General features: G+C 71.8%; 93 protein-coding genes and 5 pseudogenes (2 of these 98 only partly in view). 60 read left to right on the forward strand and 38 right to left on the reverse strand.

Features of this window, described 5'->3' with window-relative positions; genetic code table 11:
• Positions 1-130 carry the beginning of an amidohydrolase family protein gene (locus tag GWK25_RS20250; RefSeq protein WP_215451952.1) on the reverse strand. It extends 776 nt beyond the left edge of the window, so the window shows 130 of its 906 coding nt (coding positions 1-130); it begins with the start codon at positions 128-130; its stop codon lies off the left edge, out of view.
• 206 nt (positions 131-336) lie between these two features.
• Between GWK25_RS20250 and GWK25_RS20255 the strand changes: the two genes are divergently transcribed.
• From GWK25_RS20255 to GWK25_RS20275, 5 genes are all read left to right on the forward strand, one after another.
• The gene (locus GWK25_RS20255; RefSeq protein WP_251828950.1) at positions 337-1,533 is read left to right on the forward strand and encodes an ABC transporter ATP-binding protein; all 1,197 of its coding nucleotides are present in this window, start codon (positions 337-339) and stop codon (positions 1,531-1,533) included.
• Entirely contained in the window at positions 1,530-2,195 is a 666-nt protein-coding gene (locus GWK25_RS20260) for an ABC transporter permease (RefSeq protein ID WP_215451953.1), read from the forward strand. The genes GWK25_RS20255 and GWK25_RS20260 overlap by 4 nt, the downstream gene beginning before the upstream one ends.
• Complete coding sequence (locus GWK25_RS20265; RefSeq protein WP_215451954.1) at positions 2,192-2,881, forward strand: ABC transporter permease; 690 nt, start codon at positions 2,192-2,194, stop codon at positions 2,879-2,881. Before GWK25_RS20260 ends, GWK25_RS20265 begins: the two co-directional genes overlap by 4 nt.
• 19 nt (positions 2,882-2,900) lie before the next feature.
• On the forward strand, positions 2,901-3,830 hold the full coding sequence (locus GWK25_RS20270; RefSeq protein ID WP_251828951.1) for an ABC transporter substrate-binding protein: 930 nt from the start codon (positions 2,901-2,903) through the stop codon (positions 3,828-3,830).
• A gap of 119 nt (positions 3,831-3,949) precedes the next feature.
• Positions 3,950-4,792, forward strand: a complete 843-nt coding sequence (locus tag GWK25_RS20275) for a MurR/RpiR family transcriptional regulator (RefSeq protein WP_215457472.1) — start codon at positions 3,950-3,952, stop codon at positions 4,790-4,792.
• 49 nt (positions 4,793-4,841) lie between these two features.
• Here the strand turns inward: GWK25_RS20275 and GWK25_RS20280 are convergent, their stop codons facing one another.
• Complete coding sequence (locus GWK25_RS20280; protein WP_215451955.1) at positions 4,842-6,728, reverse strand: protein kinase; 1,887 nt, start codon at positions 6,726-6,728, stop codon at positions 4,842-4,844.
• 418 nt (positions 6,729-7,146) lie between these two features.
• Here GWK25_RS20280 and GWK25_RS20285 point away from each other — a divergent pair, with 418 nt between their 5' ends.
• Entirely contained in the window at positions 7,147-10,521 is a 3,375-nt protein-coding gene (locus GWK25_RS20285) for a pyruvate carboxylase (protein ID WP_215451956.1), read from the forward strand.
• Between the two features lie 11 nt (positions 10,522-10,532).
• Here GWK25_RS20285 and GWK25_RS20290 read toward each other — a convergent pair whose 3' ends face one another.
• From GWK25_RS20290 to GWK25_RS20355, 14 genes are all read right to left on the reverse strand, one after another.
• A complete protein-coding gene (locus GWK25_RS20290) occupies positions 10,533-11,081 on the reverse strand; it encodes a hypothetical protein (RefSeq protein WP_215451957.1) in 549 nt (182 codons plus the stop codon).
• Between the two features lie 144 nt (positions 11,082-11,225).
• Positions 11,226-12,866: an ABC transporter ATP-binding protein gene (locus GWK25_RS20295; protein WP_215451958.1), complete on the reverse strand. Its 1,641-nt coding sequence runs from the start codon at positions 12,864-12,866 to the stop codon at positions 11,226-11,228.
• Positions 12,863-13,666, reverse strand: a complete 804-nt coding sequence (locus GWK25_RS20300) for an ABC transporter permease (protein ID WP_215457473.1) — start codon at positions 13,664-13,666, stop codon at positions 12,863-12,865. The genes GWK25_RS20295 and GWK25_RS20300 overlap by 4 nt, the downstream gene beginning before the upstream one ends.
• A 95-nt stretch (positions 13,667-13,761) precedes the next feature.
• On the reverse strand, positions 13,762-14,745 hold the full coding sequence (locus tag GWK25_RS20305) for an ABC transporter permease (RefSeq protein WP_215457474.1): 984 nt from the start codon (positions 14,743-14,745) through the stop codon (positions 13,762-13,764).
• A 65-nt stretch (positions 14,746-14,810) separates the two neighbouring features.
• A complete protein-coding gene (locus GWK25_RS20310; protein ID WP_215451959.1) occupies positions 14,811-16,403 on the reverse strand; it encodes an ABC transporter substrate-binding protein in 1,593 nt (530 codons plus the stop codon).
• Between the two features lie 64 nt (positions 16,404-16,467).
• Entirely contained in the window at positions 16,468-17,259 is a 792-nt protein-coding gene (locus tag GWK25_RS20315) for a class I SAM-dependent methyltransferase (RefSeq protein ID WP_215451960.1), read from the reverse strand.
• Entirely contained in the window at positions 17,256-18,518 is a 1,263-nt protein-coding gene (locus tag GWK25_RS20320) for an MFS transporter (protein ID WP_215451961.1), read from the reverse strand. The genes GWK25_RS20315 and GWK25_RS20320 overlap by 4 nt, the downstream gene beginning before the upstream one ends.
• Positions 18,502-19,626 carry a mandelate racemase/muconate lactonizing enzyme family protein gene (locus tag GWK25_RS20325; protein WP_215451962.1) on the reverse strand — a complete coding sequence of 375 codons (1,125 nt, stop codon included), beginning with the start codon at positions 19,624-19,626 and terminating at the stop codon, positions 18,502-18,504. The genes GWK25_RS20320 and GWK25_RS20325 overlap by 17 nt, the downstream gene beginning before the upstream one ends.
• Positions 19,623-20,711 (reverse strand): PLP-dependent cysteine synthase family protein, encoded by a 1,089-nt coding sequence (locus GWK25_RS20330; protein ID WP_215451963.1) that lies wholly within the window; start codon positions 20,709-20,711, stop codon positions 19,623-19,625. Before GWK25_RS20330 ends, GWK25_RS20325 begins: the two co-directional genes overlap by 4 nt.
• Positions 20,708-21,565 carry a Rossmann-like domain-containing protein gene (locus tag GWK25_RS20335; protein ID WP_215451964.1) on the reverse strand — a complete coding sequence of 286 codons (858 nt, stop codon included), beginning with the start codon at positions 21,563-21,565 and terminating at the stop codon, positions 20,708-20,710. Before GWK25_RS20335 ends, GWK25_RS20330 begins: the two co-directional genes overlap by 4 nt.
• Entirely contained in the window at positions 21,562-22,818 is a 1,257-nt protein-coding gene (locus GWK25_RS20340; protein ID WP_215451965.1) for an ATP-grasp domain-containing protein, read from the reverse strand. Before GWK25_RS20340 ends, GWK25_RS20335 begins: the two co-directional genes overlap by 4 nt.
• 157 nt (positions 22,819-22,975) lie before the next feature.
• A complete protein-coding gene (locus GWK25_RS20345; protein ID WP_215451966.1) occupies positions 22,976-24,232 on the reverse strand; it encodes a VWA-like domain-containing protein in 1,257 nt (418 codons plus the stop codon).
• Entirely contained in the window at positions 24,229-25,482 is a 1,254-nt protein-coding gene (locus GWK25_RS20350; RefSeq protein ID WP_215451967.1) for a MoxR family ATPase, read from the reverse strand. The genes GWK25_RS20345 and GWK25_RS20350 overlap by 4 nt, the downstream gene beginning before the upstream one ends.
• 188 nt (positions 25,483-25,670) lie before the next feature.
• Positions 25,671-27,164 (reverse strand): hypothetical protein, encoded by a 1,494-nt coding sequence (locus GWK25_RS20355; protein ID WP_215451968.1) that lies wholly within the window; start codon positions 27,162-27,164, stop codon positions 25,671-25,673.
• A 308-nt stretch (positions 27,165-27,472) separates the two neighbouring features.
• Here GWK25_RS20355 and GWK25_RS20360 point away from each other — a divergent pair, with 308 nt between their 5' ends.
• Entirely contained in the window at positions 27,473-28,960 is a 1,488-nt protein-coding gene (locus GWK25_RS20360) for an MFS transporter (protein WP_215451969.1), read from the forward strand.
• 236 nt (positions 28,961-29,196) lie between these two features.
• Here the strand turns inward: GWK25_RS20360 and GWK25_RS20365 are convergent, their stop codons facing one another.
• Positions 29,197-29,772, reverse strand: a complete 576-nt coding sequence (locus GWK25_RS20365; protein ID WP_215451970.1) for a TetR/AcrR family transcriptional regulator — start codon at positions 29,770-29,772, stop codon at positions 29,197-29,199.
• A 212-nt stretch (positions 29,773-29,984) separates the two neighbouring features.
• Here GWK25_RS20365 and GWK25_RS20370 point away from each other — a divergent pair, with 212 nt between their 5' ends.
• The 5 genes from GWK25_RS20370 to GWK25_RS20390 all read left to right on the forward strand — a co-directional run bounded on the left by GWK25_RS20370 (position 29,985) and on the right by GWK25_RS20390 (position 35,331).
• Positions 29,985-30,551 carry a (2Fe-2S)-binding protein gene (locus GWK25_RS20370; RefSeq protein WP_215451971.1) on the forward strand — a complete coding sequence of 189 codons (567 nt, stop codon included), beginning with the start codon at positions 29,985-29,987 and terminating at the stop codon, positions 30,549-30,551.
• The gene (locus GWK25_RS20375) at positions 30,548-31,600 is read left to right on the forward strand and encodes a xanthine dehydrogenase family protein subunit M (RefSeq protein WP_308010807.1); all 1,053 of its coding nucleotides are present in this window, start codon (positions 30,548-30,550) and stop codon (positions 31,598-31,600) included. Before GWK25_RS20370 ends, GWK25_RS20375 begins: the two co-directional genes overlap by 4 nt.
• Entirely contained in the window at positions 31,597-33,717 is a 2,121-nt protein-coding gene (locus GWK25_RS20380) for a xanthine dehydrogenase family protein molybdopterin-binding subunit (RefSeq protein WP_215451972.1), read from the forward strand. Before GWK25_RS20375 ends, GWK25_RS20380 begins: the two co-directional genes overlap by 4 nt.
• Complete coding sequence (locus GWK25_RS20385) at positions 33,710-34,882, forward strand: XdhC/CoxI family protein (RefSeq protein ID WP_215451973.1); 1,173 nt, start codon at positions 33,710-33,712, stop codon at positions 34,880-34,882. The genes GWK25_RS20380 and GWK25_RS20385 overlap by 8 nt, the downstream gene beginning before the upstream one ends.
• Before the next feature lie 71 nt (positions 34,883-34,953).
• The gene (locus GWK25_RS20390) at positions 34,954-35,331 is read left to right on the forward strand and encodes a hypothetical protein (RefSeq protein WP_215451974.1); all 378 of its coding nucleotides are present in this window, start codon (positions 34,954-34,956) and stop codon (positions 35,329-35,331) included.
• Here the strand turns inward: GWK25_RS20390 and GWK25_RS20395 are convergent.
• Positions 35,275-36,672, reverse strand: coding sequence for a PI-PLC domain-containing protein (locus GWK25_RS20395; RefSeq protein WP_215451975.1), 1,398 nt, complete (start codon positions 36,670-36,672; stop codon positions 35,275-35,277). The genes GWK25_RS20390 and GWK25_RS20395 overlap by 57 nt on opposite strands.
• A 335-nt stretch (positions 36,673-37,007) precedes the next feature.
• On the opposite strand from GWK25_RS20395, the gene GWK25_RS20400 reads away from it, so the two are divergent.
• A complete protein-coding gene (locus GWK25_RS20400; protein ID WP_308404270.1) occupies positions 37,008-37,874 on the forward strand; it encodes a peptidoglycan-binding domain-containing protein in 867 nt (288 codons plus the stop codon).
• A 106-nt stretch (positions 37,875-37,980) separates the two neighbouring features.
• On the opposite strand, the gene GWK25_RS43580 is transcribed toward GWK25_RS20400, so the two are convergent.
• The 3 genes from GWK25_RS43580 to GWK25_RS20420 all read right to left on the reverse strand — a co-directional run bounded on the left by GWK25_RS43580 (position 37,981) and on the right by GWK25_RS20420 (position 44,486).
• Positions 37,981-41,685 carry a tetratricopeptide repeat protein gene (locus GWK25_RS43580; RefSeq protein WP_251828953.1) on the reverse strand — a complete coding sequence of 1,235 codons (3,705 nt, stop codon included), beginning with the start codon at positions 41,683-41,685 and terminating at the stop codon, positions 37,981-37,983.
• A gap of 207 nt (positions 41,686-41,892) precedes the next feature.
• Positions 41,893-43,062, reverse strand: coding sequence for a family 2 encapsulin nanocompartment cargo protein terpene cyclase (locus tag GWK25_RS20415; protein WP_251828954.1), 1,170 nt, complete (start codon positions 43,060-43,062; stop codon positions 41,893-41,895).
• Positions 43,059-44,486, reverse strand: a complete 1,428-nt coding sequence (locus tag GWK25_RS20420) for a family 2B encapsulin nanocompartment shell protein (protein WP_215451977.1) — start codon at positions 44,484-44,486, stop codon at positions 43,059-43,061. Before GWK25_RS20420 ends, GWK25_RS20415 begins: the two co-directional genes overlap by 4 nt.
• 714 nt (positions 44,487-45,200) lie before the next feature.
• On the opposite strand from GWK25_RS20420, the gene GWK25_RS20425 reads away from it, so the two are divergent.
• Positions 45,201-46,064: a fructosamine kinase family protein gene (locus tag GWK25_RS20425; RefSeq protein ID WP_215451978.1), complete on the forward strand. Its 864-nt coding sequence runs from the start codon at positions 45,201-45,203 to the stop codon at positions 46,062-46,064.
• A 167-nt stretch (positions 46,065-46,231) separates the two neighbouring features.
• Here the strand turns inward: GWK25_RS20425 and GWK25_RS20430 are convergent, their stop codons facing one another.
• Positions 46,232-48,403, reverse strand: coding sequence for a TerD family protein (locus GWK25_RS20430; RefSeq protein WP_215451979.1), 2,172 nt, complete (start codon positions 48,401-48,403; stop codon positions 46,232-46,234).
• Between the two features lie 145 nt (positions 48,404-48,548).
• Complete coding sequence (locus GWK25_RS20435; RefSeq protein ID WP_215451980.1) at positions 48,549-49,166, reverse strand: TetR/AcrR family transcriptional regulator C-terminal domain-containing protein; 618 nt, start codon at positions 49,164-49,166, stop codon at positions 48,549-48,551.
• Positions 49,167-49,379: 213 nt separating this feature from the next.
• Between GWK25_RS20435 and GWK25_RS20440 the strand changes: the two genes are divergently transcribed.
• The 7 genes from GWK25_RS20440 to paaE all read left to right on the forward strand — a co-directional run bounded on the left by GWK25_RS20440 (position 49,380) and on the right by paaE (position 56,397).
• Complete coding sequence (locus GWK25_RS20440) at positions 49,380-50,861, forward strand: APC family permease (protein ID WP_215451981.1); 1,482 nt, start codon at positions 49,380-49,382, stop codon at positions 50,859-50,861.
• Positions 50,862-50,929: 68 nt separating this feature from the next.
• A complete protein-coding gene (locus GWK25_RS20445) occupies positions 50,930-52,501 on the forward strand; it encodes an amidohydrolase (RefSeq protein WP_215451982.1) in 1,572 nt (523 codons plus the stop codon).
• A gap of 130 nt (positions 52,502-52,631) precedes the next feature.
• Positions 52,632-53,618, forward strand: coding sequence for a 1,2-phenylacetyl-CoA epoxidase subunit PaaA (paaA, locus tag GWK25_RS20450; protein WP_215451983.1), 987 nt, complete (start codon positions 52,632-52,634; stop codon positions 53,616-53,618).
• Positions 53,615-53,911, forward strand: a complete 297-nt coding sequence (paaB, locus tag GWK25_RS20455; RefSeq protein WP_215451984.1) for a 1,2-phenylacetyl-CoA epoxidase subunit PaaB — start codon at positions 53,615-53,617, stop codon at positions 53,909-53,911. Before paaA ends, paaB begins: the two co-directional genes overlap by 4 nt.
• A 10-nt stretch (positions 53,912-53,921) precedes the next feature.
• A complete protein-coding gene (gene paaC / locus GWK25_RS20460; RefSeq protein WP_215451985.1) occupies positions 53,922-54,749 on the forward strand; it encodes a 1,2-phenylacetyl-CoA epoxidase subunit PaaC in 828 nt (275 codons plus the stop codon).
• Positions 54,743-55,252, forward strand: a complete 510-nt coding sequence (gene paaD / locus GWK25_RS20465; RefSeq protein WP_215451986.1) for a 1,2-phenylacetyl-CoA epoxidase subunit PaaD — start codon at positions 54,743-54,745, stop codon at positions 55,250-55,252. Before paaC ends, paaD begins: the two co-directional genes overlap by 7 nt.
• Positions 55,252-56,397, forward strand: a complete 1,146-nt coding sequence (gene paaE, locus GWK25_RS20470) for a 1,2-phenylacetyl-CoA epoxidase subunit PaaE (RefSeq protein WP_215451987.1) — start codon at positions 55,252-55,254, stop codon at positions 56,395-56,397. The genes paaD and paaE overlap by 1 nt, the downstream gene beginning before the upstream one ends.
• Positions 56,398-56,635: 238 nt before the next feature.
• On the opposite strand, the gene GWK25_RS20475 is transcribed toward paaE, so the two are convergent.
• Entirely contained in the window at positions 56,636-57,709 is a 1,074-nt protein-coding gene (locus tag GWK25_RS20475) for an ABC transporter substrate-binding protein (RefSeq protein WP_215451988.1), read from the reverse strand.
• Between the two features lie 77 nt (positions 57,710-57,786).
• On the opposite strand from GWK25_RS20475, the gene GWK25_RS20480 reads away from it, so the two are divergent.
• From GWK25_RS20480 to GWK25_RS20560, 17 genes are all read left to right on the forward strand, one after another.
• Positions 57,787-58,575 (forward strand): hypothetical protein, encoded by a 789-nt coding sequence (locus GWK25_RS20480; protein ID WP_215451989.1) that lies wholly within the window; start codon positions 57,787-57,789, stop codon positions 58,573-58,575.
• A gap of 117 nt (positions 58,576-58,692) precedes the next feature.
• The gene (locus GWK25_RS20485; RefSeq protein WP_215451990.1) at positions 58,693-59,709 is read left to right on the forward strand and encodes an HtaA domain-containing protein; all 1,017 of its coding nucleotides are present in this window, start codon (positions 58,693-58,695) and stop codon (positions 59,707-59,709) included.
• 134 nt (positions 59,710-59,843) lie between these two features.
• The gene (locus GWK25_RS20490; RefSeq protein ID WP_215451991.1) at positions 59,844-60,383 is read left to right on the forward strand and encodes a hypothetical protein; all 540 of its coding nucleotides are present in this window, start codon (positions 59,844-59,846) and stop codon (positions 60,381-60,383) included.
• An 85-nt stretch (positions 60,384-60,468) separates the two neighbouring features.
• Positions 60,469-63,090, forward strand: a complete 2,622-nt coding sequence (locus GWK25_RS20495) for an immunoglobulin domain-containing protein (RefSeq protein WP_215451992.1) — start codon at positions 60,469-60,471, stop codon at positions 63,088-63,090.
• Between the two features lie 306 nt (positions 63,091-63,396).
• Positions 63,397-64,080 carry a helix-turn-helix domain-containing protein gene (locus GWK25_RS20500; protein WP_308404272.1) on the forward strand — a complete coding sequence of 228 codons (684 nt, stop codon included), beginning with the start codon at positions 63,397-63,399 and terminating at the stop codon, positions 64,078-64,080.
• Positions 64,081-64,343: 263 nt separating this feature from the next.
• Positions 64,344-65,924 (forward strand): ABC transporter substrate-binding protein, encoded by a 1,581-nt coding sequence (locus GWK25_RS20505; RefSeq protein WP_215451993.1) that lies wholly within the window; start codon positions 64,344-64,346, stop codon positions 65,922-65,924.
• Between the two features lie 125 nt (positions 65,925-66,049).
• Positions 66,050-67,480, forward strand: coding sequence for an amidase (locus GWK25_RS20510; RefSeq protein WP_215451994.1), 1,431 nt, complete (start codon positions 66,050-66,052; stop codon positions 67,478-67,480).
• On the forward strand, positions 67,477-68,508 hold the full coding sequence (locus GWK25_RS20515) for an ABC transporter permease (protein ID WP_215451995.1): 1,032 nt from the start codon (positions 67,477-67,479) through the stop codon (positions 68,506-68,508). Before GWK25_RS20510 ends, GWK25_RS20515 begins: the two co-directional genes overlap by 4 nt.
• Complete coding sequence (locus tag GWK25_RS20520; RefSeq protein WP_215451996.1) at positions 68,498-70,345, forward strand: dipeptide/oligopeptide/nickel ABC transporter permease/ATP-binding protein; 1,848 nt, start codon at positions 68,498-68,500, stop codon at positions 70,343-70,345. Before GWK25_RS20515 ends, GWK25_RS20520 begins: the two co-directional genes overlap by 11 nt.
• Positions 70,345-71,175 (forward strand): ABC transporter ATP-binding protein, encoded by an 831-nt coding sequence (locus tag GWK25_RS20525; protein ID WP_215451997.1) that lies wholly within the window; start codon positions 70,345-70,347, stop codon positions 71,173-71,175. The genes GWK25_RS20520 and GWK25_RS20525 overlap by 1 nt, the downstream gene beginning before the upstream one ends.
• Positions 71,176-71,318: 143 nt before the next feature.
• Positions 71,319-72,023, forward strand: coding sequence for an urease subunit gamma (gene ureA, locus GWK25_RS20530; RefSeq protein ID WP_215451998.1), 705 nt, complete (start codon positions 71,319-71,321; stop codon positions 72,021-72,023).
• Positions 72,020-73,729 (forward strand): urease subunit alpha, encoded by a 1,710-nt coding sequence (locus GWK25_RS20535; RefSeq protein WP_215451999.1) that lies wholly within the window; start codon positions 72,020-72,022, stop codon positions 73,727-73,729. Before ureA ends, GWK25_RS20535 begins: the two co-directional genes overlap by 4 nt.
• Before the next feature lie 25 nt (positions 73,730-73,754).
• Positions 73,755-74,804, forward strand: a complete 1,050-nt coding sequence (locus GWK25_RS20540) for an agmatine/peptidylarginine deiminase (protein WP_215452000.1) — start codon at positions 73,755-73,757, stop codon at positions 74,802-74,804.
• 9 nt (positions 74,805-74,813) lie between these two features.
• A complete protein-coding gene (locus GWK25_RS20545) occupies positions 74,814-75,146 on the forward strand; it encodes a hypothetical protein (RefSeq protein WP_215452001.1) in 333 nt (110 codons plus the stop codon).
• 53 nt (positions 75,147-75,199) lie between these two features.
• The gene (locus GWK25_RS20550; RefSeq protein ID WP_251829996.1) at positions 75,200-75,745 is read left to right on the forward strand and encodes a TetR/AcrR family transcriptional regulator; all 546 of its coding nucleotides are present in this window, start codon (positions 75,200-75,202) and stop codon (positions 75,743-75,745) included.
• Positions 75,746-75,983: 238 nt separating this feature from the next.
• Positions 75,984-76,424 carry an Lrp/AsnC family transcriptional regulator gene (locus GWK25_RS20555; RefSeq protein ID WP_215452003.1) on the forward strand — a complete coding sequence of 147 codons (441 nt, stop codon included), beginning with the start codon at positions 75,984-75,986 and terminating at the stop codon, positions 76,422-76,424.
• A gap of 264 nt (positions 76,425-76,688) precedes the next feature.
• Complete coding sequence (locus tag GWK25_RS20560; protein WP_215452004.1) at positions 76,689-79,643, forward strand: aminotransferase; 2,955 nt, start codon at positions 76,689-76,691, stop codon at positions 79,641-79,643.
• Positions 79,644-79,672: 29 nt separating this feature from the next.
• On the opposite strand, the gene GWK25_RS20565 is transcribed toward GWK25_RS20560, so the two are convergent.
• Complete coding sequence (locus tag GWK25_RS20565; protein WP_215452005.1) at positions 79,673-80,161, reverse strand: Lrp/AsnC family transcriptional regulator; 489 nt, start codon at positions 80,159-80,161, stop codon at positions 79,673-79,675.
• 381 nt (positions 80,162-80,542) lie between these two features.
• On the opposite strand from GWK25_RS20565, the gene GWK25_RS20570 reads away from it, so the two are divergent.
• Both GWK25_RS20570 and GWK25_RS20575 read left to right on the forward strand, forming a co-directional pair.
• Complete coding sequence (locus GWK25_RS20570; protein WP_215457477.1) at positions 80,543-82,036, forward strand: FUSC family protein; 1,494 nt, start codon at positions 80,543-80,545, stop codon at positions 82,034-82,036.
• 327 nt (positions 82,037-82,363) lie between these two features.
• A complete protein-coding gene (locus tag GWK25_RS20575; protein WP_215457478.1) occupies positions 82,364-83,449 on the forward strand; it encodes a lactonase family protein in 1,086 nt (361 codons plus the stop codon).
• Positions 83,450-83,581: 132 nt separating this feature from the next.
• Here the strand turns inward: GWK25_RS20575 and GWK25_RS20580 are convergent, their stop codons facing one another.
• The 3 genes and pseudogenes from GWK25_RS20580 to GWK25_RS20590 all read right to left on the reverse strand — a co-directional run.
• Positions 83,582-84,505 (reverse strand): sirohydrochlorin chelatase, encoded by a 924-nt coding sequence (locus GWK25_RS20580; RefSeq protein ID WP_215452006.1) that lies wholly within the window; start codon positions 84,503-84,505, stop codon positions 83,582-83,584.
• Between the two features lie 193 nt (positions 84,506-84,698).
• Positions 84,699-85,703, reverse strand: a complete 1,005-nt coding sequence (locus tag GWK25_RS20585) for a BadF/BadG/BcrA/BcrD ATPase family protein (RefSeq protein ID WP_308404273.1) — start codon at positions 85,701-85,703, stop codon at positions 84,699-84,701.
• A pseudogene (locus GWK25_RS20590) lies at positions 85,700-85,900 on the reverse strand (uracil-DNA glycosylase); the annotation flags it as partial. The gene GWK25_RS20585 and the pseudogene GWK25_RS20590, both read right to left, overlap by 4 nt.
• Positions 85,901-86,102: 202 nt before the next feature.
• Here GWK25_RS20590 and GWK25_RS20595 point away from each other — a divergent pair.
• From GWK25_RS20595 to GWK25_RS20620, 6 genes are all read left to right on the forward strand, one after another.
• On the forward strand, positions 86,103-86,780 hold the full coding sequence (locus tag GWK25_RS20595) for a uracil-DNA glycosylase (RefSeq protein ID WP_215452008.1): 678 nt from the start codon (positions 86,103-86,105) through the stop codon (positions 86,778-86,780).
• Positions 86,781-87,006: 226 nt separating this feature from the next.
• On the forward strand, positions 87,007-87,282 hold the full coding sequence (locus GWK25_RS20600; protein WP_215452009.1) for a hypothetical protein: 276 nt from the start codon (positions 87,007-87,009) through the stop codon (positions 87,280-87,282).
• Positions 87,283-87,323: 41 nt separating this feature from the next.
• Positions 87,324-87,470: an IS3 family transposase gene (locus GWK25_RS44780; RefSeq protein WP_215452010.1), complete on the forward strand. Its 147-nt coding sequence runs from the start codon at positions 87,324-87,326 to the stop codon at positions 87,468-87,470.
• Positions 87,400-87,693 (forward strand): DDE-type integrase/transposase/recombinase, encoded by a 294-nt coding sequence (locus GWK25_RS44785; protein ID WP_215457973.1) that lies wholly within the window; start codon positions 87,400-87,402, stop codon positions 87,691-87,693. The genes GWK25_RS44780 and GWK25_RS44785 overlap by 71 nt, the downstream gene beginning before the upstream one ends.
• Positions 87,657-87,992, forward strand: coding sequence for a CBS domain-containing protein (locus tag GWK25_RS20615; protein ID WP_215452011.1), 336 nt, complete (start codon positions 87,657-87,659; stop codon positions 87,990-87,992). The genes GWK25_RS44785 and GWK25_RS20615 overlap by 37 nt, the downstream gene beginning before the upstream one ends.
• A gap of 39 nt (positions 87,993-88,031) precedes the next feature.
• Complete coding sequence (locus GWK25_RS20620) at positions 88,032-88,388, forward strand: SCO5918 family protein (protein ID WP_215452012.1); 357 nt, start codon at positions 88,032-88,034, stop codon at positions 88,386-88,388.
• A 78-nt stretch (positions 88,389-88,466) separates the two neighbouring features.
• On the opposite strand, the pseudogene GWK25_RS20625 reads toward GWK25_RS20620, so the two are convergent.
• A pseudogene (locus GWK25_RS20625) lies at positions 88,467-88,825 on the reverse strand (hypothetical protein).
• 190 nt (positions 88,826-89,015) lie between these two features.
• Between GWK25_RS20625 and GWK25_RS20630 the strand changes: the two are divergent.
• From GWK25_RS20630 to GWK25_RS20650, 5 genes are all read left to right on the forward strand, one after another.
• Positions 89,016-89,342, forward strand: a complete 327-nt coding sequence (locus GWK25_RS20630; protein ID WP_215452013.1) for a hypothetical protein — start codon at positions 89,016-89,018, stop codon at positions 89,340-89,342.
• A gap of 469 nt (positions 89,343-89,811) precedes the next feature.
• Positions 89,812-91,497 carry a ribonuclease J gene (locus tag GWK25_RS20635; RefSeq protein WP_215452014.1) on the forward strand — a complete coding sequence of 562 codons (1,686 nt, stop codon included), beginning with the start codon at positions 89,812-89,814 and terminating at the stop codon, positions 91,495-91,497.
• Between the two features lie 1,099 nt (positions 91,498-92,596).
• Complete coding sequence (locus GWK25_RS20640; RefSeq protein WP_308404274.1) at positions 92,597-92,878, forward strand: CU044_2847 family protein; 282 nt, start codon at positions 92,597-92,599, stop codon at positions 92,876-92,878.
• Entirely contained in the window at positions 92,875-93,696 is an 822-nt protein-coding gene (locus tag GWK25_RS20645; protein ID WP_215452016.1) for a trypsin-like peptidase domain-containing protein, read from the forward strand. Before GWK25_RS20640 ends, GWK25_RS20645 begins: the two co-directional genes overlap by 4 nt.
• Positions 93,693-94,727: a hypothetical protein gene (locus tag GWK25_RS20650; protein ID WP_251828957.1), complete on the forward strand. Its 1,035-nt coding sequence runs from the start codon at positions 93,693-93,695 to the stop codon at positions 94,725-94,727. The genes GWK25_RS20645 and GWK25_RS20650 overlap by 4 nt, the downstream gene beginning before the upstream one ends.
• A gap of 6 nt (positions 94,728-94,733) precedes the next feature.
• On the opposite strand, the pseudogene GWK25_RS20655 reads toward GWK25_RS20650, so the two are convergent.
• The 4 genes and pseudogenes from GWK25_RS20655 to araB form a co-directional block, all read right to left on the reverse strand.
• Positions 94,734-95,266: pseudogene (locus GWK25_RS20655) on the reverse strand ((4Fe-4S)-binding protein); the annotation flags it as partial.
• 10 nt (positions 95,267-95,276) lie between these two features.
• On the reverse strand, positions 95,277-96,002 hold the full coding sequence (gene araD / locus GWK25_RS20660; protein WP_215452017.1) for an L-ribulose-5-phosphate 4-epimerase AraD: 726 nt from the start codon (positions 96,000-96,002) through the stop codon (positions 95,277-95,279).
• Positions 96,003-96,051: 49 nt separating this feature from the next.
• A complete protein-coding gene (araA, locus tag GWK25_RS20665; protein ID WP_215452018.1) occupies positions 96,052-97,569 on the reverse strand; it encodes an L-arabinose isomerase in 1,518 nt (505 codons plus the stop codon).
• Positions 97,570-97,632: 63 nt separating this feature from the next.
• Positions 97,633-99,315 carry a ribulokinase gene (araB, locus tag GWK25_RS20670; protein ID WP_215452019.1) on the reverse strand — a complete coding sequence of 561 codons (1,683 nt, stop codon included), beginning with the start codon at positions 99,313-99,315 and terminating at the stop codon, positions 97,633-97,635.
• A 374-nt stretch (positions 99,316-99,689) separates the two neighbouring features.
• On the opposite strand from araB, the gene GWK25_RS20675 reads away from it, so the two are divergent.
• The 3 genes from GWK25_RS20675 (at position 99,690) to GWK25_RS20685 (ending at position 104,400) form a co-directional block, all read left to right on the forward strand.
• Positions 99,690-99,905: a hypothetical protein gene (locus GWK25_RS20675; RefSeq protein ID WP_215452020.1), complete on the forward strand. Its 216-nt coding sequence runs from the start codon at positions 99,690-99,692 to the stop codon at positions 99,903-99,905.
• Positions 99,906-100,474: 569 nt separating this feature from the next.
• Positions 100,475-101,905 carry a glycoside hydrolase family 43 protein gene (locus GWK25_RS20680; RefSeq protein ID WP_215452021.1) on the forward strand — a complete coding sequence of 477 codons (1,431 nt, stop codon included), beginning with the start codon at positions 100,475-100,477 and terminating at the stop codon, positions 101,903-101,905.
• 170 nt (positions 101,906-102,075) lie between these two features.
• A complete protein-coding gene (locus tag GWK25_RS20685; RefSeq protein ID WP_374200627.1) occupies positions 102,076-104,400 on the forward strand; it encodes a family 43 glycosylhydrolase in 2,325 nt (774 codons plus the stop codon).
• Positions 104,401-104,566: 166 nt separating this feature from the next.
• Here the strand turns inward: GWK25_RS20685 and GWK25_RS20690 are convergent, their stop codons facing one another.
• On the reverse strand, positions 104,567-105,547 hold the full coding sequence (locus GWK25_RS20690) for a threonine/serine dehydratase (protein WP_215452023.1): 981 nt from the start codon (positions 105,545-105,547) through the stop codon (positions 104,567-104,569).
• 277 nt (positions 105,548-105,824) lie between these two features.
• Between GWK25_RS20690 and GWK25_RS44550 the strand changes: the two are divergent.
• Both GWK25_RS44550 and GWK25_RS44555 read left to right on the forward strand, forming a co-directional pair.
• Positions 105,825-106,106: pseudogene (locus GWK25_RS44550) on the forward strand (glycoside hydrolase family 3 N-terminal domain-containing protein); the annotation flags it as partial.
• Between the two features lie 83 nt (positions 106,107-106,189).
• A pseudogene (locus tag GWK25_RS44555) lies at positions 106,190-106,300 on the forward strand (hypothetical protein); the annotation flags it as partial.
• Between the two features lie 584 nt (positions 106,301-106,884).
• On the opposite strand, the gene GWK25_RS20700 reads toward GWK25_RS44555, so the two are convergent.
• Entirely contained in the window at positions 106,885-107,970 is a 1,086-nt protein-coding gene (locus tag GWK25_RS20700; RefSeq protein ID WP_215452024.1) for a sialidase family protein, read from the reverse strand.
• A gap of 238 nt (positions 107,971-108,208) precedes the next feature.
• On the opposite strand from GWK25_RS20700, the gene GWK25_RS20705 reads away from it, so the two are divergent.
• Complete coding sequence (locus GWK25_RS20705) at positions 108,209-108,790, forward strand: hypothetical protein (protein ID WP_215452025.1); 582 nt, start codon at positions 108,209-108,211, stop codon at positions 108,788-108,790.
• Between the two features lie 121 nt (positions 108,791-108,911).
• On the opposite strand, the gene GWK25_RS20710 is transcribed toward GWK25_RS20705, so the two are convergent.
• Together GWK25_RS20710 and GWK25_RS20715 are read right to left on the reverse strand one after the other, a co-directional pair.
• On the reverse strand, positions 108,912-109,694 hold the full coding sequence (locus GWK25_RS20710) for a pectate lyase (RefSeq protein ID WP_215452026.1): 783 nt from the start codon (positions 109,692-109,694) through the stop codon (positions 108,912-108,914).
• A 47-nt stretch (positions 109,695-109,741) separates the two neighbouring features.
• Positions 109,742-110,719: a polysaccharide lyase family 1 protein gene (locus tag GWK25_RS20715; protein WP_215452027.1), complete on the reverse strand. Its 978-nt coding sequence runs from the start codon at positions 110,717-110,719 to the stop codon at positions 109,742-109,744.
• A 377-nt stretch (positions 110,720-111,096) separates the two neighbouring features.
• On the opposite strand from GWK25_RS20715, the gene GWK25_RS20720 reads away from it, so the two are divergent.
• Both GWK25_RS20720 and GWK25_RS20725 read left to right on the forward strand, forming a co-directional pair.
• Positions 111,097-112,377, forward strand: coding sequence for a PHB depolymerase family esterase (locus tag GWK25_RS20720; protein WP_215452028.1), 1,281 nt, complete (start codon positions 111,097-111,099; stop codon positions 112,375-112,377).
• 224 nt (positions 112,378-112,601) lie between these two features.
• The gene (locus GWK25_RS20725; protein ID WP_215457480.1) at positions 112,602-113,906 is read left to right on the forward strand and encodes an SGNH/GDSL hydrolase family protein; all 1,305 of its coding nucleotides are present in this window, start codon (positions 112,602-112,604) and stop codon (positions 113,904-113,906) included.
• Positions 113,907-113,963: 57 nt separating this feature from the next.
• Here GWK25_RS20725 and GWK25_RS20730 read toward each other — a convergent pair whose 3' ends face one another.
• Positions 113,964-115,043 (reverse strand): NADH:flavin oxidoreductase/NADH oxidase, encoded by a 1,080-nt coding sequence (locus GWK25_RS20730; protein ID WP_215452029.1) that lies wholly within the window; start codon positions 115,041-115,043, stop codon positions 113,964-113,966.
• A 143-nt stretch (positions 115,044-115,186) separates the two neighbouring features.
• Between GWK25_RS20730 and GWK25_RS20735 the strand changes: the two genes are divergently transcribed.
• Positions 115,187-115,343, forward strand: partial view of a helix-turn-helix transcriptional regulator gene (locus GWK25_RS20735; RefSeq protein WP_215452030.1) — the 5' portion only. The gene runs 197 nt beyond the window's last position; 157 of the gene's 354 nt are visible here — the first part of the coding sequence; its start codon is at positions 115,187-115,189; its stop codon lies off the right edge, out of view.

Consider the following 115,343-nt stretch of genomic DNA (forward strand, 5'->3'; position numbering starts at 1 on the left):
GCAGCTCGTAGGGTGGCTCACCGTCGAGGAAGAGGGTCCAGCCGTCCAGGAACGGCGGCTCGCGGCGTGACCTGAGGGCCGCCACCAGCGAGGGGGTCCACAGATGCTGGTGCACGTCGCAGTTGGTCATGACGCTCCTCCCACCCCGAACCGTACCTCCCCGGCCCTGTCGTCGTGGCCCGTCGCGCAACGGGGCAGAGTCGCGAAAGGCGGTCAAATCGGGCGCGTAGGGTGCGGTTTGGTGTGAACGTAACGTGCTGTTCACGTAATTCCATTGACTGCCATTCAGGCACCGACAACTCTGAATGGCCATATGCAGTCGGGTAAGGGGCAGTCTTGATCAGATTCGACGCGGTGAGCAAAAAGTATCCCAACGGCACGACAGCGGTGGACGACCTGTCCCTGGAGCTGGCCGAGGGCGGCATCACGGTGCTGGTCGGTCCTTCCGGCTGCGGCAAGACCACCACTCTGCGCATGATCAACCGCATGGTGGAACCGACCGCCGGCACGGTGAGCCTGCGCGGCCGGGACATCCGCGAGGTCAACGCGCCCGAGTTGCGCCGGGGCATCGGCTATGTGATCCAGCACGCGGGACTGTTCCCGCACCGCACCATCCTGGACAACATAGCCACGGTTCCGCTGCTGCTGGGCTGGGGACGCAAGAAGGCCCGGGCCCGCGCCGCGGAACTGCTCGAACTCGTGGGCCTGCCAGCCGAGATGGCCAAGCGCTACCCCAACCAGCTCTCCGGCGGGCAGCAGCAGCGCGTGGGGGTGGCCAGGGCGCTGGGCGCCGATCCGCCGGTGCTGCTCATGGACGAGCCGTTCAGCGCGGTCGACCCGATCGTGCGGGCGGAGTTGCAGGCCGAGTTCGTCCGGCTGCAGAAGGAGCTCCACAAGACGATCGTGTTCGTCACCCACGACATCGACGAGGCGATCAGACTCGGCGACAACATCGCCGTGTTCCGCACCGGCGGCAGACTCGCCCAGTTCGACACCCCCGAGCGGCTCCTCGGCAGCCCTGCCGACGACTTCGTGGCCGACTTCGTGGGCCAGGACCGGGGCATCCGCCGGCTCTCCTTCGTCGACGCGACCCGACTGCCGCTGCGCGACGGCCCGGTGCTGTCGTCCGCCGCTTCCGTCGCCGAGGCGCGGGCGGCGAAGACTCCCTGGGTGCTCGTCGTGGACGACGCGCGACGACCGCTCGGCTGGGCCGCCACCGCCGACCTCCCGACGGCCGGTACCCTCGCCGACGCCCCCCTGACCCACCTCGGCCACTCGTTCAGCCTGGCCGGTGACTCCGCGCGAGCCGCCCTCGACTCGGCTCTTCTCTCACCCGCCCGCCTCGCCGTGGCCGTCGACGCGCAGGGCGCGGTCGCCGGAGTCGTGGACGCGCATGAACTCTCCACCGCGGCGACCACGGCGACCGGGGCGACCGCCGCGAAGGAGGCGACGGAGACTGAAGTCCCGGACGTGGACGAGCCGGCCGCTGTCGGCAAGCCGGCCGTCGACACCCGAGGCGGTGAGGACCGATGACCGATGACGAACCGCTGGTCCGGTGGCAGTGGATCGTCGATCACACCGGCGAACTCGCCGAGTACACCGGCATCCACCTCAGACTCGGCCTGCTGCCCGTGCTGTTCGGACTGATCGTCTCCGTGCCGCTCGGCATCCTGTGCCACCGCTGGCGCTGGCTCTACCCGCCGGTGCTGACCGTGTCCAACATCCTCTACTCGATCCCGTCGCTCGCCCTGTTCATGATCTTCGTGCGGTACACGGGGCTGACCGAGCAGACCGTGATGATCCCGCTCACGCTCTACACCCTGTCCGTGCTGGTACCCAACGTCGTCGACGGCCTCGCCTCGGTCCCCGAGCACGTCCGGCTCGCGGCGACCGCCATGGGCTTCGGCGCCGTACGCAGGGTCGTCCAGGTCGAGCTGCCGATCGCCGTCCCCGTCGTCATCGCCGGCGTGCGCGTCGCCGCGGTCTCCTCCATCAGCCTCGTCGCCGTGGGACAGCTGATCGGCCAGGGCGGCCTCGGCTACTACATCACCCGCGGCCTCCAACTCGACTTCCCCACCCCGATCGTCACCGCGATCGCCCTGATCATGCTGCTCGCCCTCGCCACCGACGCGTTGCTGGTCCTGGCGCAGCGACTGCTCACCCCGTGGTCCCGGAACAAGGTGGCGTCGGCATGAACGACTTCCTGAACCAGATGCAGCTCGTGGGCGACTGGCTCACCTCCTCGGCGCAGTGGCACGGCGACGACGGCATCCCCCGGCGGCTCCTGGAACATCTCACCTACAGCGGACTGTCGTTGCTGTTCGCCGCCCTCATCGGGCTGTCGTTCGGACTGCTCGTCGGACACACCGGCCGCGGCGCCTTCGCCGTGGCCAGCGTGGCGAACCTCGCCCGCGCGATCCCCACCTTCGGCCTGGTCGTCCTCGTCGTCACGCTCGCCGGGCTCAGCACCGCGCCCGTCCTGGTCGCCCTCGTCGCGCTCGCGGTACCGCCGATCCTCATCAACACCTTCGAGGGCGTACGAGGTGTGGACCCCGCCACCCGGGACGCCGCGCGCGGCGTCGGCATGACCGAGTGGGAGGTCCTGACGCGGGTCGAGGTGCCGATGGCGCTGCCTCTGATCCTGCTGGGCCTTCGGGTCGCCGCGATCCAGGTCGTGGCCACCGCGACCGTGGCGGCGTACCCGGGCCTCGGCGGTCTGGGCCGCTACATCGTCGACGGACTCTCCCGCAACGACTACGAGTTGGTCATCGGCGGCTCCACGGTCGTCGTCGTCCTCGCGCTCGTCGTCCAGCTCGTCTTCACCGCGTTGCGACGCGTCGTCGTCTCGCCGGGCCTTCGGGTCTCGGCGTCGAAGTCCTGAAACCAGAGAGGAACATTTGATGAGAGGCATCTACCGAGGCGCCGCGTTCGGCCTCATCACCGCGCTCACGCTGACCGCCTGCGGCGGGGGCGGCGAGAGCGACGACAACCCGCTGGCCGAGGGCGGCGACGGCGGCGGCCGGTCGATCGTCGTCGGTTCGGCGAACTTCCCCGAGAACCAGCTGCTCGCCGAGATCTACGCGCAGGCCCTGGAGAGCAAGGGCCTGAAGGTGACCCGCAAGTTCGACATCGGGGCCCGCGAGGTCTACTACGACCAGGTCGTCAAGGGCGGCATCGGCGTCCTCCCCGAGTACAACGGTGCCCTGCTGACGGTGGCGGTCGACAAGAACAGCACCGCGACCAGCACCGAGGACATCAACGCCGAACTGAAGGAGAAACTCCCGTCCTCGGTGGAGATCCTCGACTCCGCAGCGGCCGAGGACAAGGACTCGGTGACCGTCACCGCCGAGACCGCCGCCAAGTACAAGCTCAAGACCCTCGCCGACCTCAAGCCCGTCGCGGGCGACCTGACGCTCGGCGCCGGATCGGAGTTCAAGACCCGTACGCAGGGCGGTGTCGGCCTGGAGAAGGTCTACGGCGTCAAGTTCGGCAAGTTCCAGCCGCTCGACGCGGGTGCCCAGAGCACCCTGGTGAAGCTGCTCAAGGACGACAAGGTGCAGGCCGCCAACCTGTACACCACCGACCCCGCCATCGTCGCGGACAAGCTGGTGGTCCTGGAGGACCCGAAGAACCTCTTCGCCTCGCAGAACGTCACTCCGCTCGTCTACAAGGCCGCGGTGGACGACAAGGCCAAGGAGGCGCTCAACGCCGTCTCCGCCAAGCTCACCACCGAGGACCTGCTGGAGATGATGAAGAAGCTCGTCAACGACAAGGAGGACGCCGACTCCGTCGCCGAGGAGTGGCTGAGTTCGGCCGGCCTGGTGAAGTGAGCCGCGCCGACAGGATCGGCTGCTCCACCACCGTCCACCCCCACCCCTCCCTCGCCCGGCATCACGCACCCCGCCGGGCGGGGGAGGGGACCGAGCACGACGACCGGCTGGAGGACCGGATGACGGACGCCGTCGGCGCGGCCGCGGGGCTTCAGGGGCTCTTCGCAGGACGTCGGCTCACCCCCACCCAGCGCCGCATCGCGGCCTGTCTGATCCGGCGGGCCGCGGACGCGCCCTACCTGTCCAGCGTGGAACTCGCCCGGCTGGCCGGGGTCAGCCAGCCGTCGGTGACCCGCTTCGCGGTGGCCCTCGGCTTCGACAACTACCCGGGCCTGCGCGACCACCTGAGGGCGGTCGCGGCCACGGGGCACGGCTTCGACGTGCCGTCGGCCAACCCCTACCAGCGCGCCGTGCAGACCGAGATCGACAACCTGCGGCACCTGGCGTCCCTGCTCACGGACCCCGAACCCGTCGAACGCGCCGGGCGTCTGCTCGCCGCCTCCCGACCCCTCCCGGTGCTCGGCCTGCGCGCCTCCGCGGCCCAGGCGCGCGGCTTCGCCTACTTCGCGGCGAAGGTCCACCCCGACGTACGCCTCCTCGACGAGGGCGGTTCCCTGCTCGCCGACCGCGTCGACGCCGCCCGCCGGGCCGGCGCGAGCGCGCTGCTGTGCTTCGCACTGCCTCGCCACCCGCGTGAACTCCTCGACACGCTCGCCGAGGCCCGCGCCATCGGCCTGACGGTGGTGACCGTCGCCGACGGCACCTTCGCCCCGGTGGCCGCACACAGCGACCTGCTGCTCCCCGCCGCCGTGGGCACCGGTCTCGTCTTCGACACCGCCGGCGCCCCCCAACTCCTGGGCCAGGTCCTCCTGGAGACGATGTGCGACGCGCTGCCGGACGCACAGGCCCACCTGGAGGAGTTCGACGCCCAGGCCGCCGCGCGCGGCCTGTTCGTCGACTGAGGGGCCCGTCCGCGCCGACGGACGGGCCCGGCTCACCGGGTGGCGCGGCTCACTCGGTGGAGCGCAACGCCTTCCACACACGCGGCCGTACGACGCCGTCGGCGGCCAACAGCCCCTTGTCCTGTTGGAAGCTGCGCACCGCGGCCTCCGTGTCCGCGTCGAACTCGCCGGTCACGGCCAGGCCGTAGCCGCGCTTGCTCAGCATGCACTGCGCCTGGAGCACGCGGTCGCCGCTGTCGCCGAGGCGGGTGCGCCCGTTGCCGTAGTAGTACGTGCAGTCCGTGAGCCAGGCCGGGGTCGAGGGCTCGGTGGACGTGTCGGTCGGCTTCTCGGACGGCTCGGCGGGGGCGCTGCTCCCGGGGGCGGGCGCGGACACGTCGGTGTCCTGGTCGTCGTCCGGGCCCGTGCCTGTGCCCTTGCCCGAGCCGGGGTCATCGGTGTCGGGGCGCTCGGCATCGCCGTCGGCCGATGCCTGCCCGTCCTTGCCGGACACCTCCGCGTCGCTCGATCCGCCGTCGGGTACGGCGTCGGCACCGTCTCGGCCCGGCGACGGCGACACCGTGGCGTCGTCGTCGGGGAGCGCGTCGGCGGACCGTGTCGTCCCCCGCTGCGGCGAGGCGGTCGTGGTGGAGGGGCTCAGCAGGGTGAGGACGACGACACCTGCGGTCGCCGTGCAGACGACCGCACCGGCGGCCCCGACCAGCACCCGTTTGCGGCGGAGCGGGGAGCGGGGCGATGGGGGTGGCGACGGCTGCGCCGGGGCGGCGCCGGCGGGCCTCGGGGCGGGGCCGGTGGCCGGTGCCCGTCCGGCCCGCTCGGGGCCGGGCTGTTCGAGGGGGAGGCGGCGCAGGGTGTCGTAGGCCTGCTGCCGGGCGCGGATCTTGCCGCCCAAGGGTTCGGGCCACGGGGTGTTCTCGCCCCCGCCGCCCCTACCCGTCCCATCCCTCAGGGGCTGCGCCCCTGCGACCCCCACGTGCGGGTCCGGTGGGGGCTGGTCGCGCAGTTCCCCGCGCCCCTCCGGGGGCAGCGAGGGCTGCGCCCTGCTGCCCCCGGAGGCCATCTCCTCCATCAGCTGTTCCGGTGTCGGCCGCTGTTCGGGCTCCTTGGCCAGACAGTCGGCGAGCAGGGCGGCGAGCGGGGCGTCGGCCGCCGCGATCTCGGCGAGCACCTTCGGGTTGGGCTCCTCGAACGCCACCCGGTGCATGACGTCGACGCCGGTGCCGTCACCGAACGGCGCGCTGCCGGTCGCCGCGAAGACCAGCGCGCAGGCCAGCGAGAACACGTCCGAGGCCGTGTCGCAGTCGCCCGTGCGCAGATACTCCGGCGACATGTAGGCCGGGGTGCCGACCCGGTTGCCCGTGCCGGTGATCGCGCTCGCGTCGGCGGCCTTCGCGATACCGAAGTCGATGACGTGCGCGCCCCAGGCGGACAGCAGGACGTTGGACGGCTTCAGGTCCCGGTGCACGATCCCGGCGGCGGAGAGGTCGGCGAGCGCCTGCCCCAGCTCCGCCACCAGCCGCCGGACGGCGGCCACGGGCAGCGGACCGTCCTCGTGGACGGCCGCCGCCAGATCGAGACCCGGCAGGAACTCGGTGGCCATCCACAGCAGTTCGTCCCTGAAACCCGTCCCGGCCAGCCGTGGCATGCGCGGTGTGCGCACGCGGCCGTGGACCGAGGCCTCCCGCTCGAACCGGCGGCGGAACCGCTCGTCCTCCGCGTACTCGGGCCGGATCACCTTCACCGCGACGAGGTGGGGACCGCCGTCGGCGGGACGCGCCAGATAGACACGCCCCATACCGCCGCTGCCGAGCAGCCCGAGCGACACGTACGGACCGATCCGCTCCGGGTCGCCGGGACGCAGCGGCAGCGCCCCCGCCTGCCGTAGCGCCGGAGCCCTGTCCGCTGATCCCGGTGGCCCCGGCCGCTGGTCTGACACAACACCCCCGAAATAACTTTTGGCGTACGTCAGTTCGCCCCCTGGGGCTGAGGCTAGCTCAGCGCGGGCCCGCGGTCCGGCTTTCGGTCACTTCCGGCCCCTCGGCATCCCAGCAGACCGGCTGCCCCGGTGGTCTGCGTGCCCCCGGAGCGGCGCACCCGGACCGGCACCCCCGCGAACGGTGGCGGACGCCCGCGCCGGTGGACGGTCCGTGTGGCACTGAGGGTCACATGAGTCGCGAGGCGTTTGGGGGAGCGGCCGACCATGGACGCGCTGGGCGGGCGGAATGTCCGGCTGGTGTGCAGTCTGGATCGGGAAGTGACGGGGCTCACATGGCACTGAGTGACACGATTCCTGTGGTGCGGCGGCATCATTGCCGGGACCATGGTGTCCTCATGGCAGCTCGAAGGGATCAGGGATGCTCCGCAAGGTACTGGTCGCCAACCGTGGCGAGATCGCGATCCGCGCGTTCCGCGCCGGCTATGAAGTGGGCGCGCGGACGGTCGCCGTCTTCCCCCACGAGGACCGCAACTCGCTGCACCGGCTCAAGGCCGACGAGGCCTACGAGATCGGCGAACCGGGGCACCCCGTGCGCGCGTACCTCTCCGTCGAGGAGATCATGCGCGCCGCCCGGCTGGCGGGCGCCGACGCCGTCTACCCGGGCTACGGGTTCCTGTCCGAGAACCCCGAGCTGGCCCGCGCGTGCGAGGAGGCCGGCATCACCTTCGTCGGCCCCAGCGCGCACATCCTGGAGCTGACCGGCAACAAGGCGCGCGCGGTGGCCGCGGCCCGCGCCGCCGGCGTACCGGTCCTCGGCTCCTCCGAGCCCTCCACCGACGTGGACGAGCTGGTGCGCGCCGCCGACGAGATCGGCTTCCCCGTCTTCGTCAAGGCCGTCGCGGGCGGCGGCGGTCGCGGTATGCGCCGCGTCGAGGACCCGGCGGCGCTGCGGGAGTCCATCGAGGCGGCGTCCCGCGAGGCGGCCTCCGCCTTCGGCGACCCGACCGTCTTCCTGGAGAAGGCCGTCGTCGAGCCCCGCCACATCGAGGTGCAGATCCTCGCCGACGGCCACGGCAACGTCATCCACCTCTTCGAGCGCGACTGTTCGGTGCAGCGCCGCCACCAGAAGGTCATCGAGCTGGCGCCCGCCCCGAACCTCGATCCGGCCCTGCGGATGCGGATCTGCGCCGACGCCGTCCGCTTCGCCCGGGAGATCGGCTACCGCAACGCGGGCACCGTCGAGTTCCTCCTCGACCGCGACGGCAACCACGTCTTCATCGAGATGAACCCCCGCATCCAGGTCGAGCACACGGTCACCGAGGAGGTCACCGACGTCGACCTCGTGCAGTCCCAGCTCCGGATCGCCGCCGGGGCGACCCTCGCCGACCTCGGACTCTCCCAGGAGACCGTCACCCTGCGCGGCGCGGCCCTCCAGTGCCGCATCACCACCGAGGACCCTGCCAACGGCTTCCGCCCGGACACCGGCCGCATCAGCGCCTACCGTTCGCCCGGCGGCTCCGGCATCCGGCTCGACGGCGGCACCACCCACGCCGGTACGGAGATCAGCGCCCACTTCGACTCCATGCTGGTCAAGCTGACCTGCCGGGGCCGCGACTTCACCACCGCCGTCAACCGGGCCCGGCGCGCGGTCGCCGAGTTCCGCATCCGGGGCGTCGCCACCAACATCCCGTTCCTCCAGGCCGTCCTCGACGACCCGGACTTCCAGGCCGGGCAGGTCACCACCTCGTTCATCGAGCAGCGCCCGCACCTGCTCACCTCCCGGCACTCCGCCGATCGGGGCACCAAGCTGCTCACCTATCTGGCCGACGTGACGGTCAACAAGCCGAACGGCCCGCGTCCCGACCTGATCGACCCGTCCTCCAAGCTGCCGAGGCCCACCACGGCCGAACCCGCGGCCGGCTCCAAGCAGAAGCTCGTCGAACTCGGCCCCGAGGGCTTCGCCCGCTGGCTGCGCGAGTCGCCGACCATCGGCGTCACCGACACCACCTTCCGTGACGCCCACCAGTCGCTGCTCGCCACCCGGGTCCGCACCAAGGACATGCTCGCCGTCGCCCCCGTGGTCGCCCGGACCCTGCCGCAGCTGCTCTCCCTGGAGTGCTGGGGCGGCGCCACCTACGACGTCGCCCTCCGCTTCCTCGCCGAGGACCCCTGGGAGCGCCTGGCCGCCTTCCGGGCCGCCGCGCCCAACATCTGCCTCCAGATGCTGCTGCGCGGCCGCAACACCGTCGGCTACACGCCGTACCCGACCGAGGTGACCGACGCCTTCGTCCAGGAGGCCACCGACACCGGCATCGACATCTTCCGGATCTTCGACGCGCTCAACGACGTGGGCCAGATGCGCCCCGCCATCGACGCCGTACGCGCCACCGGGACGGCCGTCGCCGAGGTCGCCCTCTGCTACACCTCCGACCTGTCCAACCCCGCCGAGCAGCTCTACACGCTCGACTACTACCTCCGGCTGGCCGAACAGATCGTCGAGGCCGGCGCCCACGTCCTCGCCGTCAAGGACATGGCGGGGCTGCTGCGAGCCCCCGCCGCCACCAAGCTCGTGACCGCGCTGCGCCGCGAGTTCGATCTGCCGGTGCACATCCATACCCACGACACGGCCGGCGGACAGCTCGCCACCTACCTCGCCGCGATCCAGGCCGGCGCCGACGCCGTGGACGGGGCCGTGGCCTCCATGGCGGGCACCACCTCCCAGCCGTCGCTGTCGGCGATCGTCGCCGCGACCGACTACTCCGACCGCCCCACCGGCCTCGACCTCCAGGCCGTCGGCGACCTGGAGCCGTACTGGGAGAGCGTCCGCCGCATCTACGCCCCCTTCGAGGCGGGCCTCGCCTCCCCGACCGGCCGCGTCTACGACCACGAGATCCCCGGCGGTCAGCTCTCCAACCTGCGCACCCAGGCCGTCGCACTCGGTCTCGGCGACCGCTTCGAGGACATCGAGGCCATGTACACGGCCGCCGACCGGATCCTCGGCCACCTGGTGAAGGTGACGCCGTCCTCCAAGGTGGTCGGCGACCTCGCGCTGCACCTCGTCGGCGCCGGAGTGACACCCGCCGACTTCGAGGCCACGCCCGACCGGTTCGACATCCCCGACTCCGTCATCGGCTTCCTGCGCGGCGAACTGGGCACCCCGCCCGGCGGCTGGCCCGAGCCGTTCCGCAGCAAGGCCCTCCAGGGCCGCGCCGACGCCAAGCCCGTCCAGGACCTCACCGCCGAGGACCGCGCCGGACTGGAGAAGGACCGCCGCGCCACCCTCAACCGGCTCCTCTTCCCCGGCCCGACGCGCGAGTTCGAGAACCACCGCCAGACCTACGGCGACACCAGCGTCCTCGACAGCAAGGACTTCTTCTACGGCCTCGGCCCCGGCAAGGAGTACGCCGTCGACCTGGAGCCCGGTGTGCGGCTGCTCATCGGTCTGGAGGCCGTCGGCGAGGCGGACGAACGCGGTATGCGCACGGTGATGGCGACGCTGAACGGCCAGCTGCGGCCGATCCAGATCCGCGACAAGGCCGCCTCCACCGACATCCCGGTCACGGAGAAGGCCGACCGTTCCAACCCCGGCCATGTCGCCGCCCCGTTCGCCGGGGTGGTCACCCTCGCGGTCGCCGAGGGCGACGAGGTCGCGGCCGGTGCCACGGTCGCCACCATCGAGGCCATGAAGATGGAGGCCACCATCACGGTCGCGAAGGCCGGCCGGGTCTCCCGCCTCGCCATCAACAAGATCCAGCAGGTGGAGGGCGGCGACCTGCTCGTCGAGATCGCCTGACACCGCACGGCTCAGGCGCGGGGGAAGAACTCCAGCACCGCCGTGCCGCCCTGGAGGGACTTCACGCGGAAGCCGAGGCCGTTGAGACCGCCGGTGCCGCCCGCGCCGAGCGAGGAGCTGAGGACGGTGCCGGCTCCCGAGGACCGGAGCACGACCGTGTCGTCGGTGACCTTCGTGACGCGGAGGTCGCCGACGCCGAACCGGCTGTCGACCTCGACGGACCGGGGCCCGGACACGGTGAGTACGCACCGGCCGTCGAAGCAGGCGTCGGCGTCGGGGGCGGTCTCGGTGCCGGGGGCGGTGCCACGGCCCGTGCCGGTGCCGGTGCCGGTGCCGGTGCCGGTGTCGTCCGCGGTGCCTCGTCCCGCGTCGCGGTCTCGCTCGTCGGCGGGGCCGGAGGCGGGGGCCGTCGTCGGCCGTTGTCGTTCCTCCGGCCGTGACCCGTCCCTGCCGCCGTCGCCCACGCCGTCGTCCGGAACGCCGCCCCCGCCGCAGCCGGTGAGCGCCCACACCAGGGACGCCGCCACCGCGACGCCCGACCGGCTCCTGCCCGTGCCCATACCTCAGCCCTTCAACTCGTACGCCCGCACGCCCCGTTGCTCCCCGTTCATGGGACATGTCCCTTTATACGGGGTGCGCGGGCCCGGGCCGGGGCGGCGGGGGCCCGAGGGGTGAGCCGCCCGTACGACCCGTTGACGCGGGCCTCATCCCTGCGGGACGCGGGGCCGGGCCACCGCGGCGACGAGGGACGCCGTGAAGGCGTGCCGGGGTGCGGTGAGGAGCCGGCGGGCGGGGCCCTGTTCGACGATGTCCCCCGCGTCCATGACGGCGATGCGATCCGCGACGGAGGCGGTGTCCAGGTCGTGGGTGATCAGGACCAGCGCCGGTCCTGCGGGCGCCGTGCCGGCGTCCCCGGTGGTGTCGAGCAGGCCCGTGAGGACGTCGAGGATGCCGCGCCGGCTGACCGTGTCCAGGCCCGAGGTGATCTCGTCGCAGATCAGCACGCGGGGGTGGGCGAGCAGCGCTCGGGCCAGGGCGGCGCGCTGGAGCTCGCCGCCGGAGAGCCGGGTGGGCAGACGCCGGGCCAGCTCCGGCAGGAGGCCCAGGCGGGTCAGGGTGGCCTGCGCCTCGGTCTCGGCGGTGACCGGGTCGACTCCGCGCAGCCGGACCGCCGTGCGGGCGACCTGCCGTACGACCGGGCGGTGTTCGTCGAACGCGGCACGGGCGTCCTGGAAGACGTACTGCACGGCCGCCAACTGCCCCCGGGTGCGGTCGCGCAGGCTGCGGGGCAGCGGTGTGCCGTCGAGGAGGACCTCGCCGCCGTGGTCGCGGTGGAGCCCGGCGAGGCAGCGGGCCAGCGTGGTCTTGCCGCTGCCCGAACGGCCGACGACCGCCAGCAACTCCCCGGCCCGCAGGTCGAGTTCGGGAGCGCGCACGGTCACCGCGGCGCCGCGTGTGCCGTCGCGGTGGCGGGCGACGAGATCACGCACGCGCAGGACGGCTCGGTCGCCGGGCGCGGCCGCCGCCGTGCGGGCGGGGAGCGGGGTCCGAGCGGCCAGGAGTCGACGGGTCCATTCGTGGCGCGGCGCCGACCACACGCGCTGTGTCGGGCCCGACTCCACGACCCGTCCCGCCCGCATGACATGGACCTCGTCGGCGAGCGAGCGGACGACGTCGAGGTCGTGGCTGAGCAGCACGACGGCGATGCCGCGCGCCGCGAGCGTCGCCAGCTGTTCGACGACGAGGCCCTTGGTCAGGGCGTCCTGGCCGGTGGTCGGCTCGTCCGCGACGATGATCCGCGCCCCGAGCAGGAGCGCCTGGGCGAGCACGACGCGCTGCTGCTGACCGCCGGAGAGCTGGTGCGGGTGGCGGCGCAACAAGGTCTCGGCGTCCGGGAGCCGGGCGTCGGCCAGGGCCTGGAGCACCTGGGCCCGAGCGGCTTCCCGGCGCAGACCGCGCGGCAGATGGCGTACCCGGGGGCGGGCGATGTCGGTCAGGAGGGCGCTGATCCGGCGGGCGGGGTTGAGGACGGCGGCCGGATGCTGGGGCACGTACCCGACGAGCCCCTCGGCCCCGCCGGACCCGTCGGCCGCACCGAACCCCGCGGCCGCCCGTCGGACCTCGCCGGTGACGTGCGCGCCCACCGGGAACTCGCCGAGCAGCGCCAGCCCGGTGGTCGTCTTCCCGCTGCCCGAGGCGCCCACCAGCGCGGTGACCCTGCCGGGTGGCACCCGTAGGCTCACCCCGTCGACGATCGCCCGCCCGCCCACCTCGACCCGGAGCTCCGTGAGCTCGGCCAGCGGATCCGGCACGGCCGCGCCGCTCCCGTCGTCGTACCGCTTCACGAACGTCGTTCCTTCCGTACCTGCCGCCGACCGAAGCGGCCGAGACCGACGCGGCCGGCGGGCCTCTCCAGCGCCGCGTCGAAGAGGAGATTCGTCCCCGTGGTGAGGGCCACGATCAGCAGCGCGGGAACGACCACGGCCCACGGCTGCACGAACAGGCCCGTGCGGTTGCGGTCGACCATCACCGCCCAGTCGGCGGCGTCCGGGGTCACCCCGACGCCGAGGAAGGCGGCCGTGGCGACCAGGTACAGCACCCCGGTCAGCCGGGTGCCGGCGTCGGCACCGAGGGTGCGCAGGATCGTCCGGCCGACGTAGCCGACGGCGGTGCGCCACCAGCTCTCGCCCTGGAGCCGCAGCGCCTCGACGACCGGCCGGGCCGCGGCCTCCGTGGCGGCGGCGCGCACCAGGCGGGCCGCGTCGGGCACGTTCACCAGCGCGACGAGCAGCGCGAGGCCGACGGCGCCCGGGGTGATGACGGTGGCGACCAAAAGGATCAGCAGCAGCGACGGGACGGCGATCAGGATGTCCAGCGGACGCATCAGCAGTTCCTCCAGCCGGCGCCGGTGCGTCAGCGCGGCGACGAGACCGACCGGCAGCGCGACGAGATAGGTCAGCGCTCCGGCGCCGAGCGCGGTGAGCACGACCGGCCGGCCGCCGTGCAGCACCTGCTGCCACACGTCCCGGCCCACGAAGTCCGTGCCGAGCCAGTGCCCGTCGCCGAGCGTGAAGGACGCGGCCCGTGCGGTCAGCTCCCCCGCGAACACCGGTCCCAGCAGGGCGAGGACGAGGGGGACGGCGATGACCGTGACGCCGAGCGCGAAGCGGCCCGTGGGCCGTCCGCGCCCGGTGCGCGGGGCGGCGCCCGCGCCGGCCCTGTCGAGGCCAGTGCCCGTCGTCACGCCGCCACCCCCGCCCGGGGCGCCAGCCGTCGGGCGACCACGTCCGCGCCCAGGTTGAGCACGACGGTCAGGACACCGAAGACCACGGCCAGGCCCTGGACGACCGGGACGTCGCGTTCGGCGACGGCGTTGAGCAGGACGGTGCCGAGTCCGGGGATCACGTAGAGGGCCTCCACGACGATGACACCGCACAGCAACCAGTCGACGGTGCGGGCGAGTTGCTGGGCGGCGGGAGCGAGGGCGTTCGGGAGGGCGTGGGCGTAGCGGACGCGGGCGCCGGGCACGCCGCACCGGCGGGCGTGGGCCACGTACGGGGAGGCGAGGGCGTCGACCATGCCGGCCCGGACCAGCCGGACGAGGGAGCAGACGGGCCGGGAGAGCAGAACCAGAACGGGCAGGACGAGGGCGGCCGGGTGGGCGAGGAGATCGGTGCCGTAGCCGACGGCGGTCGGCGGCAGCCAGCCCAGATTCAGCGCGAACACGGTCACCAGCAGCACCCCGAGGGCGAACTCGGGGACCGCGTACACGGCGAGCGTCAGGGAGCTGACCAGGCGGTCGACCGGGCCGCCCTCGTGACGGGCGGCCAGTACGCCGAGGCCGAAGCCGATCGGGACGAGCAGCGCCACGGTGAGCGTGGCGAGCAGCAGCGTCGGCCCGAAGCCGTCGGCGATGTACCGGGTGACCGGGCGGCCGGAGGTCAGCGAGGTGCCGAAGTCGCCGTGCAGCAGTCCCGTCGCCCAGTCGGCCAGCCGTTCGTGCGCCGGCCGGTCGAGGTGCATCGCCTCGCGGATGGCGGCGATGCGCGCCGGGTCGGGCTGGTCGCCGGCCAGCGCGACCGCCGCGTCGCCCGGCAGCGCCTCCGTGAGCGCGAAGACCAGCAGCACGACGGCCACGGTCTGCGCGACACCGAGGAGCAGCCGCCGGGCGACGAAGGAGCGTAGCGCTCCGCTGGGGGTGCCGGGCGGGGGTGTCCTGTGGATACGGCGCCGTCGTGGCTGGTCGCGCGTTTCCCCGCGCCCCTGCGGGGCGCGGGTGAACGGTGGGATCACGCGAGCCACACCTTGTCGAAGCGTGCCCAGTCGAGGGTGTTGGCGGGGGCCTTGGTCTCCACTCCCTTCACCGTCCTGGCGGTTCCGAGGATCCAGTCGGCGAACCCCCAGATCAGGAAGCCGCCCTCGGCGTACAGGCGGCGCTGCATCCGCTCGTAGACGGCGGCCCGCTCCTTCTTGTCCCGCGTCGACTGGGCCTGCTGGTACAGGGCGTCGAAGTCCTTGTGGTGCCACTTGGTGGCGTTGGTGGTGGAGTCGGTGAGCAGCCGCTGCGAGATGTGGGCCTCGATGGGCATGGCACCGGACCGGTAGCAGGCGAGGGTGCCGGAGTCGAGGATGTCGCTCCAGTACGAGTCCTTGCTGCCCATCCGCACATCGACGGTGACGCCCGCCTTGGCGGCCTGGTCCTTGAAGATGCTGGCCGCCTCCGTGAACCCGGCGGCCACGGCCGAGGTGTCGAGGGTGACCTTCAGCTTCTCCGCGCCGGCCTGCTTCAGCAGGGCCCGGGCCCGGTCGAGGTCCTGCTCGCGCTGCGGGAGATCGGCGGCGTAGTACTCGTAGCCCTTGCCGAACAGGTCGTTGCCGACGACGCCCGCGCCGGACAGGGCCCCGTCGACGAGTTCCTGCCGGTCGGCGATCAGGAAGAACGCCTCCCGGACGCGCTTGTCGTCGAAGGGCGCCCGGTCGGTCTTCATGCAGAAGGCCTGCATGGCACTGCCCCGCAACCGGACGATCTCGATCTGCCCCTTGCCCTCGTGGGCGCGGGCGGTGGTGGGGTTGAGCTCGTGGGCGTACTCGACCTGCCCGCCGAGGAGCGCGTTGACCCGGGCGGACTCCTCGTTGGCGACGACGAACTCGAGCTCGTCGAGGTGCGGGGCGCCCTCCCAGTAGGCGTCGAAGCGGCGGAAGACGGCCGAGCGGCCGGGGGAGAAGGACACGAAGCGGAAGGGGCCGGAGCCGATCGGCTTCCGGTCGAAGTCGCCGGCGTCCTTCCCGGCGTTCTCCGGCACGATGTACGCGCCGAACGCGGCCAGCACGTTGGCGAATTCGGCGGTCGGCCGCTTCAGCACGAACTCGACGGACCGCTCACCGGTGGCCCGGCTCGCGTCGAGGTCGATGGGTTCCAGGGACGCCTTCGCACGGAACGCCTTCTCGGGGTCGGCGATCCGGCGGTAGCTGTAGAGGACGTCCTTGGCGGTGACCGGGCTGCCGTCGTGGAAGGTGGCCTCGCGCAGGGTGACCTGCCAGCGGTCCAGGGACTTGTTCGACTCCCACTGGGCGGCCAGGCGCGGCCGCGCGGACAGGTCGGCCCCGTAGTCGGCGAGCTTGTCGTAGAGGGCCTTGGCGCGGGCGACGTCGGCGAACAGGTTGGCCAGGTGCGGGTCGAGGGTCTCACTGGCTCCGCCGCCCGCGAACGCGGCCCGCAGCCGTCCGCCCCGCTTGGGGGCGCTGTCGTCGCCCTTCGTCCCGGAGTCGGTGTCGGAGCCGCCCGTGCCGCACGCGGTCAGGGCGAGCGCGCCGAGTGTGGCGGCGCCCGTGGCGGCGAGGAATCCGCGTCGGCGCAGACCGGGGAAACGTTCGTCGTGCATGAGGGTTCCTTGGGTGTCGAGAGGAGGAGGGAGCGAGGGGGACCAGGGATGGGGCGAGGGGGGATCAGCGGGTGGGGGTGAGGCGCGCGACGACGTGCAGACGGTCCGCGTCGGCCGTCCGGCCCGGCAATCGGCCCTCCCGCCACGGCGGTTCGGTGCGCGGCCCCGGCCCGTCGTGCAGTTCGAGCACGTCGAAACCGTGCACGGTCAGCAGGTGGCGCAGCTCCTGCGGGAACAACAACCGCCAGGCGGAACGCTGTTCGACGGGTGCCGCGCCGTCGTCCGACGTCCAGACCCGGGTACGGCACAGGAGTTGGGCGGTGCGGTTCACGGTGAGGGTCGTGGTGGACCGGTAGGCGGTGCCCCGCCAGGTGAAGGAGGCGACGGCCGGGGTGTCGAGCAGGTCGGTACGGCCCAGGAAGTAGGCGCCGTTGCGCATCTCGGCGACCAGCAGCCCGCCGTGCGCCAGGGCCAGGCGGCAGGAGGAGAGGAAGCCGTCGAGCTGGGCGTTGGTGTGGCAGTACAGCGGGGAGCTGTCCAGGCTCACGACCGCGTCGAAGGCCGCCCGGCCCAGGTCGAAGCCGTGCAGATCGGCCCGTACGTACGTCGGACCGGGGTGCCGGGCGCGGGCGTGCGCCAGCATCGCCTCGGAGAGGTCGGCGCCGGTCACCATACGGCCGGCGCCGTGCAGGTGGGCGGCGTCGCGTCCGGTGCCGCAGCCCATGTCCAGCACTCGTGGTCCCGCCCCGTGGCGGCGCAGGCAGTCCTCGGCCCAGCGCCCGGCCAGCCGCTCCGGATCGGGGAAGCGGGCCTCGTACAGCTCCGGGTTGTCGGTGAGGAGGTTGGCGTTCGTCATGCGGTGCTCCGCTCACCGGCCGTGGCGGGCGCCACGGCTTCGGGGTTCGACGGCAGCGCGCCCAGCCGGTGCAGCCGGCCGACACCGGCCGCCGACACCAGACCGAACAGGGCACAGCACACCCACGGCAGCCAGGTGTGTCCGCCGCTCTCCCCGGCGTCCATGGCCCACCCGACGAAGGTGTTGCCGACGGCGGCCGCGACGCCGGAGACGACGTAGAAGATCCCGAAGTACGTGCCGGTCAGTTCCGGGCGGCCGAAGCGGGGAATCAGCTCCATCACGAACGGCGAGGCCACCATGAGACCGAGGTACAGGAGCAGTGCGCCGAGGAGGACGGGCACCGCGCCGGTCCAGCCCGACGTGCCGAGGACGACCCCCAGGGCCGGCGGCAGGAACGCCAGACCGGTCATGGCGAGCCCCACGCTGATCCAACGGGCCCTGCTACCACGTGACTTGAGCGCCCGGGTGATGCGCAGCTGGAGCGCGAGGTTGGCGAGCGTGCCGACGAGGAAGACGAGCCCCGCTGCCCCGTCCCAGCCGGTGGTCTCGCGGGCCCCGGCCGGCAGCAGCAGGTACAGCTGGTTCTCCAGGGTGAACATGCCGACCATGGCGAGCGCGAAGGCCAGGAACGCCCGGTTGCCGAGCACCTCGCGCCAGTCCCCGAGGACACCGCCGCCGCTGGGCTCGACCTTCCGGGCCGGCAGGACGAGGGCCTGGGCGACGGTGAGGACGGCGAAGATCCCGGCGGCGGTGAGCGCCGACGTACGGAAGTCCACCAGCAGCAGGACACTGCCCAGCAGCGGCCCGATCAGCGCACCCGTCGTCGCGAAGACGTTGAACAGCGCGAACGCCTCCGCCCTGCGCTCCCCGGCCTCCTGCGCCAGGTACGCCCGCACCGCCGGGTTGAACAGCGCCCCGGCGAGGCCGCTGAGCACCGAGGCGGCCAGCAGCACCGTCAGCCCGTCGCCGAGCGCGAACAGCCCGAACCCGACGGTCCGCAGGGCGCACCCGGCGATGATGACGCCCCGCGCGCCGAGCCGGTCCGAGGCGGAGCCGCCGATGATGAACAGACCCTGCTGGCTGAGGTTGCGCACCCCCAGGACGACGCCGACGACGGCCGCCGACATGCCCAGGTTCTCGGTGAGGTGCGAGGCGAGGTAGGGGATCAGCAGATAGAACCCGATGTTGACGCCCAGCTGGTTGACCAGCAGCAGGCGGACCGCGAACGGGAAACGGCGTATCTCATGCCACGTCCGCACGGCGTGCCTCCCTCGTCCTGCCGACTGCCACGTCTGCGGGGTGTGACTCGCGCGTCCCGTCGGCCGCGCGCGGCCGAACTCCCAGCCCGGGCACGTCCGTCGTCCGTACGACCCCGTCGGTGCCGCCGATGCCGGTCCACGGGTCGTCGGCGAGCAGGAGGTGCCCGTCGAGGTCCACCCAACGGGCGCGGTCGGCGAGGTGGACGGCCGGGGCGAGACCGAGACTGCTGGCCGTGAGACAGCCGAGCATGAACTCCGTCCCGCTGCCCTCGATCAGCGCGGCGATCCGCAACGCCGCGTGCACACCGCCGCACTTGGCGAGCTTGACGTTGACGCCGTGCACCCGGCCCGCCAGCCGCCGGACGTCCTCCAGCCCCACGGCGTCCTCGTCGGCGATGACCGGCAGCGCAGAGCGCTCGGCCAGGGCGGCCAGCGCGTCCGGGTCGCCCGGGGCGACGGGCTGCTCGACCGCCTCCACGCCCAGCTCCGCGAAGCGCGGCAGCAGCGCCTGCGCCTGAGCCGCCGTCCACGCGCCGTTGAGGTCGAGGAGGAGCCGGACGCCGGGCGCGGCGTCGTGGACGGCCCGGACGCGTTCGACGTCGCTCTCGGGGTCGGGCGCCCCGGCCTTGACCTTGAGGACCTCGAAGCCGCTCGCGGCGAGGCGGCGCGCCTCGGCCGCCGCCCGGGCCGGCGAGGTGATGCCGATGGTCCGGGCGGTCGCGGCCGCCGGCGCGACGGGTGCGCCCAGCAGACGGTGCACCGGGGCCGAGGCCCGTTTGCCGACGAGATCGAGGAGCGCGGCGCCGACGGCCGCGGTCACGGCCGGGGGAGTCTCCGCGGGAGCGGCGACCTCGCCGTTCCGCAGGGCCTCCAGCGCGCTCTCCGGATCAGGGAAACGGCGCAGGTCCGCGGCGGCGTCCGTGAGGAGCCGGCCCAGGGTGTCGGTGTCGAGGCCGTAGTAGACGCTGGTGACGGCCTCACCGTGGCCCTGGATCCCGTCGTCGTCCTGGACGGTGAGCCACACCGCGTCACGCGCGGCCATGGTGGAGCGGGAGATGCGCAACGGCTCGGTGAGTGCGAGGCGTACGGTGCGCTGGGTGACCTTCACAGTCTCTCTTCCGAAGGGGGGACCTCGAGCGGGTCGGCGACCCTGCCGCACCGCACCCAGCCGACGGCCTCGGCCGCGCCGGGACGGGGGATCTCCATGGGCCGCGCGGCGGCGGAGGCCGGGTCGAGGCCCTGGGCGGCGGCGAAGTCGTCGTCGAAGACGCTGCCGAGGTAACGGTGGGGGCCGTCGGGGAAGACGGTGGCGACGACGGCGCCCGGGTGGACGCGGGCCGCCCAGGCGGCGACGAGCGCGACCGCGCCGGTGCTCCAGCCGCCGCTGACGAAGCTGCCCCGGGCGAGACGACGACAGCTGTCGACGGCCTCCGCCGGGCCGACCCAGTGCACCTCGTCGAAGGCGTCGTAGGCGACGTTGCGTGGATGGATGCTGCTGCCGAGGCCGCGCATCAGTCTCGGCCGGGCCGGCTGGCCGAAGATCGTCGAACCGGTGGAGTCGACGCCGATGAGGCGCAGCGCGGGCCAGTGCGGGCGCAGCGGGCCGATGATGCCCGCGCTGTGGCTGCCGGTGCCGACACTGCACACCAGGATGTCCAAGTGATCCAGCTGCACGGCGAGTTCGGCGGCCAGCGAGGCGTAGCCGGCGGTGTTGTCGGGGTTGTTGTACTGGTCGGGCCAGTACGCCCCCGGCAGTACGGCGAGCAGCTCCCGCAGCCGCGCCAGGCGCGCCGCCCGCCAGCCGCCCCGGGCCGCCGGACGGTCCACCAGCTCCAGCCGGACCCCGTGCGAGCGCAGCAACTGCCGCATGGACGGCTCCAGTTCGCTGTCGCCGACCAGCACGACCGGATGGCCGAGGGCCTGCCCGGCGAAGGCGAGCCCGATGCCGAGCGTGCCGGACGTCGACTCCACCACCGGTGCGCCGGGCCGCAGTTCACCGCGGTCCCGGGCGCCCAGCAGCATGGACATGGCGGCCCGCGCCTTCATCCCGCCCGCCGCGAGCCCTTCGAGCTTCGCCCAGAACCCCGGGTGCGGACCGGGCAGATCCGCGGTGATGCGCGCCAGCGGGGTGCGTCCGACGAGGGACAGCAGCTCCGGCCGGGCGACGGCGCGCAGGACGGTCGAGGAGGTCACCGGCCGCCTCCCGGTCGGCGGTCGGCCTCGTCCAGGCAGTAGCGGTGCAGTGTGCCCGCGCCCGCGTCCAGCCAGAAGAAGGGGTACGGCTCCGCGCACACCGCGCTCACCCCGTGCCCGAGGAACCGCGGCAGCACCGCGCTGCCCGTCTGCGCGAACATCACCAGCTGCTTGTCGTGCGTCAGGGCGTGGCGCCGCAACGGCTCGAAGGTGCCGTTGCTCAGCGTCATCCCGGAGACCAGCAGTGCGTCACAGCGTCCGGCCGCGCCGAGCGCGTCGGTGACGACCTCCTCGCCCCACTCCGTGACCCCGCCCTTCAGATCGCACGGCACAGAGCGGAGCCCTCGTGAACGCAGCGCCTCCAGCAGGGAGTTGACGACCCCGACCACGAGCACGGTCGCGCCCGGCGGCAGGTCGAGCAGCTCGACGACGGCCCCGGCCCGCGCCCGTGACTTCTCCAGCGACGTACCGGCCGGGAGGGGGAACGGCCGTGCCCCGTTCTCGGGGGTGTGCGGGCCGACATGCATCAGATAGGCGTCCAGCGCGGCCACCCGCACCGCAGGCAGCGGATGGTCCAGGAGCCGGGCGACATCGGCGCCGACACAGTCGTCGATCGCCGCGTCCGGCAGAGCCCCGGGCTCGACGGCGCAGGACCCCACGGCACCGGAGAGACGCAGACTGAGCACCTCGTTGCGGTAGCCGGTGCCCTGCCCGTCGTGCCGGACGGCCTGCCGGGTCACGAACGCGACCGCGACGCGCAGCGTGCCGGGGTCCGGGCCGAGCCGACCGGCCCGTGCCCGCTCCAGCAGTTCTTCGAACGTGACCGTCCCGGCCACCGGCGCGACGGTGCTCACCGGATCACCAGTCCGGCGCGCAGCTCGCCCAACAGCGCCTCGACGCGCCCGCGCGCGCCCGGTCCGTCCGGGTCGCCCGCCATGACGTGGCCGAGATACTCGTTGTTGCTGCCGGCCGCCTTGACCTGTCGGCCCGGCTCGGCGAGCTGGACCTCCAACACGTGCTCGGCGGCGGCGAGTTCACCGCCGTCCAGGGCTTGGAGTGTGCCCGAGGTCTCCGGTACCAGGAAGCCGACGGCGGCACTGCGCAGGCCGGTCTCCCGGCGCCGCAGGTCGGGTTCGCGGCCGAGGGCGACGTCCACGGCAGCCGCGGCGAGGTCGATGCCGGTGACATGGCGGACCAGCTCGGTGATGCGGTTCCCGGCGGGCCGGGGGTTGACCTGGACCACCCGCGGACCGGCCGGGGTCAGCTTGATCTCGGTGTGGGCCACGACGCCGTCGGTGAGCCCGAGCGCCTTGAGCGCCCCCAGCGCGGTCTGCTCGGCCGCCTCGGTGTCGGCGCCCGTCAGCGCGGCGGGGAACATGTGCCCGGTCTCGATGAACGCGGGTGCCCCGCCGATGCTCTTGTCGGTGACCCCCACGACGTGCACCGCTCCCGCGTGGGACACGGTCTCGACGCTCACCTCGGGGCCGGTCAGCAGCTCTTCGAGGAGGACGGCGGGCACCCGGCGCTGCCCACGCGCGTTCAGCGGGAAGTCGGCCAACGACCGGACGGCCGCGGCAAGTTCGGTCTCGTCGTCCACCCTGCGCACATACATGCCCGCGCACAGGTCGACGGGTTTGACGACCAGCGGATAGCCGATCTCGCGTGCCGCGCGGGCGAGGTCGGCCCACTCCTCGTGGAGGGCGAAGCGGGGGCCGGGCACACCGGCGTCGGCGAGGACCCGGCGGGTGGCGTCCTTGCGGCAGGCGTCCGCCACGGCCTGCGGGCCCGGTCCGGGGAGCCCGAGGTGCCCGGCGATCCGGGCCACCGTCGGCAGGTGGTAGTCGCAGGACGAGATGCCCCCGTCGAAGCCGAACACCGTGTGCAGGCGTTCGGCCTCCGGCAGCAAGGTGTCGAGGTCGTTGGTGTCGGTGGTGACCACGTTCCGCGCGCCCAGCAGCGGATGGGCCGTGCCCTCGGGGGCCGAGCGCAGGTAGTGGTGCAGGTCCCGGGTGAGGAACGTGAACTCGTGCCCGCCCTCCCGGATCGCACGTGGGAGCAGCCTGCTCATCGATCCGACCCAGCCCTCGACCACCAACAGATGAGCCACAGCTCCCCTTTTCGTGCGGTGCGTTCAGGCGTCAGGGCAGCCCGACGGCACCTCGACGAGGAGGTGCCCGGCTTGACATGCCCACCTTATCGATAATCGTTTTCATTGTCATGAGGGAGGGTGGTGGAGGTGAAGAAGGGGCGGGACCCACCCCGGCCTAGCCGATCTGGACCACGCGGGCCCAGTCGGGCGGGTTGTCCGGCACGTAGTCGGGATCGTCCTCGTCGTACCTGGTGTGTGCGTCGTGACGGGGGAAGAGGCCCACCACCGTCCGGCACGGCGGCCGGGAGCTGGGCCAGGGCGTCTGGCCGTCGGTGAGGACCACGACGACATCGGGCTTGGGGTGGCTGCGGAGCGCCTTGGCGAAACCCGCGCGCAGGTTCGTCCCGCCGCCTCCCAGCAGCGGGATGCCCTCCGCCCGGCACAGCGGGTGGGCGATGCGGGCCGCCGCGTCGCACGGGACGACGGTGACGAGGTCACGGCGGCCGCCCACCGCCCGGGAGATCGCGGCGACCTCCAGCAGCGCGCTGCCCAGTTCCGCGTCGCTGACCGACCCCGAGGTGTCGATGATCACGGAGACATGGGGCGGGCGGCGCCGCAGGCTCGGCAGCACCGTGCCCGGCACGCCGGCCGAGCGCCGCGACGGCCGGCCGTAGCTGTAGTCCTCCCCGGCGCCCGGCGCGGAGGCCGCGGAGCGGACCGCCGCGCCCAGCAACGCCCGCCACGGCTGCGGCGGGTGGAACGCCTCCTCCGCCCAGCGCTGCCACCCCTCGGGCGCGGAACCCGGACGGCCCTTGATGCCCTGGGCCACCCGGAAGCGCACCGCGTCCCGTTCCTGCGCGGTCAGACCGTGTGCCCCGTCCGGGCCCAGCTCCCACTCCCGCTCCAGGCCGTCGGCGCCGCTGCCACAGTCCAGCCACGCCAACTCCAGCGTTGCGGCACCGAGTTGGAACTGGCGCAGATAGTCCTCCATCAACTGACCCGTGGGCAGCTTCAGGAACCCCGGTTCGACGACACCCTCGGGCTTGACCAGTCCGTCGCCGAAGATGTCGTCGTTGATCTCGCAGTCGGCGGCGATGTTCATCCGCAGCCGCTCCCCGGGGCCGGTCAGTTCCCGTTCCCTGGCGACCCGGTCGCTGCGCCCGTGATGGTCCCGCAGCAGATGGGACACCTCGTGCACCCACACCCCGGCCAGCTCCTCCACCGGCGTGCGGTCCACGAAACCGGGGGAGACGTAGCACCGCCAGTGCCGGTCCACGGCCATCGTGGGCACCCGCCGGGACTCGACGGTGTGCAGCGCGAACAGGGCCGTCGCCAGATAGGGCCGGGCCCGCGCCGCCTGGAGCCGGGCGGTGAAGAGCTTGTCGAGGTCGAGGGTGCCTTCGCCGGTGTCGTGCCCGGTGGCCGTACTCATCGGCGCACCTTCGTCGCCGTCTTCGCACGGGCCGCCGCCTCGTCCGCCCGCCGGGAGAGGGTGATCACTCCGGCGAGGTTCTCGATCGCCGTCGGAACGTCCCAGTCGTCGCGGCGCAGCGACGCGAGGGTGGTGGCGGGGACGACCACCAGATCCGGCGCCCCCGTCTCCAGCGCCCGGACCAGCAGCGCCCACGCCGCGTCCCAGCGTGCCTTGTCCGGCCGCGACCGGACCGCCGCCACCACCCCGTCGAGCACCGCCTGCCGCAGATCCCCCCGTTGGGGCAGTTCCTCCGCCGTCGGGTCGGCGAGCAGCACCTCGGGGTCGGGGAGGTCCAGCCGGTCCAGGGAGGCCAGCAGCTCCAGCCCCGGCCCGTCGCCCACGGTGCCCCTGACCAGGAGGGACAGCACGTCGCGCGAGACACCGGAGGCGGTCGCGAAGGCGATCAGCCGCAGCGTCATCTCCCAGCTCCGCGGCGACGGCCACGGCCCGCCGCGCCGGGTCTCGCTGTTGGGCAGCTGATGCACGAGCTTGGGCCGCGCGGCCAGCAGCGTGCACACCGCGCGCCGGGCGAACTCCACCGCCTCCGCCAGCCGCTCCGGTGCCAGCCGCGGCAGGGTGGCCCGGGGCCACGTTCCGCCGAGGCCTCGTACGACCACCTCGTGGTCGTGCGTCCACTGCAGGTGTACGAAGCGGTTGGCCAGCGGCGGGCTCAGCTCCCAGCCGTCGGCCGCCGAGGACCTGGGGTTGGCGGCGGCCACGATCCGCACGTCCGGCGGCAGTTGGAGCGTGCCGATCCTGCGCTCCAGCACCAGCCGCAGCAGCGCGGCCTGGACGGCCGGGGGCGCCGTCGACAGCTCGTCCAGGAACAGCAGCCCCCGGCCGGCGCGTACCAGGCGCACCGCCCAGTCCGGCGGTGCCATGGGGACACCCTGCTCGGCCGGGTCGTCCCCGACGATCGGCAGGCCCGAGAAGTCGGACGGCTCGTGCACGCTGGCGATCACGGTCGTCAGCGGAAGATCGAGGGAGGCCGCGAGCTGTGTCAGCGCCGCGGTCTTGCCGATGCCCGGCTCACCCCACAGCAGTACGGGCAGGTCCGCGGCGACGGCCAGGGTCAGCGCCTCCAGCTGGATGTCGGGGCGCGGTTCGGTGGACGTGGTGCGCAACATGCTCAACAGGTCGGCGGCCACGTCGAGTTGGGAGAGCGGGTCGGCGTCGGAGGGCAGGGCGAACGGGGTGCGTGTGGGCATGTGGGATCACCTTGGGGTGTAGAGGGCTGAAGCCGAACGTGCGCGGTCGCAGGCGCGCGAGGGTGTGGTCAGAAGCGTGCGAGGTGGCTGATCGGGGCGTGCGAGATGCGTGTGCAGAGCTCAGAGGCGTCCGAGGTGGAGGTCGCAGACGCGCGAGACGGGTGGTCGGAGGCGTGCGAGGTGGAGGGTCAGAAGAAGGTCGCCACGCGGATGCGGCGCTGGCGGGACGGCCGGCGGCCGACGTTGGAGCGGACCCGGCCGGGGAGCGGTTCGGCGAGACCGGCCCGGTACAGGCCGTAGGCGATCCGCCGGCGCGCCGCGGACTCCAGCTCCTCCCGCAGCGGGCCGTCGCGCAGGACCGCCTCGGGGCCCAGCAGCCCTTCGACGACCGCCAGCGCCCCGGCGACGTCCCCGTGGTCCAGCCTCTCGCGTACGCCCGACAGACAGTCCGGACGGCGATGCGCCTCGTCGATGGCCCGCAGACACGGGAGCGGGGTACCGGTCAGTGCGACCAGCAGTTCCTCACGCCGGAGTTCGTCCGGGTCGTGGTCGAGTGCCACCAGCACGCCGTCGACCAGACCGATCCGGTGGCGCTCTCCCCGGCACTCCACGATCCGCGGCTGCCCCGCCCGGTCCTGCGCCTCGGCCGGACCGGACGGCACATGGTCCGGTACCAGCGCCGACGCGACCAGCGGATGCAACCTATGGACGTCGAGCGCGCCGGTACGGAGCAGTTCCAGGTCGGGCAGGACCCAGGTCGCGGCGTCGGGCAGCACCGGCAGCGCGCCGAGCGCACCGTCGTCACCGGACACGGCCGTGAGCCGCGGCGCGGGCGACGGCGTGCCGTCGTCCGCCTCCGCGTGGGCGCCCTCGCCCGGGGCCCGGTCCGCACCGGCCTCCGGGCCCAGGTCCAGGACGAGTCGCCGTCGGGCGCCGCACCGTACGAGCACGGAGCCGGTCGACCGACCCTCGGCGCGCAGCACGATCGCCGCTTCCGCCGCCCACCGCTCGACGGCACAACCCTGCTCCGCCGCCCAGGTCCACAACTCGTCCGGGGCCGTCGGCAGCGGCGGGTGCGGGTGCACGTGCGAGGGCGAGTGAGGGTCCGTCGGTGGTGCCCCCTCGACCGCCGGCCGATCCGCTCCCGAACGGCCCCGCAGCTCACCGGCCCTGCGCGCGTCCCAGAGATGGCGGTGCAGATCGAACCGATGGCGACGGCTGGGCCGTGGATGGGGATGCCCCCGGGTTTCGGGCCCGGACCCCTCCCACAAAGCGAGGCCGATCCGCTGGCCGGCGTCGGCCCACGCGGGCGGAGTGCGGGCCACCAGATGCACCGGCCCCGGGCCGGCACCCCCGGCCGTCCGGTACCGGGCGAGGGTGAGGGTCAGGCCCGGGCGCAGCAGTCCGTCGGGAGCGATCCTCGGCATGTGCCAACGCAGCAGGTCCGGCGCCAAGTGCCTCAGGTCCGTACGGACTTGGGACGCCAGCTCCGAGCCGTGACGGGCGGCCAGGGAACGCAGGTCGAGATCGATGTCGACGGCCGCGGCGGCACATGCGCCGGCCCAGTCGCCGACGGCACGGCGAGCGGCCGCGGTCTCGATCATGGAGGGTGGCACGGCGAATTCGCGCACGCGCAACCAGAAGGAAAGCCGGGGATCCCCGTTCGCGACATCGGTGAGCATCAGCACTCACCTTGCGCGGACGGAACCCCCGATCTGCTGAGGGAAGGAGTAGTCATCGCCGGGATCGTAACGGCACACGTCCCGCTCCCGCACCTGTTTTTCGATCCGGGTGTGCGCGCCCGGAGTCCACCGTGCCCAAGTGGTGCGGGTCCGGGCACCGGCGTACGGTCGAACAGTGGCGCGGCCGTGGACGCGACCGTGCACCGCACCCTGCTTCAGCGACGCCTTTGCGACACGTCATGAGCGATTCGCAGCCGACTTCCCCAGCGCGGACCACCACCTCGGAAACAGGTGGTGGTGGAAGCGCGATGGCGCTGTTCGTCATCGCCTCGTGCCAGCTGATGGTGGTGCTGGACATCACCATCGTGAACATCGCGCTGCCGGACATCCAGAGGTCGCTGGACTTCTCGACGACGAGCCTGGCGTGGGTGGTCAACGCGTACACGCTCACGTTCGGCGGTCTGCTGCTGCTGGGCGGACGGGCCGGGGACATCCTCGGCCGCCGTCGGGTGTTCATCTTCGGCGTGCTGCTGTTCGTGCTGGCCTCGCTCCTCGGCGGCCTCGCCCAGAACGAGGGCCAACTCCTCGCCGCCCGCGCCCTCCAGGGCGTCGGCGGTGCCATCGCGTCCCCCACGTCCCTGGCGCTGATCAGTACGACGTTCCGCGAAGGACCCGAGCGTAACCGGGCGTTCGGGGTGTTCGCGGCGGTCTCGGCGGGCGGCGGCGCGATCGGACTGCTCGCCGGCGGCATCCTCGTGGAGTGGCTGGACTGGCGGTGGGTCCTGTTCGTCAACGTGCCGATCGGGTTGCTGATCGCGCTGGCGACGCCCCGCTGGATCAGGGAGTCCGAACGGCACCCCGGCCACTTCGACATCACCGGCGCGCTGACCTCCACCCTGGGCATGGTGCTCCTGGTGTACGGCTTCATCCGAGCCGCGCAGGAGGGCTGGCGGGACGGGCTGACGTTGGCGTCGTTCGCCGGGGCCGTGGTGCTGCTCGTGGTGTTCGTGCTGGTGGAGCGGCGGTCCCGGCAGCCGATCACCCCGCTGCACATGTTCGCCGACCGCAACCGCGCGGGCACCTACGGGATCATGCTGTGCCTGGCCGCAGCGATCTTCGGCATGTTCTTCTTCCTGACGCTCTTCACCCAGAACGTCCTGGACTTCAGCCCGCTGGCCACCGGCTTCGCGTTCCTGCCGGTCAGCGCGGTCATCGCGGTCGGCGCCGGACTGGCCTCACGGTTCCTGCCCGTGTACGGACCCAAGCCGTTCATGGTGGTGGGCGCGATCCTCGCGGCGGCCGGCCTGGGGTGGCTGACCCTGACCGACGTGGACTCCACGTACGCCGGCAGCGTGCTCGGCCCGATGCTCGTCTTCAGCCTGGGCATGGGCATGGAGTTCGTCGCACTGACCCTCATGGCGCTCTCCGACGTCACGCCGGCGGAGACCGGCGCCGCCTCCGGGCTGCTGAACGCCACCCAGCAGGTCGGCGGCTCGCTCGGACTCTCCATCCTCGTCACGATGTTCGGCACGGCCAGCACCAACGAGGCGGAGAAGCAGGTCCCGGACTTCCTCTCCCAGGCGACCCCGGCCGAGCGCCTGGAGTTCGAGCGGACCGGGCAGCTGCCGAAGCCCTGGTCCGACGAGGTGCTCACGGCGGGTGTCTCGGCCGCCTTCGTCATGGCGGCCATCTTCACCGTGATCGCGGCCCTGATCGCCGTCCTGGCCATCCAGGTACGGCCCTCCGATCTGGAGCGGCTGAAGGGTGGTGCGCGTCCCGGCGCGCCGCCCGGCTGAGGCGCGGCACGCCGGCGTACGTCAACCGGTGGTGCGGCACGGGCCGGGCAACTGACCGTCCGGGCGTCCTTTGGCGGCGGCGCGACCCTGCGACGGGTACCGGTGGCGAAGAACCGGGCGCTGGTCACGCATCCGGCGCTCGCCACGCCGCCCGCCGAGCACCTCGACCGCAACGGGCACGGCCACGGTGAACCGTGGGAGGGCGTCGCGCACCCGCGCGGCCCTCCCTCGGTGTCTCATCGCTCCGGAGCGCCCGAACGCATGCCGTCCATGACCAGGTCGAGGAGGCGGCCCGCACGCGGCTGCCAGTCCTCGGGGTCGATCTGCCAGAGGCCGGCGATGGCGAGGAAGAAGTCGTCCACGGTGATCCCGGGGCGGACGGTACCGGCCTTCTCGCCCGCGCGCAGCAGGAGTTCGGCGGCCTCGGACACCGGGGTGGGGTCCGGCTTGTCCGGGGCGTCGGGGCCGCAGGTGGCCTGCCGGATGGCGTCCGCGAGGCCCGCCTTGGCCATGGCGAACCGGGCGAGGCGGTCCATCCACTCACGCAGCGCCCGATCGGGTTCGCGGGTGGCGAGCAGTTCGGCGGCGGAGTCGGTGACCTGCCGCATCTCGTGCCGGTAGATCTCCAGGACGAGGGCCTGCCTGGTGGGGAAGTGGCGGTAGAAGGTGCCCTGTCCGACGCCCGCCTCCCTGGCGATCCTGCTCAGCGGTGTGTCGGCGGCACGGGTCAGCTCGACGAGCGCGACCGCCAGGATGCGCTCGCGGTTCCGCTGGGCGTCCGAGCGCAGAGAGCAGTCCTTCTTCCGTCGCACGCGACCTCCCGAGGAATCCGTGACCGAAACCCGCGCTTGTTAAGCGGACAACTGTCCGTTACGTTTCTCGGACCGGACAGCTGTCCGGTTGCCTCATCGTAGCGTCGGCGCCATCCGCGCCGACAGCCGCGCCGTACCGTTTTCCTGATTCGACCGCCGGCCGGAGCGAGTCCCTCCCGACCTGTCCCGGGATACGCGAAAGAAGGCTGATCATGTCCCCAGCCACCTCATCGACGTACAGCGCCATCACCCTGAACATCAACGGAGAGAAGCACACGCTCTCCGTCGACCACCGCACCACGCTGCTCGACGCCCTGCGCGAGCGCCTCGACATGACCGGTACCAAGAAGGGCTGCGACCAGGGCCAGTGCGGAGCCTGTACCGTCCTGGTCGACGGACGGCGGAGCGTGTCCTGTCTGCAGCTGGCGGTGGCCGCCGAAGGGCGTGAGATCACCACCATCGAGGGTGTCGCCGACGGCGACGAACTCCACCCCGTGCAGCAGGCGTTCCTCGATCTGGACGGCTTCCAGTGCGGCTACTGCACGCCGGGTCAGATCTGTTCGGCCATCGCGGTCATCGAGGAGCACGCGGCGGGCTGGCCCAGCGCCGCCACCGACGACGTACGCCCCCAGGCCGGACCGCCACCGCTGACGCCCGAGGAGATCCGCGAGCGGATGAGCGGCAACCTCTGCCGCTGCGGCGCCTACGTGTCGATCGTCGAGGCCGTCGCCCGCGCCGCAGCCGACAGCACCGCGAAGGCCAAGGAGGCCGTGGCGTGAGGGAGTTCGACTATCAGCGGGCCCATGACGTCTCCGGCGCGGTGGCCCTGCTCGGCGCCGATCCCGAGGCGCGCTTCCTCGGCGGCGGAACCAACCTCGTCGACCTGATGAAGACCGGCGTCGAGCGGCCCGCCCGCCTCGTCGACGTCCGTGAACTCCCGCTCGACGAGATCGAGACCACCGAGGACGGAGGACTGCGGATCGGCGCGACCGTCACCAACAGCGACCTCGCCGCGCACCCCGAAGTCCGCCGCCGCTACCCGATGTTGGCCCAGGCGGTACTGGCCGGCGCCTCCGGACAGCTGCGCAACATGGCCACGGTCGGCGGCAACCTCCTCCAGCGCACCCGCTGCGGCTACTTCGCCGACGTCACCCGGCCCTGCAACAAGCGGGTCCCCGGCAGCGGCTGCCCCGCGATCGAGGGCGAGCACCACAACCATGCCATCCTGGGCGCGTCCGGGCACTGCGTGGCCACGCACCCCTCCGACATGGGAGTGGCGCTGGCGGCCCTCGACGCCGTCGTCTCCTACGAAACGGCCGACGGACGCGGCGAGTTGCCGTTCGCCGACCTCTACCTGCCGGTGGGCGACACCCCGCACCTGGAGACCGCCCTGCCGCCGGGCGCCCTGATCACCGGCGTCGCTCTGCCGCCCACCCCGGTGGCCGCCCGCTCCCGCTACCGCAAGGTGCGCGAACGCGCCTCGTACGCCTTCGCCATCGGCTCGATCGCCGCCGCGCTCGACGTCCGGGACGGTGTCGTCCACGACGTGCGGCTGGCGTTCGGGGCGGTCGCGTCCAAGCCGTGGCGGGCCCACGCCGCGGAACGCGCGCTGATCGGCGCGCCCGCCGACGCCGAGGCCTTCGCGGCCGCCGCCGACGCCGAACTGGCAGCCGCACGACCGCTGCCGCACAACGCCTACAAGGTGACGCTGACGCGCAACCTGGTGGTGGCGGTCCTGTCCGAACTCACCTCGGACAACGCCTCGGACCCCACCTCCGCAGCCACCCGTGAACATTCCTCCGCGGCCACCGAGGAGGCCACCCGATGACCACCACCCCAACGGAACGCCGGGGCGCCGTCGGCACCGCGCACACCCGCGTCGAGGGCCGCGACAAGGTCACCGGAGCGGCCCGCTACGCCGGGGAGATCCCGTTCGCCGGTCTCGTCCACGGCTGGCTGGCCCTGTCGACCGTGGCCCGCGGCCGGATCCGCGCGATCGAGACCGCCGACGCGCTCGCGCGGCCGGGCGTGCTCGCCGTCCTGACCCACGAGAACGCCCCACGCCTCGAAACCGACTACACGGGCCTGATGGGGATGAAGCCCGACCCCACCACCGCCGTGTTCCAGCACGACCGGATCCCCCATCTGGGCTGGCCGGTCGCGCTGGTGGTCGCCGAGACCTCCGAACAGGCCAGGGAGGCCGCCGAGGCCCTGGTCGTGCACTACGACCAGGAACCGCACGACGTCACGTTCACCGCCGAGCACCCGGACGCCTACGACGCGGGCGGCTGGGGCCCCGCGGCGACCGGGAAGGGCGACCTGGAGGCCGAACTCGCCGCGTCAGCGGTCGTCGTGGACGCCGAGTACACCACCCCCGAGGAACACCACCACCCGATGGAGCCGCACGCCGTGACGGCCCGCTGGGACGGCGGCCGGCTCGACGTCGTCGACGCCAACCAGGGCACCATGTGGGTCGCCGGCGAGCTCACCAGTCTGTTCTCCCTCGACCCCGCCTCGGTGCGGGTGCGCTCCGAGCACGTCGGCGGCGGCTTCGGCGGCAAGGGCGTGCGCGCGCACCAGGTCGCCGCCGTCATGGCCGCGACCGTCCTGCAGCGGCCGGTCCGGGTGGTCATGACCCGACGTCAGATGTTCTCCCTCGCGGGGTACCGCAGCCCCACCACCCAGCGGGTCCGGCTCGGCGCCGACGCCGACGGACGGCTGCGCGCGCTCGAACACCGCTCGCACAGCCTCACCTCGACCGTCTACGAGTTCGTCGAGCCGGCTGCCAGTCCGGCCCGTGTGATGTACGACGCCGACGCCCATCACACGGTCAACCGGGTCGTACGGCTCGACGTGCCCACCCCGACGTTCATGCGGGCGCCGGGCGAGGCGCCGGGATCCTTCGCCCTGGAGTCGGCGCTCGACGAACTCGCCGAGAAGCTGGGCATCGACCCGATCGAACTGCGTGCCCGCAACGAACCCGAGCGTGGCCCGGTCTCCGGGCTGCCGTTCGCCGACCGCAACCTGCGGTCCTGCTTCCGCGAGGGCGCCCGCCGGTTCGGGTGGGCCGATCGCGACCCGCGCCCCGGCGTGCGCCGCGACGGCCGCTGGCTGCTCGGCACGGGCACGGCGGCGGCCTCCTTCGGCGTGGGAGCCGGGCCGTCCACGGCCGCGGTGACGGCCGAGGCCGACGGCACCTACACCGTGCGGGTCAACGCGGCGGACATCGGGACGGGCGCCCGCACCGCGCTCACCCTGGTCGCCGCCGACGCGCTGGAGGTCGCGGCGGACCGGATCCGGGTACGGCTCGGCGACAGCGACCTCGGCCCGGCCATGATCGCCGGCGGCTCGATGGGCACCCGCTCCTGGTCCTGGGCGGTCACCCTCGCGGCGGGCGAACTACGGGAACGGCTCGCCCTGGGCGGCGGCGTCCCGCCCGAGGGCATCACCGTCCGCTCGGACACCACCGCCGCCATCGGCGCCCTCGCCCAGAAGGAACGGCACTCCTACGGCGCCCAGTTCGCCGAGGTCGCCGTGGACCCCGCCACCGGCGAGGTACGGGTACGCCGCATGCTCGGCATCTTCGCGGCCGGAAGGATCATCAACCCCCTCACCGCCCGCAGCCAGTTCATCGGCGGCATGATCTGGGGCCTGTCCATGGCCCTGCACGAGGAGGCGGTACGCGACCGGGCGTCCGGCGGCCACTACGGCGCCGACCTCGCCGGATACCACGTGGCAGCGCACGCCGACGTCCCCGCCGTCGAGGCCGACTGGGTGGACGACCACGACCCCGAGGACCCCGTCGGCATCAAGGGCATCGGCGAGATCGGCATCGTCGGCGCGGCGGCTGCCGTCGCCAACGCGGTCTGGCATGCCACCGGCGTCCGTCACCGCCACCTGCCGATCCGGCCCGACCGCGTCCTGACGGCGGCCCGGGATGCTTGACCTGGCCACCGAGCTGACCGTCTGGGCCGAGGAGGGCCGCGACTTCGCCGTGGCCACCGTCGTCGCGGTCGGCGGCAGCGCACCGCGCGGCCCCGGCGCGGCCCTCGCCGTCGACGCCGAGGGCACGGTCATCGGCTCCGTCTCCGGCGGATGCGTCGAGGGCGCGGTGTACGAGCTGTGCGAGCAGGCACTGTCGGACGGCGAGACCGTCCTTCAGCGCTTCGGCTACAGCGACGAGGACGCCTTCGCCGTCGGCCTGACCTGCGGCGGGGTGATCGACATCCTGGTCACCCCCGTCACCGCCCGGTCACCTGCCCGAGGGGTCCTGCGCTCCGCGCTCTCGGCCGCCGCCGAGGGCGAGCCGACGGCCGTGGCCCGTGTCGTCCGGGGCCCGTCGGAACTCCTCGGACAGGCGCTGCTCGTACGTGCCGAGGGGGCTTCCGGCGGTGGGCGGGAGGGCGCGTACGCCTCCGACGGTGGTCTCGGCGGACATCCCGACCTGGACCGGACCGCCGCAGCCGAGGCGCGGGCCATGCTGGACGGCGGCCGCACGGGCACGATCGAGCTCTCCGCGGACGGGTCGCACTGCCCGGACGGTCTCACCCTCCTCGTGGAGACGAGGGTGCCGCCACCGCGCATGATCGTGTTCGGGGCGATCGACTTCGCGGCCGCACTGGTGCGGGCGGGCAAGTTCCTCGGGTACCACGTCACCGTGTGCGACGCCCGACCGGTCTTCGTCACCCGGGCCCGCTTCCCCGAGGCGGACGAGATCGTCGTGGACTGGCCGCACCGCTATCTGCGGCGCACCGCGACCGATCGCCGCACCGTCCTGTGCGTGCTCACCCACGACGCCAAGTTCGACGTCCCCCTGCTCAAGGAGGCCCTGCGGATGCCGGTCGCCTTCGTGGGCGCGATGGGCTCCCGCCGCACCCATGCCGAGCGCGACCGGAGGCTGCGTGAAGTCGGGCTCACCGAACGGGAGTTGGCCCGGCTGCGGTCCCCGATCGGGCTCGACCTCGGTGCCCGGACACCTGAGGAGACGGCCCTGTCCATCGTGGCGGAGATCGTCGCGGCCCGGCGCGGCGGCACGGGTGTTCCCCTGACCGGCTCGGACACACCGATCCACCGGGAGACGGGGGAGCGGGGACCCGTGGTGGCGGCCTGAGTACGTCGGACGGGGCGACCTGAGTATGTGGTCCGATACGGGACGCCCCGGCCCGGTGATGCACTGTGGTCATGGACACGCACACCTCGCGCCCGCGCCCCCTCCGCCAGGTCACCGCCACTGCCACCGCCACCGGTTCGGCCCTCGCGGTGGTGCTGGTGCCGCTGGTGGTCGGCGCGTTGGTGGCGCGGTCGGCCGGCGCCGATCCCATGGCGTCGGTCAACGCCCTGATTGCGGGCGGCGGGGAGCGGGCGAAGCTCTCCCGGAACCATCTGCCCGTGCTGCGGACCATGCGTTCCGTGCCCCGCAGGGTGGGCGAGCGGTGGGCGGGGCGACGCCCGGCGACGGACGGCCCGGCGGGCCGCCCGCCGGGCCGCCTGTCAGGGCGGCGGCTACTGCCCGGCCGTGAGGACGTACGTGTTGAGGTTCCCGACGGTCGTCAGCGGTGACGGTGAGCCCAGCTCGTAGCGGTCCACGGCGAGGTAGTTGGGCTTCTTGCGCGCGGCCGGGGTGCAGAAGTTCTGCGCCCGGTTGCCCAGTTTGGCGTTGTCCGTCTCCGCCGTACCGCTCATCGTGTAGTCGCGGAAGTGGTTCATCACGAACAGCGGGTGGAAGGCGGCGGAGTCCGTGGTGAGCGGTCTGCCGGTGCCCCAGCGGCTGTAGCAGGACCAGTCGGAGCCGCCGATCCCGCCGCCCATGGACCAGTGGTTCTCGACGGTCCACTCGCGCTGGTACATCACTCCGAACGTGTCACGGGTGACGTAGCCGGCGGAGGTGTCGCTCGCCCGGGTGCGGTCGCTGAAGATCAGCAGCTGCTTGCCCCGGGCCGCGAGGTCCGCCATTCTCGGCCAGCCGCTCGTCGCCACACCCTCCTGGTCCGGCCGGTACAGCACGTCGGACAGACCGCTCACGGACGCCAGCGACGATTTCAGCACGTCCGAGGAGGTGTAGTCCTCCAGGAAGACGGTGACGAACTGACCCGGGTTGGCCTTGAGGAAGGTGACCATGCGCTGGAGGTCGGTGGCGAGCGGCACCGGGTTGCTCACCCCGTCACAGCTGTTGTGGCAGAGCATCGCCTGCCCGGACACGGTGTACGCGTCCAGCATGAACCCTCGTACCCCGTCGGTGAGTTGGCGGCTCACACCCCGTGACTGGTTCGGGAACAGGCTGACGGGGAACGACGCGAAGTTCCCGTCGGCCCCGTTCGCGTAGGCGTTGTGCGAGGTGAGGAACGAGACCTGGTCGAGCGTGCGGGTGTCGGCGGAGGGCATGGGCGACGTCGCGTACGACACCGGGGTGAGGTGCCACCGGGCGTAGGAGCCGTTCGACCCGATCTGCACGAGGGCGGCGTCGGAGGACGCCCCCGTCAGGTACTGCGAGGTTCCCGGCACGCCGATGGTGTACGTGCTGTTCGCGGCCTCGGTGACCGTCCATGTGGTGCCCTCCGCGCCACAGGTCGCGGTCACCGCGGAGGTGCCGCCGCGTCCGAGGCAGATGCCCGACCGGTCGGTGCTGCGCAGCTGGTGGCCGCCGGTGACCGCGACGGGCGTCCACTGCTGGTGGTCCTCGTTGCCCTTGGGGTTGTGCGCGGTGACCGTATCGCCGGAGGCCGCCGCGTTCAGGCCGGTGACGGAGTTCTGCAGGTACACCGCGGACGTGGGGACCGCCGCCGCGGCGGGGTCCGAGAACACGACGGGCACGCTCAGGGTGAGCGCGGCGACCGCGCAGAGCGCACGGGCGCGGACACGAGGGCGGGAACGAGGACGGCGACGGGGACGGATCTGACTCACGGGGTTCCTTCCGCTGCGGGCACACGGGGTTGATGTCAGAGGCATGACACACCGAGGAACGGGTCGCGCACCAGCCCGACGCGTGAAGTCCTCATGGGCGCGAACACGCCGTCTTGTGGCGGCACTTGAGTCAGTGTCGGCTTCTGGTTCGTGTTTCAAGCAAGTCTTGGCGATTCCGTGGAGAAGATCTGTTTAAATTCTGCAACCCGTTCGAAGAGAGACCACGCGTGAGTGAACCGACAGCCCCTGTCTGCCCGCAGTGCGGAACGCCCCGGGCGACGGACGGCACCCCGGCCTGTTCCTGCGGCCGCTTCGCGTCGGAAGCTCATCGGGACGTGCGCGCGGCACAGGCCGAGGCCGCCGAGGACTTCGACCCGGTGCGCATACGCCCGTTCGTACAGGTCGGTGACGACGACGGCGAACCGCACGGCACGGCCCCGTCGGCCGAGGAGCTGCCTGCCACCGCCGGTGAGGCCGAGCGGGCTGCGGCCGACATTCCGACACCGGTCGACGACGTTGATGCGGATGCGGATGCGGATGCGGATGCGGATGCGGACGTGGACGCGGACGCGGACGCACAGCGCTCGGACGGGCGGGAGTCGGGTGGCCGGCGGCGTCGTCGGGTGGGGCTGACCGCCGGGGTGGGAGCGGCCGCGGCCGCCGTCCTGGTCACCGGTGGGATCATCGGCGGCCTCTTCTTTTACGAGGCACCGTCGCGGGACGGCTCGGACGCCGACGACATCAGGGCCGGCATCCCGGACGCGGTGGCCGCCCAGGAGGCGTCGCGGTCGGCGACCCCGTCCCCCACGAACTCCACGGCCTCCCCGTCCAGTACCGCGGCCACCTCGCCCGGGGCGACCCCGACCACGACCGCGACCGACGCGACACCCGACCCGTCGGCCACCCTGACCAGGGACCCCTCCGGAAGCGACGCCACGCTGACGGCGGCCCCCTCGCCCCCCGTCCCCGACGGGCCGCCTCCCGTACTCGGTCTCGGCGACCGGGGCGCGGAGGTCACCGAACTCCAGCTCCGTCTCCACCAGGTCGGCCTGTACAACGGCGATGCCGACGGCGACTACGACCGCGGGGTCCAGAGCGCGGTCCGCGGCTACCAGCTGACGCGTGTCCTCCTGGAGGACGAGTCGGGCGTGTACGGCGAGGCCACCCGCGCCTCCCTCGAATCCGAGACCACGGAACCGTGACCCCCGTGACCCCCGTGACCCCCGTGACCCCCGTGTCTCACGTGAGCCGCGAGCCGCGAGCCGGGCGTCCGGCCCGTCGCCCGCCTGAGTGCCGTACCGCCCGCCCTCACGGGGACACAGGGGCGAGGTGCCGACGGGCCTGGTCCGCCGTGTCGCTGTGGGGGAACTGCTCGGCGATCTGCTGCCAGATGTCACGGGCGCGGTCGACGCCCTCGGGGTCGTCGCGTGCTTCGAGGGCCAGGGCCAGGTGCGCCCACTGACGGGCATGGCCTCCGGAGTGCTCGACGGCGTCCTGGAGGAGGTCGACGGCCTCCTCCAGACGACCCTGCCGGTAGGCGACCCAGCCGCAGGCGTCCTCGCACAGGGCCATCCGACCGGGCTCCAGCACCTGCCGCGCACTCTTCAGGGCACCCTCCGCCAGGAGCCGGGCCTCGTCCAGCCGAATGCCCTGCTCCGCGTAGAACATCGCGAGCCGCGCGGTGAGCGTGACCAGCGTGGCCCGCAGCGGAGGTTCCTCGTCCGTGCCGCGGAACGCCTCCAGCCGTGCCGCGCAGGCGTCATGTGCCTCGATCAGCTCCTGTTCCACCTCCCAGGGCTGTTCCCGCCCGGCGATCAGATGGGCTATCAACTCGTGGTGCCGGCCTGCCCCCGACCGGCTCGCGGTCTCACCGATCGAGCGCAGCGCGACGACCGCGTCGTCCGAACGGCCCAGCAGATCGAGGACGTCGGCCAGCTCCTCGTGCATCCGGGCCTCCAGGTCCGCGCTCAGGGACGCCTCCAGCGTGGCGTCGACCAGTTCCTCCCGCGCCCGCTCCAGCAGTCGGGCGCGCTCGTCGCCCTGCGTGGTCTCCGCCCGTCGCCGATGGGTGACGGCCAGTTCGAGGCGCGCCAGGTCCCGCTGCTCCCCGGCCGGGAGCAGCTCGATCAGCCGTAGCAGGGTCTGCTCCGCCAGGTCGTACTGGGCCCGCCGGTCGCGGTACAGCCGCGCCAGCGTGAACCGTGGATACGCGTACAGCGGCGCCAGCTTCAGCGCGTCCCGGCAGTCCCGCACGGCGTCGCTCGCCCGCCCCTGCCGCACGTACACCGCCGCCCGTCCCGCGAGGGCCCGCGCCCTGGTGGGCAGGTCCGGCGGCTCGGCGGACAGCTCCGTCAGCCGTTCCTGGCCCCGGCGCCCCGAGCGGTAGCGCGGGCACACGGTCTTCGGCGGCCGGTCGAGAACGGCGTCGTACTGCGCGACGGCCCGCCGGTAGCTCTCCGCGGCCGACGCCCTGTGCTCGGCGTCGGACAGCGAGTCGCCGAGGGCAGCGTGTGCGTCACCGAGGTCGACGTTCCACTGCGGCGGTGCCTCCAGCCCGGCCGGCAGACCCTCGCGGACCGCGCGGGTCAACTCCTCGACCGCCGCCTCCCAGTGGCGACGCTGGCGGTCGGAGGGCCGGATCAGTCCGGCGAGCGCACCCTGCAACAGCCCGATCTCCCGCGCGGCCAGGGAGACCTCGGGCGCGGACCTGCCCGGCGCGGCCCGCAGCGACTGGATCTCGGCCAGCGCCTCCCGCAGCCCGCCTTCGTCGAAGTGCTGCTGCGCCTCCCGGGCATGGGCCCACGCGCGCGCCCAGCGCAGAGTGAAGGGCTTCCGGGCCGGCGCCTCCGCATCGGCGGGCCGCGCGGATCCGTCGGGGCGGCCCTCGACCGCCGGGCCGACGCCGCTGTGATCGGAACGGTCGCCGTCATCGGATCGGTCGCCGTCGTCGGAACGGTCGTGGTCGAAACGGTCGCCGTCGGACTGGTCGGAACGGCCGGCGTGCTCGTCGTCCTCGGCGGCGCCGTACGGTGACGGCCAGTACGCCTCCACGATCCGGCGTACGTCCTCGCGGCCGGGTTGGAGGGCCAACGCCATGCCCGCGAGGCCCCGGGCGGCGAACTGGTTCCCCCTCCAGAACATCTGGTTGACGGCGAGCAGCAGCCAGGCCTCGGCGTCGTCGGGGTGCTGGTGCGCGGCGACGGTGAACAGGGCGGTCGCCAGGTCCCGCGTGCCACCGGCTTCCGGTGATCCGGCCGCGAACAGCCCGACGTCCCGGACCGCCACATGGTGGTTCTGCGGGTCCCGCTGGATCGCCTCCAGACACGCGAAGAGCGCGCCCTCACGGTTGTGCCGTTGCAGCATGCGCCCCCGCAACGCGTGCAGTTCGGCCATGTCGGGCGCCCAGCGGATGGCCGTACGGATGTACCGGTCGGCCTTCCGCCGGGCCCGGCGCCCCGACCGGTCGCAGGCTCCCCCGGCGAGCCGGAACCAGCACTCGGACCGCATCGCGACGACGTGCGCGATCCGCTCGGTCAACGGCCGTACCGCCAACTCGTCCCCGTCCAGGACCAGTCGGCGGGCCCGTTCGTCGACCAGGTCCTGCTCGGTGCGGCGGAAGTGCCGCAGCGCCTCGCGCACCTTGGCGTCGGCCGGTCCCGTCCCGGTGCCCGTCGGCCCCGATCCGGCGTGGGCCGCGTCCGACTCGACGGGCTGCCTCCGCTCGGCGTCCTGGCGCAGCAGGGTCACCCCGAGCCAGTACGAGGCGAGTGCGGCGTCCATGGGGTGACCGTCGGCGGCCTGGCGCAGCGCGCTGCGGGCCGACTGGGCCGCCTGGTCGAGGAGCTCGGCCCGCTTCGGTGCCTCGACGTCCGGGTGCTCGGCCTGTTCCAGCGCGGCTCTGGCGAGCTGGATACGGGCGGGGGCGAGGGTCGGGTCGAGGGTGACGGCCTTCTGCCACATCAGCGTGGCCGCGCTGCGCACCACGGCCGAGGCCCGGAGCCCGATGTCGGTGCGGATGCGCCGCTGCTCCCGGTAGACCAGCCCGAGGTTGTGGTAGGCGGCGGCATAGCCGGAGCTGTGCGAGAGCGCCGCGCGGAAGTGCTCCTCCGCCGCGTCCAGATGGTGCAGCAGCCCCTCGCGATGGAACCGCTGGTAGCTCTCCAGACCGTCCACCAGCCGTTGGAAGCTGTCGACGTCGGCTCCTGACTCCGAGGCGCCGGGCCGGTCCAGTTCGATGCGGTGGGCCAACTCCCGGGCGAGGACGGCACTGGCCCGGCGGATGTCGGCGTCGGCGGGGATGTCCGTCTGCGCCGACCAGGTGCGGCCACCGTGGCCGGACTGGGAGGCCACGACCCGCAGCACCCCGTCGGTCTCCACCAGCGAACCCTGCAGGGTCCGTCCGAAGGCGCGCTCCACGAGCGTGAGCACCGTGCCGACCTGGAGCTGCAACGGGCCCAGGGCGACCGTCCCGATCTCGGTCGCGTTGATGTCCCCGTGCAGCCCGGTCGTCGCGACACCGGACTTGAACGGCACCCGCGTCGACGAGCGCAGCACCATCTCGCCCCGCTCACCCGCCGGGTTGAGCACATCGGCGGGTGTGATGAACGGTTCCTGTCTGACCAGCTCGGAGATCCGCTCGATCTCGCTGTGCAGCAGTTCGGCGAAGCCCGCCGCGACCTTGTCGAGCTCTCCCACGTCGTCCCCGGCGACGAGATTCTTGAAGGAGAGGATCCGCACCGGCCGGGAACGCCGTCGGCTGACCGCCAGCAGCACGAGCACAACGGCCAGGACGAGCGCGATCCACTCCAGCGTGGACCACTGCTCGGAGACGTCCTGGATGACACCCGTCACGGCGAGGACGATCAGCGCGACGGCGAGCGGCACGAAGGCCGAGTTGGCGGTGAGCGCGGTCCTGAGGAGCACGGCGATCCGCCGTGCCCGACGCGCCCCGGCCGGCGGCCACGACCACGCGACACGGCCGGTCTCCCGGACGAGATGCTTGAGCGAGGGCATGACGTCGCGCCCTTCTGCCGCGCCCCCTGTCCGTCAAGGCCCCTCCTCGTTCCAGCGTGCGCCCGGAACCACCTGGCGGCAATTCAGGCCCTGGGGGCCGTTCCCCGCGCCCCTCCGGGGGCCCGGGGCCCAGGGGCGCGGGACCGGCGCGAACGAGTTCCGGGACGGAGCCCCGAGTCGGTCACGGGTGTCGGACGACTCGGCGCGCTACCAGTAGTCGGGCAGGGCGTAGCGCTCGGTGTGGGTCGCGTGCCACTCGTGGTTGCCGGCCACCCACGCGGCGAGCCCGGCGACGTAACGCCCGATCGGCGGGGAGGTCGCGGACAGGGCCGCGGACTCCTCCTCGAACGCCTCCATGATCCGGTTGTGGATCTCGACTGCCTCCAGATAGGCCGCCTTCAACCCGCACCGCTCGTTCGCGGCGATGACGACGGGCAGATTGAGATGGCCCGGATCGTTCGACAGCTCCTTGGTGAAGGAGTACAGGTCGTTGACGACGGTGGCCGCGTTCCCGGCCAGCGCGGTGATCCGCTGGACCTCGGGCCGGGCGTACAGAGACTCCGGCAACTCCCAGCCGTCCACGGCGTCGACCACCGACAGACAGGGCCGGAAGTTGTTGAACTGCCGCATCACCAGGTACTCCCAGACCTGCGGCATATGGTTCGTCTCGGCCCAGGCCGCCTCACCCAGGTAGCCCAGATGGAGCCGGGCGAGATCGTGGACGAGTCGGTCCGTCTGGCTGGGCGTGGCCAGGGCGGCGTAGTCCCGCAGCGCGAAGTGGTACGACCGCAGCGGACCGTCGGCCCGTACGCCCCGCGCCCACCGTTCCTCCGTCTCCGAGGTGGCGTGCAGTGGGTCGAGTGCCGACTGGGCCATCAGCAGCCGGCCCCCGAGGCCGCGCGGCGAACCGCCCTTGCCCTCGTCGGCCTCGCAGTAGACGTTGTCGACCAGATGCTCGGCGAGCAGCAGTTTCCCGGCGGCGGCGAGGTGTTCGAGACCCGCTCCGCCCGGATGCGCCAGCACGATCGCCCGGCCCAGACCGAAGCGCTCGAACTGCCCCCGCCACTCCCGGGGGAACAGGTCGAGGCGCTCCGCCCACTCTTCCAGCCGGCGGTCCACCTCCGCCGCCCGCACCGGATCGGCGGGCACGGCCGGCCGGTACCGCAGCCCGGGGATCGCCCCCGACCGCCGGGCCCGCCGCGCGCGCACGGGACTCGGCGGCTCCGGCAGCCGCGTGCGCGCGGGACTCGCTTGCCCCGGCAGCCGCGTCCCGAGGGCGCTCGGCGACTCCGGCAGCCGTGTGCGGGCAGCGCTCGGCGGCTCCGGGGCCATGCCGGGGGAGGACGGCGCTACGGCCTCCTTCGACGGCTCGTTCATTCCGGCATCCACCCGATCTGCACGTTCTCCAGGATCCCGGCCGCGTCGGGCACCAGGACGGCCATCGAGTAGTAGGCGGTGACCAGATAGCTCATGATCGCGGTGGTGTCGACGCCCATGAAACGCACGTTCAGCGAGGGCTCGTACTCCTCGGGGATGCCCGTCTGGTGCAGCCCCACGACCCCTTGGTCCTTCTCGCCCGTGCGCAGCGCGATGATGCTCGTGGTGTGCTGCTCGGTGATGGGGATCTTGCTGCACGGGAGGAGCGGCACCCCGCGCCACGCCGGCATCTCGTGCCCCTCGACGTTCACCGTCCCGGGCACCAGGCCGCGCCGGTTGCACTGCCGGAAGAACGCCGCGATCGCCTTCGGATGGGCCAGGTAGAGGCGGGTCCTGCGGCGCATGGACAGGAGTTCGTCCATGTCGTCGGGGGTCGGCGGCCCGGAGAACGTGCTGATGCGCTGGCCGTAGTCGATGTTGTGCAGCAGCCCGAACTCACGGTTGTTGACCAGTTCCCACTCCTGGCGTTCGCGGATCTCCTCGATGGTCAGGCGGAGTTGCTGCTCCGTCTGGTCCATCGGGTGGTTGTAGAGGTCGGCGACCCGGGTGTGGACCCGCAACACGGTCTGGGTGAGGGAGAGTTCGTACTCGCGGGGCGCGAGATCGTAGTCGACGAAGCCGCCCGGCAGCGTCAACTCGCCCACGTGCCCCGCCTCCAGGGGGACGTCGGCCTCGCCCTTGCGGTTCATGGGCTTGCGCTGCCGCTCGGCGAACGCCTCGAACTGGGCCGCGAGGGAGGGCGTGCGCTCCACGAACGCCATCAGCACGTCCCAGTTGAGCGCCAGCACCACCCCGGCCGTCTCGGCCCGGACCGAGCTGAGCCACAGCGGGTCGGCGTGTCCGATGGCCTCGTCGCCCAGCCCGTCGCCGTCGCTGATGACGCCGAGCACCTCCTCCTCGCCGTACTTGCCGGTGGTGTACCGGGTGAACCTGCCGTGCACCACGAGATACGCCTCGGTCACCGGCTGCCCGGCGTCCACCAGCACCTGGCCGGCCCGCACCTCCCGCACCCGGAAGCGGCCGGAGATCTCCCTGAGGGCCGGGATGTCGGAGTAGCCGCGCAGCGCCGGGAGTTCGGTCAGTGTCTCCGGGATGACCTTGACGTCGTCGGCGCCGTTCTGGTCGAACTGCACCCGGCCCCGGCCGATCCGCAGCTGCAGACGGCGGTTGACCCGGTAGGTGCCGCCCTTGACGTCCACCCACGGCAGCGTCCTGAGCAGCCAGCGCGAGGTGATGGCCTGCATCTGCGGTTCGGACTTGGTGGTCGTCGCGAGCTGCCGCGCGGCCCGGGTGCTGAGACTGGTGAAGTGCTGCTCGTCGGCGGGCTCCGGTGCGCCTTCGAAGGAGCTTACGGGGGCGGTCACATTCCCTCCCGAGAGGTGAGCGGACGTGCGTGGACGTACGGGGACGCGCCCGGACAGGGGCGGACACCGGACGCTGTGGAGACACGGGACTCGGGTGGCGCGCGTACGACGTGGTCGTGGGCGGATGCCGAGGCGGTGGACGCCGGCGAGGCGGCGAGGTGGGGCGACACGTGCGGATGGGCGGCACGTGTCGCAGGTCAAGCCAAACAGGCGGGACGGCCGGTCGGGGACGGCGTGAAAGGGGCGACTTCGCGTCCCGGGGATGCGGAAACCGCCGACCGAGGCAGAACACCGGCCGGGCCGCGCCCACGCGCCCCTCGCCCACCTCCGACGACCGGCGCGGAGGGCGCACGACGATGCGTGACGGGGGAGCGTACGACGTGGCCGCGCGGACGGTGCACGAAGGCGGGCCGCGCGGACGGTGCACGAAGGCGGGCCGCGCGGACACCGGACGGGACGGACCGATCGGAGGGGAGCGAACCGCCCGCACGACGAGGGGCGCCCGCAGGCGGGCCCTGATCAGCGGTTCACCTGCGGTGCAGCCGCCGGCCGGTGTACCTGCGTCACCGACAGGTGCGTGTCGCAGGAGCGGTCGGCCACGGGGCGCTCCGTTTGCCTGCCGAGGCATGGGTAGGAGATTTCACCGGTGCCACACCCCGCCCCCTGCGGCATCCTGTGGAGCGCCCGAGAAGACGAGGACGGGAGGTGGTCGCCGTGAGTGAGCGCACGGCAGCGGGGGACCTCGCGGCCCGGCTCACCGGCCGCTCGGCGGCCGGTGAACGCCGACTGTCCGGCACCCTGACCGAGGTGACCCTCGACGACGGCCGGAAGGTGCTCGTCAAGCAGGGCGACGGCGCCGGTGCCGCCCGGGCCGAGGCGGCCGGACTGCGCTGGCTCGCCGAGGCGGACGCGGTCCGCGTGCCGACGGTCCACGGCCACGAGGGGAACCGCCTGGTGATCGACCTGGTGGACCAGGGGGCGCCGAGTGTCGGGGCGGCGGTCCGCCTCGGCGCCGAACTGGCCGCCCTGCACGGCTCCGGCGCACCCGCCTTCGGCGCCCCACCGCCCGGCGGCCCGACGGAGGCGTACATCGGACGCGCCCCCATGCGCAACGCCCCCGGCGACGACTGGCCCACCTGGTACGCCGAGCACCGGGTCCTGCCGTATCTGCGCCAGGCGGTCGACGACCGGACGATCCGCCCCGCCGAGGCCGCCCTGATCGAGGAGGTCTGCGCACGGCTGCCCGGCCTGGCCGGCCCCGCCGAGCCACCCGCCCGGCTGCACGGCGACCTCTGGAACGGCAACGTCCTGTGGGGCGCCGACGGCGGTGCCCGGCTCATCGACCCGGCCGCGCACGGCGGCCACCGCGAGACCGACCTGGCGATGCTGGTGCTCTTCGGCTGCCCCCACCTGGGACACGTCCTGGACGGCTACCAGCGGGCGGCACCCCTCGCCGACGGCTGGCAGGACCGCGTCGGCCTCCACCAGCTCTTCCCCCTGCTGGTGCACACGGTGCTGTTCGGGCGGGGCTACGCGGAACAGGCCCTGGCGGTGGCGCGGGCGGCACTCGGGAAGTGAGTCACCGGCGGTCCGCCGCATCGCGGGCCGCACGGACGACAGCGGGAGGCGCCGCGCGGGCGCCTCCCGGTGGAAGCGGAGGGCGAGGAGAGCGAAGGAACTCGGTTTCATTTGGAGTGAATGAGAAGGAAGCCCCTTCATGGCCTCGCCAAGGGCCACGCTAGCACTCAGCCCGGGATCAGGTCGCGCAGATTTTCGAGGGTGATGACCCGGGAGTCCGGGTGCAGCCCCTCGGGCCGCTCCAGACCGATGTACGTCACGGGCTCGACCGGCGCCGACGAGCCGTCCCACAGCTCCATGACCGTGTCCTCACCGGTCATCAGGTCGATCAGGTACCCCACCGTCAGCTGCTCGCGCTCCACCACGGCACGCACCAGCTTCGACACCGACGCCTGGTTCTCCTCGACCCGGTTGGCCGACGAGATGCCCCTGAGATACAGGTGCAGCCACTTCGCGCGCCACCGACCGTCCTCCCCGCGCCGGAACACCAGCGGCAGCGCCACCCGGCCGACCCCGCGCAGCTCCGACTTCATCCGCACCGTGCGCGGCTCGAACGGCCGGCCCTTCTGCTCGCGATCGCGCACCATGAACCCGAAGAACGACTCCTCGACCTCCTCGAAGCCCTCGCCCGCGTAGATGTTGACCTGCGGGACCACGAACGTGCTGCGCACCCGGTCCAGGGCCAGCTCGATGAACTCCGAGGCCCCCTCGGGTGCCTCGGTGACATCGCCCGAGTGCCGGCCCCCGACGGACGTGAGGGACGTGTACGACAGCCAGGAGTCGGTGCTGTAGTCGTCGTGCAGGAGCAGCGCCGACAGGTCGTAGTCGGTGCGGTGCTCGGCCTGCTTCCAGTACACGAAGAACCGCAGGCGCCCGCCGGCGACCTCCGAGACCGAACCGCGCGGCAGCACGCCGAGCCCGGCCGCCGTCGCCCGGCCGCTGAGCGGCAGCGCCACGTCCAGGACGTCGGGGTCGACCAGCAGCTGCCGGGGCACCGGGAGCCGGCGCCGCAGTTCGGCGTCGAGCGCGGCGATCAGCCGGTCCCGGTCGGCGGCGGGAACGGGCGGCCGGTCGTCGGGGGATACCCAGGCGCGGCCCCGGCGGTTGACGAAGACCCGGGGCGCGTCGCTCTCCCGCTCCCGGTTGTGGAGGTGCTCGCGGACCGACAGGACGACCCGGCCGGACACCCCGGGCGCGACTTCGACCGCCGCCGCCAGGACCGCGTCGCGCTCCTCCTGGTCGGCGGCGACGCGCAGCAGGAGGTCCAGGGCGCGGAACAGCTTGCCGGGAGCGGACTTCAGCAGCGCCGCCGCCCCGGCGATGTCGAACTCGTCGAGCAGCTTCTCGACCCGGCTGTCGAAGGAGCGCGCCTCCTTCTCGCCCCGGGCGACGGCGAACACGTCGGCGGCGTGGGGCCAGCGGGGGTACTCGTGCGGGTGGAGGCATTCGCCGAGCCGCTTGAACGGCTCCCGGTGCGCGTGCACATCGGCCAGCCTGGCCGGGTTCGCCGCGATCACGGAGTCGAGGCCCGCGAGCAGCGCCCGGCGCACCGGCCGCGAGAAGGACCGGAACCGCGTCGGGTCCTGGAGCGTCACGTCGCCGTCCGACAGAGCGCAGGCCAGCCGCAGCACATCGGTGACGGTGTCGAGCAGGAGGTCCGCGCCGGCGGCGAGGCGTGCCCTGTTGACCACCGCCCGGTTCTCCCGCACCGGGATCCGCTCCGGCTGGGGGCCGAGCGCGCACCGCTCGGCGAGGAGCCCGAGGTCGCGCAGGTCGTCCTCGCCCAGCGGGGTCGTGCTGCCCGCCAGGGCCAGGTACAGGTCGGTGAGTTCGGCGTCCAGGTCCCGGCCGGGGTGCAGCACGGTGATCCGGTCGCCGGCCGAGGCGATCAGCTCGTCCTGCGCCGCGAGCATCTCCTCGTAGGTGTGCTGGTAACGGCCGTACGTGGGGAGGCCGAGCAGGTCGAGCACCCCGCCCGCCAGCTGGGTCAGCACGCCCTCGCGCGCCTTCTCGTCGCCGAGGGCGTGCGCCACGCACCGTGTCCAGAACTCCTCGGTGCTCGGGACGTTCCTGGGGAAGTCGATGAAGTAGGAGTTGTGCCGGACGTGGTCGCCCACCATCTCGCGCACCGTGCGCAGGGTCTGCCGGGCGGTGAACAGGACCGCCGCCTCGGACAGCCCCGACAGCCTCTCCAGCAGCTCCGCCGAGAGCTTGAAGCCCACGTCCATCAACGCCGCGTCGAACTGCCGCGCGGCGGCGGTCCCGTCACCGGGGGACCCCTTGGGGACGGGCAGGCGGTGGGTGTGCCGGACGACCAGCGATTCGAGACTCTGCGCCATTCCGGGATGATCGCAGAGGTGTACGAATCGGCGCACGGGAGTTTCCGTACGCGGCCGGGCCCGAGCCCGGCCCGCCGCGGTGTCCGCGCCGCGCTGCGTGCCCGTTCCGCCGCCGGCGTTCGCGCCGCGCTCCGCGCCCGTCCCACTACACCCGGGCCTGCGTCTCCAGCCTGTGTCGCGCGTGCGCGAGGAAACCGTCGAGGGCCAGTTCGAAGGCGGCGTCCGCGCGCCCCTCGCCCGCTGCGTCCAGCGCCCGGGCCAGGTGCGGGGTCGCCGACTCGTCGGTGATCTCCCACATGGCCACGGGGGCGGCGAGGTCCATCGCCGAGCCGAGGACGACGTTCTCCAGGGCGACCAGCACCGGCATCACGTCCCGCAGCGGGAAGCCCGCGTCGAGCAGCAGGCTGACGGCCCGCTCGTACTGGTCGAGGACGCGTGGGGCCCGCACCGGGGAGGTCATCAGCAGCGGGATCGTCCGCGGGTGCGCCGCGAAGGCGGCGCGGTAGGAGCGGGCCCACGCGGCGAGGGCCTCGTCCCACGGCCGCAGGTCGAGGGCGGAGACGTCGATGCCCTGGGCCACCCGCTCCCGCAGCAGCTCGACGATGCCGTCCCGGCCGTCCACGTGGTGGTACACCGAGCCGGTCTGCACCCCGAGCCGCCGCGCGATCTGAGGAACGCTGAACTCGCCCTGCGCGTCGAGCAGTTCCAGTGCGGTGGTGGTGATGCGCTCCCTGTCGAGCAGGGGTGTGCGCGGCCGTCCCATGGTGTCCGTCCCCTCCGGGGTCTTCCCAGCAGTCCGAGGTGAAGGCTACATTGCCTAAACCGAAAGCCTTTAGGTTTACGGGCCAGGTCATCCCGCACGGCCCCGCTCTCCCCGTCCCGACCACCGCCGGGCGGCCCCTCGCCCGCAGCTGAAAGGGCCCTCGCCCTCAAGGCTGGAAGGGCCCTCGCCCGAAGTCAGAAGGGCTTTCCCCTCATGACCGTCACCCCCGACGCCACCGCCGCCGACCCGGCGGGGAACGCGGCCACCCCGGCCCCGTCCCTGCGCTCCGGCTCGCTCGGCACCACCGACATCGCCTTCTTCGTCGTCTCCGCCGCCGCCCCGCTCACCGTGATGGCCGGCGTCGCCCCGCTCGCCATCCTGATGGGCGGCATCGGGGCCCCCGTCGGCTATCTCCTCGCCGGACTCACGCTCGCCGTGTTCGCCATCGGTTTCACCACCATGAGCCGCCACGTCCGCAGCGCCGGCGCCTTCTACGCGTACATCACCCGGGGCCTCGGACGCCCCGTCGGCATCGGTGCCGCCCTGCTCGCGCTGATCGGCTACAACGGCATGGAGATCGGCGTCTACGGCCTGCTCGGCACCGCCACCCGGGACACCGCCCGCGCCCTGTTCGGCGCCGACATCCCCTGGCTGCCCGTGTCCCTCGTGGGTCTGTTGCTGATCGGCTGGGCGGGCTACCGCTCCATCGACTTCGGCGCCAAGCTCCTGGGCGTCCTGCTGGTCGCCGAGACCGGCATCCTCGTCCTGCTCGCGGGGGGAGTCCTGGTCGAGGGCGGCGCCGACGGCCTCTCCCTCGCCTCCTTCGCCTCCGGCAACGTCATGGTCCCCGGCATGGTCGCCGTCCTGGCCTTCGCGTTCGCCGCGTTCACCGGATTCGAGTCGACCGTCATCTACCGCCGCGAGGCCCGCGACCCGGCGCGCACGGTCCCCCGCGCCACCTACCTCGCCATCGGCTTCCTCGGCCTGTTCTACGCGTTCATCGTGTGGACCGTCATCCAGGCCTTCGGCGACGCCCGGGTCATCGCGACGGCCGGCGCCAACCCCGCCGACCTGTTCTTCACCGCCATCACCACCTACGTCGGCTCCTGGGCGGCCGATCTGATGCGGATCCTCATCGTCACCAGCGTCCTCGCCTCCCTCCTCGCCTTCCACAACGCCATCAACCGCTACGGCCTCGCCCTCGCCGAGGAGGGGATCCTGCCCAAGGCCCTGGCCCGCGTCCACCCGCGCCACCGCTCCCCGTATGTCGCGGGCATCGCCCAGACCGTCCTCGGCGCGATCGTCGTCCTCGCCTTCGCCGCGGCCGGCGCCGACCCGTACATGCAGCTCCTGCTGTGGGTGAACACCCCCGGAATGCTCGCCCTGATGCTGCTGCAACTGCTCGCCGCCCTCGCCGTGCCCTTCTACTTCCGGCGCGTCACCCACACCGAGGGCGCCCTGCGCACGGTGGTCGCCCCCATCGCTGCGGCAGTGCTCCTGACGGGCGCCATCGCCCTGGTCGTCACCCACCTCGACCAGTTCACCGGCGCCTCCTCCACCGTCAACACCGTCCTCGCGGTCGTCGTCCCCGCCGTCCTCGTCGTCGGCCTGGTCCTGGCCGGGTGGCTGCGCCGTGCCAGGCCGGAGGTCTACGCGCAGTTCGCCGCCGAACCGCCGGCCGGCACCGGCGACTGACACCGGCGACTGACACCGACCCCGCACCCGCCGACCGCCCCCACCCCACCACCGGAGGAGATCTCTCCATGCCCACCGCCGACCTCGTCGTCATCGGCGCCCGTGTCCGCACCCTCGACCCCGCCCGGCCCCGGGCCACGGCGGTCGCCGTACGCGACGGTCTGATCGCCGCCGTCGGTGAGGAGGCGGACGTCCGGGACTGGCGCGGACGCGGTACGGAAGTGGTGGACCTGGGCGGCGGCCGGCTGGTACCCGGCCTGGTGGACAGCCACAGCCACCCCGTCTGGGGCCTGGACATGGCCACCGGCATCGATCTCACGGCCGTGACGGACCTCGACGGCCTGCGGGGCGCGCTCGCCTCCGGCGAACGCGTCGACGGCTGGGTCATCGGCTACGGCCTCGACCACAACGTCTTCGCCGGCCGGACCGTCGACCGCGCCCTCGTCGAGGACATCCTCGACGGTGCTCCCGCCTTCCTGCGCCTCTACGACGGCCACTCCGCGCTCGTCAGCGAGGCCACGCTCAAGGTCGCCGGCATCACCGGGCCGCGCGACTTCGCGCAGCGGTCGCACCTCGCCGTCGACGCCGACGGACGACTCACCGGACACCTCGTCGAGCATGCCGCGATGGCGCTCGTCGAGCCCTTCATACCGAAGCCTTCCTACGCCGAACGCCGCGACAGGCTGGGCGAGTTGCTCCGCGCGATGGCGGCCAGCGGTCTCACCGGCGCCCATGTCATGGACCTCGGCGACCTCGACCTGGTGGGCGCGCTCGCCGAGGAGTCGCCGCTACCGCTGCGGCTGCGCTTCGCCCCTTGGTGCATGCCCGGCGCCGACGCGGACGACCTCGCGGAACTCGTCGCTCTCCAGGGCCGGGGCGGACGGCACTGGCGGGTCGGCGGGGTGAAGTTCTTCATGGACGGCACCGTCGAGGGCGGCACCGCGTGGCTCGACCACCCCGACTGCCACGGCCAGGGCACCGACGCGTTCTGGCCCGACCCGGCGGCGTACAGCGCCGCTGTACGAGAGCTGCACCGCGCCGGGGTGCGTACGGCGACACACGCGATCGGGGACGCCGCCGTACGGCATGTCCTCGACACCGTCGCCACGTTGGGCCCCGGCGGACGGCTCGCGCACCGGATCGAGCACATCGAGTCCGTGCCGGACGAGCTCGTCGGGCGGTTCGCCGAGGTGGGGGTCATCGCCTCGATGCAGCCGCCGCACACCGACTACACACGGGCCGATCTGTCCGACGAGTGGTCGCTGCGGCTGGGGGAGGAGCGTGCCACGCGGGCCTGGCGCCTGCGTGACCTGCGGGACGCGGGCGCGATCGTCGCGCTCGGGTCGGACTGGCCCATCGCCCACTACGACGCGCGGGCCGTACTGGCGACGGCCAGGGCACCGAAGGGAGCGGCGTCCTCAGGGGCAGGGCTCACGGGGCTGCAGGCGCTGGAGGGGTGCACGCGTCACGCGGCGGTGGCCGCGGGCGAAGGAGACATCGCCGGCCGGATCGCTCCGGGGCTGCGGGCCGATCTGACGGCCCTGGGGGTCGACCCTGTGGAGGCACCCGCCGACGAGGTCGCCGACGCGCCCGTGCTCCTCACAGTGACCGGGGGGCATGTGGTGCACCGGGCGCTCTGAGGGAGCCGCCGGGGTCTGAGGAAGCCGCCGGGCGGGGCTTGCGGTCGTGTCCTGACTGCGGGTCTTGCCCGACCGCTCGAATCGCGTCACACTGGTACCGAACGAATGGTCGGTTGGGAAGCTGGTATCGATGACGACGACAGACTCCGCGGGGGCGCCGTCCCAGGACGCCGATGACGCCCTCCAGCAGCATTTCGATGCGACGATCGCGCGGGATCAGCGGATCGAGCCGCGGGATTGGATGCCGGAGGGGTATCGCCGGACGTTGGTGCGGCAGATCGCGCAGCATGCGCATTCGGAGATCATCGGTATGCAGCCGGAGGGGGAGTGGATCACGCGTGCGCCGTCGCTGCGCCGTAAGGCGATCCTGTTCGCGAAGGTGCAGGACGAGGCGGGGCACGGGCTGTATCTGTACTCGGCGGCGGAGACGCTGGGTGCCGATCGCGCGGATCTCACGCAGTGGCTGATCGAGGGGCGTCAGAAGTACTCGTCGATCTTCAATTATCCGACGGTGAGTTTCGCCGACGTGGGGGTGATCGGCTGGTTCGTGGACGGTGCGGCGATCTGTAATCAGGTGCCGTTGTGCCGGTCGTCGTACGGGCCGTATGCGCGGGCGATGGTGCGGATCTGCAAGGAGGAGTCGTTCCATCAGCGGCAGGGTTATGAGCTGTTGCTGACGTTGATGCGTGGTACCGACGCGCAGCGGGCGATGGTGCAGGACGCGGTGGACCGCTGGTGGTGGCCGTCGCTGATGATGTTCGGTCCGCCTGATGACGCCTCGCCGAATTCGGCGCAGTCGATGGCGTGGAAGATCAAACGGCACAGCAACGACGAACTGCGCCAGCGGTTCGTCGACATGACCGTCCCGCAGGCCGAGAAGCTCGGTGTCACCCTGCCCGACCCGGATTTGAAGTGGAACGCGGAGCGTGGCCGTCATGACTTCGGCACTCCCGACTGGGACGAGCTGATGCGGGTCATCAAGGGCGACGGGCCCTGCAACGACCGGCGGATGGAGCGGCGGCGGACCGCTCACGAGGAAGGCGCGTGGGTGCGTGAGGCGGCCACGGCCCACGCGGCGAAGCAGAGCGAGCGAGCCCGGAAGGGGACGGCGGCATGACCGGCACGAACAAGGGCGACTGGCCGTTGTATGAGGTGTTCGTGCGGGGCAAGCGTGGTCTGAACCATGTCCATGTGGGTTCGTTGCATGCCGCTGACGACCGGATGGCGCTCACGCACGCGCGTGACCTGTACACGCGCCGCAACGAGGGTGTGTCGGTCTGGGTCGTGCGCTCCGAGTACATCGCCGCTTCCACCCGTGACGAGAAGGATCCCTTCTTCGAGCCGAGTGCGGACAAGGTGTACCGGCATCCCACGTTCTACGACATCCCCGACGACGTCCCGCACATCTGAGGAGCAGGGTATGAGTGACGACCACGTCTACCTGAGCCTCGCCGAGGGGCACGAGGACGACACCCGCTGGGCGTACGGCACCGGTTTCGAGGACCCTCTGCACGGGGTGGACACCACGGTGCCCGAGGGAGTGGACACCGGCGAACTGGCCGCCGTCTGTGTGGCGTTGGCCGACGACGCTCTGGTCAGTGCGCAGCGGCTGGCCGAGTGGACCACCCGTGCGCCCGAGCTGGAGGAGGAGGTGGCCCTGGCGAACATCGGGCTCGACCTGCTGGGTCAGGCCCGTCTGCTGTATGCCCGTGCCGGGCAGGTCGACGGTACCGGGCGGGGCGAGGACGCCTACGCCTACTTCCGTGACGCCGGCGACTTCCGCAACGTGCGCCTGGCCGAACTGCCCTGCGGGGATTTCGCGTTCACGGTCGTCCGGCTGCTCGTGCTGTCCAGCTGGCGTCTTGCGCACTTCGAGCGGCTGGCAACGCACCCGGACCCGGTGCTCGCGGCGATCGCGGCGAAGGGCGTCAAGGAGCTGAGCTATCACCGGCAGTACGCCGCCGAATGGGCCGTACGCCTCGGCGACGGAACCGCCGAGTCCCACCGGCGGATCCGCAAGGCCATGGAACAAGTGGCCCCGTACGTCGGCGAGTTGTTCACCGCGTACGACGTCCGGGACGAGGTCGTCGGTGTGCTCCGCCAGGTCACCGAGGCAGCCGGACTGCCGATGCCGGTGTACCGGCCGCTCTCGGGCGCGGGCCGCGCCGGTGACCACACGGAGCATCTGGCGCCGCTGCTCGCGGAGTTGCAGAGCGTGGCCCGCGCCCACCCGGGGGCGACATGGTGACGACCCTGACCGACGCCGCGCGGCGCGCCCGGCGCATCGCCGAGCAGGTGCCGGACCCCGAGCTGCCCATGCTGACCCTGGCCGATCTGGGCGTCCTGCGCGAGGTACGGCTGACGGCCGACGGCACGGTCGTCGCGAGCCTGACCCCGACGTACTCCGGTTGCCCGGCCATGGCCGAGATGCGCGCCGACGTGGCGGCGCGGCTGCGCGCCGCCGGCTACGAACGCGTCGAGATCCGCACGGTGTTGAACCCGCCGTGGACCACCGACTGGATCACCGACACCGGCCGCCGCAAGCTGACGGAACACGGCATCGCCCCGCCCGGCGCGGCACCCCGGGGCCCGGTCCCCCTCCAGTTGTCCCCCACCCGGCGGTCCGTGGCCTGCCCCCGCTGCGGCTCGGCCTCCACGGAGGAGACCTCCCGCTTCGCCGCCACGTCCTGCAAGTCCCTGTGGCGCTGCCACACCTGCCGCGAGCCGTTCGAGCACGTCAAGGAGATCTGATGAAAGGCCTCGAGAAGGAGCCGACGAGAGGCCTCCTGGACGCGCCCACCTCGCAGAACGGGGCGGGACGCCCCCGGGCCCGCCGACGGCCGGCCTTCCACAGCCTGCGGGTCGCCGCCCTGCAGCCGCTCTGCGAGGACGCCGTCGCCGTCGGGTTCGAGATTCCGGCGGAGCTGGCTGAGGAGTTCGCCTTCGCGCCGGGACAGTCGCTGACGCTGCGGCGCGAGATCGAAGGGCGCGACGAGCGGCGCTCGTACTCGATCTGCTCCCCGGCCGGGACGACACCGCGCATCGGGGTACGGGTCGTACCGGGCGGACTGTTCTCGTCGTGGCTGGTCAACGACGTACGGCCCGGCGACACCGTCGAGGTCATGGCCCCCACCGGCTTCTTCACCCCGGACCTCACCACCCCCGGCCACCATGTGCTGATCGCGGCCGGCTCCGGCATCACCCCCATGGTCTCCATCGCCGAGTCCGTGCTCGCCGCCGACCCCCGCTCCACCGTGACCCTCTTCTACGGCAACCGCCGCACGGGCACGGTGATGTTCGCCGACGAACTGGCCGACCTCAAGGACCTGTACCCGGCCCGCTTCCAGCTTGCCCACGTCCTCTCCCGCGAACCCCGCGAGGCCGAGGTGCTCTCCGGCCGCCTGGACGCCGACCGGCTCTCGGCGCTGATCGACTCCCTGGTCGATGTCGACACGGCGGACCACTGGTGGCTGTGCGGGCCGCACGGCATGGTCCGCGACGCCCAGCGGGTCCTGGACGGACTCGGTGTCCCCGCCGACCGAGTCCACCAGGAGCTGTTCTACGCCGACGACGAACCGGTCCGCGAGACGCGGCACGAGGAGGCCGCCGCCGAGGGGCCCGTCAGCGAGGTCACGGTCGTCCTCGACGGCCGCACGACGACCGCCGCGCTGCCCCGCGAACGCAGCGTGCTCGACGGCGCGCAACGCACCCGCCCCGACCTGCCGTTCGCCTGCAAGGGCGGGGTCTGCGGCACCTGCCGCGCGCTGGTCACGGACGGCCGGGCCGAGATGCGGCGCAACTTCGCCCTGGAGCCGGCGGAGGTGGAGGCGGGGTATGTGCTGACCTGCCAGTCCTACGCGGTCACGGACAGATTGACGGTGGACTTCGACACGTGAGTGGGGAACGGAGGGGGCCGGTTGTCGGGTGCGGGTGAGTGGGGGCTTCTCGCGCATTCCCCGCGCCCCTGACAAGCAGGGGCTGCGCCCCTTGCTTCTCATCCCGCGGCCCCGCCGCCTTCCAGGCCCGCAGGGCCTGGTCTTTCAGGGGCGCGGGGAACTGCGCGAGAAGCCCCACCGGGCCCGCGGCCGCCGAACTACATGGACCCCCGAGATCTCGGGCGCCGCGGAGCCCGAGTCACCCCTGATGCAGCCGATCCACCAACACATCGATCACCAACGGCGTACGCGGCCCGAAACTCAGCAGCACCCCGTCCTCCAGATCCACCACCCGGCGGTCCATCCCGGCCGGTGTCTCCCTGATCCCGGGAATGTCCACCAGCCCGTCGACCCCGCCTACCGACTCAAGTCCCTTGCTCATCATGAGGATCACTTCGGGCTGGGCCTTGACCAGGGCCTCGCTCGTGATCGGGGTGAACGGTTTGTCCAGCCCGGCCGCCACCCCCGCGTCCTCCGCCCCGGCCGCGTCGATGAGGGAGTCCGCTCCCGACCCCTTCCCACCGATGAGATAGACGGCGGCCGACCCCCGCATGTACAGGAACGCGACCTTCGGCCGACTCCCTTCGGGCACGGCGGCCCGCGCGGCCTTCAACTCCTCGGCGAAACGCTCGTTGAGGGCCTCGCCGGCGGCCGGGACCCCCAGCGCCTCCGCCACCCGGGTCGTGCGTGTGCTCACGTCGGAGAGTTCGTCCGCCGGGTCGAGGACCACCACGGGCACTCCGGCGTCACGGATCTGGTCGACGGCCTCGCTCGGCCCGGTGTCGGTGTCGGCGAGGACCACGGTCGGCTTGAGCGAGAGCACGCTCTCCGCGCTCACGTCGTGCGCCTTGGTCACCTGGGGGAGCCCCTCGGCCTCCGCGAAGGTCGCGGTGATGTCCCGGCCGACGACCTTGTCACCGAGGCCGAGCGTGAACACGATCTCCGCGATGCCTCCGTTGAGCGGCAGGATCCGTGACGCGTCCTCGACGGTGACCTTCCGGCCGTCCGACGAGTCGACGGTGACGGGCAACGTCGGTGTGGGCGGCTCGCCCTCCAGCGGGACGAGCGAGTTCGTCCGCAACTGCTTCTCGGCGGCCGCCGCCCGCTCGCTCGCGGACGACGCCGACGGCTTCGCCCCCGCTGCTTCGCCTTCTCCGGCACTGCCTGCGCATCCGGTCGCGAGCATCGCGAAAGCAACGGTGAGTGCGGCAACTCTCCTTCGAACCAAGGTGAGTTGAGATCCTCCGGACCTTCGCATCGAACCGCCCTCCATGTCTACCGTTCGAACCAGGTGTTCGTTAACTTAGGTTAGCCTTACCTGAGTTTCCTAGGGTGGGAGTGCTGACACCGATGCACAGATGTGGCCTACGAGCCCTGCGCGCAGCCCCGGCGGCCCTCGCCGTCGCGAGCGCTCTGATCCTCTCCTCGGCCCCCTCGGCGATGGCCGCGGCCGGCTCCGCGACCGGTCCCGAGGGGCAGAAGCTCACCGTCTCCAAATCGGTCCGCCTCGACCCGGACGGCGAGACGGTCACCGTGTCCGGCACCGGCTACAACACCGAGAAGGGCATCTACGTCGCCTTCTGCGTGGACAACGGCGCGGGCAGGACGCCCACGCCCTGCTTGGGCGGTGTCGACATGTCCGGCGACTCCGGCGCGTCGGTGTGGGTCTCCTCCAACCCGCCCTCGTACGGGAAGGGGTTGGCGAAGCCGTACCGGGGCAACGGGCACAAGGGCACGTTCTCCGTTCAGCTCGAGGTGCGCGCCAAGGACGCCAACACCGACTGCACCACATCCGGTGTGACCTGCGCGGTAATCACCCGCAACGACCACACCAGGGGCGGCGACCAGAGCCAGACGGTCCGTATCCCGGTGACCTTCGCCGGCGCGGCCGGCGACGCCGGAGACGACCAGGGGAGCGACAACTCCGCGACCCCGTCGGCCGGTACGACCACGACGACCACCGGTGGCACGGGCGGCACGTCGAAGGGCACCGGCACCTCGGGCGACCCGCTGGCGGACACCGGCAGTGCCGCCGTGCCGCTCGGCATCACCGCCGCCGGGCTGGTCGCGGCGGGCGGGACCGCCTGGCTCTGGGCGCGCCGCCGCCGTACCGACGCCGCGCCCGAGGGCGCGAACTGACGCCATGTCACTCACCGACGGCAGATCGACGACGGCCGTTCACAGACCGTTCGGCGCCCCCGGTGCGGGGCGTCCGGCCGGCCACGCGGCCGGCCTTCCAGGGAGGACTTCGAGGTGATGAACAGACCTGGTGCCGCCGTGACGGCGGCGGGCGCGCTGCTCGCCCTGCTGTGCCAGGGCACGGCGGCGGCACGGGACGGGGCCGAGTCCCCGCGTGAGGTGTCCGGTGGATTCGCGAGCTGGGGCCCGGCGTTCGGGGAGTCCACCGGCGCCGCGGCGACCGTGACGGCCGGGGCGCCCGCCGTGCGCGGCCCCGGGGGCCGGACCTGGTTCCCGGTCGATGGCGGCAGCGTGAACCCGGGCGCGGGGGACGCGGACGTCGCACTCGACGGCTCGATCCGGCTCGGCCGACCCGGCACGGACACCCTGACCCTCGACGAACTGCGGCTGAGGCTCGACGACGGCACCGGCACCCTCCGGGTGCGGGCCCAACGGGCGGGGGAGGGCCACGAACTGACGCTGGCCCAGGTCGGCCCGGGTGCCGGCGCGCCGAGCATCCGCAGCGGGGGTGCGACCTGGTCCGGCCTGCGGGTGTCGCTGACCGTCGAGGGCGCCGCGCTGCTCACCCGGTGGAGCGGGCGGTCGTACACGGCCGGGGACGAACTCGCCCCGCTCGACGTGACCGTGGGAACCGGAGCGTCCGGCACCGCCGGTCCGCGGGGAGGGGTGCCCGGCGCATCGGACGGCGACGCCTCCGCGCCCCCGGAGGGCGGAGACGACCCATCGCCAGGCTCCGCCGGGACAGGTGCCGAACCCGGGAAGGATGCCGACGCCGGTGCCGAACAGCAGGCGGGGGCGGCGCCGTCCGCCGCCGTGGACCTCGCGAACCCGGCGGTCGGGGACGGCCGTCGGGTCACCGGTGAGGGCTTCGTGCCGGGTGAGGTCGTACTGGTCGCGATCGACGACGACACCCGCTACCAGGCCGTGGCCGACGAGTCGGGCCGGATCGCCCGTGACTTCCCGGTGTACGACACCGCGAGCGAGGGCGCTCACACCGTACGGCTGTACTCCGTGACCGGTGGCCGCGAGGCCGTCGCGGAGTACACCGTGCGCTCCGACGAAGCGACCTCCTGAGCCGCCCGGCCCGTGTCAACACGGGCCGGGCGCGGGCCCGTTGTGGTTCTTTGCGTTCTGTTGACAAAGAGATCACGAGCAAGCTTAGGTAAGCCTTACCTAAGCTTGCTCGTCCTTGAGAAAGGTGCTCTCCGATGAGAGTCGTTCCCTCCGCTCGTACCGCCGCCCGCGCCGGTCTCGCCGTCGCCGCCTCCGCCGCCCTGACCCTGGGCCTCGCCACCTCGGCCTCCGCCGCCACCGCGACCCGCACGATCGTCGACGGCGCCACCACCTACAACCTGTCCCTGACCGCGCCGAACACGGCCGCCGCGTCGGGCCAGGTCGTCACCGTCTCCGGCTCCGGCTACAACACCGCCCAGGGCATCTACGTCGGCCTCTGCGTCGTCGACGGCGCGCAGGGCGCCACCAAGCCGACCCCCTGCCTCGGTGGCCAGGACGAGTCGGGCTCCACGGGCGCCTCGCACTGGATCAACAACACCTTCGGCGGCCTCTTCGCCAACAGCTCCAAGTTCGGCGCCGGCGGCACCTTCAGCGTGAACATCTACGTCCAGGCCACCCTCGAGGACGGCAGCGTCTGCGGCGAGGACGTCACCTGCGCTGTGGTCACCCGCGCCGACCACTTCGACAGCAACGACCGCAAGTACGACGTCCACGCCCCCCTCACCTTCCAGTAACCACTTCCCAGGCCGGGCCCCCTCGCCAGGGGTCCGGTCCTCGGCGTCCCCCGGGTGCGGGGCGCACCCGACGAATGAGGTACCCATGAGAGACGACACGACGGGAAGGCGGCCGGGGCGTGCGGCCGGACCGCGGCTCGGACGCCCCGCGGCGCTCCTCGGAGCGGTCGCCCTGGTGGCCGCCACCATCACCGCCGTCACGGTGAGCACCGCGGCCCAGGCCGCCGACACCCCGAAGACCGGCCTGGGCGCGAACGGCCAGAAACTGACCGTCTCCGCCTCCGCGAACCTCGATCCCGAGGGCGAGAAGCTGAGGGTCACCGGCTCCGGCTACGACACGGCCAAGGCCGTCTACGTCGCCCTGTGCAAGGACAACGGCGACGGCAGGATCCCCTCCCCGTGCATCGGGGGCGCCGATCAGACCGGTACCGGCAGTTCCTCCCACTGGATCGTGCCCGAGGGCGACCCGTACGAGGGCAGCCTCGCCGTCGCCTGGGGTGAGGGCGGCACCTTCGACGTCGAGATCGACATCGAGGCCGAGGACAACGGGGTCGACTGCACCGAGGTCGTCTGCTCCGTCGTCACCCGCGTCGACCACCGCAACTCGGGCGACCGCTCCCAGGACGTCCGTGTCCCCGTCCGGTTCGAGGGCCAGGACACCGGAGGCGGTGACGGCGGCGAGGGCGAGGACGTGCCTCCGGGCACGGTCGACTACGTCGAGTCGGCCGCGTTCCCGGCGGCCGGCAAGGTCAACGATCTCCTGCTGCACCCGGAGTCCGGGAAGCTGTACGCGGGATCGGACAACTTCGCCGCCTCCGGAGCGGTCGACGAACGAGGACTGCACGCCCTCGACCCGGCGGACGGCAGGAGCCTCGGCCACACCCCCCATTTCCCGGGCACCACCGGCACGCTCGGCCCGCGCGCGGTCGTGCGGATCGCCGCCCCGCTCGCCGGCGACGGCGCCGTGTTCCAGTTCGCGCTGCGCGGCATCGGCACCGCGAAGGCCGGGGACCCGGCGGCCGCGGGCAAGTGGATCGCGGGTGCCAACATCACCGGGATCGGCCCCGGCACCAAGGATTCCACCGTCCTGGTCGCCCAGGGCGCCCAGCTCTCCGAGATCGACATCGCCACCGCCGTCCCCCTGGAGAACCGCACCCTCACCCTGGAGGGCGGTTCCCTCCTCGGCGTCGACGAGGCCCGCGACGCGGCCTGGTCCGTGGGCGCCGGCGGCGGCACCCTGCGCCGGGTCGACACCCGCTCCTTCACCGTCACAGCCTCGGCCGAACTCGCCGCCACGAGCGTCGAGTTCGTCGAGACCGACCCGGCCACCGGCAACGTCTGGGTGGGCAGCGGCGACTCCGTCCTCGTCCACGACAAGGACGCCAGGCTCCTGAAGACGATCGAGGGCCCGGACGAGGCCGCCGACATCGCCTTCGACGCCGCCACCGGCCGGGCCTTCGTCGTCTGGCAGGACGACGGCACCCTGAGCGGCGGCAGCGACGGCGTCAGCAACCTGGCCGTGTACGACACCGCCACCTACGCGGAGGCCGCCGTCCGCACGAAGCTGGACGGCAACGACTCCCAGAACGGCTCCGCCTCCGTCGCCGTAGCCCCCGGCGGCACCATCGTCTACGTCGGCAGCCCCACCGAGGGCGAGATCACCAAGCTCGACCGCCGGATGTCCCCGAAGGTCACCCGGTCCCCGACCGGCCGGACCGTGGCACCGGGCGACGAGGTCTCGTTCGTCGCGGAGGCCGACGGCACCCCCGCACCCACCGTGACGTGGGAGGTCAGCGCCGACGGCGCCCAGACCTGGTCCACCGTTGAGGGCGCGACGAAGAACACGTACACCTTCGAGGCGAAGGCGGCGCACGACGGTCACCAGTACCGTGCCGTGTTCAGCAACACCGTGGGCACCACCCGCACCGCCGCCTTCACCCTCACCGTCACGGAGGCCGGCGGCAGCACCGGCGGCGCCGACGGCGGCGGGACCGGTGGGGACGCCGAGCCCTCCGGCACGAAGACGGTCACCGGTTCCGACGGCCAGAAGCTCACCGTCACCCCGGTCAACGACCTCGCCACCGAGAGCCAGACCCTGAAGGTCACCGGCTCCGGCTACGACGAGAAGAAGGGCATCTACGTCGCCCTCTGCGTCGACAACGGCGCGGGCGAACCGCCCTCCCCGTGCATCGGCGGAGTCGACATGACGGGCGAGTCGCACTCCTCCGCGTGGATCTCCTCCAACCCGCCCGACTACGGTGAGGAGTTGGCCACCCCGTACGAGGAGGGCGGAACGTTCGAGGTCGAGCTGACCGTCGACGCCGAGGACGAGTACACCGACTGCTTCAAGGCCCGGTGCGTCCTCGCCACCCGCGCCGACCACACCCTGTCCGGCGACCGCTCGCAGGACGTGAAGGTCCCGGTCGCCTTCGTCGGCCAGGACCCGGTGGACACCGACGACGACAACCCCAACGGCGGTGCCTCCGGCGGAGGTTCGACGTCCGCAAGCACCGGCACGACAGGCACGACCGGCTCGACCGGCGCCTCGGGCAGCACGGGGGGCACCACGACCGCCGGAGGCGGCGGGAGCCTCGCCTCCACCGGCCTGACCGTCCTCGGCGTGGCCGCCTCGGCCGCCGCGCTCACCGTGACCGGCCTGATCCTGCACCGACGGGCCCGCAGGTCGGGCCACGGCACACCCGACTGATCCGCACAGGGCTGAGACCGGAGTCCGGGCCGCCGACACCCTCGGTGGCCCGGACTCCGCGCGTCTCCGCTCGGCTCGCGTCCCTCCCGCGCCGGATCCCAGCCCGTGGCCACGAGCCACCGGTTCCCGGCGACGGCGGTCGTGTTCCACTGTGGAGACCGTGACCGCAGGGACGGCCGGGAGGCATGGCCACTCCGGTGACCGGGCCCAAGGCGATCCGCTCGGTCGCTTAGGCTGGTTTCCTTGTCGCCGACCAGGAGGCGCAGGCTGCGGCGTGTGTTCGCCGTTCGTCGAGGGAGGGTTCGAGTGGCAGTCGCGGGGGGCCGGTCGAGGAAGCGGCTCCAACGGGGAACTCTTTCCCAAGGGCTGATCGCCGGGACCGCGCTGCGGATCCTCGACGAGGACGGGCCGGACGCGCTGACCTTCCAGCGGCTCGGCAAGGAGCTGTCCGCCTCCGCAACCGCGGTGTACCGGCACTTCGCGAGTCGCGACCACATCATGATCGCCGTCGCGGAGGAGCTCGACAGGATCTCCCTCGAGGAGTACGAGCCGCACGAGTCGTGGGCCGAGTCGCTGCGTGACCTGGCGATCCGTGCCTGGAACACCGCGCTGGACCATCCGGCGGCCGCCGCGCTCTGCATGGGGAGAGTCACCCGGGGCGTGCACGAGTTGCGCGCCGTGGACGCCGTCCTGGAAGCGTTCCACCGCGGTGGCTGGCGCGGCCGGGAGGCCGTCCTGCACTACCAGGCGTTCTCGAACTTCATCCTCTCCATGGCGAGCAACAACGCCTGGCGGCTCGTCAACCAGCGGTTCGGCGCCGAGGTGAACTGGGTGCAGGAGTACCAGCTGGCGGATCCTGACGCGTACCCCTACGCCGAGGCGGCGAAGGAGCACCTGCGCAGCGTCGACATGACCGAAGTCTTCCACCGGCAGACGGACCTCCTCCTCGCGGCCCTTTCGGCGGAGGCGGCGACGCTCCCGCGCGACTGACACGCGTCACTCTTCGCGGCCACCGCCCAGCAGTGTTTCCGCGGCCTGGATCGGCGGCGAGGCCGGCGCGCGCAAAGATAGTTAACGCTATTGACTACGTCGTTCACTTGGCGGCATTCTCTCCACACCGAGTGCTCCACGGCTCGCTTTCGAGCGGCGTCCACCGAGCTCCGCGCGCACCGCCTCCACCCCGAACTGCTCGCGCTCGTCCCGCCCGATCCCGTGCGACCTGCGCAGAGCGCGACATCCCTCCAGGAGCACCCATGCGCCAGACCCGTACCCGTGCGGTCCCTGTGACCGCAGCCGTCGCCGTGACGGCCGTACTCGCCGGCTGTACCACCACGGGATCGACGTCCGCAGACTCCAGCGGCGGTGATGCCGCCACGGCGACGAGGATCCGGACGACGATCGACGTGCCGGCCGGCTTCGACCCGGCCAAGGCTCTGTCCCTGCCGGACTACCAGCTCGCCCGCAACAGTTACGACACCCTCGTGCGCAAGGACGACGGCGGGCTCGTCGGCGGGCTCGCCACCAAGTGGAAGAACACGCCGACCTCGGCCACCTTCACCCTGCGCGCCGACGCGACCTGCGCCGACGGGACGCCGATCACGCCGACGGTCGTCAAGGGCTCCCTCGACCGCTACATCGACCCGAAGACGGCGGCGCCCGATCTGCCCACGATCTTCGGCCCCGGCAACACGGTGAAGGTGACCGCCGACGACGCCGCGCGGACGGTGAAGATCACGCTCGCCAGGCCGTGGGGTGACATGGTCACCGGCCTGTCGGTCGCGAGCACCGGCATCGTCTGCCCGGCGGGACTCAAGGACCTCAAGGCCCTTGCCGCCGGTAGGGCCAAGGGCTCCCAGTCCGGCCCGTACCTTCTCGAGAAGTCCAAGTCCGGCGTCTCGTACTCCTACAAGCTTCGCCCGGAGTACAAGGCATGGCCGGCCTGGCGTACGAAGATCCCCGGCAAGGTCGCCGCGACGATGGAGTACCTGGTCTCGCCCGACCCGACGGCGACCGGCAACCTCGTGACCAGCGGCCAGCTCGACATCGGCAAGATCGACGCCTCCGGCATCCCGCGCTTCGACGGCGTGGCCGGCCACTCCGTGAGCATCAGCCGGTTCTCCGACTTCTACCTGCTCTTCAACGAACGACCCGGCACTGTCTTCGCGGACGTCGCCACCCGCCGGGCCGTCGCCCAGGCCGTCGACCGCGCCGCCTTCACCAAGGTCGTCTCGAAGAACACGGGTGAGCCGTCGACGATGTTCGTGCAGAAGGGCATCCCCTGCAACGACCCCGGCTCCTCCTTCCTCGTGGCGAAGGACAAGGCCGCGGCGGCCGACGTGCTCAAGGGCAAGAAGATCCGCCTCGTCGGCCCCCAGGTCGTCGGTCCCGCCGGCGCCGGAAACCAGTACATCCAGGAGGCACTGCGGGCCGCGGGCGCGGACGTCACCCTCGCCAACGTCGACGTCGGGACCTGGGTCGGGACCGTGTTCGGCAAGCCCGACGCCTGGGACCTCACGGTCTTCGCCGACCTCAACTTCCTCGGCAGCCTCGCCAGCCCGCTCGCCAAGTTCGTGGGCCCCACCATCCCCGAAGGCGGCGGCAACCTCGGCGCGGTGAAGAACCCCGTGGTGGACAAGGCCTTCGCCCAGGGCGCCGAGGCGACGACCGAAGAGGCCCGCTGCGCCGCCTACCAGAAGGCCGCCAAGGCCCTGATCTCACAGGTCGACGCGGTGCCGCTGGTCAACGACCCGTTCATCTACGCGCTGCGCAAGGGATTCAGCGCACAGATGCTCGGCGGCTCGCTCGACGACCCCATCCTGCGCGTTACCGGCTGACGGACAGGCCGCCCGCACGCGGCGGAGACCCACGCGGCCGGACCCGACCGTCCGGCACGGGAAATCCCCGCGCTGTTCGGCGCCCCGCACCGAGACCCTCGCACCATGCCGACAGGAGTCCCCTGGTGATCGACCCATTCAGCACCGCCCAGCAGATCGCCGACCTCGTGCGCACGAAAGAGGTCAGCCCGGTGGAGGTGGCCGAGACCTACCTCGACCGCATCGAGCGGATCAATCCCGCCGTCAACGCCGTCGTCTGGCTCGACGCCGACGCCGTGCGCGCGGCGGCCGTGCGGGCCGAGCAGGCGGTGCTGCGCGGCGATCCGCTCGGCCCGCTGCACGGCGTCCCCGTCCCCATCAAGGACCTCAACTCCCTCGCGGGACAACCCAACACGATGTCCTCACTGGCGATCCGGGACACCCCGCAGACAGTCACGGACCCCGACATCCAGCTCCTCCTCGACGCCGGCGCGATCCCCCTCGGCCGGACGAACTCGCCGGAGTTCGGCGCTCTGACCGTCTCCGAGAACGCCCGGCACGGCAAGACGCGCAACCCGTGGAACCCGGCGCACACCTCCGGCGGGTCGAGCGGCGGCGCGTCGGCGGCCGTCGCGGCCGGGCTCGCCCCGGTGGCACACGCCTCCGACGGCGGCGGATCGATCCGGGTCCCGGCATCGGTCACCGGCCTCGTGGGCCTCAAGCCGAGCCGGGGACGCGTGCCCGCGTTCGTCCGGGGCTGGGAACACTCGACGACCGAAGGCGCGATCACCCGCACCGTGCGGGACGCGGCCCTCATGCTCGACGTCATGGGCCGACCCGACCGGCTCGCCTGGTACAGCGCGCCCGAACCGGGTCGCCCGTACATCGAGGAGGTCGGTGCCGATCCCGGACGGCTGCGGATCGGCCTGCTCCTCGACGCGCCGACCGGGCTGCCGGTCGACGAGGAGTGCCGCACGGCGGCGCTGACGGCCGCCCAGGCACTGCGCGATCTGGGGCACGACGTCGTCGAGGCCCGCCCCAGGATGTTCTCGTACGAAGCGATCATGGGCTTCACCTGGACGATCATCAGTGCCTCCACCTACGCCATCGAGGTCGACGACCCCGACGCGGTGGACCCCTACATCCGGCGCCGCCGGGAAACCGCCCTCGAGGCCACCGCGGGCGACTACGCCCGGACCGCCGCGCGCCTGCAGGCCGAGTCCCGCGACGTGGTCGCCCAGTGGGGCCGGGACTTCGACGTCCTCCTCACCCCGACCACCGCGGTCGTGGCGCCACCGGTCGGCCCCGTGTACGACGAGGCGAACTCCGACCCGGACGGCCCGCGGGCCACCGAGACCCGGATGGTGTCGTTCACCGCGTTCGTCAACATCGCCGGGCTGCCCGCCATCTCGCTGCCCGTCCACACGACCGCGGACGGACTGCCGGTCGGCGCGCAACTCATCGGCGCACCGTACGACGAGGCGACGCTGCTGCGCCTGTCCGCCCAGCTCGAACCACGGTTCCGCTGGTACGAGCGGCACCCGGACGACGCGGCACTCACGGCGGCGGCGCTGTGAGCGCCGGGTCCGCGGTCCCGACCGGGCCGCTGCCCACCGCACCCGCCCGGCGCGCTCCCCGGCTGCGGCTGGGCGGTGGCTGGGCCGGGTTCGCCGTCCGCCGGGCGGGCGGCCTGCTGATGTCCATGCTGCTGCTCGTCCTCGTGACGTTCCTCATCGTGCCCCTGCTGCCCGGGGACCCGGCCCGCGCGATCGCCGGCACCAACTCCTCCCCGGCCACGCTCGCGGCGATACGCGAACGACTGGGCCTCGACGAGCCGATGGCGACGAGGTTCGTCCACTACCTCGGCGACATCGCGTCCGGACGGCTCGGCACCTCGTTCCGGTTCGACACCCCCGTCGCGGACATCGTCGCGACCCGGTTGCCGTACACCGTCCAACTCGTCATCCCGGCCGTCCTGCTCTCCCTGGTCATCGCCGTCCCGCTGGGCATGGCCGTCGGTGTCCTCACCCGTGACGGACGCCGCCGTCGGCTCGGCGTCGGCTTCGGCACGGTCGCAGGTCTCCTCGCGTCGGCGCCGGTCTACGTCGTCGCGACCCTCCTCGTCCTGCTGTTCTCGATCAGCCTCGGGCTGCTGCCGTCCGGCGGCGCCGAGACGCCGAGCGCGCTCGTCCTGCCGATCGCCGCGCTCTGCATCGGCCCGGCCTTCGCCATCGCCCGGGTCGTCCGGCAGGAGACGGCCTCGGTACTCGCCCAGGACTACATGAGGACCGCTCGCGGCCACCGCCTGGGATCCGTGCGTCTCCACCTCCGCCACGCGCTGCCCAACCTGGTGACGAGTGTCCTGACCCTGAGCGGTCTCGTCCTCACGTCCCTGCTCGGCGGGACGATCATCCTCGAGAACGTCTTCACCTACCCGGGGCTCGGCACCGAGGTCGTCCAGGCGATCATCAACAAGGACTACCCGGTGATCCAGGGCATCATCCTCGTCGTCGGCATGCTCGCCCTCCTCGTCAACCTCCTCGTGGACGTCGTCCTCGGCATCGTCGACCCGCGCACGCTGGAGGGAGGTCGTCGTGGCCACTGACACGACCGCGCGCCGTCGGCGCCGCAACCCGTCGCTGCTCTCCGGCGCCGTGATCCTCGGACTGCTCCTCGTCGTGGCCCTCGTGGCCCCGCCGCTGCTGAGCGGTTCCGCCGAGACCCTCACCGACGACGCCCGGCTCGGGCCCGGCGCCGGGCATCTCCTCGGCACCGACGCATTCGGCCGTGACGTCCTCGCCCGGGCGCTCGTCGCGACCCGGCTCACCCTGTTCATGGCCGCCGTCGCCACCGCCGCCTCGTTCGTCGTCGGCGTCGCGATCGGCGCGCTGGTCCACCTGGCCCCCGGGTGGCTGCGCGAGACCTGTCTGCGGCTCATCGACTCCGCGGTGGCCTTCCCGTCGCTCGTGCTCGCCCTCGTCATCGCGGCGGTGCTCGGTCCGGGCACGGTGTCCGCGATCGTCGCGATCGCCGTCGCCGGCGTCCCCGGCTTCGCCCGGCTCACGGCGAATCTCGCCGCGACCGTCGCGGACAAGGACTACGTGCTCACCGCCCGCCTGCTCGGCGTTCCCGGCCTGCGCATCCTGGGCCGGCACGTCCTGCCGAACATCAGCGGGCCGCTGCTGGTGCTCCTCAGTTCGAGCTTCACCCTGTCCCTGCTCGACATCAGCAGCCTGTCGTTCGTCGGCCTCGGTGTGCAGAGCCCGCAGTACGACTGGGGCCGGCTGCTCAACGAGGCGCTGCCGTCGATCTTCGCCCAGCCGTCGCTCGTCCTCGCCCCGTCGATCATGCTCATCGTCACCGGGGTGGGCGCCATGCTCCTCGGAGACGGCGTGGCCTCGCTCGTCGACCCGCGCACCCGCGGCGCGGCACCCGCACCGGCCGGGACGGCGGACGCGGCGGTACCGGCCGCCCCGGCACCGGCACCGGCGCATCAGGCGCTTCAGGCGTCGGGCGGTGCGGGGCCGGCGGCCGGCACGGAGCCGGACGGCCTGCTGACCGTCGCCGGGCTCACCGTGCGGGCCGGAGACCGGACACTCGTCGACGACGTGTCGTTCACCATCGGGGCCGGCCAGATCGTCGGCCTCGTCGGGGAGTCGGGCTCGGGCAAGTCGACGATCGCCATGGCGGTCGCGGGCCTGCTCCCCGAGGGCGTACGGGCGAACGCGTCGCGCCTCGCCCTCGGCGACCTCGACCTGCTCGGAACACCGCCGGAGCAGCGCCTCGCGACCGAGATCGGCATCGTCTACCAGGACCCGATCGGCACGTTCAACCCCGCGCTGAGGCTCGGCACCCAGCTCACCGAGGTGGCCAGGGTGCATCTGGGGACACCCCGGCGTCAGGCCGCGCGGGACATGGTCCGCGCCCTGGCCGACATCCACGTCACCGAGCCGGACCGGAGGCTGCGCCAGCACCCGCACGAGCTGAGCGGCGGCATGCTCCAGCGCGCCTCGATCGCCTCCGCCATGACGACGAATCCGCGGCTGCTCATCGCCGACGAACCGACGACGGCCCTCGACGTCACCGTCCAGGCGGAGGTGCTGCGTCAGTTCCGGCGCATCAACCGCGAGCACGGCACGGCGATGCTGTTCATCTCGCACGACATCGGCGTCGTCGGCGTGCTCTGCGACACCGTCCTGGTGCTCCACGGCGGCCGGGTCGTCGACCGGACCACGGGCGGCGACCTGCGCCGGGGGACGGTCACCCACCCGTACACCCGCGCGTTGCTCGCGGCGACTCCCGCCGCGGTCGAGGCCGGCGAAACCCTCAGCGCGGTCCGGTGGACGGCCGACGCGCACGCGGCGCAGCCGAGCGGGGCGCCGTCGGACGATCTTTTCGACAAAGCCGCGGACCGCCCCCCGGCCGCGGAAGGGAGCCGTTGATGTCCGCCACCGCCACCGCCACCACACCGGACCCGCAGGCGGCCACCCCGCTGCTGCGCGTGGAGGACCTCACCGTCGAGCTCGGCCACGGCGTCGCGGCCCGCAGGGTGCTCAAGGGAGTCTCGTTCGACATCCCCCGGGGCAGCACCCTCGCGCTCGTCGGCGAGTCCGGGTCGGGCAAGACGACGCTCGCGCGGACACTCGTCGGCGTCCACAGGCCGTCGAGCGGCCGGATCCTCGTGGACGACGCCCCGCTGCGCACCTCGCGCGGACGGGCGGGAGCCGCGACGGTCCAGATGATCCCGCAGGACCCGTACTCCTCGTTCGACCCGCGGCGCACCGTCGCGCAGTCGCTCGCCGAGGCACTCGATCCGATCCGGGCCAGGGTCAAACCGGTCCGGACCCGGATCGCCGAACTGCTCAGCCAGGTGAGCCTCGACCCGGACGCCATGGACCGCTACCCGCACGAGTTCTCCGGCGGCCAACGGCAGCGGCTGGCGATCGCACGGGCCCTCGCACCGCTTCCCCGGTTCGTCATCGCCGACGAGATCACCTCGGCCCTCGACCTGACGACCCAGGCCGAGATCCTCAACCTGCTCGCCGATCTGCGCCGCCGGCTCTCGCTGACGATGCTGTTCATCTCGCACGACCTGGCCGTCGTCCGGCACGTGAGCGACTCGGTCGCGGTCCTGCTGCACGGGGACCTCGTCGAACTCGGCCCGACCGGAGCCACCTTCGCCGAGCCGAAGCATCCGTACACCGCTCAACTCCTCGCGTCCGTCCCGGGCGACCCGAGGTTCCGCCTCGACGACGAGCCGGCCATGGCGTGAATCGTCCGGACGCGATGCGTGCCGAAGATTAGAGCGACGTTCTATCTGAGAGAGCTGGGCCAGTGATCTACTGGTGCACTCTCATGCATTCCGTGTTTAGAGTGTCGCTCTAACTTCAGTGAAGCGGAGGAGGGCCCCGCGGCATGAGACTGACTCCCACGGAGCGTGACCGGCTGCTGCTCTTCGGAGCCGCTGAGCTGGCCCGCGCCCGCCGCGCGCGGGGCCTGCGGCTCAACGTGCCGGAGGCGACCGCGCTGATAGCGGACACCGTCTGTGAGGCCGCCCGCGACGGTGCCCGGCTCGCGGAGGCCGTCGAGCGCGCCAGATCCGTGCTCGGCCCGGACGACGTACTGCCGGGTGTCGCGGACATCGTGACCGAGGTGCAGGTCGAGGCGGTCTTCGACGACGGATCGCGGCTCGCGGTCGTCAGCGACCCGATCGGCGGGAGTCTCGGCGGGCGGGCTCCGGGCGCGCTGCTGCCGGGACCCGAGCACACCGAGCCCGAGGCGAGCGTCCGGCTGGCGGTCACCAACACCGCCGCCGTGCCGGTCTCCGTCACCTCCCACTTCCACTTCTTCGAGGCCAACCCCCGGCTCGACTTCGCACGGGAGAGGGCCTACGGGATGCGGCTCGCCGTACCCGCTGGGTCGTCTGTGCGGTTCGGGCCGGGGGAGAGCCTCGAGGTCGGGCTGGTGCCCATCGGGGGCGACCGGATCGCCATCGGCTTCGCCGGTCTCGTCGACGGGGCACTGGACGCGCCGGGTGCTCGCGAGGAGGCACTGCGCCGCGCCGCCGCCTGCGGCTATCTCGGCGTACCGCGGACACCTGGACAGGAGGTCGAGCGATGAGCCGCCCAGGAGGCCACCCCGCCGAGGCCCGCCGCCTCAGCCCGTACGAGTACGCCGCCACCCACGGCCCGCGCGCGGGCGACCGGATCCGGCTGGGCGACTCCGGCCTGACGATCCGCGTCGAGTCCGACTCGCAGCGCTACGGTGACGAGTTCCTCGCCGGGTTCGGCAAGACCGCCCGGGACGGACTGCACCTCAAGGCGGCGGCCGTCCGGGACACCTGTGACGTGGTCATCAGCAACGTCGTCGTGATCGACGCGGTGCTGGGCATCCGCAAGGTCTCCATCGGCATCAGGGAAGGCCGCATCTGCTCGGTCGGGCGGGCCGGGAACCCCGACACCCTCGACGGGGTCGACGTCGTCGTGGGCACCGGGACCTCGATCGTGTCCGGCGAGGGGCTCATCGCGACCGCCGGAGCCGTCGACACCCACGTCCACCTGCTGTCGCCACGGATCATGGAAGCCTCACTCGCCTCCGGTGTCACCACGATCATCGGGCAGGAGTTCGGCCCCGTGTGGGGCGTCGGGGTCAACTCGCCCTGGGCGCTGCGGCACGCGTTCGACGCCTTCGACGCCTGGCCGGTCAACATCGGTTTCCTCGGGCGGGGTTCGTCCTCGCATGAAGCGCCCCTGATCGAGGCCCTCGCCGAGGGCGGCGCGTCCGGCTTCAAGGTGCACGAGGACATGGGCGCCCACACACGTGCCCTGGACACCGCCTTGCGTGTCGCCGAGGAACACGACGTGCAAGTTGCCCTGCACAGCGACGGGTTGAACGAATGCCTGTCGGTCGAGGACACCCTGCGCGTGCTGGAGGGCCGGACCGTCCACGCCTTCCACATCGAGGGCTGCGGCGGCGGACACGTCCCGAACGTGCTGAAGATGGCCGGCGTCCCGAACGTCATCGGCTCCTCCACCAACCCCACCCTCCCCTTCGGCCGGGACGCCGTCGCCGAGCACTACGACATGATCGTCTCCGCCCACGGCCTCAAGACCGACCTGCCCGGCGACGCCGCCATGGCCCGCGACCGCATCCGTGCCGGGACCATGGGCGCCGAGGACGTGCTGCACGACCTGGGCGCGATCGGCATCACCTCGTCGGACGCGCAGGGGATGGGGCGGGCCGGTGAGACCGTCCGCCGTACGTTCGCGATGGCCGGGAAGATGAAGGCCGAGTTCGGCGCACCCGACGACCACGACAACGAGCGCGTCCTGCGCTACCTGGCCAAGCTGACGATCAACCCGGCCGTCGCGCACGGCCTCGCCCACGAGGTGGGCTCGATCGAGGTCGGCAAGCTCGCCGACATCGTGCTGTGGCGGCCGCAGTACTTCGGCGCCAAGCCGCAGCTGGTGCTCAAGGCCGGCTTCCCGGCGTACGGCGTGGTCGGTGACCCCAATGCCGCGACCGACGCCTGCGAACCCCTCGTCCTCGGCCCGCAGTTCGGGGCCCACGGCGCCACACCCGCCGACATCTCGGTCGCCTTCGTCGCCCAGGCGGCCCTCGACCAGGGAGGCGACTCGATGCCGACCCGGCGCCGCAGGGTCGCCGTACGGGGCACGCGCGGCATCGGGCCGGCCGACCTGCGCCTCAACTCCCGTACCGGAGCGGTCGACGTGGACCAGCGCACGGGGCTGGTCACGCTCGACGGAGAGCCGCTGCGCTCCGAACCGGCCGATTCCGTCTCCCTCAACCGCCTGTATTTCCTCTGAATGCCACAGCCTGTGAGGATCACTCATGTCTGCTGCCGCCGACGGCTTCCGCATGCCCGCCGAGTGGGCACCGCACGAACGCACCTGGATGGCGTGGCCGGTCCCGAACCCGACCTTCGACGACCCCGAGGGCCTCGCCACCGCGCGCCTCGCCTGGGCCTCGGTCGCCCGCGCGGTGCGCCGCTTCGAGCCGGTGACGATGGTGTGCGGCCCCGGACAGTCGGCCGAGGCGCGCGCTCTGCTCGGGCCCGGCATCGACACGGTCGAGCGGGACCTCGACGACGCCTGGATGCGCGACATCGGGCCCACGTTCCTCACCGACGGCGCCGGTGAACTCGCAGCCGTGGACTGGACGTTCAACGGCTGGGGTGCCCAGGACTGGGCGCGCTGGGAGCACGACGCGAAGATCGCCGTGTACGTCTCCGACCTCGCGGGCTCGGTGAAGACGTACACCTCAAAGCTCGTCAACGAAGGCGGTGCCATCCACGTCGACGGCGAGGGCACGGTCCTGCTGACGGAGACGGTCCAGCTCGGGCCGGAACGCAACCCGCACTGGACCCGTGAGCAGGTGGAGGCCGAGATCCACGCCCACCTCGGCACCCGAAAGGCGATCTGGCTGCCGCGCGGCCTCACCGGCGACTACCCCCCGCACGGCTTCGGAACCCTCGGCCATGTGGACATCGTCGCCGCGTTCGCCCGTCCCGGTGTGGTCGTGGCCCACGTCCAGCCGGACCCGGCACACCCCGATCACGAGGTGACGCGGGAGGTCGTCGGCCTGCTGAAGGCGCAGACCGACGCGCGCGGCCGCCGCCTGGAGGTCGTCGAGGTGCCCGCTCCGACCGTCCTGGAGGCCGACGGCCGCTGGGCCGACTACTCCTACATCAACCACTATCTCTGCAACGGCGGCGTCGTCCTGTGCGGCTTCGACGACCCCCGGGACGAGACCGCCGCCGACATCTTCCGCCGGCTGTTCCCGCAACGGACGGTGACACTGGTGGACGCGCGGGCGGTCTTCGCGGGCGGCGGCGGCATCCACTGCATCACACAGCAGCAGCCGAGGGCCGTGGTCAGGTAGAACGTACCGGTGAACGTACTGCTCTGCGCCACCTGCGGAACACGGCTGACCGCGCCGGTCCGGCAACTCGACGAGATGCCCGAGTACCCCGGGTGGGACGGCCTTCCGGGCCCCGACGGCCGACGGCACGGCCCGCCGAGCGTTCCGTGCGGGACGTACGTCGTCGACCCGCTCCCGTTCGGGGCGCCGTTCGGGCCGGTCGGTCCCGACGAGGAGTACGACGGGATCGTGCCCGGCGGCACGTGGAAGTCCGACGAGGTCGCGATCGTCGCCGCCGACTGCACGAGCGGCTACGAGACCCGGCTCGTCCCCGGCGCCGTACGGGTGGAGGACGCCGAGTGAACACCCGCCGCCGGACCCCCGCCCCGCCCCGCGAGGACGTCCTCGCCAGCGCCATGGCGATGATCGCCGAGCGCGGTCTGGAGAAGCTCACCATGGCGGCGCTCGGCCATGAGGTCGGGATGAGCAGCGGCCATCTCCTCTACTACTTCCGCTCCAAGGACGAACTGTTGCTCCAGACCCTGGAATGGAGCGAGGGCAGGCTCGGTGCCGAGCGCGGCCGGCTGCTGACCCGCACCACCTCCGCACGCGAGCGGCTTGACGCGTACGTCGACCTGTACGTGCCCGACGGCCACCGGGACCCGCACTGGACCCTGTGGCTGGAGGTCTGGAACCGCTCGCAGAACGCCGACGACGCGGCCCGCGACCGCCAGGCCGCGATCGAGGGCGTCTGGCACCGCGACCTGGTGGCACTGCTGGCGGAGGGTGTGTCGAGGGGGGAGTTCCGACGGGTCGATCCGGACCGTTTCGGCGCCCGGCTGCGGGCGCTGCTCGACGGGTTCTCCATCCAGGTGGCGATCGGGCTGCGGGGTACGGACCGGGCGCACGTCATCCGCCACGTAAGGGAGTTCCTGGACGACAGCCTCCTCACGTCCTCCTGAGCCTGCGTCCGGGTCGTACGCGCAGGTCGTGCGCGCAGGTCGTGCGCGCAGGTCGTGCGCGCAGGTTGTACGCGCAGGTCGTGCGCGACACCGCGGATCCACCGTGCAGCGCTCGCGGGAGCGCACACACGCGATTCGCTCGATTCCATCGTCATCGCACTTGAATCGAGCGCATGGATCCGTCATTGTGCTTGATACAAGCGCAACGCTTGCTGTTCACGCAGGGGAGAGGTATCGCATGGACGACATCGACCGGGCCATCCTGCGGGAGTTGCAGGTCGACGGCCGGATCCCCTACGCCGAACTGGGTCCCAAGGTGGGATTGTCACCCTCGGCGGCGAGGCTGCGGCTGCAGCGGCTGATCGACACCAAGGCGGTCCAGGTCGTCGGAGTGACCGACCCGATGACCATGGGCCGGCAGACGATGGCACTCCTGGGCCTGCGCATCGACGGCGATCCCAGGGCGGTCGCCGAAGAACTGTCCCGGCACGACGAGGTCGTGTACACGGTCCTGACAGCCGGCGGCTTCGACCTGTTCGCGGAGGTGGTGTGCCCCCAGCCCCGGGATCTTCTGGACTTCATCAACGACGTCGTGCGGCCCGTCGAGGGTGTCGTATCCGTGGCGAACTTCCCCTACTTCGGGATTCACACGCACCGCTTCCTGTGGCACGTCGACTGAGGATGTCGACCGAGGCGTCCGAGGGCCGCGACCCGCATCGTGGCGCAAGCGATCGAGGGGCACGGGTTTCGGTACGAGGCCGCCGACGGTCCCCGTAGGCACGGCACCCCAGGAGACCGCTCGGACGAGTCGAGCACTGGCCCTGACGGAGCCTCTGCCCCCGACCTCCGGATTCCGGTGCCTTGAACGGCTGCACCACCTGGTGGAACACCAACCTGTCCGAGCGTCCGAGCCCTGTTCGCCCACACCAGCCGAGGAACCCGCATGCTGCCCGACGAGTACCGCACGATCGACTTCTTCGCCGAGGACGCCCTTCCCGCACCCCGCATGACGCCGGCCGAGGCCGAGCTCATCGCCGCCGAACACCTCGGTGTCACCGCTCGCGCGCAGGCGGTGGGCAGCCAGCAGGACGCCAACTTCCTGCTGCTCGCCGACGACGGGACGCCCGCGACGATCCTGAAGATCGCCAACCCTGCCTTCTCCACGGTGGAGATCGACGCCCAGGACGCGGCAGCCGACCTGATCGCCTCGGCCTGTCCGGAACTGCGCGTCGCCACCGTCCTGCGCCGCCCCGACGGCTCCCCGCTGCGCACGACGGTGGACACCGAGAACGGTCCGGCCGTCGCACGCCTGCTGCGCCACCTGCCCGGCGGCACGCTCTCGGGACCACGGCACCTCTCACCCGGCACCGTGGCGCGCATGGGCACGATCGTCGGAAAGGTCAGCACGGCCCTGCGCGACTTCCGGCACCCGGGCCTCGACCGCGTGCTCCAGTGGGATCCGCAGCACGCCGATCGCGTCGTCGCCAAGCTCGCCCGGCACATCGGCGAACCCGACCGGCGCGCCGCCGTGCGGACCGCGACCGCCGAGGCCTGGGCGCACGTCCGGAAGCTCGCCGCCGCGCTGCCGTCGCAGGCCGTGCACCTGGACCTCACCGACGACAATCTGATCCGCTGCCTCGACAGCCGTCCGCCCATGCCTGACGGGATCATCGACTTCGGCGACGTGACCACGAGCTGGGCGGTCGGCGAACTCGCCGTGTCACTGTCCTCGATGCTCCACCACGACGGCGTCGAGCCTCACCACGTGCTGCCGGCCGTCCGCGCCTTCCACGCCGTTCGGCCGCTCTCCCCCGAGGAGGCCGAGGCGGTGTGGCCGCTCGTGGTCCTGCGCGCCGCCATCCTGGTGGCCAGCGGGCGGCACCAGGCCGCCGTCGACGAGGACAACTCCTACGCCACGGACGCCCTCGACCACGAGTGGCGCATATTCGAGCAGGCCACCCGGACGCCCCTGCCGGTGATGAGCCACCTCATCCGGGAGGCGACCGGCATGACCGACGTGCCTGCCCGGACCGCGCAGGCCGACGTCCCGGCGCACCCGCTCATGCGGGACCTCGCCGCCCACGACATCACCCTCCTCGACCTGTCCGCCGAAGCCGATTCCATGGACCACGGAGCCTGGACCGACGCCGGCACCGAGGCCCGGCTGGTGACGTCCGCGCTCGCGGACGGAGCGGCCGCCGTCGCCACCCGGTACGCCCACGCGCGACTCGCCGAGACACCGGCACTGTCGGCGGAGTCCCCCGCCACGGTGCCCACCGGGATCGACCTCTGGCTCGGCCGGGACGCCGTGGTCCAGGCGCCCGCCGCGGGGAAGGTCCTCGCCGCGACGCCGGGACACGTGGAACTCACCTACGGCGCGCAGGCGCTGTCGTTGTCCTTCTCCCGCGAGATCCAGCCCGTGGCCACCGGCGCGACGGTGCGGGCGGGCGAGGACATCGCCCACCTCCGCTCCGGTGCCTCCCTCCACATCGCGCTGCGCGACCCCGAGGGCCCCGCCGCACCGCGCCTGGTCCGTCCCGAGTACGCCGCCGGCTGGCTCGCGCTCACCGCCGACCCCGCCCCGCTCCTCGGTCTTCCCGCCGAATCCGACCGTGCGAGCGAGGGGCACCTGCTCGACCGGCGTGCCGCCGCCTTCGCCACCGTGCAGGAGCACTACTACGCCAACCCCCCGCGTATCGAACGTGGTTGGCGCCACCATCTGCTGTCCGCCGACGGCCGGTCCTACCTCGACATCGTCAACAACGTCACCCCGCTCGGCCACGCCCACCCCCGCGTCGAGCGGGCGGTCTCCCGGCAGTTGCGGCGGCTCAACACCAACTCGCGCTTCCACTACGCCTCCGTGGTGGAGTTCAGCGAGCGCCTCGCCGCCCTCCTCCCCGATCCTCTGGACACGGTGTTCCTCGTCAACTCCGGTTCGGAGGCGGTGGATCTGGGCCTTCGCCTGGCCGTCGGGGCCTCCGGAAGGCCCGACGTCGTCGCGCTGCGCGAGGCGTACCACGGCTGGACGTACGCCTCCGACGCGGTCTCCACCTCGCTCCAGGACAACCCGAACGCCCTGGCCACCCGACCGAGCTGGGTGCACACCGTGGACTCGCCCAACTCCTACCGCGGCCGCCACCGCGGGCCGGACGCCGTGCGCTACGCACCCGAGGCCGTCGCGGTGATCGACGCACTGGCCGCCGCCGGCCGCCCGGCGGGAGCGTTCATCGGCGAGACCTTCTACGGCAACGCCGGAGGAGTCGCACTTCCCGACGGCTATCTCGCCCAGGTGTACGCGGCCGTACGGCGCCACGGCGGCCTGGCCGTCGCCGACGAGGTCCAGGTCGGATACGGCCGCCTGGGACACTGGTTCTGGGGCTTCGAACAGCAGCAGGTCGTGCCCGACATCGTCTGTGTCGCCAAGGCCATGGGCAACGGACACCCCCTCGGCGCCGTCATCACCTCCAGGGCGGTCGCGGACCGCTACCGCGACCAGGGCTACTTCTTCTCCTCCACCGGCGGCAGCCCCGTCTCCAGCGTCGTGGGCCTCACCGTCCTGGACACCCTGCGCGACGAGGACCTCCAGGGCAACGCGGTGCGGGTCGGCGGCCATCTGAAGAAGCGGCTGGAGGCGCTCGCCGACCGCCACGACATCATCGGTGCCGTCCACGGCTCGGGCCTCTACCTCGGCCTCGAGCTCGTCCGGGACCGCGTCGGCCTGGAACCCGCCACAGAGGAGACCGCCGACCTCTGCGACCGCATGCTCGACCTCGGCGTGATCGTCCAGCCCACCGGGGACCACCTCAACATCCTCAAGATCAAGCCACCGCTGTGCATCGACACCACCGCGGCCGACTTCTTCGCCGACATGCTCGACCTGGCCCTCACCCAACTCTGACGAGGACCCTCACGCCGGGGTGCCGTCGATCAGTTCCGGGCCGGCCGGCCCGCCGCCGAGCCGATCGACTCCACCAACGGCGACAGCCGGTACGGCACCCGCTCCCGCAACGCCACCTCCGTACGGGTGCGCACCACACCCGGCAGACTGATCAGCGCCTGGATGACGTCCTCCAGATGCGCGTTGTCCCGCGCCACTACCCTGGTCAGGAGATCACCACCGCCCGTGATCGAGAATGCCTCGATGATCTCCGGTACGGCCGCCAGCGCGTCACCCACGTCGTCCAGGTGCCCCTGCGTGACCTCGATGTGCACGAAGGCCAGCACCGGGTGGCCGAGCGCGGCGGGGGAGAGCGAGGGACCCGTGCCGGTGATCACACCGTCCCGCTCCAGCCGGTCGAGACGGGCCTGGAGCGTGCCCCGGGCGATGCCGAGGACACGGGCGTACTCCCGCACGCTGGTGCGCGGCTGCTCCAGCAGCAGCCGCAGGATGCGGGTGTCGAGTTCGTCCACGGCCATGGTCCACCGGCCTCCCTGCGTCGTACGTGATCATGAGAACTGTACCGATGGCCCAGTGAACCCCACCTCGCCCGGACCACCGCAACCACAAGGTCCGCGGCTCGCCATGCCGATGATCCGTTGGCCCACCGACGGCCCACCGCGATCCTCCCGCGCTGTACCAATGGCTCAGCCGTGAGAGGCCCTGTTGAGCCATCGGGGCCCGGGATGGTACCTCTGCCGTATCCACGTAACTCAGGGCGCCGTGCGGTGCCGGAGCGGCGACGAAGCCGGATCCGGAGCGCGGCGCCTTCGCCGTGCCCGCCCTCCGCCGGAGACCCCGGCCCTGCCGCGGGCGGGGCGGGCACCACGGCAAGGGGGCGGCACACGGTCATGAAGAGGATGTTCACGGCTCCCGATCCGGGGCTCCTGAGGCTGCGCAACGCACTGCGCGCCGTCATCGGCGTGGGCGCCGCCGTCGCCGCGTCCGAACTGTGCGGTCTCCCGCTCCCCGCGTCGATCACCGGCGGCCTCGCGGCCCTGCTCGCCCTGTTCACCGTCACCGACGCGAGCGTCCCCGCCCAGCGGATCACCACCGCGCTCCTGCCGGTGGCCGGATACCCCGTCCTCGCTCTGGCCGCCGTCCTGCACGACGTCACGGCCGCCCGGGACGCGGCGTTCGTGGCCACCGTCCTCTGCGGTGTCTACGCCCGCCGCTGGGGGCCGCGCGGTCAGGCGCTCGGGATCTTCGCGTTCATGAGCTACTTCGTGGCGCAGTTCCTGCACACCGTCCCCGCGGACCTGCCCGGGCTGTACGCCGCCATGACCCTCGCGCTGCTCGTCGCGGGCGTGGTGCGCTTCGTGCTGTGGCCGGTCGAGCGTGCCCTCCCGCCCGTCGCGCTCCCCGCCGGGCCGCCCGGGACGGGGCTCGCGCGCCCGACCACCCGGCAGGCGTGCCAGGCCGCGGTCGCCTGCGGCCTGGCCCTGCTCCTCGGACAGTTCCTCTCCGAGGACCGCTGGTACTGGGCCGTCGGCACCGCCTGGTGGATCTTCGTCAACACCGCCTCCCGCGGCGAGACCCTGGTCCGAGGCTTCCGCCGCGTCCTCGGCACCGTGATCGGCGTCGCCGTCGGCCTGCTCGTCGCCGTCCCGCTGGACGGGGCACCCGTGCCGTCGGCCGCGCTCGTCGCGGTCTGCGTCTTCGGGATCTTCTACACGGCGGCGGTCTCGTACTCCTGGATGATGCTCGCCGTCACCGTCATGGTCAGCCTCCTCTACGGCCTGCTCGGCGTGCTGGACGCCGGTCTGCTCGCGCTGCGTCTCGTCGAGACGGGGGTGGGCGCGGTGTGCGCCATGCTGGCCGTGGTCCTCGTCCTGCCGGTGACGACGCACGCGACCAACGACGCCTGGATCCAGCGGGCGCTGCACTGTGTGCACGCCGCCGCGGTCGCCACCGCCGCACGGCTGGAGGGCGTCCCCGGGGCCGACCCGGCTCCCCACGCCGCCGAGCTGGAACTGCTGTTCGGTCGGGCGAGGATGGCGCTCGCTCCGCTGGTGCATCCCCTGAACCCCTACCGCGCCCGCAAGGCTCGTGCCCGCGCGGCCCTCCGGCTCCTCGACGACTGCGTGGGCGAGGTACGTGCCCTGGTCTCCGCCACCGCCGACCCGGCCGGTTCGCGCGAGGCCGGCCTGATCGCCGCCTGCTGGCGCGTGAAGGCCGCGGTGGAGGCCCTGACCACCCCCGGAGGGCACGCGTCCGCCCACGGGGCGAAGGCTGCGGTCTCCCCGGCGGAGGCCGGGACCGCCCTGGTGCACCTGCACAACCTGGAGAAGGCGCTGTCGGACCTGGCGATGCCGCTCGGAGCGGCCGCGGGCTCTCGCCCGGCCGCCCCCTGACCGACAGGCCTGCACGGGAAACCGCCGCGCCCCTGTAGTGGCGCGGGGAACTGCGCGAGAAGCCCCCGGCCCGCGGACGAACTCGAAGCGAGCGGCGCCGACGGGGCGCAGCCCCGAGGCGGCTACGGGCAGGGGTGCCCCCGCGCGTCGTGGGCGTCGCGCACGGTGGAGCCCACGACATGGTGGGCGTCGCGCACGGTGGAGCCTAGGACGACTTCAGGGCGCACGCGGCAGATCACGCGCCACCCCAGGGATTTTGGTCTAGACCTACTGCTAGGGTCGCCCCGCACACCGGACGAGCGGGAGGGGACGGCAGTGACGACGAGAGTGGGCGCGGACGGGGGCACGGACGGCGGCTCGACGGACGCGAGCCCGGCGGACGGGTCGCGACGGCGGGCGTACATCGGGTCGTTCACGTCGGCGGGAGGCCCCGGTGTCCTCGTCGCCGAGGTAGACGACGACAGCGGGGCGCTTAGCGTCGTGGGCGGCGCGGACGACGTTCCCGACCCGAGCTACCTGGCCCTCGCGCCGGACGGGCGCACGCTCTACTCGGTCAGCGAGCGCTCCGAGGGAGCGGTGGCCGCCTATCGGGTGACGGGCGACAAGCCCGAGTTGACCGGGCCCCCGGTGGCGGTCGGGGACGGCCCCACCCACCTCTCCCTGTTCGCCGGTCACGTCCTGACCGCCGACTACGGCTCCGGCAGTGTCACCGCCGTCCCGCTGCACCCCGACGGCACCCTCGCGTCCCCCGCCTCCGGGATCCTCCGGCGCACCGGGGCCGCCACCGGGCCTAGCGGTCGACGAAAGCCACGCGCCCACCAGGTGGTGCCCGAGCCGTCCGGTCGCCGGTTCCTCGCCGTGGACCTCGGCACGGACTCGGTTCGGGTGTGCGCGCTGCGGGACGGCGTCCCCGTCGCGCACCACGAGACGGCGCTGCGGCCGGACTCCGGGCCGCGCCACCTCGCCCTCCACCCGGGCGGACCGAACGGATCGTACGTCTATGTGCTGAACGAACTGACGCCCACGGTGACCGTGTGCCGCTGGAACGACCCTGACGGCCCGCTGGAGCCGCTGGGGGAGACCCCGGTGCTCTCGCACGCCCCGGAGGGCGACGCGTACCCCTCGGGCCTCGCCGTGTCCCCTGACGGCCGCTTCGTGTGGACGGCCACCCGCGGCACGGACGTGCTGTCCGTGCTGGCCGTCGAGGGCGACGGACTGCGCCTGGTCACGACCGTGGACTGCGGCGGCCGCTGGCCCCGCGCCCTCACCTACGCGGCAGGCACGCTGTACGTGGCCAACGAGCGCTCCGGCGACGTCACCTGGTTCACGGTCGACCCGCACACCGGCCTGCCGGTGCGGGCCGGCTCGATCGAGGTGCCCGCGGCCTCCTGCGTCGTCCTGGGCACCCTCTAGCCCCAGCGAGATCGCGCGGACCACCGGGGCGCACGCCGGGACGCCGCGCGCGGTACGCGTACGGCCGAGGGCCCGCTCCTGCGAGAGGAGCGGGCCCTCGGCCGTACGGCTCGCGGTGCGGGCGGGCCGGACTCAGCGGACCGGCATGCCCTGCGGCTGCTGCGGCGCGATGCCGAGCGCGGTCGTGTACTTGCCGAGCGCCAGCTTGCCGATCGCCGGGTAGGGGCCGAGCGCCTCGGCGGCGGAGCACCCCGCCTCGTTCGCGGCCGCCTCGATCAGACCGGCGTCGATCTCCGGCCCTATCAGGTACGGGGCTAGCGCCAGCTGCTGCGAGCCCGAGGAACGCAGCTGCTCGGCCACGGAGGTGATGGAGCCCTCCTGGTCGAGCGCGGCGGCCATCACCGGCACGGCGAGGCGCGCGGCCAGCAGCATGCCCGTGATCCCGGCGGCCTGCACCGCTTCCTCGCCGCCCACGGTGGCGAGGACGATGCCGTCCGCGGCGGTGGCGACGGTGAACAGCCGAGCCCGGTCGGCACGTGCCAGTCCCGCCTCGGACAGGCGCACGTGCAGCGCCTCGGCGAGCAGCGGGTGCGGACCGAGGACGTCCGTCAGCTCGGCCGCGATACGGCTCTCCATGACCGCCTGGCGGACCTGGCGGAGCGTGGCGCTGTCCGGACCGGCCAGCAGGGGCACGACGACGGCGACGGGGCCGTCCGGCTCCTTGACGTCCAGACCGGCGGCGCGCGCCTGCTCGTAGCGGGCGGTGCGCTCCTCGGCGGCGTGCGTGAGCACCGACTGCAGCGTGGGGAACTCGTCGGCGCCACCGTCGACGTAACCGATGCGGGCGTCGAGGCCGGGCAGCTCGGAGCGCGCGATGCTCACGACCTCCTCGGCGAGGCTGCGCGTGGCGGCGCTGGGCGTGCCCGGCACCGCGAGGACGAGCGCGGGCGCGCCCTCGGGAGCCGCCAGCGGCTCGGGACGGCGGTGCCGCCCGGGCTGGCGGGGTCGCGGCATTCGTACAGGCAGGCCGGACGCGGGCCCAGTGGGGGAGCTCATGGCGCCGCATGTTACTGGCTTCTTGGGCTCCCCTGTTCGGGGAGGGTGCAGGTGAGCGGTATCCGTCCTGATTTGTCTGATGAGTTACGTGCCGATCAGGACCGATCGATACCGCATTCATCTGCTGAGCGGTGCACTTGGGTGACCCCGACCACGCTTGTCCGACAGGCTGGATTGCTCCCTGTTTCAGGTACTATTTTTCGGCCACCACGTACAACATCCGCTCGTCGTAAGGCAAGCCGGGCTCACCGACCGCCGACGCGGCGGCGATGCGCACCGCACCGACGAGCGGATCCCCCTCCGCCGGCACCAGCGGCGCGTGCGGCAGCCGCGCGGCCAACTCCGCCTCCAGCGGGAACAGCAGCGGGGCGCCCAGCTTGAACAGACCGCCGGTCAGGGCCACTCGGGGCCCGCCGGAGGCCGGGCAGACGGCGGCCGCGGCGTCGGCCATGTGCCGGGCCGCCTCACGCAGGACGGCCGCCGCGACCGGGTCGTCCCCGGCGCAGGCGGCCACCTCGGGCGCGAACGACGCGAGGACCGCCGGACGGTCGGCCCTCGGGTAGATCCGGCCGGGAATGCCGGCCGGCGGGCCGAACGCCTTCTCCGCGCGCGCCAGCAGCCGGGCCGAACCGCCGTCCCGCCCGTCGTGCGCCCGCATCGCCGCCTCCAGCCCGGCGCGCCCGATCCACGCGCCGCCGCCGCAGTCCCCGAGGAGATGGCCCCAGCCGTCCGCCCGACGCCACGCGGTCAGATCCGTACCGATCGCGATCAGCCCCGTACCGGCGGCGATCACCGCGCCCGGCCGCGCCCCGAGGGCGCCGATGTACGCGGCGACCGCGTCGGCCACCAGCGCGACCCGGCGCACCCCCCACGCGCGCGCCAGCGCGGACGGCAGCTCGGCGCGCAGCCGCTCGCCGAGCGACGCGAACCCGGTGGCTCCGACGGCCACCGCCACCGGCCGCGCGCACCCGGCGTCGGTGAGCAACCGCTCCGCCATCGGCAGCAGCAGCTCCAGCAGATGATCGGCGTCGATACCGCCCGCGCCGGTCCGCACCGCCTCCCCGCACACCGCCGGCTCCCCGATCACCTCGGTGCCCCGGGCCAGCACCGCCCGCAGCCCGGAGCCTCCGGAGTCCACCGCGAGCACGACGGGGGCCGGGACCTCCGGGGGCCGGGAGGGCACGGAGCCGCCGGTCACGGCAGACGCCGGTCCAGGGGAGCGCCGCCCTGGCGGACCGGGCGGTCGTCGGCGTGGCTGAAGGGCCGGGAGCCGAAGAAGCCACATTCGGCGGACATGGGGGAGGGGTGCGCGGACCCCTCCCAGCCCTTGCCCCGACGCTCGGCCGGCTTGCGCGGAGCGGTGGTCGGCGCACTGTCGAGCACTGGCACGCCCCGGCCGGAGGCGTCGTGACCGTGACGGAGTGGGCTGATCACCCGTGGCAACGGGCTCCCCTTCCTTCCCGGTGACCGGCTACGAGAGTTGCTGCACCGGCTCGATGACCTTGTTGAGGAGGAAGAGTAGCGGTGTACGTGGCGTCCATGTGCGGTGGCTTCCGTGTGTGCGGGGTGTCGGTGTGTGCCACTAGGGTGACGCCCTGTGGCACGACGACCGTTGCATGAACTTGTGGAAGCGGGCTGGGCTAAGGCTCTGGACCCTGTGGCTGAACGTATCGCCGTGATGGGGGACTTCCTGCGGGCCGAGATAGCGGCCGGCCGGACATACCTTCCGTCCGGGGCGAATGTCCTGCGGGCGTTCCAGCAGCCCTTTGATGACGTGCGCGTCTTGATCGTGGGTCAGGATCCCTACCCGACGCCGGGGATGGCGATCGGCTTGAGTTTCGCTGTTTCGCCTGAGGTGCGGTCGTTGCCGGGCAGCCTGGAGAACATCTTCCGGGAGATGCACTCCGACCTCGGACTGCCCAGGCCGTCGAACGGCGATCTGACTCCGTGGACGCAGCAGGGGGTGCTGCTGCTCAACCGAGCGCTGACCACCGCTCCGCGCAAGCCGGCCGCGCATCGGGGCAAGGGTTGGGAGGAGGTCACCGAGCAGGCGATCCGGGCCCTGGCGGCGCGCGGCAAGCCGCTGGTGTCCATCCTGTGGGGTCGTGACGCCCGCAATCTGCGGCCGTTGCTGGGCGATCTCCCGGCGATCGAGTCGGCTCATCCGTCGCCGATGTCGGCAGACCGGGGCTTTTTCGGCTCCCGCCCGTTCAGCCGGGCCAACGATCTACTGCTGCGGCAGGGTGCACAGCCGGTGGACTGGCGACTGCCGTAGCGCATAGTGCGCGGTGATGGCTTGTTGGAGAGCGGTGGCCCACTGCCGGGGCTGCCGGGCTCTCGCTGGTTACGCTTCTGGTTGAGCGAGAGTCTTCACCACTGTGCTTCAGAGGGCCGTCGACGTGAACCGCTCCGGGTCTGGTGGAGGCTCGATTCCCTGAGGGGATCGAGTCATGGCACGTCCGTCCCCCTACCCTGCTGAGCTTCGCGAGCCTGCGGTGCGTATGGTCGCGGAAATTCGCCCGCACTACCCGACCGAGTGGGCCGCGACGAAGGCGGTCGCGGCCAAGCTGGGGATCGGCGCGGCCGAGACGGTGCGGACCTGGGTCCGCAAGGCCGAGGTGGACGCCGGCCAGCGGCCCGGAATCACCTCCGAGGAGGCCGCGGAGATCAAGCGGCTGCGGGCCGAGAACACCGAACTGCGGCAGGTGAACGAGATCTTGAAGGCGGCCTCGGCTTTCTTCGCGGCCGAGTTCGACCGGCCGTCGAAGCGCTCATAGCGGGCATCGACGCACACCGCCAGGTCTGCGGAGTCCGGAATGTGTGGCCGCAACTGCACCGCGAAGGCATACCGGTGGCCCGCTGCACCGTCGCCCGGCTGATGCGCGACCTCGGACTTGAGGGCGCCCGACGCGGGAAGAAGATCCGCCACCACCATCCGGGACGGCGGACAGGAGCGGGCCGGTGACCTGCTCGGGCGCGACTTCACCGCGTCCCGTCCGTACGGGCGGTGGGTGGCTGACTTCACCTATGTCGCCACCTGGTCCGGAATCGTCCACGTCGCGTTCGTCGTGGACGTGTTCTCCCGGGCGATCGTGGGCTGGTCCGCCGCCACTATCAGCGCCCACCCCGCGCACGGCACGGTGGCCGAGCCATGGACGCGGCCGGACCGCAGGTCTGGGAGGACATGACCGTCGAGGTCGCACTGTCCGTGATGGCCGCCGCCCGTACGGGGCACCTGGTCGTCTGCGACGAGGACGGTCTGTGCACCGGCCTGGTCACCCGGGCCAGGCTCACGGCCGTTCGTGACGGCTCCGGATGCACGGACAGGATCCGCTTGCGTGACATCGCCGACGTCATCGGGCCTTTTGCCTCGCCGCTGACCACGAGGGCCGAAGCCGAGCGGGTGATGCGCTGTCGCCGGCTCGGGGCCCTGCCCGTGGTCGACGGACACGGCAGCGCTGTGGGCATCCTCGCCCCGACCCGCTGAACCGCTTCATGGCCGTCGGCCCCGTCCCTCCTCCCCCCTGTGAGGCATCATGCGCGCTGTGTCATCGCCCGCTTTCCGTTCGACCTGACCAAGAGCGGCGTGCTGGAATCGATGAAGGGCGTCAAGCCCGAACCGGTCACCGGCGAGTTTGTGATCATCGGACGACGACACTCTCCCGTCAAGCCGGTCGGCCAGGCCATCACCCGCCAGGACCGCCGCGATTTCAGCGCCGGCGAAGCCCTCCGGGCCATGTCCCGGCTCGGCTTCACCTGTCGCGCCCTCCCCGAGGTCGCACCCACGCGCATCGAAACCCGTTGCAGCAAGGCTTCCACCATGCTCGGCACCCCCCCTGTCCGTCTGACCGACGGGACAGGCACGAGCCGAACAGAGCGGTGATGGGGGCCCTGTCGGCGCGCCGACAGGGCCCCCGCTGCGTGCCGTGTCGCTCTCGAAGCGGCGAAACGGGTCAGTGGGTCAGTGGTCGGAGTAGCTGAAGTCGCCTACGGTCCAGGCATTCACGTCCTCGATCGCGACGCGGTACATCCCCCCGTCTCCGGGATCCCCACCGTGCCCTGCAAGATCCGGGCGACATGAAAGTGCAGATGCGTGGGCGGCCCGTCCTTTTGCGCAGGGGCGTCGAAGACAGAGGAGAACTCGCCCAGATCGGTGGAGTCTGTCAGAACCTCCGACACCCTCTGCCTCCACACGGCTTCGGGCGCCAGCCGACCGGTGATGACAGCACCACCGGTCACCACGGTCAGGGACATCCGATTGCTCTGCCCGGACTCCACACGGGCGGCGATGTCAATGATCAGCTCGTCAGGCTTCGGCATGGGACCGGATTCTATGCACCGGCCCGTCCGGGTGGGCCTGGTGGTGGGGCTACCGGGCAAGACGGGCGCGCACGGCTCCCCCGGTGCCGCAACACAGGTCAGCGATCCGGCGCACCTTCGGTGCGCGCCGGGGGCGTGGTAATGGCGTTGTGCGCGCCGGGGGTGCTTCTGTCTGCCCTGACGTGGGCTGATGGGGGCAGGGGACGCTGAGTTGGTTCGTTCCGGCCGAAAGCGAAGCCTCTGTGATGCCGATGAGCTCGCAGGTCAGCATGGGCTGGCCAAGCGCAGGCTCCGCAACAAGATCCCCGAACTGACCGAGGCCATGAACGGGCGCTTCCGCGAGCATCACGCGTTCCTCACCCGCCTGCATCTAGACCAGTACGACCAGCTCACCGCCACGATCGGGCAACTGGACGAGCGGATCGAGGAGGCGATGGCCCCCTGTCGAGGCGCCCTGGACCTGCTCGACACCTTCCCCGCGATCAACCAGGCAGGCGCCGAAGTGATCATCGCTTAGACCGCCGCGTCGGCGGATCGTCCAGTCCATCGGCTGCTGCCTGAGGTGAGTGTGCCCGCGGGTATCAGCGGGCCCTCACATCCGCTCGTGGGCGTGCCGTGGCGCGCAGGGATGGTTCATGTGTCCCAGCGGTTGCACTGGCATCTCGCTCGGCCCCGGCCGTGGCACGGCCGCAGTCGTTGATCGGGCCGCGAGTGCGGCGAGAGCACCGTGCCGCCGGAGTGAACACGAGTGAATGCGCCTGCAGTTGTGGTCAGCAGGCGGCGAGGGAAATGGCGAGATCTTCGCCGACACGACCGGGCCCACGGCTCACCCGCGGCAGGCGGCACCGCCTTCACCAGTTGTTGTCCCGGCCGCCGGCGTCATCCCATCGATCCAGGGCGCCCGTCGTGGTGCCCCGGCTCCGTCGAGCGGAAGAGATCGCACCAGTGATGGATCACCACACCCCACTCTCCGGTAACGTCAAGGTATGAGTCATCCGCACCCCGAGCTGAAAGCCGCCCCGCCCCTTCCCGAGGGAGGGCTGCGGGTCGTCGCCCTGGGCGGCCTCGGCGAGATCGGTCGCAACATGACCGTCTTCGAGTACGCCGGCAAACTGCTCATCGTGGACTGCGGCGTGCTCTTCCCCGAGGAGACCCAGCCCGGCGTGGACGTGATCCTGCCGGACTTCACCTCGATCCGGGACCGGCTGGACGACATCGTGGCCGTTGTGCTGACCCACGGGCACGAGGACCATATCGGCGGCGTGCCGTACCTGCTGCGCGAGCGCTCCGACATTCCCGTCGTCGGCTCCAAGCTGACGCTGGCGTTCCTGGAGGCCAAGCTCAAGGAACACGGCATGCGTCCGCGCACGGTGCGCGTGCGCGAGGGCGACCGGCGCGGCTTCGGGCCCTACGACTGCGAGTTCGTCGCGGTCAACCACTCCATCCCGGACAGCCTTGCGGTCGCGATCCGCACCGGCGCCGGGATGGTGCTGCACACCGGTGACTTCAAGATGGACCAGTTCCCCCTCGACGACCGCATCACCGATCTGCGGGCCTTCGCCCGTCTCGGTGAGGAGGGCGTGGACCTGTTCCTCACCGACTCCACCAATGCCGAGGTGCCCGGCTTCACCACGTCCGAGCGTGAGTTGAACCCGGCGATCGAGCAAGTGATGCGCACCGCGCCGCGCCGGGTCATCGTTTCCAGCTTCGCCAGCCATGTGCACCGCATCCAGCAGGTCCTGGACGCCGCCCACGAGCATGGCCGCAAGGTCGCCTTTGTGGGCCGGTCGATGGTTCGCAACATGGGCATCGCCCGTGACCTGGGCTATCTGAAGGTCCCGTCCGGTCTGGTCGTGAGCACGAAGGAGCTGGAGAAGCTCCCGGACCACAAGATCGCCCTGGTGTGCACCGGCTCCCAGGGCGAACCGATGGCCGCGCTGTCGCGGATGGCCAACCGCGACCACATGATCCGTATCGGCAAGGGCGACACGGTCCTGCTCGCCAGCTCCCTCATCCCCGGCAACGAGAACGCCATCTACCGGGTGATCAACGGGCTCACCCGGTGGGGCGCGCACGTGGTCCACAAGGGCAACGCCAAGGTGCATGTCTCCGGGCACGCCAGCGCCGGCGAACTCGTCTACTGCTACAACATCGTCAGGCCCCGCAACGTCATGCCCGTGCACGGTGAGTGGCGCCACCTGCGGGCCAACGGCGACCTCGCCATCCGTACCGGCGTCGACCCCGACCGGGTCGTCATCGCCGAGGACGGCGTCGTCGTCGACCTCGTCGACGGACGCGCGTCCATCACCGGCAAGGTCCCCGCCGGCAACGTCTACGTGGACGGCATGGAAGTCGGCGGCGCCACCGAAGCGTCTCTCAAGGACCGCCTCACCCTCGCCGCCGAAGGCGTGGTCACAGTGGTGGCGATCGTCGACACAGACACCGGCGCGCTCGCCGAGGCCCCTGACTTCCTGGCCCGCGGCTTCGTCCACGACGACGCCACCTTCGAACCGGTCGTTCCCGTCATCGAGAAAACCCTGGCCACCGCAGCCGAGGAAGGTGTCGGGGACGCGCGCCAACTCGAACAGCTCCTGGCCCGCGCCGTGGCGAACTGGGCGTTCCGCACTCACCGCCGCAAGCCCCTCATCATCCCCGTCATCATTGACGCCTGAGCCGCAGCCCGGCAGGTGTCCGGGGGCCGGACGCCTATGTGCAGCACGAGGTGAAACTCGGCGACGAGTAGCTCCTGAGGTTCAGCCACGTCACCGGTCCGCCGGGTGGGCCCGTACGCATCGCGCCGCCCGGACGCGTCCGGGGCGGCCCGATGGCGGCAGCGCTGCGCCGGGAATCTCGTGCAGCCCCTCCAGTGGTTGACCAGCCGCCCGAGCAGCAACATGACAGCCACGAGGCGATCAGAAGCGCGGACAGTCCGGTATACCGGCCGGAAGGAGGAAAGAAAGTCCGTCAGTCATGACGCTCATTTGACGCTCCGGCCGCCTCACAGCCCCTGCAGCTGCGGTTTTGTGCGTGTGCGATATGTGCCGTGTGGGGCGACGCTGGGTTCGGACCGACAGCAGGTCGTTGACCGGTGTAGAGGTCGTTTCGACCGTTCATGCACTGTCCCGTTTGACGTGACCGAAGGTCCCCACGAGGTCCCAGGAGGCGCCCACGCCTCACGGTCATGCGGGATGATGATCGGGCGTGGTGTGGGTGGGCCCAATATCTCGGCGGCATTGCGGCCTCCAGTCTGGATGCCGCCCCTCATGTACATGCTTTTGGTGGGCGCCGTGCTGGATCTTGCCAGCTCTCCTTGATCATCCGCGTCCAGGTGTTGGTGGAGTCGGAAGAAGGTGGCACCGCCACTGCCTCGATCGTCTTCTGCCGCCAGACTGGCCAGTCCTGCGCGCGGTGGTCTTCTGCACGGTCGCCCACTGCGCCCTCGTCTTCCCTGCCTCGGCGGCGGGCGCGCGGAACCCGCCGTCGCGCGGTCGTGGAAGCGATCCGCACCGCCTACCTCGGCGCGGCCTGCCTGATGCTGCTGGTGATGGCGCGTCCGTGGCGCGGCCCCGGTCGATCCTGAGTGCACCAGCCGACCAAGGTCAGTCGAACGAATGGGCGATATCTGTGATCCCCGTGTGAGGGACAGGTCGGTGGAATCGGTCGCCCATGCCGCATGCGGCTGGCTACGCTTCTGGCAGGGACGAGGTCGGTGCGGGCTGCACCCGACCAACAGGGGGACACGTGGCGGACGTTCGGATCGAAACCGTTGCTGTGGATGCGACGGGCAGTCGGCAGATCTCCAGCCGTACGCGGTCGAGTTCCGCTCTCGGTGACCGGGCCGGGGAGTTGGAGGAGGCCATCGTCCAGGCGTCGGACATCGCTCAGCGGTCACTCTCGCAAGTTCAACGCCGCAACGGCTGGCAGGTGGCGAGCATGGAGGTGACGTTCGGGCTGACCTTGGCGGCGGAGGCCGGGGTCATCCTGTCCAAGGCGTCGGCTGAGGCGTCGTTCGAGGTCACCCTCACGGTGGAGCGGGTCCCGGAGTCGCCGTGATCGACGCGAGTTACTGGGTCGAGCTCTTCCACTCACAGCAGCGCCTCGGCGGCGGATTTCTGTTGACCCGCCGCTATGTGCTTACGGCACTTCACTGCCTCCGGGGCCTCACCACGCCGGACGAGCACGTGGACGTGGTCCTGACGGACGGCAGCCGGCTGGCGGGCCAGATTTGCCGCCGCGACAAGAACGCGGACCTCGCTCTGATCATGATCTCTGCTGCTTACGAGGTACTGCTGCCGATACCCCGGGCCGGCGTCGCTCATGGCGGGGACGACTGGCACGGGCCGTACCGTCCCGCGGCGTCCGAAGTGCAACTCAGAGGGCATGTCGACAACGGTATGACGGAGTACCTTTGCGAGGGCGGAGGGGTCATCGAGGCGCTGCAATTGACAGCGCACCAGTTCCTGGGCGACTACTCGGGCTATTCCGGCGGCCCCGTCGTCAAGGGGCTTCCTGAGGATCAGGAGCCTGTGATCGTGGGCATCCTCCTGGAACAGGCTCCCGACCGAGCCGCTGTCAACCGAGCTGCCAACGTGCTCTTCGCCGCCACCATCGGGGAAGCCCTGCGCCGCTTCGACCAGTTCGATGTGGAGCATCTGCTGGATGTGGTCCATCCGGCAAGTGCGCTATCCCAACAGCCTTTGCGCGGGGAGGCGTTGACCATCGACGGGGCGGTTTCGTCGGTGGAGTCATGGTTCGATCGGATCGACGAGTGGTCCCAGCGCGCGCTGCTTGATCCGTCCCAAGTCGCCGAACTCAGGTTCATCGCTGCGAAAGCGGCCATGGAACGCCAGTTACGTGGTGACGAAGTATGACCGACCTCTGGCAGGAAGCCATCGACCAGGCCGAACTCAGCCTGCGCGGGGACACCGGTGCCCGGCGCAGAGCGGCATCGGTCACCTTGGTGCTGAGCAGGTCTCCCGATCTTTTTCTGCGGTCGCACCCGGGCCGGGACCTGGCCTATCTGGTGGCGCTGTCGGGTTCGTCGTGGGGGCGGTCGGCCCCGCAGCACCTGCTCAGCGAGGACCGCGAGGAGTTCGAGCGGATCCTCGACAAGGCGCTGCGCTCCGTAACGCACCGCCCGGAACTGGCTGCTGCAATCCAGCGGCTCAATCCCGAACAGCTTCGTGCCATGGCACTCAACGCCTCCGCAATCATCACCGCGGCGGCGGCCAGGGAGTACGAGTACTACGTGAAGATCCGTGACGAAGTGCGTTCATCGGCGCTGTCCACCCCGTCGTCCGTCAGTGAAGCCAACCGAACGAAGCCGGGCACGAACGAGGAGGGGCTTGCCGCGAGCACAGGAGAAGCCGCCGAATCGGCCGGCGCCGGCGCCGTGGCGGCTGTCCTCGCACCCGTCCTCGCCGGCACTGCCGCGGTGATCTGCCTGCTCGTCGGCTACATCCTGAAGGTGCTCAACCCCAAGCAGGCGATCGCACAGATGATGCTCACCGCGGGATGGGTGTTCGCTGCCGTGGCGGCTGCTGCGATCCTGGTCGGCACCGTCGGACTCCTGCTCGTCGCCCTGCGCAGCCGGCGCTCGCCTGACACAGACCCGTACGGCGGAGACAGTGAGGAAGTGTCAAGGGCCAGGGAAGCCTGGCACGAGGCCCTGCTGGAGCGCGGCGTTCTACCGTTCCTGCGGGACGCACTCGCCGACCCCGAAACTGCTGCGGCACCGCACCGTACGGCACCCCGGGCGACGACCAGCCGCCTCCCGCACCTCGGCTACGGCCCCATTTCCAGCCGCCCGGATGAAGGACCCACCCCGGGAGCCCGTCCGCGCTTCACGAAGCCGGACTACAGCAGCCCGGACTTCGGAGGCCCGGAGCACTGGCCGGAGTAGCTCCTGGTCGGTCAGGGGGGCGGTGCGGCCGTTGTCGAGCAGCACCAGGTGGAAGTGTGTGGGGCCGTCGCCTTCGGTGACGCCCGTCCACAGCGAGGTCTACGGGTTTCATCCAATCGCCGGTCGAGGACCGAGGCAGCAGTTGGAGGAAGACGTCCAGGTCGGCGAAGCAGGGCAGACCCGGCAGGACCCTCTCGATGCCCATGACAGTGATGAGGGTGCCCGGCAGGGTCAGGCGCATCCGACCGTTGTCCTGGCGAGATCGCGTGGATCGTCACCGAGTCCGTCGGGGTCGGTCTGCCCCACTCCGCCGTCTCCCGCAGGAAGAGCTACCGGATCTCGGAGCGGCTCCGGTGGATGGCGGGCAGGAGGATGTACGAGGGGTGGTCACCGCCCAACTGCATGACGAGCTCGGCGAGATCGGTCTCGTAGGTGCGGACGACCGCGTCGGCGAGCACCTCGTCGAGGCCGATCTCCTGGGTGGCTATCGACTTGACCTTGACGACCTCACGCTCACCGGTCGCCTTCACCAGGTGGGTGCCGCTGAGCTCATCCGGCCGGTGCGGGAGCGGGGTTGCCGTAGTAGGCGTCGGGGCCGTGTTTGCGGGTGTAGTGGCGGTCGAGGAGGTGCGGGGGTGGCGGGGCGGTCGGAGACAGGGCCAGGGTGTGGAGGGCGATGTCGGCGACGGCCTCGCAGATGATGGCGTGTTCGAGGGACTTGCGGGCGGTGGCGCCCCAGGTGAACGGGCCGTGGCCCGCGACCATGGCCGCGGGTACCTCCACGGCCTTCTGGTCGTCCTCCTTGAGCATGTCCACGATCACGCGGCCGGTGTTGTACTCGTAGTCCTTCGCGCACTGTTCGGCGGTGAGGTCGGGGGTGCAGGGGATGGGGCCGTTGAACGTGTCGGCGTGGGTGGTCCCCAGCACCGGTATCTCCCGGCGGGCCTGGGCGAAGGCGACGGCGTGGGTGGAATGGGTGTGGGTGATGCCGCCGATGGAGGGGAAAGCCAGATAGAGGCAGCGGTGGGTCTCGGTGTCGGTGGAGGGGCGCAGGTCTCCGTCGACCACCTCGCCGTCGGAGAGGCGGACGGTCACCAGGTGGTCGAGGGCGAGATCCTCGTAGGGCACGCCGGAGGGCTTGATGACGAAGACGCCCGCCTCACGGTCGACGCCGCTCACATTGCCCCAGGTCAGCGTCGCCAGGCCGACCTGAGGGATGGCCAGGTTGGCGTGCAGCACCTCTTGGCGCAGGCCGTCGCGGACTCGTACGGTCATCGGTCGTCGTCTCCTTGGATACGGATCCGGTTCTTGGGCCGCACCGCTGTCACAGGGCCTGGGCGAGGCGGTGGTAGGCGGCGTTCCAGCGGACTTCCTTGGCGAACTCCTCGATGCTGGTGGTCTCGTCGATGGTGAGCAGCTCGACGCCGGACATGGCGGCGTAGTCGGTGAGTGTCTCGATGTCGACGGCCGAGCTGAGCACGGTGTGGTGCGGGGCACCGGCGAGAAGCCAGCTCTCGGCGGACTCCGCGAGGGAGGGGCGGGGCTTCCAGACGGCGCGGGCCACCGGCAGGCGGTGCAGCGGCTCGCTGGGGCTGATGACGTCCACGGCGTTGGCGGTCAGCCGGAACCGGTCGCCGAGGTCGGAGAGACCGACGACGACCGCTTCTCCGGGTGCCGCGTCGAAGACCAGGCGGACGGGGTCCTCGCGGCCGCCGATGGAGAGAGGGTGGATCTCGCAGCGGGGGCGGGCGGATGCGATGGAGGGGCAGACCTCCAGCATGTGGGCGCCGAGGACGCGTGGGGTACCGGGGCCGAGGTGGTAGGTGTAGTCCTCCATGAAGGAGGTGCCGCCGGGCAGCCCGGCGCCCATGACCTTCATCGTGCGCAGCAAGGCGGAGGTCTTCCAGTCGCCTTCGCCGCCGAAGCCGTAGCCTTCGGCCATCAGCCGCTGGACGGCGAGGCCGGGCAGTTGGCGCAGGCCGCCGAGGTCCTCGAAGTTGGTGGTGAAGGCGGTGAAGCCGCCCTCGGTGAGGAAGGTCCGCAAGCCGGCCTCGATGCGGGCCGCGTAGAGCAGGGAGTCGTGGTGGATGCCGCCGGGGCGCAGCGCCGCGACCACGTCGTACGACTCGACGTACTCCTCCGCGAGTTCGGCCGCCACCTTGTCCTCCACCGCGTCGACCACTGCGACGAGGTCGTTGACGCCATAGGTGTTCACGGAGAAGCCGAACCGCAGCTGTGCCTCCACCTTGTCGCCTTCGGTGACGGCGACGTCGCGCATGTTGTCGCCGAAGCGGGCGAGGCGCAGGCTGCGCGAGGTGTGGCGGCCGACGGCGGCGCGGGCCCAGGCCGAGACGCGTCGGATGACGCGCGGGTCGGTGGCGTGCCCGGCGACGATCTTGCGGTCGATGCCCACACGGGACTCGATGTGGCCGAACTCGCGGTCACCGTGCGCGGCCTGGTTGAGGTTCATGAAGTCCATGTCGATGCTCGGCCAGGGCAGCGACAGGTTGTACTGGGTGTGCAGGTGCAGCAGCGGCCGGTCCAGGACACTGAGTCCGCCGATCCACATCTTGGCGGGTGAGAAGGTATGCATCCACGCGATTACGCCCACGCAGGTGTCGGAGGCGCTCGCCTCCTGGCAGATCCGCCGGATGGACTCGGCGTTGGTGAGGACCGGCTTCCACACGATCCTGACCGGCAGCTTGCCGGGGCGGCCGAGGGTCTCGGAGATGTTCCGGGACTGGTCGGCCACCTGACGCAGGACGTCGTCGCCGTACAGGCCCTGGCTTCCGGTGAGGAACCAGATCTCGTGCTCGGGGTAGGGGGTGGTGCTGGTGTTCATGAGGGTTTCCTTTCAGGGTGACGACCACCGAGGAGGCGGGGGTCGTCGGGTACAGGGAGTCGCTCAGGCGGACGCCTCGGCGCGGATCCGGCGCAGTCGGTGCATGACCTCGTTGGCGCCGCGCCCGAAGTAGTCGTGCAGGAGCTGGTATTCGGCGTACAGACGGTCGTAGGCCGCGGCCCGCTCCGGGTCGGGCTGGTAGACGCCCGCACGCGCCTTGCCCATGGCCCGGGCGGCGGCCCGGATGTCCGGGTAGGCCCCCGCCGCGACCGCCGCGTGCATCGCCGAGCCGAGAGCGGGTCCCTGGGCTGAGTCGATCACGCCGAGGGGGCGGCGGGTGACGTCGGCGTAGATCTGCATGAGCAGCGTGTTCTTCGTCAGGCCGCCCGCGATGATCAGTTCCTGGACCGGCACGCCCGCGGTCTCGAAGGTCTCGATGATGGTGCGGGTGCCGAAGGCGGTGGCTTCCAGCAGCGCTCGGTAGACGTCCTCCGGACGAGTGGACAGGGTCAGGCCCACGAGGACTCCGCTGAGGTCGTGGTCGACCAGGACGCTGCGGTTGCCGCTCTGCCAGTCCAGAGCGATCAGTCCGTGCTGGCCGATCTTCTGTTCGGCGGCGAGGGCCGTCAGGTGTTCGTGTGCGTTCCGTCCGAGCGCGGCGGCGTCTTTGGCGTACGACTCGGGGAAGCCGGTGCGGATGAACCAGCCGAAGATGTCGCCGACGCCGCTCTGCCCGGCCTCGTAGCCCCACAGGCCCGGCAGGATGCCGCCGTCGACGACCCCGCACATCCCCGGGACCTCGGCCCACTGGTCGGAGCTCATGACGTGGCAGGTCGAGGTGCCCATGATGGCCACCATCCGGCCCGGTTCGACGGCCGTGGCGGCGGGCGCCGTCACATGGGCGTCGACGTTGCCGACGCAGACCGCGATGCCTTCCGGAAGACCCGTCCACGCGGCGGCCTCGGCCGTCAACGTCCCTGCCAGGTCGCCCAGTTGACCGATGGGGTGATCCAGCTTGGTGGTCACGAAGTCGGCGAAGTCGGGATTGAGTGCGGCGAGGTACTCGGGGGAGGGGTAGGTGCCGTCCTGATACTGGCCCTTGTAACCGGCGGTGCAGGCGTTGCGGATGTAGGTGCCGGACAGCCGCCACACGATCCAGTCGGCGGCCTCGATCCAGCGGTCGGTCAACTCGTAGAGCTCGGGGTCCTCCTCCAGCAATTGCAGGGCCTTGGCGAACTCCCACTCCGAGGAGATCTTCCCGCCGTACCGCTTCAGCCACGGCTCCTCGCGCTCCGCGGCCAGGTCGGTGATCCTGTCGGCCTGGGCTTGCGCCGCGTGGTGACGCCACAGCTTGACGTAGGCGTGCGGGCGGCCGGCGAGGTGCGGCAGTTCGCACAGTGGGGTGCCGTCGCTGAGCACCGGCAGCATCGTGCAGGCGGTGAAGTCCGTACCGATCCCGATGACCTGTTCCGGCCGCACACCGGCTCGAGCCAGCGCCTGCGGTACGGCGATACGCAGGACGTCGATGTAGTCCGAGGGCACCTGCAGGGCCCAGTCGGGCGGGAGCGGGGTCCCGTCGGGCAGCTCCCGGTCGAGGACGGCATGGGTGTAGGGGTGGTCGGCTGAGGCGAGTTCGGTGCCGTCGGACACGCGAACCACGACGGCCCGTCCGGACAGCGTCCCGTAGTCGACTCCGATGACGTAGGTGTCGGAGTGCGGCTGTGGCGTGTGTTCGACGTTCACCATCTTGCGTCTCTCTGTTCGGTGTTTCGTACGTTGTTCGAATTGACGGACAAGCGGGGGAGTGGATCCAGGAGGGGGGCGCCGGCTGGCGTCGGGATCAGGCCCCGGCCGACGCTGTGTCAGTCGTTGAGCGGCGCAACGGTCATCGTGCCGACGCTGGGCGCGAACGCTGGGGGCAAGGGGGCAATGGCGTCGTCGCCGACTGTGGGTGCAACCGGGGCCGCGACGGTCCGGAAGTTCGACCAGTCGCAGGAGTGCCGCCGCCATGCGGGAGAGTGCCACCTGTCACCCCTTCGGCGAATGTTCGATATCCCGAACGATGTGCGTAACTTCGAACCTGCGAGTGGAAAGATAGATTTCCAGCCACGAGACCGTCAATGGAACTGGTCGGTAAGTTTCGAATGCTTCCTGCCGCACCCGTTACCCGGACAGCGCTCGCAAGGCAGGGTGGATCGGCGCATCGCGACGCCGCGCCACAGCTTGCCTGGAGCGAATTCTCGGGCTTCGTGTGGGCCGCTTCTCAGGCGCTGCCGCAGGCCTTCGACCGTCAGGTGTTTTCTGTTACGGGCGACGAGCCGGTGCGTCTCCTGTAGCAGGACGGCCCTGAGGTCGGGACGGAGGTGACAGGGAAGCCGCGCCGTTTCGCGGTCTTCAACCCTCTTGACGCCCGCCTTTGCCGAGTCCTAACTTTTGCCGAACTCACGAACAATGTCCGACATATCGAACGGGATGTCGCCCGCCAGAACCCGCCCGGCTCGCCCTCACTTCCGCTCCGCGACGTGAAACAAGGATGCTCTGTCATGAGCGCTGCTCCCGCCTCCGCCGGCGTGACCCGATCGTCCGCATGCCCTTCGCCGAGACGAAGGCGCGTGTCGTCCTCGTCGTCTGCGCCGTCCTCGCCGACGGCGCGACGGCCGCGACGGGGGAGGCCGGTTTCGTCGCGCAGTCAGCCGGCACCCGGCTGAACCCGCTCGCCGACCCCGTCGCCGCTGCCACAGGCAGCAATCCGGTACCCGCCCCTATGTCGTTTCGCCGCCTCGACCGCAGACCCCGCCCTGCTCGCACGACGCACCAGCGGCACAGCCTGCGGCTTGCGTGGTCACGCGTCCCGCTCCCTGCTTCCACCCCGTCCCGGCACCCGCAACAGAGACAGGACACGCACATGGCAAGACTGTTCACCCGGCTCGCGGCGATATTCCTCGCCGTGGGCCTCTTCTTCACCTCCCAGTCGCTGGCCGCACCTCAGCGGGCGGAGGCCGCCGACCCGGGCTATCTGATGCTGCACTTCACCGGTGAGGGGTCTGGCGGTCAGCAGATGTACCTCGCTCACAGCGCGGACGGCCTGCGCTGGAACGACCTCAACGGCGGAGCACCGATCCTGCGCTCCACGGTCGGCACGAAGGGGGTGCGCGACCCCGCACTCGTGAGATCCCCCGACGGCAGCAAGTACTGGATCATCGCGACCGACCTGTGCTGGGGCTGCGGGTCGACCGTGGACGGCTCCATCAACAACGGCAGCCGCAGCATCGTGGTCTGGGAGTCGACCGACCTGGTCAGCTGGTCGGAGCCGTGGCTGCTCAACGTCGCCGGCGCAATCCCTGACGGCCGCAACGCCTGGGCGCCGGAGGCGATCTGGAACCCCGAGACCAACGACTACGTCCTGTACTGGTCGACGAACGTGCCCCTCAACGGCAAGACCAAGCACCGCATCTTCTACGCCCGCACCAGCGACTTCCGCACCATCACCACGCCCCAGATCTACATCGACCGCCCCGGCACCCAGGAACTCATCGACACGCAGATCGTCGAGGTGCCCTCAGGCGTCGGCGACTACCGCTACGTACGCGCCTCCGGCGACGGCCAGATCACCATCGAGGGCAGCAACTCGATCCTCGGGACGTGGACCCACCTCGGCAATCTCTCCGGCATCGGCCTGACCGGAGCCCAGGTGGAGGGCCCGATGTGGATGAAGTTCCGCGACCGCAACGCGTGGACCCTGTACCTCGACCAGTACGCCTCCCGCGGTGGGTACATGCCGGTGGCCACGACCGATCCCGCCGCCGTCGGCACCTACCAGCTCCCGGCATCGGGGAGCTACAGCATGGGCGTCAACAAGAAGCGGCACGGCTCGATCATGAACCTCACCGCCGCCGAGGAGACCCGGGTCCTCGCCCGGTACGCCAACACCCCCGCCCAGCGGCTCCAGTCGTTCAACTTCCAGGACCGCTACGTACGGCACGCCAACTTCGACGTGCTCATCGACCAGAACGTCACCAGCGACGACGCCAAGTTCCGGCTGCGGCCCGGCCTTGCGGGCACCGGCACCGTCTCCTTCGAGTCCGTGAACAACCCCGGATACTTCCTGCGCCACGCCAACTACGACTTCCAGCTGGTCCGCAACGACGGCACCGCCCAGTTCGCCGCCGACGCCACCTTCCGCAAGGTCGGCGGCCTCGCCGACTCCACCTGGTCCTCCTTCCAGTCCTACAACCACCCCGACCGCTACATCCGCCACTACGCCTACAAACTGAGGCTCGACCCGATCACCACCGCCACCGGACGCGGCGACGCCACCTTCCGCGTCACGAACTGACCCGCACGGAACAGGGAAGCCGGCGCCCCTGCCGCGCCTTTCGCCCTCCAACCCGCCGCATCGGCGGGCGGTGCCGGCTTCCCCTGCCACGAGCCATCCCGATGCACCTCCACTCAATAAAGCCGTCCGACACATCGAACCTTGTTCGAACTCATAGGGATGTGAACCCCATGCGCAGCCTGAGACCTCAGGTCCGCAGGAGCTTCCGGCCGGGCGCTCTCGCCGCCGTGACCGCCGCCTCGCTCCTGGTGGGCATCGCCGGCCCGGCGGCCCCCGCCCAGGCAGCAGACATCACCGAAGGTCTGGCTCTCTGGTACAAGCTCGACGCCACTTCGGGCACCGTGGCGCCGGACGCCTCGGGCAACGGCCGGAACGGAACCGTGAACGGCACCGCCGGCTGGTCGGGTTCCGGCGAAGGGCTCACGTTCAACGGCTCCGACACCTACATCAAGGTGCCGGACAACATCATGAGCGGCATGAACTCGATCACCGTCTCGATGGACGTGCAGATCGACGCCGACCAGGCCACGCCGTACTTCCTCTACGGCTTCGGCAACTCCGCCAACGGAGCAGGCAACGGGTACCTGTTCACCACCGGCAACACCTTCCGGACCGCCATCGCCTCCGGGTCCTTCTCCACCGAGCAGAACACCCGGACCACCACCGAGCTGCCGCGCTCCGTCTGGAAGCACGTCACCTACACCCAGACCGGCACCACGGGCGTCCTGTACCAGGACGGCGTGGAGGTGGCCCGCAACACTTCGGTCACCACCACTCCTGGTTCCATCGGATCCGGCACCACCACGGCCAACTACATAGGCAAGTCGCTCTACAGCGGCGACAAGCTCTTCAAGGGCAAGATGCGGGACTTCCGGGTCTACAACCGCGCGCTGGCGCCGGGTGAAGTCCTCGAGATCAGCGGGAACACCACGCACATCGCCGCCGCCACCCATCCCTCGCTGAAGATCGACGCCCTCATCGACGACGCCCGCAGCAAGATCACTCTGCCGGTGAAGGAGGGCACGGACCTCACCGCGCTCGCCCCGCAGTTCACCCTCGCCCAGGGCGCCTCCATCAGCCCGGCCTCCGGCACCCCGCGCGACTTCACCCGCCCGGTGACGTACGAGGTGACCGGCTCCGACGGGGCCAAGCGCACCTGGACGGTCTCCGCCCAGATCATGAGGAGCCCGGTCCTGCCGGGATTCACCGCTGACCCGGACATCGTCCGGTTCGGCGACACCTACTACATCTACCCGACCACCGACGGCTTCGCGAACTGGAGCGGTACGCAGTTCAAGGCCTACTCGTCCAAGGACCTGGTCCACTGGACGGACCGTGGCGTCATCCTCGACCTCGGGCCCGACATCAGCTGGACCAACAGCCGGGCCTGGGCGCCGACGGCGACCGCGAAGAACGGGAAGTACTACTTCTACTACTCCGCGGACACGAACATCGGCGTCGCCGTCTCCGACTCGCCCACCGGTCCGTTCACGGACCCGCTGGGCAAGCCGCTGATCGCCCGCGGCGCCCACCCCGGCCAGATGATCGACCCGGCCGTCTTCACAGACGACGACGGTCAGTCGTACCTGTACTGGGGCAACGGCCATGCCTACGTGGTTCCACTCAACGACGACATGGTCTCCTTCGACCCGTCGAAGGTCACCGAGATCACCCCGAGCGGCTTCAGGGAGGGCTCCTTCGTCGTCAAGCGCAAGGGCACCTACTACTTCATGTGGTCGGAGAACGACACACGTGACGAGAACTACCGCGTCGCCTACGCCACCGGCCCCTCGCCCACGGGCCCGTGGACCAAGCGGAGCGTGATCCTGGAGAAGGACCTCTCGCTCGGCATCAAGGGCCCCGGCCACCACTCCGTGGTGCAGGTACCGGGCACCGACGACTGGTACATCGTCTACCACCGCTTCGCCATCCCCGGCGGGGACGGCACCCACCGCGAAACCACCATCGACAAGATGGAGTTCGACACAGACGGCCTGATCAAGAAGGTCGTCCCCACCCTGAGCAGCATCGACCCGGTCACCGGGGGCGTCAGCCTGCCGACGAACACCACCCGCTCGCTCCAGTCGGTCAACTTCCCCGGCCGCTACATCGCCGTACGCTCCGACAGCCTCGGCCACCTCGACCCGGTGACGTCCTCCAGCACGACGGCGGTCAAGCAGAGCGCCACCTTCACGATCGTCCCGGGCCTGGCCGACGGAAGCTGCTACTCGTTCCGTGACGCGTCCGGCCGCTACCTGCGCCACAAGGATCTCCGGATCCGCGCCGACGCAAGCAACGGCACAACCCTCTTCAACAAGGACGCCACCTACTGCGCCCGGTCGGGCTCGGCCACCGGTTCGGTCAGCCTGGAATCGTACAACTACCCCGGCCGGTACCTCCGCCACTACAACTACGAGCTGCGCCTCGACAGCTTCCAGGACAACGCCACCTTCCGCGCCGACAGTTCCTTCAAGGCGGTCAGCCCCTGGGCCTGATCGAATCCCTCCCTCATTCGGTGGCCTGCAGCGCGAAGCCCTGCAGGCCACCGGCTCGTCAAGGTGGCGGCGTTGCCCGCCTCCGCGACCGAGCACCGTCCGGCCCAGCGAGAGGCTGGAGATCTCTGCCGTCCAGGCTGACTGCGCGGCACGCGACGACCAATGGTCAAGACCTGTGGTGGGGAGCCGCGCCGACCCATCGGTGGTAGGCGTCTACGTCGACGTTGCTGCCGCACACGATGGTGACGACGTGCCGGCCGGCGAAGCGGTCACGGTCTTCGAGGATCGCGGCGATGCCGAGCGCGGCCGAAGGTTCGACGACCAGGCCGGCGTGGTCGAGGAGCATCCGCATACCGGCGATGATCGACGCCTCCTGGACCAGGACGGCGTCGTCGGCGACCAGCAGGAGGTCGTCCAGGACGGCCGGGATGGGACACCGGCCGGCGACGCCGTCAGCGATGGTGTGGGTCGAGTCGGTGGTGACGATACGCCGCCGGTGCCACGAGCGTGTCAGCGCCGGTGCGCCCAGCGGCTGGACGCAGATCACCTCGACTTCGGGTGCCAATGCCTTCATCACATGCCCCACGCCGGTGGCCAGCGCCCCGCCACCGAGAGCGATCAGGACGGTGTCGAACGAAGGCGCAGCGTTCACCAGTTCCAGGCCGATGGTCGCCGCACCCTCGCAGGTCTCGATGTCCAGGCTGTCTTCGACCAGCCGGATGCCGTCGTACCGTGCGATGTCCGCCGCCCGCTCGCGGGCCATCTCGTGGTCGCCGTCCACCAGTTCCAACACGGCGTCCAGTGCGCGGATGCGATCGAGCTTGGCCCGAGTCGCAGAGCGGGATGCCACAACGGTGACGTCCAGCCCTCTGCCGCGGCCCGACCACGCGAGGGCTTGGCCGAGGTTGCCCGCGCTCGCGCACACCGCGGCTCGCGAGGCATTGTCGGCGAGGAGGCTCGTGACCACCTCGGTGCCGCGGGCCTTGAAGCTGCGGACCGGGTTCGCCGTTTCGAGCTTGATGCTCACTGTGCACCCGAGGCCAGGCTCCAGCGCCTCGCAGTGGTACAGCGGAGTGTCGAGAAAGACCGGGTCGATCACCCGGCGAGCCGCCCGGATCCGAGCAGTGTCGAGACGTGTCTCCTTCACGGCACAGCAGCGTAGCGCCACCGGCGCTGGTTCCCTGGGCAACTGTGAGGAGTGGTGGGCCGGTTGAGCCGCATCACGCTGCGGCAAGTGCCTCGGGGCGTTCGAGGTAGCGGCTGCGCAGGTGACTGGGGCTCGCCATCCCACCGGGTGGAGCTGGCCACCCGTCGTCCGCTCCTCCACGGCCCCGCCGCCCGCCTATTCCTGAGCGCCCCCGCCTCTTCCCGGACCGCCGCCCGCCTCGTCCTGATGTCAACTTGCCTCTATAAAGCGCGAGTTGATGGACAGTAACCGGCTGGGCATCCCCGCCATCGCCCACGTGGAGTGCCTGACCGGGTTCACCGCGCACGACGCGACGGTCTTCCCCACCGCCCTCGCCTGGGCCGCCGCATTCCACTCGAACTCGTCGAACGCAATGGCAGGCGCCATCGGTACGAGCATGCGCAGGGTCGGCGTCCACCAGGGGCTCTCACCGGTCCTGGACGTCGTCCGTGACTACCGCTGGGGCCGGGACGAGGAGACCCTGGGCGAAGACCCGTACCTCGTGGCGGTCAATGGCAGCGCCTATCTGCGCGGCCTGGAGAGCGCCGGGATCATCGCCACTCTCAAGCACTTCGCCGGGGGACGGCGGCGCCCGCGCGCACGATGCACCGTATCGGCGAGACGTACGGCGAGGCCGGCGCCCGCGCGCTCGAAGCCGGCATCGACGTCGAACTCCCCGACACCCTGTGCTACGGCGAGTCCCTCGCCGAACTCGTCCGTGCGGGCGCCGTCCCGGAGGACCTGGTCGACCGCGCCGTACGCCGTGTACTGCGCCAGAAGGTCGAACAGGGACTCCTGGAAGCCGACTTCGACCCGGATACCCACACCGCCGACGAGCCGGTCGACCTCGACCCGCCCGAGCACCGCGCACTGGCCCGCGCCCTTGCCGAGCAGAGCGTCGTCCTGCTCGACAACCGCGCCGGCATCCTCCCCCTGACCGCCGGCACCGCCTCCCTCGCCCTCGTCGGCCCCTGCGCCGACGACCCGAACGCCTTCTTCGGCTGCTACTCCTTCCCCAACCACGTCCTGCCCCACCACCCCGGCCACGACAACGGCGTCGAGGCCCACTCCCTGCTGGACGCCCTGACCACGGAGCTGCCCGGGACCCTGATCGCCCACGAACAGGGCTGCCCCGTCAAGGAAGCCGACCGCGACGGCATCGACGCGGCCGTGGCAGCGGCCCGGAACGCCGCCGTCCGAAGGAGGGCACGGGCCGCCAATGGTGCGCCCCGGTCACGATCCCGGCATTGGGGCGTACCGCTGGCCACCGGTTCCAGGGCCACCCCTCCCCGGCCCGCTCAGCCGACGACCGCCGCCCGCACGCACAGCACGTCCGGCAGGTGCGACGCCAACTGCCGCCAGCTGTCGCCGTCGTCGGCCGACGCGTACACCTCGCCGTTGCGGTTGCCGAAGTACACGCCCGCCGGGTCGGCGTCGTCCGTGCACATCGCGTCGCGCAGCACCGTGCCGTAGTGGTCCGCGGTCGGCAGGCCCGCAGCCAGCGGCTCCCAGCTCTTGCCCGCGTCCGCGGTGCGGAAGACCCGGCAGCGGTGGTCGGCCGGAACACGGTCCGCGTCGGCGTTGATCGGGAAGACGTAGGCGGTGTCCCCGCGGTGCGGATGGGCCACCGCGGCGAAACCGAACGTGGAGGGCAGACCTGCGCCGATGTCCTCCCAGTGCGCTCCCGCGTCGTCGCTGCGGTACACGCCCCAGTGGTTCTGCAGGTACAGCCGGTCGGGGGTCACCGCGTCCCGGGTCACCTTGTGCACGCACTGGCCGAACTCCGGGTCCGGGTCCGGCAGGAACACCGCCGAGACACCGGAGTTGGAGGGCGACCAGCTTGCCCCGCCGTCCTCGGTGCGGAACACCCCGGCGGCGGAGACGGCCACGGTCAGCGCGCGCGGATCGCGCCGGTCGGTGAGGATCGTGTGCAGTCCCTCGCCACCGCCGCCCGGGGCCCACCTGTCGCGTGTCGGGTGCTCCCACAGCGGCCGTACCAGCTCGAAGGTCTCGCCCCGGTCCTCGGAGCGGTACAGCGCGGCCGGTTCCGTGCCCGCGTACACCACGTCCGGTTCGGCGGCCGAGGGGTGCAGCTGCCAGACCCGCTCCAGCGAGGCGCCGGTGTCCTTGGGGAACTTGACCGCGGGCCGGGCGGGTTCGGTCCAGGTGCGGCCGAGGTCGTCGGAGTGGAAGACGGAGGGCCCCCAGTGGGCGCTGTCGCCGCCGACCAGCAGCCGCGGGGTCGTGGAGCGGGTGTCGATGGCGACCGCGTAGATCGCCTGCGCGTTGAAGTACGGCGTCTCGTCGAACTCCCAGGAGTCCCCTCGTCGCCGTCCGATGAACAGCCCCTTGCGTGTGCCAACGGTGAGCAGTACTTCGGCCATCCCGGCCACCTCCCGGACATCGTCGTCCCCAGTCACCGGCCAGTCTGCACCCCACCACTGACAGTCACCCCTCGAAACGGCTCCGCCGCAGGTCAGCGGGCGCGGGCGGGGGCCGGACGGGCAGCCGGCGCCGACCGGGGCCGGCGGGGGTGACCCACATCGCATGAGCGGTGCGGGGACCGCCGCCGTATGGGAGAGCGGTCCGGCAGTCCTGCGTGTGCGAGGGAGGGTGCCCCCGATGGTGGCATTCCGTGGTCCGAAGGTGTGGCTGTGGCGATGGCGGCGCAACCCGCTCAGACGGCGCAGCGACCGGCTGGAGTCCTGGGTCGTGCTGATCACCTGGGCGCTGACGCTGTTCGGCGGGGTGGCCGCGGGCCTCCTGGCCGCCGACTCCGTGGAAACCGGCCTCGCCCGGCAGCGCGCCGAGTGGCGCCCGGTCGGCGCGGTCCTCACGGAGGACGCGCCCGAGCCGTCCGGCGAGAGCGGCACGGCCGCGGAGAAGGTGTGGGCGAAGGTCCGCTGGACCGCGCCGGACGGCTCCGAGCACGAGGGCCAGGCCCGCGTCGACCCCGCCGGGCTGATGGGAGAGCCGGTCACCGTCTGGACGGACGCCGAGGGGCTGCTGGTGACCAAGCCCGCCAGTGAGTCCCAGGCCCGGTTCCGCGCCGCGCTCGTGGGCGGTTTCGCGGGTCTGTTCGTGGCGGCCGTGCCCTTCGTGGGCGGCCGGCTGGTGCGCGGCCGGATGGAACGGCGGCGGATGGACCAGTGGGACGAGGCGTGGGAGCGGATCGGTCCGCTCTGGGAGCGCAAGATCTGGTGAGCGCGGGCGGGGCGTGGACGTGACGGCGATCGTCCCGCGCGAGGCCGACGGCCGGACGAGGCCCGTGGGGGGTGGCTCCGTCCGGCCGCCGGGGGGACTCACCGCTGGGTGACGAGCGCTGTCACCGGTAGGTGATGTCCGAGGTGGAGTACTTGCAGTTGGTGCTGTCGGGCCCGGTGCCGACAGCGGAGTTGTTGTTGTACTTCTGGCACGGGATGACCTTGCGGCCGCTGTCGTTGAGGATCGTGATGCCCCGCAGGGTCGCCACGTCGCCCCGGTTGACGTTGATGCCGACCAGTCGCGCCGTGGAGCCCGTCCCGGTCACCTCGATGTTGCTGAGGTTCACCTTGCGGGTGTACTGCGTCGAGCAGTCGCCGCAGGAGCGGTACAGCGTCTTGAACTCGCTGACCGCGAAGTTGGAGATGTTCAGGGTGCCGGGCCCGTTGTGCTGGAAGACCTTGTCGGCCGCCTTCCTGGCGCCGCCGCCGGTCACCGTGTAGGTGGAGCCGCCGCGGAAGGTCGCCGCGTCCTCGCCGACGTCCTCCCACCAGACGTTCTGCAGGGTGCAGTTGCCCTCGCAGTGGATGCCGTCGGCGCCGGGCGCGCCGATGATGACGTTCTTCAGCGTCGCGCCGGCCGCGAGCTTGAAGATCGGGTCCTGGCCCTCCTCCTGGCCGTCGCCGGCCAGTGCGCCACTGCCGTAGTAGCGGACCATTCCGCCGTCGCGGGTGCCCGACACCGAGATGGTGGAGGACACCGGCTGACTGCCGTTGGCGGACGGCCAGGTGGCGGCGTTCGCCGGAGTGGCCCCACTGGTCATGATCATGCCAAACGAAAGGCTGAACGCGGCGAACGTGCCGGTCAGCGCGCGCGTGCGGGCACGCGGACGTGCTGCAGAAGTCATGTCCCGATTCCTTCTGTGGTCCGAGCGGATGGGGGGTTGGCGGGTTCTCAGAGTTTCCCGGCGCCCGCACCCGAGGTCACCGAGGCGGCGACGGAGGAGGCGGGCTCGGCGCTGTAGCCGTAGGGCGGGGTGGTGAAACTCCCCACCCGGGAGATCTCGGTGGCGGCCCCACCGAGATCGTTGCCGCGCAGATTCGCGTAGCCGTCCACGTCACTGCTGCGGTTCGTGGTGACCGCGACTCCCGTGTTGCGGAAGACGTTGTGCTCCACGAGCATCTGGGCGCCCATGCGCGAATGGCAGGCGGTCTCGGCGCCGTTCACGTAGTTGTTGTAGAAGTGCCCGGTGCCGAAGCGCAGGCTGGGGATGCGTGAGTGCACGTTGCTGAAGTGGTTGTGGTGGTACGTCACCTTCAGGCGGCCGGTGTCCTCGGAGGCGTTGTTGTCGCTGTGCCCGACGAGCGAGCCCTTGAAGTGCTCCTTGAAGGTGTTCCACGACACCGTCACGTCGTCGGAACCGTGGTTGACGTCCAGCAGACCGTCGTAGTGGTCCTTGTCGTGACTGCGGTCCGCCGAGAAGGAGTTGTGGTCGATCCACACCCTCGTGGACTCCTGGACGGTGATCCCGTCGGCGGGCGCGACCGGCTTGCTGATGTTCAGGTTGCGGACGACGACATTGGTCCGCTCCTTGATCCGTAGTCCGCCACCGGTGAACCCGGACGACGAACCCACGCCCAGCACCGTCGTGTTGGAGCCGATGTCGACCTGGCCGCTGAGCGAGATCAGGCCGTTCACACGGACGACCTTGGCCGTGTTCCCGGTGACTGCGGTCCGGAAGGCGGCGAGCGTGGAGACCGTGACTGCGGGGGCGCTGCCGCCGCCGGTGGTCCCGGCGCCGAAGCCGATGGGCGAGATCTCCGCCGCGCCCGCCGCCTGCGGCAGGGCGAGCACCGCGGTCGTCGCCAGCGCGGTGGCCGCGACCACCAGCGCCGATCTTGGCGCGTGTGTACGTGGGGGGACGGTACGCATGCGGGTGCGTCCCTTCAGGGGAGAGCCGATGACCATGTACATGAATGATGTTCGCTACTCTGATCGTGGTGTGGCCAATAGAGAGGAGTCGCGCCGCGATTGGTTCACATCACTGAACGGAAAGTAGAGGGTAAGCGCTTTCTGGTCAACGCTTTGCGCAGAAGACATCGGGTCGGCCCAGGTGAGGGGCGGTCACCCGGTCCGGGCGGGTGCGGCCGACTGGTCCGAGGGTCGGTGCGAGCGAATTCTTTCGACGGGTGGGAGCGCTTCCATGGCCTCCATGTCCATGTCACGATGCCCTTCCCGCCGACCTCACGGGAAGGCACAACGACGTGACCCCCACCCCCCGCCACCGGACACGCCGACCACGGCGTCCGATGTTCGTCGCACTGCTGGGAGCGCTGACGGCGCTGCTCGCCGCCACACTCCTGACCGCCCCCGCGGCCGCCGCCGCGGACGCGGGAACCGAGGCCGCCCCCCGGGCCGCGCTCACCGAGATCACCGGCTTCGGTACCAACCCCAGCAACCTGCAGATGTACCTGTACGTCCCGAGCAGCGTCACCGCGAAGCCGGCGATCGTGGTCGCCGTGCACTACTGCACCGGCTCGGGACCGGCGATGTACAGCGGCACCGAGTACGCCTCGCTGGCCGACCGCTACGGGTTCATCGTCGTGTACCCGTCCGTCACCCGGAGCAGCAAGTGCTTCGACGTCGCCTCCCCGCAGGCACTGACCCGGGGCGGCGGCAGTGACCCCGTGGGCATCAAGTCCATGGTCGACTGGACCGTCCGCACCTACGGCGCCGACACCGACCGGATCTTCGCCACCGGTATCTCCTCCGGCGCGATGATGACCAACGTCCTCCTCGGCGACTACCCCGACGTGTTCGCCGCCGGCGCCGCCTTCGCGGGCGTGCCCTTCGCCTGTTTCGCCACCACCAACGGCTCCGAGTGGAACAGCGACTGCGCGAACGGCACCGTCATCCGCACCCCGCAGGCGTGGGGCGACCTCGTCCGCCGTGCCTACCCCGGCTACACCGGGCCCCGGCCGCGCATGCAGCTCTGGCACGGCACCACGGACGACGTGCTGCGCTACCCCAACTTCGGCGAGGAGATCAAGCAGTGGACCAATGTGCACGGTGTCGGCCAGACACCGGCCGCCACCGACTCGCCCCAGTCCAACTGGACCCGCACCCGCTACGGCGGCACCGGTGACCGCGCCCCCGTCGAGGCCATCAGCCTCCAGGGCACCGGCCACAACGTCTACGCCCGGGGCATGGGCGAGCGCGTGCTCACCTTCTTCGGCCTGGGCGCCTCCGGCCCTGCCCCCCAGCCTCCGGCCGGTCCCTGCAAGGTGACCGTCACCACCAACGCGTGGAGCAACGGTTTGACCGCCTCGGTGACCGTCACCAACACCGGTACGACGGCGGTCAACGGCTGGAAGCTGGGGTTCACCCTGCCCTCCGGACAGACCGTCACGGGCGGCTGGGGCGCGACGTACAGCCCGGCGAGCGGGGCCGTGACGGCGACGAACGCCACGTACAACGCCGCGATCGCACCTGGAGCGAGCGTCGGCTTCGGCTACCAGGCCACCCACGTCGGCAACAGCGCGGCCCCCTCGGCGTACACGCTCAACGGGGCTGCCTGCACTACGGATTGACGCCCACGGACGGGGCGGAGGGCTCGGTCCGGGACGGTGCCGCGTGCCGAGCGGACGCCCCCAGCCCTTCCGGCTCTTCCGGCCCTTTCCGGCTCTTCCGGCCCTCAGCCCTGTCCCCCCGTGCTCCGCCCGCTTCCTCCCCCTTCCGAAGAGAGGCACCGTACGTGCACCCGATCGACAGCCCTCAGCCCGTCCGGCCGTCCGGCAGGGCGCCGTTCGCGGCCGTGCTCGCCGCCTGTGTCCTCGCCCTGGCCCTCGTGGTGGCCTCGTCCGCCGTGGTCGCCCTGGTCAGGAGCCCGCACCGGGCGGACGGGACCGGCGCCGGAGACACGGCGACGGCCGCCCGGCACTGGGTGAACACCTGGTCCGCGATGCCGCAGCTCACCGAGCCGCACAACATGCCGCCCGCGCCGTTCACCGGGGACCGGGCCGTGCTGGTCGACACCACCCTGCGGCAGACCGTCCGTGTGACCACCGGCGGCGACCGCCTGCGGCTCCGCTTCTCCAACGCCTTCGGCGGCAGCGCGCTGCCCCTGACCGCCGTACGGGTGGCCCTCCCGCTGGACGGGCGGGCGGGCGTCGGCGCCATCGAACCCGGTACCTCCCGGCCGGTCACGTTCAGTGGGCGGAAGGCCACGACCGTGCCGGTCGGCGCCCAAGTGGTCTCGGACCCGCTGGACTTCGCGCTGAAGCCCGGCACCAATCTCACCGTGACGGCGTACCTCGCCGAGGGGCAGGCATCCCTCGCCCTCACCTCGCACCCCGGCTCCCGCACCACCTCGTACCTGCTGCACGGCGACCACACCGAGGACGCGGACCTGCCCGGCGCGACCCCGACCAACCACTGGTACCTGCTCAGCGACGTCGAGGTGCTGTCCCGGCCCGCCGCGACCGCCGTCGCCGTCCTCGGTGATTCGCTCACCGACGGCCGGGGCTCCACCACCAACGGCAACAACCGCTGGCCGGACCAGCTCTTCGACCGGTTGCAGCGGCAGCCCGACACCCGGCACATCGCCGTGGTGAACCAGGCGGCGGGCGGCAACCGCGTCCTCAACGACGGGCTCGGGCCGGGCGCCCTCGCCCGCCTGGACCGCGACGTCCTGGCCCACAGCGCGGTCGGACAGCTCATCGTCTTCGAGGGCGTCAACGACCTGGGCACCGCCGAAGCCACCCCCGCCGCCCAGCAGCGCGTCGCCGCCGACCTCATCGCCGGCTACGAGCAGATCATCGTCCGCGCCCACGCGCAGGGCATCCGCGTGTACGGCGCCACCCTGCTGCCCTTCGGCGGCAACACCCCCTACGACGACGCCGCCGGGCACCGGGAGGCCGCGCGGCAGACCGTCAACAGCTGGATCCGCGGCAGCGGCCGCTTCGACGCCGTCCTCGACTTCGACCGCGCGGTCCGCGACCCCGCCGACCCGAGCCGCCTCCTGCCCGGCCTGCACGACGGCGACTGGCTGCACCTCAACCCGGAGGGCTACCGCATCCTGGCCGAGGCGGTCCCGCCCCGGCTGCTCCGGCGGGGCTGACCGGCACGGGAGGCATGCCTACGGGTGGCCGGGCGCGCACCCGTACCGGTGCCCGGCCTAGACCGAACGGTGGTACTGCTCGGGGACACGCACCTCGCCCCCGAGTTCACGGGCCGCCTGTCGGGCCCAGGAGGGGCTGCGGAGCAGTTCCCGGCCGAGCAGGACCGCGTCGGCCTCGCCATTGGCGAGGATCTTCTCAGCCTGCTCGGCCTCCGTGATCAGGCCGACGGCGGCGACGGGCAGCGCGCTCTCGTTCCTGACCCGGGCGGCGAAGGGCACCTGGTAGCCGGGGCCGACGGGGATGCGGACCCCGGGGGCGTTGCCACCCGAGGAGACGTCCAACAGGTCCACGCCGTGCGCCTTCAGCTCGGCGGCCAGACGGACCGTGTCGTCGGCGGTCCAGCCGCCGTCCTCCAGCCACTCGGTGGCGGAGACCCGGAAGAACAGCGGCTTGTCCGCCGGCCACACCTCCCGTACCGCGTCGACGACTTCGAGCGCGAGACGGATCCGGTTCTCCCACGAGCCGCCATAGGAGTCGGTGCGCCGGTTGGAGTGCGGGGAGAGGAACTCGTTGATCAGATAGCCGTGTGCGCCGTGGATCTCGACGACCTCGAACCCGGCGGCCAGTGCCCTGCGGGCCGCCTCCGCGAACCGCCCGATGACGTCCTGGATCTGATCGACCGTCAACTCGTCCGGTACCGGGTGCCGTTCGTCGAAGGCCAGCGAGCTGGGCGCGACCGGCTGCCAGCCGTGCGCGTCCGCGCCGACCGGCGCACCGCCCCGCCACGGCTGATCGGTCGAGGCCTTTCGCCCCGCGTGCGCGAGCTGTACCGCCGGCACGGTCCCCTGCCCCTTCAGGAACCCGGTGATCCGGCGGAACGCCTCGACCTGGGTGTCGTTCCAGAGGCCGAGGTCGTACGGAGAGATGCGGCCCTCGGGGGAGACGGCGGTCGCCTCGACGATGATCAGGCCCGTGCCGCCGGTGGCGCGCGCCGCGTAGTGCGCGAAGTGCCAGTCGTTCGGGGCGCCCGCCAGGGGGCCCTCGGGCGCGGCCGAGTACTGGCACATCGGGGGCATCCACACCCGGTTCGGGATGGTCAGTTCACGCAGGCGGTAGGGCTCGAAGAGCGCGCTCACGGCGACTCCAATCGTCATGGGATGCCGTCACGGAACGGACGGTGCACGGCTCGTACGATAGCCATCGTAGTACGGAAGATGTCAAACTACGATAGGTCTCGTACAATGGGTTCTCCCTGAAGGCCCGACGCAGTGGAGCCGCCGTGACCTCGCCCGCCGTCAGCAGCCGCGACCTCCCGCACCCGGCACGTGCGGAGATCCGGCTGGAGTCCGTGCTGCACGCGCTCTCCGACCCCATGCGGCTGCGCATCGTGCGCGAACTCGCCGCCGACGGCGACGAGCTCTCGTGCTCGTACTTCG

The organism is Streptomyces sp. ATCC 21386 (genome assembly GCF_018728545.1).
GTDB lineage: Bacteria > Actinomycetota > Actinomycetes > Streptomycetales > Streptomycetaceae > Streptomyces.

Excerpts from the sequence above, each read along its gene's own strand:
- GWK25_RS20380 (WP_215451972.1), top strand. The coding sequence starts at position 31,597 with ATGACCACCACCCCAACGGAACGCCGGGGCGCCGTCGGCACCGCGCAC.
- GWK25_RS20370 (WP_215451971.1), top strand. The coding sequence starts at position 29,985 with ATGTCCCCAGCCACCTCATCGACGTACAGCGCCATCACCCTGAACATC.
- GWK25_RS20685 (WP_374200627.1), top strand. The coding sequence starts at position 102,076 with ATGCGCAGCCTGAGACCTCAGGTCCGCAGGAGCTTCCGGCCGGGCGCT.
- GWK25_RS20270 (WP_251828951.1), top strand. The coding sequence starts at position 2,901 with ATGAGAGGCATCTACCGAGGCGCCGCGTTCGGCCTCATCACCGCGCTC.
- GWK25_RS20600 (WP_215452009.1), top strand. The coding sequence starts at position 87,007 with ATGGTCGCGGAAATTCGCCCGCACTACCCGACCGAGTGGGCCGCGACG.
- GWK25_RS20550 (WP_251829996.1), top strand. The coding sequence starts at position 75,200 with ATGGCGATGATCGCCGAGCGCGGTCTGGAGAAGCTCACCATGGCGGCG.
- GWK25_RS20580 (WP_215452006.1), bottom strand. The coding sequence starts at position 84,505 with ATGAGCTCCCCCACTGGGCCCGCGTCCGGCCTGCCTGTACGAATGCCG.
- GWK25_RS20430 (WP_215451979.1), bottom strand. The coding sequence starts at position 48,403 with ATGGCGCAGAGTCTCGAATCGCTGGTCGTCCGGCACACCCACCGCCTG.
- GWK25_RS20310 (WP_215451959.1), bottom strand. The coding sequence starts at position 16,403 with ATGCACGACGAACGTTTCCCCGGTCTGCGCCGACGCGGATTCCTCGCC.
- GWK25_RS20265 (WP_215451954.1), top strand. The coding sequence starts at position 2,192 with ATGAACGACTTCCTGAACCAGATGCAGCTCGTGGGCGACTGGCTCACC.
- GWK25_RS20635 (WP_215452014.1), top strand. The coding sequence starts at position 89,812 with ATGAGTCATCCGCACCCCGAGCTGAAAGCCGCCCCGCCCCTTCCCGAG.
- paaC (WP_215451985.1), top strand. The coding sequence starts at position 53,922 with ATGAGTGACGACCACGTCTACCTGAGCCTCGCCGAGGGGCACGAGGAC.
- GWK25_RS20710 (WP_215452026.1), bottom strand. The coding sequence starts at position 109,694 with ATGACTTCTGCAGCACGTCCGCGTGCCCGCACGCGCGCGCTGACCGGC.
- GWK25_RS20415 (WP_251828954.1), bottom strand. The coding sequence starts at position 43,062 with ATGAACGAGCCGTCGAAGGAGGCCGTAGCGCCGTCCTCCCCCGGCATG.
- ureA (WP_215451998.1), top strand. The coding sequence starts at position 71,319 with ATGAGACTGACTCCCACGGAGCGTGACCGGCTGCTGCTCTTCGGAGCC.
- paaA (WP_215451983.1), top strand. The coding sequence starts at position 52,632 with ATGACGACGACAGACTCCGCGGGGGCGCCGTCCCAGGACGCCGATGAC.
- GWK25_RS20715 (WP_215452027.1), bottom strand. The coding sequence starts at position 110,719 with ATGCGTACCGTCCCCCCACGTACACACGCGCCAAGATCGGCGCTGGTG.
- GWK25_RS20435 (WP_215451980.1), bottom strand. The coding sequence starts at position 49,166 with ATGGGACGGCCGCGCACACCCCTGCTCGACAGGGAGCGCATCACCACC.
- GWK25_RS20555 (WP_215452003.1), top strand. The coding sequence starts at position 75,984 with ATGGACGACATCGACCGGGCCATCCTGCGGGAGTTGCAGGTCGACGGC.
- GWK25_RS20480 (WP_215451989.1), top strand. The coding sequence starts at position 57,787 with ATGCACAGATGTGGCCTACGAGCCCTGCGCGCAGCCCCGGCGGCCCTC.
- GWK25_RS20275 (WP_215457472.1), top strand. The coding sequence starts at position 3,950 with ATGACGGACGCCGTCGGCGCGGCCGCGGGGCTTCAGGGGCTCTTCGCA.
- GWK25_RS20720 (WP_215452028.1), top strand. The coding sequence starts at position 111,097 with ATGTTCGTCGCACTGCTGGGAGCGCTGACGGCGCTGCTCGCCGCCACA.
- GWK25_RS20440 (WP_215451981.1), top strand. The coding sequence starts at position 49,380 with ATGACCGTCACCCCCGACGCCACCGCCGCCGACCCGGCGGGGAACGCG.
- GWK25_RS20475 (WP_215451988.1), bottom strand. The coding sequence starts at position 57,709 with ATGGAGGGCGGTTCGATGCGAAGGTCCGGAGGATCTCAACTCACCTTG.
- GWK25_RS20565 (WP_215452005.1), bottom strand. The coding sequence starts at position 80,161 with ATGGCCGTGGACGAACTCGACACCCGCATCCTGCGGCTGCTGCTGGAG.
- araD (WP_215452017.1), bottom strand. The coding sequence starts at position 96,002 with ATGACCGTACGAGTCCGCGACGGCCTGCGCCAAGAGGTGCTGCACGCC.
- GWK25_RS20495 (WP_215451992.1), top strand. The coding sequence starts at position 60,469 with ATGAGAGACGACACGACGGGAAGGCGGCCGGGGCGTGCGGCCGGACCG.
- araB (WP_215452019.1), bottom strand. The coding sequence starts at position 99,315 with ATGGTGAACGTCGAACACACGCCACAGCCGCACTCCGACACCTACGTC.
- GWK25_RS20315 (WP_215451960.1), bottom strand. The coding sequence starts at position 17,259 with ATGACGAACGCCAACCTCCTCACCGACAACCCGGAGCTGTACGAGGCC.
- GWK25_RS20360 (WP_215451969.1), top strand. The coding sequence starts at position 27,473 with ATGGCGCTGTTCGTCATCGCCTCGTGCCAGCTGATGGTGGTGCTGGAC.
- GWK25_RS20350 (WP_215451967.1), bottom strand. The coding sequence starts at position 25,482 with ATGCCCACACGCACCCCGTTCGCCCTGCCCTCCGACGCCGACCCGCTC.
- GWK25_RS20385 (WP_215451973.1), top strand. The coding sequence starts at position 33,710 with ATGCTTGACCTGGCCACCGAGCTGACCGTCTGGGCCGAGGAGGGCCGC.
- GWK25_RS20675 (WP_215452020.1), top strand. The coding sequence starts at position 99,690 with ATGGAACTGGTCGGTAAGTTTCGAATGCTTCCTGCCGCACCCGTTACC.
- GWK25_RS20355 (WP_215451968.1), bottom strand. The coding sequence starts at position 27,164 with ATGCTCACCGATGTCGCGAACGGGGATCCCCGGCTTTCCTTCTGGTTG.
- GWK25_RS20490 (WP_215451991.1), top strand. The coding sequence starts at position 59,844 with ATGAGAGTCGTTCCCTCCGCTCGTACCGCCGCCCGCGCCGGTCTCGCC.
- GWK25_RS20505 (WP_215451993.1), top strand. The coding sequence starts at position 64,344 with ATGCGCCAGACCCGTACCCGTGCGGTCCCTGTGACCGCAGCCGTCGCC.
- GWK25_RS20290 (WP_215451957.1), bottom strand. The coding sequence starts at position 11,081 with ATGGGCACGGGCAGGAGCCGGTCGGGCGTCGCGGTGGCGGCGTCCCTG.
- GWK25_RS20700 (WP_215452024.1), bottom strand. The coding sequence starts at position 107,970 with ATGGCCGAAGTACTGCTCACCGTTGGCACACGCAAGGGGCTGTTCATC.
- GWK25_RS20615 (WP_215452011.1), top strand. The coding sequence starts at position 87,657 with ATGGACGCGGCCGGACCGCAGGTCTGGGAGGACATGACCGTCGAGGTC.
- araA (WP_215452018.1), bottom strand. The coding sequence starts at position 97,569 with ATGAACACCAGCACCACCCCCTACCCCGAGCACGAGATCTGGTTCCTC.
- GWK25_RS20540 (WP_215452000.1), top strand. The coding sequence starts at position 73,755 with ATGTCTGCTGCCGCCGACGGCTTCCGCATGCCCGCCGAGTGGGCACCG.
- GWK25_RS20485 (WP_215451990.1), top strand. The coding sequence starts at position 58,693 with ATGAACAGACCTGGTGCCGCCGTGACGGCGGCGGGCGCGCTGCTCGCC.
- paaD (WP_215451986.1), top strand. The coding sequence starts at position 54,743 with ATGGTGACGACCCTGACCGACGCCGCGCGGCGCGCCCGGCGCATCGCC.
- paaB (WP_215451984.1), top strand. The coding sequence starts at position 53,615 with ATGACCGGCACGAACAAGGGCGACTGGCCGTTGTATGAGGTGTTCGTG.
- GWK25_RS20630 (WP_215452013.1), top strand. The coding sequence starts at position 89,016 with ATGGGGGCAGGGGACGCTGAGTTGGTTCGTTCCGGCCGAAAGCGAAGC.
- paaE (WP_215451987.1), top strand. The coding sequence starts at position 55,252 with ATGAAAGGCCTCGAGAAGGAGCCGACGAGAGGCCTCCTGGACGCGCCC.
- GWK25_RS20535 (WP_215451999.1), top strand. The coding sequence starts at position 72,020 with ATGAGCCGCCCAGGAGGCCACCCCGCCGAGGCCCGCCGCCTCAGCCCG.
- GWK25_RS20260 (WP_215451953.1), top strand. The coding sequence starts at position 1,530 with ATGACCGATGACGAACCGCTGGTCCGGTGGCAGTGGATCGTCGATCAC.
- GWK25_RS20570 (WP_215457477.1), top strand. The coding sequence starts at position 80,543 with ATGTTCACGGCTCCCGATCCGGGGCTCCTGAGGCTGCGCAACGCACTG.
- GWK25_RS43580 (WP_251828953.1), bottom strand. The coding sequence starts at position 41,685 with ATGCCCTCGCTCAAGCATCTCGTCCGGGAGACCGGCCGTGTCGCGTGG.
- GWK25_RS20680 (WP_215452021.1), top strand. The coding sequence starts at position 100,475 with ATGGCAAGACTGTTCACCCGGCTCGCGGCGATATTCCTCGCCGTGGGC.
- GWK25_RS20345 (WP_215451966.1), bottom strand. The coding sequence starts at position 24,232 with ATGAGTACGGCCACCGGGCACGACACCGGCGAAGGCACCCTCGACCTC.
- GWK25_RS20705 (WP_215452025.1), top strand. The coding sequence starts at position 108,209 with ATGGTGGCATTCCGTGGTCCGAAGGTGTGGCTGTGGCGATGGCGGCGC.
- GWK25_RS20650 (WP_251828957.1), top strand. The coding sequence starts at position 93,693 with ATGACCGACCTCTGGCAGGAAGCCATCGACCAGGCCGAACTCAGCCTG.
- GWK25_RS20560 (WP_215452004.1), top strand. The coding sequence starts at position 76,689 with ATGCTGCCCGACGAGTACCGCACGATCGACTTCTTCGCCGAGGACGCC.
- GWK25_RS20445 (WP_215451982.1), top strand. The coding sequence starts at position 50,930 with ATGCCCACCGCCGACCTCGTCGTCATCGGCGCCCGTGTCCGCACCCTC.
- GWK25_RS20525 (WP_215451997.1), top strand. The coding sequence starts at position 70,345 with ATGTCCGCCACCGCCACCGCCACCACACCGGACCCGCAGGCGGCCACC.
- GWK25_RS20390 (WP_215451974.1), top strand. The coding sequence starts at position 34,954 with ATGGACACGCACACCTCGCGCCCGCGCCCCCTCCGCCAGGTCACCGCC.
- GWK25_RS20285 (WP_215451956.1), top strand. The coding sequence starts at position 7,147 with ATGCTCCGCAAGGTACTGGTCGCCAACCGTGGCGAGATCGCGATCCGC.